Source organism: Actinotalea solisilvae (genome assembly GCF_016464425.1).
Classification (GTDB): domain Bacteria; phylum Actinomycetota; class Actinomycetes; order Actinomycetales; family Cellulomonadaceae; genus Actinotalea; species Actinotalea solisilvae.
Genome location: NZ_JADDKQ010000002.1, coordinates 56,746 through 169,822, shown reverse-complemented (window position 1 = coordinate 169,822; position 113,077 = coordinate 56,746). Strand labels below are relative to the sequence as shown.

At 76.2% G+C, this 113,077-nt stretch carries 111 protein-coding genes (2 of these 111 running past the window's edge); 60 read left to right on the top strand and 51 right to left on the bottom strand.

What is annotated here, in order from left to right:
* Both JIG38_RS03270 and JIG38_RS03265 read right to left on the bottom strand, forming a co-directional pair.
* Positions 1-125, bottom strand: the start of a protein-coding gene (locus JIG38_RS03270; RefSeq protein ID WP_199422177.1) for a sensor histidine kinase. It extends 1,339 nt beyond the left edge of the window; 125 of the gene's 1,464 nt are visible here — the first part of the coding sequence; it begins with the start codon at positions 123-125; its stop codon lies off the left edge, out of view.
* Between the two features lie 7 nt (positions 126-132).
* Positions 133-786 carry a response regulator transcription factor gene (locus JIG38_RS03265; RefSeq protein WP_199422175.1) on the bottom strand — a complete coding sequence of 218 codons (654 nt, stop codon included), beginning with the start codon at positions 784-786 and terminating at the stop codon, positions 133-135.
* Between the two features lie 94 nt (positions 787-880).
* On the opposite strand from JIG38_RS03265, the gene JIG38_RS03260 reads away from it, so the two are divergent.
* The 3 genes from JIG38_RS03260 (at position 881) to JIG38_RS03250 (ending at position 4,093) form a co-directional block, all read left to right on the top strand.
* Positions 881-2,149, top strand: coding sequence for a LolA family protein (locus JIG38_RS03260; protein WP_199422173.1), 1,269 nt, complete (start codon positions 881-883; stop codon positions 2,147-2,149).
* Positions 2,150-2,244: 95 nt separating this feature from the next.
* A complete protein-coding gene (locus JIG38_RS03255; RefSeq protein ID WP_199422245.1) occupies positions 2,245-3,207 on the top strand; it encodes an ABC transporter ATP-binding protein in 963 nt (320 codons plus the stop codon).
* Positions 3,194-4,093, top strand: coding sequence for an ABC transporter permease (locus tag JIG38_RS03250; RefSeq protein WP_199422171.1), 900 nt, complete (start codon positions 3,194-3,196; stop codon positions 4,091-4,093). The genes JIG38_RS03255 and JIG38_RS03250 overlap by 14 nt, the downstream gene beginning before the upstream one ends.
* Here the strand turns inward: JIG38_RS03250 and JIG38_RS03245 are convergent.
* The gene (locus tag JIG38_RS03245) at positions 4,083-4,775 is read right to left on the bottom strand and encodes a carboxymuconolactone decarboxylase family protein (protein WP_199422169.1); all 693 of its coding nucleotides are present in this window, start codon (positions 4,773-4,775) and stop codon (positions 4,083-4,085) included. The two genes, JIG38_RS03250 and JIG38_RS03245, sit on opposite strands and share 11 nt — an antisense overlap.
* A 95-nt stretch (positions 4,776-4,870) precedes the next feature.
* Complete coding sequence (locus JIG38_RS03240) at positions 4,871-5,836, bottom strand: helix-turn-helix transcriptional regulator (protein WP_199422167.1); 966 nt, start codon at positions 5,834-5,836, stop codon at positions 4,871-4,873.
* Positions 5,837-5,927: 91 nt separating this feature from the next.
* Between JIG38_RS03240 and JIG38_RS03235 the strand changes: the two genes are divergently transcribed.
* Both JIG38_RS03235 and JIG38_RS03230 read left to right on the top strand, forming a co-directional pair.
* Positions 5,928-6,356 (top strand): VOC family protein, encoded by a 429-nt coding sequence (locus JIG38_RS03235; protein ID WP_199422166.1) that lies wholly within the window; start codon positions 5,928-5,930, stop codon positions 6,354-6,356.
* Between the two features lie 20 nt (positions 6,357-6,376).
* On the top strand, positions 6,377-6,895 hold the full coding sequence (locus JIG38_RS03230; protein ID WP_307844525.1) for an ASCH domain-containing protein: 519 nt from the start codon (positions 6,377-6,379) through the stop codon (positions 6,893-6,895).
* Positions 6,896-6,945: 50 nt separating this feature from the next.
* Here JIG38_RS03230 and JIG38_RS03225 read toward each other — a convergent pair whose 3' ends face one another.
* Both JIG38_RS03225 and JIG38_RS03220 read right to left on the bottom strand, forming a co-directional pair.
* On the bottom strand, positions 6,946-7,743 hold the full coding sequence (locus tag JIG38_RS03225) for a putative protein N(5)-glutamine methyltransferase (protein WP_307844524.1): 798 nt from the start codon (positions 7,741-7,743) through the stop codon (positions 6,946-6,948).
* Between the two features lie 170 nt (positions 7,744-7,913).
* Positions 7,914-8,726, bottom strand: coding sequence for an SRPBCC family protein (locus tag JIG38_RS03220; protein WP_199422164.1), 813 nt, complete (start codon positions 8,724-8,726; stop codon positions 7,914-7,916).
* A 221-nt stretch (positions 8,727-8,947) separates the two neighbouring features.
* On the opposite strand from JIG38_RS03220, the gene JIG38_RS03215 reads away from it, so the two are divergent.
* The 3 genes from JIG38_RS03215 (at position 8,948) to JIG38_RS03205 (ending at position 11,952) form a co-directional block, all read left to right on the top strand.
* Positions 8,948-10,198 (top strand): MFS transporter, encoded by a 1,251-nt coding sequence (locus JIG38_RS03215; protein ID WP_199422162.1) that lies wholly within the window; start codon positions 8,948-8,950, stop codon positions 10,196-10,198.
* Positions 10,195-11,145: an LLM class flavin-dependent oxidoreductase gene (locus JIG38_RS03210; protein ID WP_199422159.1), complete on the top strand. Its 951-nt coding sequence runs from the start codon at positions 10,195-10,197 to the stop codon at positions 11,143-11,145. Before JIG38_RS03215 ends, JIG38_RS03210 begins: the two co-directional genes overlap by 4 nt.
* Positions 11,146-11,250: 105 nt before the next feature.
* A complete protein-coding gene (locus JIG38_RS03205; RefSeq protein WP_199422157.1) occupies positions 11,251-11,952 on the top strand; it encodes a head GIN domain-containing protein in 702 nt (233 codons plus the stop codon).
* A 29-nt stretch (positions 11,953-11,981) separates the two neighbouring features.
* Here JIG38_RS03205 and JIG38_RS20875 read toward each other — a convergent pair whose 3' ends face one another.
* From JIG38_RS20875 to JIG38_RS03190, 3 genes are read right to left on the bottom strand one after another with little or no spacing between them, the layout of a single operon-like run.
* Positions 11,982-13,514, bottom strand: a complete 1,533-nt coding sequence (locus tag JIG38_RS20875) for a SpoIIE family protein phosphatase (protein ID WP_199422155.1) — start codon at positions 13,512-13,514, stop codon at positions 11,982-11,984.
* A complete protein-coding gene (locus tag JIG38_RS03195; RefSeq protein ID WP_307844522.1) occupies positions 13,511-14,347 on the bottom strand; it encodes an alpha/beta fold hydrolase in 837 nt (278 codons plus the stop codon). Before JIG38_RS03195 ends, JIG38_RS20875 begins: the two co-directional genes overlap by 4 nt.
* Before the next feature lie 10 nt (positions 14,348-14,357).
* The gene (locus JIG38_RS03190) at positions 14,358-14,996 is read right to left on the bottom strand and encodes a TetR/AcrR family transcriptional regulator (RefSeq protein ID WP_199422151.1); all 639 of its coding nucleotides are present in this window, start codon (positions 14,994-14,996) and stop codon (positions 14,358-14,360) included.
* A 91-nt stretch (positions 14,997-15,087) separates the two neighbouring features.
* Between JIG38_RS03190 and JIG38_RS03185 the strand changes: the two genes are divergently transcribed.
* Positions 15,088-16,704: an MDR family MFS transporter gene (locus JIG38_RS03185; RefSeq protein WP_372419733.1), complete on the top strand. Its 1,617-nt coding sequence runs from the start codon at positions 15,088-15,090 to the stop codon at positions 16,702-16,704.
* A 43-nt stretch (positions 16,705-16,747) separates the two neighbouring features.
* Positions 16,748-18,349, top strand: coding sequence for an NYN domain-containing protein (locus tag JIG38_RS03180; protein ID WP_307844520.1), 1,602 nt, complete (start codon positions 16,748-16,750; stop codon positions 18,347-18,349).
* A 60-nt stretch (positions 18,350-18,409) separates the two neighbouring features.
* Here JIG38_RS03180 and JIG38_RS03175 read toward each other — a convergent pair whose 3' ends face one another.
* Positions 18,410-19,417, bottom strand: coding sequence for an NAD(P)/FAD-dependent oxidoreductase (locus JIG38_RS03175; protein ID WP_233404342.1), 1,008 nt, complete (start codon positions 19,415-19,417; stop codon positions 18,410-18,412).
* A gap of 64 nt (positions 19,418-19,481) precedes the next feature.
* Between JIG38_RS03175 and JIG38_RS03170 the strand changes: the two genes are divergently transcribed.
* Genes JIG38_RS03170 through JIG38_RS03160 form a run of 3 tightly spaced genes read left to right on the top strand, consistent with a single transcriptional unit; the run spans position 19,482 to position 21,738 of the window.
* On the top strand, positions 19,482-20,147 hold the full coding sequence (locus JIG38_RS03170; protein WP_199422149.1) for a helix-turn-helix domain-containing protein: 666 nt from the start codon (positions 19,482-19,484) through the stop codon (positions 20,145-20,147).
* 59 nt (positions 20,148-20,206) lie between these two features.
* Entirely contained in the window at positions 20,207-21,049 is an 843-nt protein-coding gene (locus tag JIG38_RS03165) for an SMP-30/gluconolactonase/LRE family protein (protein ID WP_199422147.1), read from the top strand.
* Entirely contained in the window at positions 21,046-21,738 is a 693-nt protein-coding gene (locus JIG38_RS03160; protein ID WP_199422145.1) for a DUF998 domain-containing protein, read from the top strand. The genes JIG38_RS03165 and JIG38_RS03160 overlap by 4 nt, the downstream gene beginning before the upstream one ends.
* Here JIG38_RS03160 and JIG38_RS03155 read toward each other — a convergent pair.
* From JIG38_RS03155 to JIG38_RS03095, 13 genes are all read right to left on the bottom strand, one after another.
* Positions 21,710-23,041, bottom strand: a complete 1,332-nt coding sequence (locus JIG38_RS03155; protein ID WP_199422143.1) for a wax ester/triacylglycerol synthase domain-containing protein — start codon at positions 23,039-23,041, stop codon at positions 21,710-21,712. The two genes, JIG38_RS03160 and JIG38_RS03155, sit on opposite strands and share 29 nt — an antisense overlap.
* A gap of 51 nt (positions 23,042-23,092) precedes the next feature.
* A complete protein-coding gene (locus tag JIG38_RS03150) occupies positions 23,093-23,779 on the bottom strand; it encodes a trimeric intracellular cation channel family protein (RefSeq protein WP_199422141.1) in 687 nt (228 codons plus the stop codon).
* A gap of 53 nt (positions 23,780-23,832) precedes the next feature.
* Complete coding sequence (locus tag JIG38_RS03145; protein WP_199422139.1) at positions 23,833-25,050, bottom strand: M20 metallopeptidase family protein; 1,218 nt, start codon at positions 25,048-25,050, stop codon at positions 23,833-23,835.
* 26 nt (positions 25,051-25,076) lie between these two features.
* Entirely contained in the window at positions 25,077-26,312 is a 1,236-nt protein-coding gene (locus JIG38_RS03140; protein WP_199422137.1) for an NAD(P)/FAD-dependent oxidoreductase, read from the bottom strand.
* 46 nt (positions 26,313-26,358) lie between these two features.
* The gene (locus JIG38_RS03135; RefSeq protein ID WP_199422135.1) at positions 26,359-27,654 is read right to left on the bottom strand and encodes an MFS transporter; all 1,296 of its coding nucleotides are present in this window, start codon (positions 27,652-27,654) and stop codon (positions 26,359-26,361) included.
* Between the two features lie 9 nt (positions 27,655-27,663).
* Positions 27,664-28,050, bottom strand: coding sequence for a bleomycin resistance protein (locus JIG38_RS03130; protein WP_199422133.1), 387 nt, complete (start codon positions 28,048-28,050; stop codon positions 27,664-27,666).
* 57 nt (positions 28,051-28,107) lie between these two features.
* The gene (locus JIG38_RS03125; protein ID WP_307844517.1) at positions 28,108-28,884 is read right to left on the bottom strand and encodes a class I SAM-dependent methyltransferase; all 777 of its coding nucleotides are present in this window, start codon (positions 28,882-28,884) and stop codon (positions 28,108-28,110) included.
* 92 nt (positions 28,885-28,976) lie between these two features.
* The gene (locus tag JIG38_RS03120; protein WP_199422131.1) at positions 28,977-29,462 is read right to left on the bottom strand and encodes a GNAT family N-acetyltransferase; all 486 of its coding nucleotides are present in this window, start codon (positions 29,460-29,462) and stop codon (positions 28,977-28,979) included.
* A gap of 73 nt (positions 29,463-29,535) precedes the next feature.
* Positions 29,536-30,300 carry a DUF6796 family protein gene (locus tag JIG38_RS03115; protein WP_199422130.1) on the bottom strand — a complete coding sequence of 255 codons (765 nt, stop codon included), beginning with the start codon at positions 30,298-30,300 and terminating at the stop codon, positions 29,536-29,538.
* 47 nt (positions 30,301-30,347) lie between these two features.
* Positions 30,348-30,680, bottom strand: coding sequence for a DUF1905 domain-containing protein (locus JIG38_RS03110; RefSeq protein WP_307844516.1), 333 nt, complete (start codon positions 30,678-30,680; stop codon positions 30,348-30,350).
* Positions 30,677-31,828, bottom strand: a complete 1,152-nt coding sequence (gene rlmC / locus JIG38_RS03105) for a 23S rRNA (uracil(747)-C(5))-methyltransferase RlmC (protein ID WP_199422128.1) — start codon at positions 31,826-31,828, stop codon at positions 30,677-30,679. The genes JIG38_RS03110 and rlmC overlap by 4 nt, the downstream gene beginning before the upstream one ends.
* 8 nt (positions 31,829-31,836) lie before the next feature.
* On the bottom strand, positions 31,837-32,916 hold the full coding sequence (locus tag JIG38_RS03100) for a glycosyltransferase family 4 protein (protein ID WP_199422126.1): 1,080 nt from the start codon (positions 32,914-32,916) through the stop codon (positions 31,837-31,839).
* A 124-nt stretch (positions 32,917-33,040) separates the two neighbouring features.
* A complete protein-coding gene (locus JIG38_RS03095) occupies positions 33,041-34,006 on the bottom strand; it encodes a S1C family serine protease (RefSeq protein WP_199422124.1) in 966 nt (321 codons plus the stop codon).
* 131 nt (positions 34,007-34,137) lie between these two features.
* On the opposite strand from JIG38_RS03095, the gene JIG38_RS03090 reads away from it, so the two are divergent.
* The gene (locus tag JIG38_RS03090) at positions 34,138-34,908 is read left to right on the top strand and encodes a PIG-L deacetylase family protein (protein ID WP_199422122.1); all 771 of its coding nucleotides are present in this window, start codon (positions 34,138-34,140) and stop codon (positions 34,906-34,908) included.
* A gap of 6 nt (positions 34,909-34,914) precedes the next feature.
* Here JIG38_RS03090 and JIG38_RS03085 read toward each other — a convergent pair whose 3' ends face one another.
* From JIG38_RS03085 to JIG38_RS03075, 3 genes are read right to left on the bottom strand one after another with little or no spacing between them, the layout of a single operon-like run.
* The gene (locus tag JIG38_RS03085) at positions 34,915-35,565 is read right to left on the bottom strand and encodes an MBL fold metallo-hydrolase (RefSeq protein WP_199422120.1); all 651 of its coding nucleotides are present in this window, start codon (positions 35,563-35,565) and stop codon (positions 34,915-34,917) included.
* A 10-nt stretch (positions 35,566-35,575) separates the two neighbouring features.
* Positions 35,576-36,193: a GNAT family N-acetyltransferase gene (locus JIG38_RS03080; protein WP_199422119.1), complete on the bottom strand. Its 618-nt coding sequence runs from the start codon at positions 36,191-36,193 to the stop codon at positions 35,576-35,578.
* Between the two features lie 4 nt (positions 36,194-36,197).
* Positions 36,198-36,692 carry an SRPBCC domain-containing protein gene (locus tag JIG38_RS03075; RefSeq protein ID WP_307844515.1) on the bottom strand — a complete coding sequence of 165 codons (495 nt, stop codon included), beginning with the start codon at positions 36,690-36,692 and terminating at the stop codon, positions 36,198-36,200.
* A gap of 115 nt (positions 36,693-36,807) precedes the next feature.
* Here JIG38_RS03075 and JIG38_RS03070 point away from each other — a divergent pair, with 115 nt between their 5' ends.
* A complete protein-coding gene (locus JIG38_RS03070; protein ID WP_307844514.1) occupies positions 36,808-37,950 on the top strand; it encodes a winged helix DNA-binding domain-containing protein in 1,143 nt (380 codons plus the stop codon).
* A 45-nt stretch (positions 37,951-37,995) separates the two neighbouring features.
* Complete coding sequence (locus JIG38_RS03065; RefSeq protein WP_199422116.1) at positions 37,996-38,679, top strand: 4a-hydroxytetrahydrobiopterin dehydratase; 684 nt, start codon at positions 37,996-37,998, stop codon at positions 38,677-38,679.
* Positions 38,680-38,695: 16 nt separating this feature from the next.
* Here JIG38_RS03065 and JIG38_RS03060 read toward each other — a convergent pair whose 3' ends face one another.
* Positions 38,696-39,298, bottom strand: a complete 603-nt coding sequence (locus JIG38_RS03060) for a DUF1684 domain-containing protein (RefSeq protein ID WP_199422114.1) — start codon at positions 39,296-39,298, stop codon at positions 38,696-38,698.
* 60 nt (positions 39,299-39,358) lie between these two features.
* On the opposite strand from JIG38_RS03060, the gene dinB reads away from it, so the two are divergent.
* The 4 genes from dinB (at position 39,359) to JIG38_RS03040 (ending at position 43,775) form a co-directional block, all read left to right on the top strand.
* Positions 39,359-40,576, top strand: coding sequence for a DNA polymerase IV (gene dinB / locus JIG38_RS03055; protein ID WP_307844513.1), 1,218 nt, complete (start codon positions 39,359-39,361; stop codon positions 40,574-40,576).
* Between the two features lie 77 nt (positions 40,577-40,653).
* Positions 40,654-42,714 carry a putative bifunctional diguanylate cyclase/phosphodiesterase gene (locus JIG38_RS03050; protein WP_199422110.1) on the top strand — a complete coding sequence of 687 codons (2,061 nt, stop codon included), beginning with the start codon at positions 40,654-40,656 and terminating at the stop codon, positions 42,712-42,714.
* 89 nt (positions 42,715-42,803) lie between these two features.
* Positions 42,804-43,151, top strand: coding sequence for an ArsR/SmtB family transcription factor (locus tag JIG38_RS03045; RefSeq protein WP_199422108.1), 348 nt, complete (start codon positions 42,804-42,806; stop codon positions 43,149-43,151).
* A 3-nt stretch (positions 43,152-43,154) separates the two neighbouring features.
* On the top strand, positions 43,155-43,775 hold the full coding sequence (locus tag JIG38_RS03040; protein WP_199422106.1) for an SRPBCC domain-containing protein: 621 nt from the start codon (positions 43,155-43,157) through the stop codon (positions 43,773-43,775).
* A gap of 106 nt (positions 43,776-43,881) precedes the next feature.
* On the opposite strand, the gene JIG38_RS03035 is transcribed toward JIG38_RS03040, so the two are convergent.
* Positions 43,882-44,214 (bottom strand): TfoX/Sxy family protein, encoded by a 333-nt coding sequence (locus tag JIG38_RS03035; protein WP_199422104.1) that lies wholly within the window; start codon positions 44,212-44,214, stop codon positions 43,882-43,884.
* A 53-nt stretch (positions 44,215-44,267) separates the two neighbouring features.
* Positions 44,268-44,780 (bottom strand): FBP domain-containing protein, encoded by a 513-nt coding sequence (locus JIG38_RS03030; RefSeq protein ID WP_199422230.1) that lies wholly within the window; start codon positions 44,778-44,780, stop codon positions 44,268-44,270.
* Between the two features lie 237 nt (positions 44,781-45,017).
* Here JIG38_RS03030 and JIG38_RS03025 point away from each other — a divergent pair, with 237 nt between their 5' ends.
* From JIG38_RS03025 to JIG38_RS03015, 4 genes are all read left to right on the top strand, one after another.
* Positions 45,018-46,973, top strand: a complete 1,956-nt coding sequence (locus JIG38_RS03025) for a ComEC/Rec2 family competence protein (RefSeq protein WP_307844511.1) — start codon at positions 45,018-45,020, stop codon at positions 46,971-46,973.
* 89 nt (positions 46,974-47,062) lie between these two features.
* Positions 47,063-48,070 carry a DNA polymerase III subunit delta gene (gene holA, locus JIG38_RS03020; RefSeq protein WP_199422102.1) on the top strand — a complete coding sequence of 336 codons (1,008 nt, stop codon included), beginning with the start codon at positions 47,063-47,065 and terminating at the stop codon, positions 48,068-48,070.
* A gap of 333 nt (positions 48,071-48,403) precedes the next feature.
* Positions 48,404-48,535, top strand: a complete 132-nt coding sequence (locus tag JIG38_RS20600) for a hypothetical protein (RefSeq protein ID WP_267907590.1) — start codon at positions 48,404-48,406, stop codon at positions 48,533-48,535.
* Between the two features lie 139 nt (positions 48,536-48,674).
* Positions 48,675-50,024, top strand: a complete 1,350-nt coding sequence (locus tag JIG38_RS03015) for a helix-turn-helix transcriptional regulator (RefSeq protein WP_199422100.1) — start codon at positions 48,675-48,677, stop codon at positions 50,022-50,024.
* Between the two features lie 150 nt (positions 50,025-50,174).
* Here JIG38_RS03015 and rpsT read toward each other — a convergent pair whose 3' ends face one another.
* From rpsT to JIG38_RS03000, 3 genes are all read right to left on the bottom strand, one after another.
* Positions 50,175-50,435, bottom strand: a complete 261-nt coding sequence (gene rpsT, locus JIG38_RS03010) for a 30S ribosomal protein S20 (protein WP_199422098.1) — start codon at positions 50,433-50,435, stop codon at positions 50,175-50,177.
* Positions 50,436-50,617: 182 nt separating this feature from the next.
* Positions 50,618-51,136 (bottom strand): type II toxin-antitoxin system PemK/MazF family toxin, encoded by a 519-nt coding sequence (locus JIG38_RS03005; RefSeq protein WP_199422096.1) that lies wholly within the window; start codon positions 51,134-51,136, stop codon positions 50,618-50,620.
* A gap of 161 nt (positions 51,137-51,297) precedes the next feature.
* Positions 51,298-51,507 (bottom strand): dodecin family protein, encoded by a 210-nt coding sequence (locus JIG38_RS03000; protein WP_199422094.1) that lies wholly within the window; start codon positions 51,505-51,507, stop codon positions 51,298-51,300.
* Between the two features lie 194 nt (positions 51,508-51,701).
* Here JIG38_RS03000 and lepA point away from each other — a divergent pair, with 194 nt between their 5' ends.
* Complete coding sequence (gene lepA / locus JIG38_RS02995; RefSeq protein ID WP_199422092.1) at positions 51,702-53,600, top strand: translation elongation factor 4; 1,899 nt, start codon at positions 51,702-51,704, stop codon at positions 53,598-53,600.
* Positions 53,601-53,625: 25 nt separating this feature from the next.
* Positions 53,626-54,897 (top strand): radical SAM family heme chaperone HemW, encoded by a 1,272-nt coding sequence (gene hemW, locus JIG38_RS02990; protein WP_199422090.1) that lies wholly within the window; start codon positions 53,626-53,628, stop codon positions 54,895-54,897.
* 92 nt (positions 54,898-54,989) lie between these two features.
* Here hemW and JIG38_RS20595 read toward each other — a convergent pair whose 3' ends face one another.
* Together JIG38_RS20595 and JIG38_RS02980 are read right to left on the bottom strand one after the other, a co-directional pair.
* Positions 54,990-55,511, bottom strand: coding sequence for a DUF4870 domain-containing protein (locus JIG38_RS20595; RefSeq protein ID WP_267907589.1), 522 nt, complete (start codon positions 55,509-55,511; stop codon positions 54,990-54,992).
* Positions 55,512-55,662: 151 nt separating this feature from the next.
* Entirely contained in the window at positions 55,663-56,523 is an 861-nt protein-coding gene (locus tag JIG38_RS02980; protein ID WP_307844508.1) for a DUF3097 domain-containing protein, read from the bottom strand.
* A gap of 166 nt (positions 56,524-56,689) precedes the next feature.
* On the opposite strand from JIG38_RS02980, the gene hrcA reads away from it, so the two are divergent.
* From hrcA to JIG38_RS02965, 3 genes are all read left to right on the top strand, one after another.
* Positions 56,690-57,709 carry a heat-inducible transcriptional repressor HrcA gene (hrcA, locus tag JIG38_RS02975; RefSeq protein WP_199422086.1) on the top strand — a complete coding sequence of 340 codons (1,020 nt, stop codon included), beginning with the start codon at positions 56,690-56,692 and terminating at the stop codon, positions 57,707-57,709.
* An 84-nt stretch (positions 57,710-57,793) separates the two neighbouring features.
* Positions 57,794-58,930, top strand: a complete 1,137-nt coding sequence (dnaJ, locus tag JIG38_RS02970) for a molecular chaperone DnaJ (RefSeq protein WP_199422084.1) — start codon at positions 57,794-57,796, stop codon at positions 58,928-58,930.
* A gap of 40 nt (positions 58,931-58,970) precedes the next feature.
* Positions 58,971-59,741, top strand: coding sequence for a 16S rRNA (uracil(1498)-N(3))-methyltransferase (locus JIG38_RS02965; RefSeq protein WP_199422082.1), 771 nt, complete (start codon positions 58,971-58,973; stop codon positions 59,739-59,741).
* A 4-nt stretch (positions 59,742-59,745) separates the two neighbouring features.
* On the opposite strand, the gene JIG38_RS02960 is transcribed toward JIG38_RS02965, so the two are convergent.
* On the bottom strand, positions 59,746-60,261 hold the full coding sequence (locus tag JIG38_RS02960; RefSeq protein ID WP_199422080.1) for a Gmad2 immunoglobulin-like domain-containing protein: 516 nt from the start codon (positions 60,259-60,261) through the stop codon (positions 59,746-59,748).
* A 68-nt stretch (positions 60,262-60,329) separates the two neighbouring features.
* On the opposite strand from JIG38_RS02960, the gene JIG38_RS02955 reads away from it, so the two are divergent.
* The 8 genes from JIG38_RS02955 (at position 60,330) to leuA (ending at position 69,926) form a co-directional block, all read left to right on the top strand.
* Positions 60,330-60,680, top strand: coding sequence for an HIT domain-containing protein (locus JIG38_RS02955; protein WP_199422078.1), 351 nt, complete (start codon positions 60,330-60,332; stop codon positions 60,678-60,680).
* A 129-nt stretch (positions 60,681-60,809) separates the two neighbouring features.
* Entirely contained in the window at positions 60,810-61,874 is a 1,065-nt protein-coding gene (locus tag JIG38_RS02950; protein WP_199422077.1) for a PhoH family protein, read from the top strand.
* Positions 61,871-62,323, top strand: a complete 453-nt coding sequence (ybeY, locus tag JIG38_RS02945; RefSeq protein ID WP_199422075.1) for an rRNA maturation RNase YbeY — start codon at positions 61,871-61,873, stop codon at positions 62,321-62,323. The genes JIG38_RS02950 and ybeY overlap by 4 nt, the downstream gene beginning before the upstream one ends.
* Complete coding sequence (locus JIG38_RS02940; RefSeq protein ID WP_199422073.1) at positions 62,320-63,645, top strand: hemolysin family protein; 1,326 nt, start codon at positions 62,320-62,322, stop codon at positions 63,643-63,645. Before ybeY ends, JIG38_RS02940 begins: the two co-directional genes overlap by 4 nt.
* Entirely contained in the window at positions 63,642-64,604 is a 963-nt protein-coding gene (era, locus tag JIG38_RS02935) for a GTPase Era (protein ID WP_199422071.1), read from the top strand. The genes JIG38_RS02940 and era overlap by 4 nt, the downstream gene beginning before the upstream one ends.
* A gap of 41 nt (positions 64,605-64,645) precedes the next feature.
* Positions 64,646-66,142, top strand: coding sequence for an alpha/beta hydrolase family protein (locus tag JIG38_RS02930; protein WP_199422069.1), 1,497 nt, complete (start codon positions 64,646-64,648; stop codon positions 66,140-66,142).
* A 123-nt stretch (positions 66,143-66,265) separates the two neighbouring features.
* The gene (locus JIG38_RS02925; RefSeq protein WP_199422067.1) at positions 66,266-67,885 is read left to right on the top strand and encodes a variant leucine-rich repeat-containing protein; all 1,620 of its coding nucleotides are present in this window, start codon (positions 66,266-66,268) and stop codon (positions 67,883-67,885) included.
* A gap of 334 nt (positions 67,886-68,219) precedes the next feature.
* Positions 68,220-69,926, top strand: a complete 1,707-nt coding sequence (leuA, locus tag JIG38_RS02920) for a 2-isopropylmalate synthase (RefSeq protein WP_233404370.1) — start codon at positions 68,220-68,222, stop codon at positions 69,924-69,926.
* Positions 69,927-69,983: 57 nt separating this feature from the next.
* Here the strand turns inward: leuA and rsgA are convergent, their stop codons facing one another.
* The gene (gene rsgA / locus JIG38_RS02915) at positions 69,984-71,171 is read right to left on the bottom strand and encodes a ribosome small subunit-dependent GTPase A (protein WP_199422063.1); all 1,188 of its coding nucleotides are present in this window, start codon (positions 71,169-71,171) and stop codon (positions 69,984-69,986) included.
* A 261-nt stretch (positions 71,172-71,432) separates the two neighbouring features.
* Between rsgA and recO the strand changes: the two genes are divergently transcribed.
* The 3 genes from recO (at position 71,433) to JIG38_RS02900 (ending at position 73,428) form a co-directional block, all read left to right on the top strand.
* Positions 71,433-72,164, top strand: a complete 732-nt coding sequence (gene recO, locus JIG38_RS02910; protein ID WP_199422061.1) for a DNA repair protein RecO — start codon at positions 71,433-71,435, stop codon at positions 72,162-72,164.
* Positions 72,164-72,979: an isoprenyl transferase gene (locus tag JIG38_RS02905; protein WP_199422059.1), complete on the top strand. Its 816-nt coding sequence runs from the start codon at positions 72,164-72,166 to the stop codon at positions 72,977-72,979. Before recO ends, JIG38_RS02905 begins: the two co-directional genes overlap by 1 nt.
* Positions 72,980-73,062: 83 nt before the next feature.
* Entirely contained in the window at positions 73,063-73,428 is a 366-nt protein-coding gene (locus tag JIG38_RS02900) for a VOC family protein (RefSeq protein ID WP_199422057.1), read from the top strand.
* A gap of 63 nt (positions 73,429-73,491) precedes the next feature.
* Here the strand turns inward: JIG38_RS02900 and JIG38_RS02895 are convergent, their stop codons facing one another.
* Genes JIG38_RS02895 through JIG38_RS02875 form a run of 5 tightly spaced genes read right to left on the bottom strand, consistent with a single transcriptional unit; the run spans position 73,492 to position 77,155 of the window.
* Positions 73,492-74,088 carry a DedA family protein gene (locus JIG38_RS02895; RefSeq protein WP_199422055.1) on the bottom strand — a complete coding sequence of 199 codons (597 nt, stop codon included), beginning with the start codon at positions 74,086-74,088 and terminating at the stop codon, positions 73,492-73,494.
* On the bottom strand, positions 74,081-74,527 hold the full coding sequence (locus JIG38_RS02890) for a Fur family transcriptional regulator (RefSeq protein ID WP_199422053.1): 447 nt from the start codon (positions 74,525-74,527) through the stop codon (positions 74,081-74,083). Before JIG38_RS02890 ends, JIG38_RS02895 begins: the two co-directional genes overlap by 8 nt.
* Positions 74,527-75,420: a metal ABC transporter permease gene (locus JIG38_RS02885; protein WP_199422224.1), complete on the bottom strand. Its 894-nt coding sequence runs from the start codon at positions 75,418-75,420 to the stop codon at positions 74,527-74,529. Before JIG38_RS02885 ends, JIG38_RS02890 begins: the two co-directional genes overlap by 1 nt.
* A gap of 23 nt (positions 75,421-75,443) precedes the next feature.
* A complete protein-coding gene (locus JIG38_RS02880) occupies positions 75,444-76,235 on the bottom strand; it encodes a metal ABC transporter ATP-binding protein (RefSeq protein ID WP_307844506.1) in 792 nt (263 codons plus the stop codon).
* Positions 76,232-77,155, bottom strand: coding sequence for a metal ABC transporter substrate-binding protein (locus JIG38_RS02875; RefSeq protein WP_199422049.1), 924 nt, complete (start codon positions 77,153-77,155; stop codon positions 76,232-76,234). The genes JIG38_RS02880 and JIG38_RS02875 overlap by 4 nt, the downstream gene beginning before the upstream one ends.
* A 160-nt stretch (positions 77,156-77,315) precedes the next feature.
* Here JIG38_RS02875 and JIG38_RS02870 point away from each other — a divergent pair, with 160 nt between their 5' ends.
* On the top strand, positions 77,316-78,701 hold the full coding sequence (locus JIG38_RS02870; RefSeq protein ID WP_307844504.1) for a glycine--tRNA ligase: 1,386 nt from the start codon (positions 77,316-77,318) through the stop codon (positions 78,699-78,701).
* A gap of 89 nt (positions 78,702-78,790) precedes the next feature.
* Here JIG38_RS02870 and JIG38_RS02865 read toward each other — a convergent pair whose 3' ends face one another.
* The 3 genes from JIG38_RS02865 to JIG38_RS02855 are packed head-to-tail and all read right to left on the bottom strand — an operon-like array spanning position 78,791 to position 81,359.
* Positions 78,791-80,287 (bottom strand): hypothetical protein, encoded by a 1,497-nt coding sequence (locus JIG38_RS02865; RefSeq protein WP_199422047.1) that lies wholly within the window; start codon positions 80,285-80,287, stop codon positions 78,791-78,793.
* A complete protein-coding gene (locus tag JIG38_RS02860) occupies positions 80,284-80,925 on the bottom strand; it encodes a SigE family RNA polymerase sigma factor (RefSeq protein WP_307844503.1) in 642 nt (213 codons plus the stop codon). Before JIG38_RS02860 ends, JIG38_RS02865 begins: the two co-directional genes overlap by 4 nt.
* A gap of 47 nt (positions 80,926-80,972) precedes the next feature.
* Positions 80,973-81,359, bottom strand: a complete 387-nt coding sequence (locus JIG38_RS02855) for a DUF5655 domain-containing protein (protein ID WP_199422045.1) — start codon at positions 81,357-81,359, stop codon at positions 80,973-80,975.
* 56 nt (positions 81,360-81,415) lie between these two features.
* Between JIG38_RS02855 and dusB the strand changes: the two genes are divergently transcribed.
* Genes dusB through JIG38_RS02840 form a run of 3 tightly spaced genes read left to right on the top strand, consistent with a single transcriptional unit; the run spans position 81,416 to position 85,707 of the window.
* Positions 81,416-82,609 carry a tRNA dihydrouridine synthase DusB gene (dusB, locus tag JIG38_RS02850; RefSeq protein ID WP_199422043.1) on the top strand — a complete coding sequence of 398 codons (1,194 nt, stop codon included), beginning with the start codon at positions 81,416-81,418 and terminating at the stop codon, positions 82,607-82,609.
* 43 nt (positions 82,610-82,652) lie between these two features.
* Entirely contained in the window at positions 82,653-84,137 is a 1,485-nt protein-coding gene (locus tag JIG38_RS02845; RefSeq protein ID WP_199422041.1) for a PQQ-binding-like beta-propeller repeat protein, read from the top strand.
* A gap of 37 nt (positions 84,138-84,174) precedes the next feature.
* Positions 84,175-85,707 carry an outer membrane protein assembly factor BamB family protein gene (locus JIG38_RS02840; protein WP_199422039.1) on the top strand — a complete coding sequence of 511 codons (1,533 nt, stop codon included), beginning with the start codon at positions 84,175-84,177 and terminating at the stop codon, positions 85,705-85,707.
* Positions 85,708-85,761: 54 nt separating this feature from the next.
* Here the strand turns inward: JIG38_RS02840 and JIG38_RS02835 are convergent, their stop codons facing one another.
* A complete protein-coding gene (locus JIG38_RS02835; RefSeq protein WP_199422037.1) occupies positions 85,762-87,495 on the bottom strand; it encodes a glycoside hydrolase family 13 protein in 1,734 nt (577 codons plus the stop codon).
* A gap of 79 nt (positions 87,496-87,574) precedes the next feature.
* Positions 87,575-88,636 (bottom strand): LacI family DNA-binding transcriptional regulator, encoded by a 1,062-nt coding sequence (locus JIG38_RS02830; RefSeq protein ID WP_307844501.1) that lies wholly within the window; start codon positions 88,634-88,636, stop codon positions 87,575-87,577.
* A gap of 192 nt (positions 88,637-88,828) precedes the next feature.
* On the opposite strand from JIG38_RS02830, the gene JIG38_RS02825 reads away from it, so the two are divergent.
* The 16 genes from JIG38_RS02825 to JIG38_RS02750 all read left to right on the top strand — a co-directional run bounded on the left by JIG38_RS02825 (position 88,829) and on the right by JIG38_RS02750 (position 108,572).
* The gene (locus JIG38_RS02825) at positions 88,829-90,070 is read left to right on the top strand and encodes a sugar ABC transporter substrate-binding protein (RefSeq protein WP_199422034.1); all 1,242 of its coding nucleotides are present in this window, start codon (positions 88,829-88,831) and stop codon (positions 90,068-90,070) included.
* 272 nt (positions 90,071-90,342) lie between these two features.
* The gene (locus JIG38_RS02820) at positions 90,343-91,977 is read left to right on the top strand and encodes an ABC transporter permease subunit (RefSeq protein ID WP_199422032.1); all 1,635 of its coding nucleotides are present in this window, start codon (positions 90,343-90,345) and stop codon (positions 91,975-91,977) included.
* A 1-nt stretch (position 91,978) separates the two neighbouring features.
* Positions 91,979-92,905 (top strand): sugar ABC transporter permease, encoded by a 927-nt coding sequence (locus JIG38_RS02815; protein ID WP_199422030.1) that lies wholly within the window; start codon positions 91,979-91,981, stop codon positions 92,903-92,905.
* Positions 92,902-94,731, top strand: a complete 1,830-nt coding sequence (locus JIG38_RS02810; protein ID WP_199422028.1) for a glycoside hydrolase family 13 protein — start codon at positions 92,902-92,904, stop codon at positions 94,729-94,731. The genes JIG38_RS02815 and JIG38_RS02810 overlap by 4 nt, the downstream gene beginning before the upstream one ends.
* Before the next feature lie 64 nt (positions 94,732-94,795).
* On the top strand, positions 94,796-96,079 hold the full coding sequence (locus JIG38_RS02805; RefSeq protein ID WP_199422026.1) for a deoxyguanosinetriphosphate triphosphohydrolase: 1,284 nt from the start codon (positions 94,796-94,798) through the stop codon (positions 96,077-96,079).
* Positions 96,080-96,109: 30 nt separating this feature from the next.
* Positions 96,110-96,712, top strand: a complete 603-nt coding sequence (gene pnuC / locus JIG38_RS02800; RefSeq protein ID WP_199422024.1) for a nicotinamide riboside transporter PnuC — start codon at positions 96,110-96,112, stop codon at positions 96,710-96,712.
* Positions 96,709-97,773, top strand: coding sequence for an AAA family ATPase (locus JIG38_RS02795; RefSeq protein WP_199422022.1), 1,065 nt, complete (start codon positions 96,709-96,711; stop codon positions 97,771-97,773). The genes pnuC and JIG38_RS02795 overlap by 4 nt, the downstream gene beginning before the upstream one ends.
* 19 nt (positions 97,774-97,792) lie before the next feature.
* Positions 97,793-99,445 (top strand): MoxR family ATPase, encoded by a 1,653-nt coding sequence (locus JIG38_RS02790; RefSeq protein WP_307844499.1) that lies wholly within the window; start codon positions 97,793-97,795, stop codon positions 99,443-99,445.
* Complete coding sequence (locus tag JIG38_RS02785; RefSeq protein WP_199422020.1) at positions 99,442-100,518, top strand: hypothetical protein; 1,077 nt, start codon at positions 99,442-99,444, stop codon at positions 100,516-100,518. The genes JIG38_RS02790 and JIG38_RS02785 overlap by 4 nt, the downstream gene beginning before the upstream one ends.
* Positions 100,515-102,353 (top strand): hypothetical protein, encoded by a 1,839-nt coding sequence (locus JIG38_RS02780; protein WP_199422018.1) that lies wholly within the window; start codon positions 100,515-100,517, stop codon positions 102,351-102,353. The genes JIG38_RS02785 and JIG38_RS02780 overlap by 4 nt, the downstream gene beginning before the upstream one ends.
* On the top strand, positions 102,343-102,990 hold the full coding sequence (locus JIG38_RS02775; protein WP_199422016.1) for a hypothetical protein: 648 nt from the start codon (positions 102,343-102,345) through the stop codon (positions 102,988-102,990). Before JIG38_RS02780 ends, JIG38_RS02775 begins: the two co-directional genes overlap by 11 nt.
* Complete coding sequence (locus tag JIG38_RS02770) at positions 102,977-104,470, top strand: AMP-binding protein (protein ID WP_199422014.1); 1,494 nt, start codon at positions 102,977-102,979, stop codon at positions 104,468-104,470. Before JIG38_RS02775 ends, JIG38_RS02770 begins: the two co-directional genes overlap by 14 nt.
* Positions 104,471-104,479: 9 nt before the next feature.
* Positions 104,480-106,444 carry a DNA primase gene (gene dnaG, locus JIG38_RS02765; protein ID WP_199422012.1) on the top strand — a complete coding sequence of 655 codons (1,965 nt, stop codon included), beginning with the start codon at positions 104,480-104,482 and terminating at the stop codon, positions 106,442-106,444.
* Between the two features lie 81 nt (positions 106,445-106,525).
* A complete protein-coding gene (locus JIG38_RS02760; RefSeq protein ID WP_199422010.1) occupies positions 106,526-107,365 on the top strand; it encodes a S1 family peptidase in 840 nt (279 codons plus the stop codon).
* 130 nt (positions 107,366-107,495) lie between these two features.
* Entirely contained in the window at positions 107,496-107,870 is a 375-nt protein-coding gene (locus JIG38_RS02755; RefSeq protein WP_199422008.1) for a VOC family protein, read from the top strand.
* Positions 107,871-107,963: 93 nt separating this feature from the next.
* On the top strand, positions 107,964-108,572 hold the full coding sequence (locus tag JIG38_RS02750) for a dihydrofolate reductase family protein (protein WP_199422007.1): 609 nt from the start codon (positions 107,964-107,966) through the stop codon (positions 108,570-108,572).
* Between the two features lie 3 nt (positions 108,573-108,575).
* Here the strand turns inward: JIG38_RS02750 and JIG38_RS02745 are convergent, their stop codons facing one another.
* The 5 genes from JIG38_RS02745 to JIG38_RS02725 form a co-directional block, all read right to left on the bottom strand.
* The gene (locus tag JIG38_RS02745) at positions 108,576-108,761 is read right to left on the bottom strand and encodes a hypothetical protein (protein ID WP_199422005.1); all 186 of its coding nucleotides are present in this window, start codon (positions 108,759-108,761) and stop codon (positions 108,576-108,578) included.
* 121 nt (positions 108,762-108,882) lie between these two features.
* Positions 108,883-109,326: a hypothetical protein gene (locus JIG38_RS02740; protein ID WP_199422003.1), complete on the bottom strand. Its 444-nt coding sequence runs from the start codon at positions 109,324-109,326 to the stop codon at positions 108,883-108,885.
* Positions 109,327-109,432: 106 nt separating this feature from the next.
* Positions 109,433-111,157 carry a ubiquinone-dependent pyruvate dehydrogenase gene (gene poxB, locus JIG38_RS02735; RefSeq protein ID WP_199422001.1) on the bottom strand — a complete coding sequence of 575 codons (1,725 nt, stop codon included), beginning with the start codon at positions 111,155-111,157 and terminating at the stop codon, positions 109,433-109,435.
* A 37-nt stretch (positions 111,158-111,194) separates the two neighbouring features.
* The gene (locus tag JIG38_RS02730) at positions 111,195-112,274 is read right to left on the bottom strand and encodes a LacI family DNA-binding transcriptional regulator (protein ID WP_199421999.1); all 1,080 of its coding nucleotides are present in this window, start codon (positions 112,272-112,274) and stop codon (positions 111,195-111,197) included.
* A protein-coding gene (locus JIG38_RS02725; RefSeq protein ID WP_233404361.1) for a LacI family DNA-binding transcriptional regulator crosses the window boundary here: on the bottom strand, positions 112,268-113,077 show its 3' portion. The gene runs 222 nt beyond the window's last position; the window shows 810 of its 1,032 coding nt (coding positions 223-1,032); its start codon lies beyond the right edge, outside the window — the gene reads right to left on this strand; it ends in the stop codon at positions 112,268-112,270. Before JIG38_RS02725 ends, JIG38_RS02730 begins: the two co-directional genes overlap by 7 nt.

Below are 113,077 nucleotides of genomic sequence, written 5' to 3'. Positions count from 1 at the left end.
GCGCCGACCGCGAGCGTGACGCACAGCAGCCCCGACGTCAGCAGCGTCAGCCGGGCGCGGACCGAGAGCCGTCGGCGGCGCCGGGGCGCCGCCGGCCCGCCGGCGCGCGCGTCCGCGGTGCTCACGCGGCGCTCATCCGGCGATGCGGTAGCCCGCGCCGCGGACGGTCGTCACCGCGTCGCGGCCGAGCTTGCGCCGCAGGTAGCCCACGTAGACCTCGACCACGTTGAGGTCCTCGCCCGTGCCGTCCCAGACGTGGTCGCGCAGCTCGACCTTGCCGACGACCCGGCCCGCGTGGCGCATGAGGTACTCGAGCAGCGCGAGCTCACGCGTCGTGAGGTCCACGGGCGCACCCCCGCGCGTCACCGTGCGGGCGGACGGGTCGAGCTCGAGGTCGCCCGCGACGAGTACCGCGGGGCGCGCGCCGGCCGGGCGCCGGACGAGCGCGCGCAGGCGCGCGACGAGCACCACGAACGAGAAGGGCTTCGTGAGGTAGTCGTCGGCGCCGACGTCGAGCCCGTCCGCCACGTCGTGCTCGCCGTCCTTCGCGCTGAGCATGAGCACGGGCGTCCACACGTCGCGCGCGCGCAGCGCGGTGACGACGTCGTAGCCGTTGCCGCGGGGGAGCATGACGTCGAGGACGATCGCGTCGTAGTCGGTGTCGGTCGCGAGCTCGAGCCCCGTCGCGCCGTCGTGGGCGACGTCGACGGCGAAGCCCTCCGCCTCCAGGCCGCGCCGCAGCGCGCGGGTCAGGCCCCGCTCGTCGTCGACCACCAGCACGCGCACGCGAGCAGCATGCCACCGCCGCGCGTGGCGGGCGGGGCGCCGGGCGCCGGCAGCTCTCAGCGTGCTCTCAGGCGCCCCGGCGCACAGTGGTCCCATGAGCGAGCAGACCGCCACCCCGTCAGCCCCCACCCCGGGGCCCACCCGCAGCGCACGCCGCCGGTGGGCCGTCCCCGTCGCCGTCGGCGCGGCCGTTGCCGCGGCGTTCGCCGGCCCGACGCTCGTCGCGTCCGCGGGCGGCGAGGGCCTGCCGGACCTCACCGCCGAGCAGCTGCTGGCCGCCGTCGCGCAGGCCGAGCCGCAGGCGCTCACGGGCACGGTCGTGTACACGGCGCGCCTGGGCCTGCCCGAGATCCCGTTCGCCGAGGCGGGCGGCGCCGACCCGATCGCGCTGCTCGGCGGCAGCTCCACCCTCCGCGTGTGGAGCGACGGCGAGGACCGCTCGCGCGTCGCGCTGCTCGGCGCCACCTCCGAGTACTCGGTCGTGCGCGACGGCGCCGAGGCGTGGACGTACTCGAGCGAGGACGACGAGGTCGTCCACTACGCGCTGAGCGACGCGGACGCCGCGCGGTACGCCGCGCTCGAGGAGCAGCTCGAGCAGGGCACGCCGCCCGAGGTCGCGGGCGACCTGCCCACGCCCGAGGAGGCCGCCGCCCAGGTGCTCGACCGCGCCGAGGAGTTCTCCACGGTCTCGGTCGACGCCGAGACCACCGTCGCCGGGCGTGGCGCCTACCAGCTCGTGGTGACCCCGCGCAGCACGGGCACGCTCGTCGCCCGCGTCGTCGTGGCCGTCGACGCCGAGACGTCCTCGCCCCTGCGCGTCCAGGTGTGGAGCACGCAGGACGACGCGGCGCCCGCGCTCGAGGTCGGCTTCGCCGACGTCGCCTTCGCGGCCCCCGACGACGCCGTCCTCGAGTTCTCGCCGCCCGCCGGCGCGAGCCAGCGCGACGTCGTCGTGCCGCTGCCGGAGACGCCCGACGCCGCGGCCCTCGACGCCGCCGACCCCGAGGCCGCGCTCACGCACCCCGACGTCACCGTGACCGGGACCGGCTGGGACCGCGTCGTCGAGCTCGCGGGCGTCGACGTGGCGGCCCTCGTGGCGGGCGACCCCGCGGCCCTGGCGACCGTGCCCGACGGCGAGCGCACCATCGGCTCGCCCGAGGCGCAGGAGCTCCTGGGCGAGTTCCAGGGCACGGACGGCGAGGGTGGCATGGACCTCGACCCGACGGCCCTGTACGACCAGCTCACGACCGACGTGCCCGAGGGCCGGCTGCTCTCCTCGACGCTGCTCAGCGTGCTCGTGACCACCGACGGCCGCGTGCTCGTGGGCGCGGTGCCCGCCGACACGCTGCGCGACCTGGCCTGATGGCCACGGTCCTGCAGGGGCCCCAGGGCCCTCAGGGCCCGGACGCCGACGTCGTCGGCGCCCGGGCCTCGGCCGCGTCGCGGCCCGCGTCGGGCATGCTGACCGACGTGGACCTCGCCGTGCGCACGTCGGGCCTGACCAAGCGGTTCCGCTCGGGCCAGGTCGCCGTCGACGGGATCGCCCTCGAGGTGCCGCGGGGCTCGGTCTACGGCTTCCTCGGGCCCAACGGCTCGGGCAAGACGACGACCATCCGCATGCTGCTCGGCCTCGTCCGGCCCACCGACGGCGCCGCCTGGCTGCTCGGCGAGCCGATGCCCGGGGGCGGCGGCCGGGTCCTCCCGCGCGTCGGCGTCCTCGTCGAGGGGCCTGCGTTCCAGCCGTACCTCAGCGGCGCCGCGAACCTCGCCCGCCTCGACGCCGTCGACGCCACCGCCGACCCACGCACGACGCGGCGCCGCACGGGCGAGGCGCTCGAGCGCGTCGGCCTCGCCGCGGCGGCGCGCAAGCCGTACCGCCAGTACTCGCTCGGCATGAAGCAGCGGCTCGGGCTCGCCGCCGCGCTCCTGCGGCCGCGCGACCTGCTCGTGCTCGACGAGCCGACCAACGGCCTCGACCCGCAGGGCACGCGGGAGGTGCGCCACCTCGTGCGCGAGCTCGCCGACGCGGGCACGACGGTCCTCGTCTCGTCCCACCTCCTCACCGAGATCGAGCAGGTGTGCTCGCACATCGGGATCATGAGCCGCGGCCGCCTGCTGGCGCAGGGCGAGCGCAGCGCGCTCACGGACGCGCGGCCCGCCCGCGTCGTCGTCACGACGACGGCCGGCGACGCCGAGCGCGCGGTGGCGGTGCTCGCGGGCCTCGGCATGACCGACGTCACGCGCGACGGCGCGGTGGCCGGGGGTGCGGTGCTCGAGGCCGCGCTCGGGGCGCCACCCGAGGCCGTGGCGGCCGCGCTCGTGGGGGCGGGCGTCGCGCTCGCCGGCCTCGAGGTGCGCCGGCCGAGCCTCGAGCAGCTGTTCGTCACGCTCACGGGGGAGGGCTTCGATGTCGCTCGCTGACGCCCCGGCGCTCGGCGCCGCCGCACGGCCCGCGGTCGCCGCGGCTCCCGGGCCCGTGCGGGTGCGCGGCGCCTGGGGCCGGCTGCTGCGCAGCGAGCTGCGCCTCGTCTTCGGCCGGCGCCGCAACCTCGCGCTGCTGGTCGGGCTCTCGCTCGTGCCGCTGCTGCTCGGCACGGTCCTCTTCGTCACGCAGGACTCGGCCCTCGGCGGCCAGGGCCCGGGCTTCGTCAGCCGGGTCACGGGCAACGGCCTCTTCCTCGTCGTCGCCGCCCTGTTCATGTGCCTGCCGTTCCTGCTGCCGCTGACCACGGGGATCGCCTCGGGGGACGCGATCGCGGGCGAGGCGCAGGCCGGGACGCTGCGCTACCTGCTCGCGGTGCCCGTCTCGCGCGGCCGCCTGCTCGCCGCCAAGGCGCTGGCCACGCTCCTCTTCGTGGGGTCGGCGGTCATGGCGATCGCGGTGGTCGCGCTGGTGGTCGGGGCGGCGTTCTTCGGGCTGACCGAGGTCACGCTGCTGTCGGGGACCACGGTGCCGCTGTCGGACGGCATCCTGCGGATCGCGGGCGTCGCGGTGTACGTCGCGCTCTCGCTCACGGGCCTCGTCGCCGTCGGCCTGTTCCTGTCGACGCTCACCGAGGTGCCCGTCGGCGCCATGGCGGCGACCGTCGTCGTCGCGATCGTCTCGGCCGTGCTCGACACGCTGCCGCAGCTCGCGGCGATCCACCCGGGCCTGCTCACCCACCACTGGCTCGACTTCGCGGAGTTCCTGCGCGTCGAGGTCGACTGGGGGGTGCTCGGTACGGGCCTCGCGGTGCAGGCCGCGTGGGTCGCCGTCTTCGGCTCGCTCGCGTGGAGCCGCTTCACGACGGCGGACGTCAGCTCCTGACGAGCGCCGGACCGGCAGCTCGACCAGCACCGTGCCGGGCGGACAGGGCCCGGCACGGTGCGGGGGCGGCCTTCGCGGCGCCCGCGCCCTTGGGCCCGGGGGGGGGGGGGGGCCCCCGGGGGGGGGGGGGGGCGCGCCGCCCCGGCTCGAGCCGCGCGTACGCGGCGTCGGGCTCGACGCCGACGGCGTCGAGCACCGTGCTGAAGAAGCAGCGCGCCGCGGCGGCGAGGACGACGTCGAGGATCTCGGCGTCGTCCAGCCCGAGCTCGCGGAGCTCGGTCAGGTCGTCCGGGCTCATGTCCGCGGCCCCCGCCGCGACCCGGTCCGCGAGGCGCACCACCGCGCGGTCGACGTCGGACAGTCCGTCCGGCACGCCGCGGGCGACGTCGCGCACGACGCCGGCGTCGAGGACCTGGTCGGCGAGCACCTGGCCGTGCGCGAGCGCGCAGTAGCTCGAGCGCAGGCGCAGGGCGGCGCCGAGGGTCGCGAGCTCGTAGCGGCGCACCCCCATGCCGTTCTTGATCGCGCCCGCCAGGGCGGTCCAGGCCGCGTAGACCTCGGGACGGTGCGAGAAGACGCGGTTGTAGTTCGGCACGTAGCCGCGGTGGGCCACGTCGGCCGCCCGGGCCGCGGCCGCGGCCTCGGTCAGCTCGTCGTCGCTCGGCTCGCGGATCCAGCTCATCGACCACCTCCGGGACAGGGCGCCGACGGCGGGTGCGGGGCACGCGGCGCTCGCGCCAGCGTGGCACGCCGCGCGTCGGCGGTGAAGGGCGCGGATCAGCTCCCCGCGGCGTCGGCGGCGGCCGCGCACCGTGCGGCCATCGAACGCAGCGCGTCGCGCAGCGCATCGGGCTCGAGCACCTCGAACGGCACCTCGAGGCTCGCGAGGTAGCCGGCGAGCTCCGGCAGCGACGGGCCGCCCGTCTCGAGCACGCACGTCGCGGCGTCGACCGGCGTCAGCACGCCCCCGACGCGCGAGATCCGCTCGGCGACGGCGTCCGCCGACGCGGCGATGCGCACGCGCGCCGGGTGCGGCCAGGCGCGCGAGCCGACGCCCCGCAGCACGTGCCGCAGCGCGTCGCCGTCGGGCGGGTCGCGCGGCGCGAACCTCGGCCCGGTCGGCACGCGCGGCGCGAGCCGGTCCGCGCGGAACGTGCGCCAGTCCGCGGCGGTGACGTCCCACGCGAGCAGGTACCACCGTCTGCCGGTGTGCACGAGGCGGTGGGGCTCGACGTCGCGCGTGCTCGCGCCGCCGTCGTGCGCGCGGTAGTCGAAGCGCACCCGCTCGTAGCGCGCGCACGCCTGGGCCAGCGTGGTGAGCACCTCGGGGTCGACGGTGGGACCGCCGGCGGGCGCGCTCAGGGTCGCGCTGCGCAGGGCGTCGACGCGGTGCCGCAGGCGCGAGGGCATCGTCTGCTCGAGCTTGGCCAGCGCGCGCAGGGACGTCTCCTCGATGCCGGTGACCGTGCCCGAGGCGGCGGTCGCGAGGCCGGCCGCGACGGCGACGGCCTCGTCGTCGTCGAGCAGGAGGGGCGGCAGCGCGGCGCCCGCCGCGAGGCGGTACCCCCCGCCCGCGCCGGGCCGGGCCACGACCTCGTAGCCGAGCTCGCGCAGCCGGTCGACGTCGTGCCGGACGGTCCGGGTGGTCACCCCCGTCCGGTCCGCGAGCTCGCTGCCCGACCAGGAGGGGCGCGTCGGCAGGAGCGCGAGGAGGCGCAGGAGCCGCACGGGCGTGTCAGCCATGGGACCCAGTCTGCCGAGGATTGCGGAACCGGACGTTCCGCGATGGCTCCTAGCGTGGAGGGGACAGCACAGCCGGACGAGGGAGAGCACGATGAGCACGTTCCGTGGGGTGGCGACCGTGAACCTGTGGGCCGACGACGTCCCGGCGGCCGCCGCCTGGTACACCGAGGTCCTCGGGGTGGAGCCGTACTTCGTCCGGCCGGAGCCGCCCGAGCGGCCCGCCTACGTCGAGTTCCGGGTCGGCGACGACCTCACCGAGCTCGGCATCGCGGACCGCGCCTGGGCCGGCGCGGCGGCCGACCGGACCACGCCCGCCGCGGCGGGCGGAGTCGTCGCGCACTGGTGCGTCGACGACCTCGAGGGCACGTACCAGCGCCTCCTCGACCTCGGCGCGTCGCCGCACGACCCGCCGACCGTGCGCGGCGAGGGCTTCGTCACCGCGTCGGTCGTCGACCCGTTCGGCAACGTGCTGGGCGTCATGCGCAACGCCCACTTCGAGGCGATGCACGCGCGCACCTGAGGGGCGGGCAGGATGGCGGGGTGAGCACGCGCGCCCCGCACGACGACGCCGCCGCCCGGACCCTGTGGGAGGCCTACCTCGCGGCCCACCCGCACGTCGCCGCCGACCCGGGGCAGGAGCTCGTCGTCGACCACTTCGGCGACTCGGCCGAGCTCTGCGACGAGCTCCTCGGCCTCGTCCTCGCGGGCGGGAAGCGCGCGACGGCGACGCTCGCGCTCGAGTTCGCGGGCGACGGCGAGCCGCTGCCGCGCCTCGGCGGGCACTGGGTCGCGTGCGACGGCGCCGGGCACCCGAGGGCCGTGCTGCGCACGGTCGAGCTGCGGCTGGGCACGTTCGGCTCGGTCGACGCGGCGTTCGCGGCCGACGAGGGCGAGGACGACGGGACGCTCGCGTCGTGGCGGGAGAACCACGAGCGCTACTGGCGGCGCGAGTGCGCGCGCCGCGGCGTCGCGTGGAGCGAGGACCACGAGATCGTGCTCGAGAGGTTCGCGGTCGTGTGGCCGCCCGAGGTCGCGGACCCCGCGGCACCCCCGGCGTAGCGCCGGGACGGCGCACCGCGGACCCGAGGGCGCGGGCCGCGCTGGGGGCGTCAGGACGGGCGGCGGCCGACGGCGACCGTCGCGTCGAGGTCGTCGTCCGTGACGAGCCCGGCGTCGAGCCCGCCCGAGGCGAGGAGCGCGAGCGTGCGGCCCGCCTGCGCGCGGCTCGTCTCGACGAGCAGGTGGCCGCCCGGTCGCAGCCACGCCGCGGCGCCGGCGGCCACGCGCGCCTGGACCGCGGTGCCGTCCGGTCCGCCGTCGAGCGCCGTCGTCGGCTCGTGGTCCCGCGCCTCGGGCGGCATGAGCGCGATCCGCGCCGTGGGGACGTAGGGCGCGTTCGCCAGCACGACGTCGACGCGCCCGCGCAGGGCGTCGGGCAGCGCCTCCCAGAGGTCGCCCTGGTGGACGTGGTGCCCGGGGAGGTTGCGCCGTGCGCAGCGCACGGCGGCGTCCTCGAGGTCGGCGGCGTGGACCTCGACCGCGCGGCGCGCCGCGACGGCCGCGCCGAGCGCACCCGTGCCGCAGCAGAGGTCGACGACCAGCGGGGGGCCCGACCCGGGCCGCGCGGCCGTCGGCAGCAATCGGAGCGCCTCACGGACGAGGAGGGCGCTCCGGCGCCGCGGCACGAAGACCCCCGGCTCGACGGCGACGCGCAACCCGTCGAGCTCCGCCCAGCCCAGCACCTGCTCGAGCGGCTCGCCCGCGGCGCGGCGCGCGGTGAGGGCGGGCAGGTCGCCGCCCGCCGCGTCGGCCTCGAGCAGGAGGCGCGCCTCGTCCTCGGCGAAGACGCACCCGGCGGCGCGCAGGATGCGGACCACGTCGGCGGGAGCTGCATGCCGTGGTGCCACCGGGCCTCCAGGGGTGGGACCGGCGGGCGCCGGCGGCCCATCGTCGCGGGCGCGTGCGCGCGGGGTCCAGCCGGATCCCTGCTGTGGGCACGCCCGAGGGGGCGGCGCCTGCGCGCCGCCCCCTCGGGTCCTGCGTCCTGGCGCCGCGAGCGGCGGGCCAGGGTGTGTGCTCAGAGGCGGCCGGAGTCGCCCTGCACCGTGTCGTCGTCGGTCCGGCCGGCGACCGGGTCGGTGGCCAGCGGGTCGACCGGGTCGGTGACCAGCGGGTCCGTGTAGCCGAGCGGCTCCGTGTGGGCGGTCGTCGTCGGCGTGTTCGTGGGCGTCGTCGTGTACGTCACGGGCTCGACCGGGACGACGACGTCGACCGTCTCGTCCGGCGTGTCCGAGCCGCTGCGCGCCTTCGCGGCCGCGACAGCGGCACCCGCGGCGACGGCGGCACCGGCGGCCATGGCCTTGCCGGAGACGCCGGCCTTGCCGGAGTCGCCGTGCGACGTCGCGGACTCCACGCCGGGGGTCCCGACGGCAGCGCCCTCGTTGACCGAGCCGCGCCACGCGCCCGTCGCGTAGCCCTCGGACTCGATGAACGCCTTGAACCGCTCGAGGTCCTTCTCGGCCTGGTTCTCCACGATGTTCAGCTTGTCGCCGACCTTCTCCACCAGGCCCTCGGGCTCGTACTCGAGCGACAGGTGGACCGAGGTCTGGCCGCCGCCGACGTCGGAGAACGTCACCGCGCCGGCGTTCGTGGCGCCCTCGGTGGCCGCCCACGCGACCTTCTGGTCAGGCACCTGCTCCAGGATGCGCGCGTCCCACTGGCGCTTGACCCCGGCGATCTCGGCGACCCAGTGCAGCCGGTCGTCGGTGATCTGCTTGACCTCCTGGACGCCGCCCATGAACTGCGGGAACTCCTCGAACTGGGTCCACTGGTTGTACGCCACGCTGAGCGGCACGTTCACCAGGATGGACTTCTCGACCTTCGTCGTCATGGTCAGCTCCCGTCATCTGCTTGTCGGGGCGTGGGTCGCACGCCTCGTCGGGTGGTTCCCTCCCAGCATGCGTGACCGTTCCGTGACCCGCGCGTCGAGAGGCCCCGGTCACCCGATCGGGGTCGCCCGCCGCACAGCGCGGGAGTCGATCCGGCGGCGCGGGTGCGGCGGGTGGCGGGGCGCTAGCGTGCGAGGCGGTCGGACGGGGGGAGGGGGTGGCGATGACGACGTCGCGCCGCGCGTCGCCGCCCGGCGGGGACGGGCCGGTCGACGCGCCCGAGCGCGTCCCCACGCGCGCCTGGGTCGCCCTGGGGGGCCTCGCGACGTCGACCTTCCTCTACGTCACGACCGAGAACCTGCCGATCGGGCTGCTCCCGCTCGTCGCGGAGGACCTCGGCGTCAGCCGCGCGAGCGTGGGCCTGCTCGTGACCGCCTACGCGCTCGTCGTCGTCCTCGCGTCGGTGCCGCTCACGGGTCTGGTCCGACGCGCGCCGCGGCGCCTCGTCCTCACCGTGCTGCTCGGCGTCCTCGTCGCGTCCAGCGTCGTCTCGGCGCTCGTCGACGGCTACGCCGCGCTCCTCGCCGCGCGCGTCGTCACGGCGCTGAGCCAGGCGCTGTTCTGGTCGGTCGTGACGCCCGTCGCGGCGGGCCTCGTGCCGGCGCACGTGCGCGGCCGCGCGCTCTCGGTGCTGTACAGCGGCGCCTCGACGGGCGTCGTCCTCGGCGTGCCCGTGGGAACGTGGCTGGGTCAGCTGGCCGGGTGGCGCTCGGCGTTCGCCGCGACCGCCGTCGTCGGGCTCGTGGCGCTCGTCGTCGTCGCGGCGGCCCTGCCCGAGCGCCGGCCGGGCGAGGGGGCGGCCGACCGCGGCTCGGCGCCCGACCGCGGTCGCTACGGGGCGCTCGTCGTCGCGACCGCGGTGGGCGTGACGGGCGCGTTCGTCGCGCTCACGTACATCACGCCGTTCCTCCTCGACGTCACCGGGCTGCCGCCGCACGCGCTCGGGCCCGTCCTGCTCGTCCGGGGTCTCGCGGCCCTCGGCGGCGTGGTCGTCGTCGGGGTGCTCGTCGACCGCAACCCGTGGCTCGCGTTCGCGACCGCCGTCGCCGTGCAGGCCGCGGCCCTCGCGGTCCAGCACGTCGGCGGCGCGAGCCCGGTGGTGACGACGGTCTCGCTCGTGCTCTCGGGTGCGGCCCTCAGCGCGCTGGCGACGACGCTGGGGACGCGCGCGCTCGAGGTCGCGCCGGGGAGGTCGGACATGGCGGCGGCCGGGACGTCGACCGCCTTCAACGTCGGGATCATGGCCGGGGCGCTCGTCGGCAGCCGGTTCGTCGAGGACGCGGTCCGCGCGACGGCGCTCGTCGGCGCCCTCCTCAGCGTCGCGGCGCTCGCGGTCGTCCTGGCCGAGCCGCTCGTCTCGTCCCGGCGTCGCGCCCCGGCGCGGGCCACCCCTCCTGAGAGGACGACCCCATGACCGACTACGGCCAGGAGCTGCGCCTCGGTGCGTTCCTCACGCCGAGCGCGGCCGACCCGCGCCGCGTCGTCGCGCTCGCGCAGGCGTCGGAGCGCGCGGGGCTCGACCTCGTGGCGCTCCAGGACCACCCGTACCAGCCGGCGTTCCTCGACACGTGGACGCTGCTCAGCCACCTCGGCGCCCTGACATCGCGGGTCCGCCTCGCGCCCGACGTCGCCAACCTCCCGCTGCGCCCGCCCGCGGTGCTCGCGCGCAGCGTCGCCAGCCTCGACCTGCTCACGGGCGGGCGGGTCGAGCTCGGGCTCGGCGCCGGCGCGTTCTGGGACGCCGTCGTCGCGATGGGCGGCCGCCGGCTCACGCCGGGCGAGGCGGTGCGCGCGACGGAGGAGGCGATCGCCGTCGTGCGGGGGGTGTGGGACGTCGCGGACCGGCGGCCCCTGCGCGTCGAGGGGGAGGTGCACCGCGTCGTCGGCGCCAAGCGCGGTCCGGCGCCCGCGCACGACGTCGAGATCTGGCTCGGCGCCTACGGGCCGCGCATGCTCGCGCTGACGGGACGGCTCGGCGACGGCTGGGTCCCGTCGCTCGGCCGGACGCCCCTCGCGGACCTCGTGGCGGGGCACGCGGTGGTCGACGACGCGGCGCACGCGGCGGGGCGCGACCCCGCGGCGGTGCGGCGCCTGCTCAACGTGGGCGGCCGGTTCGAGGCGCGGTCGGGGGGCCTGCTCGTGGGCCCGCCCGCGCAGTGGGTCGAGCAGCTCGCCGCGCTGGCCCTCGAGCACGGGTTCAGCACCTTCGTGCTCATGGGCGACGACGAGCGCGCGATCGAGCTGCTCGGTCAGGAGGTCGCGCCCGCCCTGCGCGCGCTGGTCGCCGCCGAGCGCGGTCCCGCTGCCGGGACCCGCCCCGGCCCCCGCCCCGTGCGTGACCCCGGGACCGCCTCAGGGTGACGTCAGGGACGAGTGGGGGGAGAGCCCCATGTCGGCGCCCGCGGGCCGGTGGAACGCTGGTCGCAGGCCCGGAGAGCCCGGGCCGCACCCGCTGGCGAGGACGACATGGCACTCCGCACGATCATGGCTTTCGGCACCCTGGCCCTGCTCCTCGCGGGCTGCGGCGCGCTCGCGGACACCGGCCCGCGCACGACGCAGGAGCGCGACGTCGCGGACTTCACCGCCATCGCGCTCGAGACCTCGGGCGACGTCGTGGTCGAGCTCGGGGACACGCCCTCCCTGACGATCACCGCGGGCGAGCGCGTGCTCGACCGGCTGACGTCCGACGTGCGCGACGGCGTCCTGGTGCTCGGCGTGGACCGGCCGGGCTGGGGCAACCACGGCCGGGTCGACTACCACGTGGTCGTGACCGACCTCGAGGCCGTGCACGTGCGCGGCTCGGGCGACGTCGACGCGGAGGCGGCGACCTCCGACGGGCTCGAGGTCGTGGTCGAGGGCTCGGGCGACGTCGAGATCGGCGACGTGGACGTCGACGCGCTCCAGGTGCGCATCGAGGGCTCGGGCGACGTCGAGCTCGCCGGCCGGGCGGCCCGGCAGGCGGTCTCCGTCGCGGGCTCGGGCAACTACCGCGGCGGCGGTGTGACGAGCGACGACGCGACCGTCTCGATCGAGGGGTCCGGCGACGTCGTGGTCGACGTGACGGGGGCGCTCGACGCGACCGTCGCCGGGAGCGGCGTCGTGACCCACACGGGCGGCGCCGAGGTCGAGATGGACGTCCAGGGCTCGGGCGGCGTGCAGGAGGGCTGACCCTCACCGCACGGTCGCCCACGGGCGGCTCAGCGCGGCCGGGCCTCGAGCGCGTGGCCCGGCCGGCCGCCCCCGAACCAGGTGAGGGCGAGGAGGCAGACGTCGTCGAGCTCGCGTCCCGGCTGGGCGAGCGTGTCCGCGACGAGCCGGTTGACCGGTGCGGCGCCGAGGGCGCCGGCGGCGGTCGCGAGGTCGGCGAGGCTCTCGTCGAGCGGGCGGTCGCGGCGCTCGACGAGGCCGTCGGTGTAGAGCAGGAGGCGGTCGCCCGCGCCGAGCCGCGCGTGCCCCTCCGGCCGCCGCCCGCCGCGCTCGGGGACGCCCAGCGGCGTCGAGCGCCCGTGCCACAGGAAGGCCGCCGCGTCCGAGAGATGCAGCGGCGGGAGGTGGCCCGCGCACGCGTACGCGACGTCCCCCGAGGCGAGGTCGACCTCGGCGAACGCGAGCGTGGCCATGAACCCGACCCCCGTGCGCGCGACGAACCGGTCGAGCTGCACGAGCAGGTCCCCGGGCCCGGCGTCGTCGGCCACGGCTCGCACGGCGCTGCGGAGCTGGCCCATCGCGGCGGCGGCCTGGAGCCCGCGCCCGACGACGTCGCCCACGGTCACCGCGAGCACGTCGTCGCGCACGAGGAACACGTCGTACCAGTCCCCGCCGACCTCGAGCGCCTGGACGCCGGGCCGGTAGACGGTCGTCACGGCGTAGCGGTCGTCGTCGGGCACGTCGGTGCTCAGGAGCACGTGCTGGAGCTCGTGCGCGACGGACGCGCTCCGGTCCTGCATCGCGGCGCGCTCGAGCGCGACGGCGGCCTGCCGCCCGATCGCCAGGAGCAGGTCCGGGTCGGGCGGCCAGCCCGACTCGGGCTCGGCCGCGGGCGGGGAGAGCACGAGGGCGCCCGCCGAGCGGTTGGGCGCCGTGAGCGGCACGACGACGCTCCCGTCCGCGCGCACCACGACCTCGTCCCGCGGCGTCCGCCGGGACGGCCGTGCCGGGACCGTGCCCGCCGTGCGGTGCAGCACCGGCGCACCAGGGGTGTCCGCGAGCCACAGCGCGGCGCCGCCCGCGCCCAGGCCCTGGACGGTCGGCCCGAGCAGCGCCCGCGCCGCCGCCTCGACGCCCGCGGCGCGCGAGAGCGCCGCGGTCACCTCCTGGAGCAGCCCGAGCCTGCCCGCGGAGAGCTCGGCGGCGGAGCGGGCGGCGAGCAGCTCGCGCTCGTACCGCGACCGCTCGGCCGCCCCGCTCAGGGCGACCTCGACGACGTCGGCGTGCACGCGCGCCGACAGGAGCACGGGCATGCGGCCGGCCGGCCCGCGGAGCTCGACGGCGACCTCGTCGACACCGCCCTGCATCCGCAGGAGCGGGCCGAGGTGCGTCTCCCAGTAGATGCGTCCGCCCACCGTGAGGTGCCGGCTCAGCCGGTGCCCGACGACGTCCTGCTCCGGCTGGTCGAGCCAGCGCAGGAGCGTGCGGTTGACCTCGAGGACGACCCCGTCGAGGTCCAGGCGCAGCAGCGCGACCGGTGCGCGGTGCCACGCGTCCGTGAGGGCGAGGGGCGGGTCCGTCACCGCGCGGCCGGCGCCCGGGCGCCGACGCGCGGCTCGTCGACGCCGAGGTAGGCGGCCATCGCCGCGACCACCTGGTCGGGTGCGCTGAGGTTGGGGCAGTGCCCGACGGCGTCGAGCACCACGAGCTCGCTGCCGGCCAGGTGCTCGTGGACGTAGCGGCCGACCTCGGGGGGCGCGATGACGTCCTCCCGGGACTGCAGGACCAGGGCGGGCGTGCGGACGCGCGCGAGGTCCGCGCGGTTGTCCGAGAGGAAGGTCGTCCGCGCGAAGCGCCGGGCGATCGTGGGGTCGGTGCGGCAGAAGGAGTTCGTCAGCTCGTCGGCGAGCTCGGGACGCTCGCCGTTCCCCATGATCACCGGGGCGATGAACCGGGACCAGCCGAGGTAGTTGTCGTCCATGGTCTCGAGCAGCTCGGCGATCTCGTCCGCGGAGAAGCCACCGCGGTAACCGTCGTCGTCGACGTAGCGCGGGCTCGGGCCGACGAGCACGAGCCGGTCGACGAGCTCGGGGCGCTCCGCCGCGGCGAGCAGCCCGATCATCGCGCTCACCGAGTGGCCGACGAGGACGACCGGCCCGAGGTCGAGCGCCTCGAGGACCCGCACGACGTCGTCGGCGTAGCCCTCGAGGCGCGAGTACCGGGCAGGGTCGTAGGCCGCGAGGTCGGACGCGCCGGCGCCGACGTGGTCGAAGAGGACCACCTGGTGCGTCGCCTCGAACGCGGGGGCGACGTGGCGCCACATCGACTTGTCGCAGCCGAAGCCGTGCGCGAAGACGAGGGCGGGCGCACCGGGCGTGCCCGTCACGACGACGGCGTTCCGGGTCAGGACGTCCACGGCGACCACCCTATGCGTCGGTCGCCGTCCGTCCAGACCCTGCCCGCGTCGGCTCGGCCAGTCCCGCAGCCAGGTGGTCGAACGCCTCGTCGAGCGTCGTCGCGAGGGGACGCGCGAACCTCGTCGCGCCCGCGTGCCACAGCGCGGTGCGGACCGCGCTCGTCGCCGCGGCGACGACGACGGCGGGGTAGAGGTCGGCCGGTGCGGCGCCGATCCGCTCGGCGAGGGCGACGGTGAGCGCGCGGTCGAGCTCGGCCGAGGCGCCCGCGAGCGCCGCGCGCAGGTGCGGGTTCGCCTCGAGCACCTGCAGGCGCAGCGGCCAGACGGTCGGGTCGATCGTCGCGGCGGCGGCGTACTCCACGAGCACGGCGCGCAGGGCGGCGAGCGGGGGCTCGGCGGCCGGACGGGCCGCGAGGGCGGCGACGAGGGTCCCGGCGAGCTCGGGGTCGTTGCCCACGAGCGCGTCCTCCTTGCCCGCGAAGTAGTTGAAGAAGGTGCGGGGGGAGACGTCGGCCGCGGCGGCGATCTCGTCGGTCGTCACGCCGTCGAGACCCCGCTCGGCCACGAGGCGGAGCGCGGCGAGGCGCAGCGCGCGGCGGGTGGACCGCTTCTTGCGCTCGCGCAGGGTGTCGGTGGCCTCGGGCTCCATGGCCTCAGCGTACCTCGCGGAGGTGCGCAGTGTGCAAAAGTGCACCGTCTGCGAACTTGCACAGACTGCAAACGCGGCTTAGCCTCGTGCGGTGACACCGACCTCCCTCGCCGCCTCGTCGGCACCCGCTGCACCCCCCGCTGGGCCCTTGGGCGCGCCCGTCGCGACAGGCCTCGACCGCGACGCACGCCGCGTCTTCATCGGCCTCATGCTCGGCATGTTCGTGGCGTCCGTGAGTCAGACGATCGTCTCGCCGGCGATGCCGATCATCGTCGCCGAGCTCGGGGGCATGGAGCACTACAGCTGGCTCGCGACCGCGGCGATGCTCGTCTCCGCCGTCGTCGTGCCCGTCGTGGGCAAGCTGTCCGACCTCTACGGGCGCCGGTCGTTCTACCTGGCCGGCCTCGTGGTCTTCCTCAGCGGGTCGATGCTCGCAGGCCTGGCGCAGGACTTCTGGTGGCTGGTCGGGGCGCGCGCGCTCCAGGGCCTGGGGATGGGCGCGCTCATGACCCTGTCCCAGACGATCATCGGCGACATCATCCCGCCGCGGCAGCGCGGCAAGTACCAGGGCCTCATGGGCGCCGTCTTCGGCGTGACGTCCATCGCCGGGCCGCTGCTCGGCGGCTGGATCACCGACGCGTGGGGCTGGCGCTGGCTGTTCTTCGCCGCGCTGCCCGTGGGCGTCGTCGCGCTCGTCGTCATCGTGCGCTTCCTGCACCTGCCGCACGCCCAGCGCCGCGCGACGATCGACGTCGCCGGCATCCTCACGCTGTCGGGCGCGCTCGTCGCCATCCTGCTCGCGACGTCGTGGGGCGGCACCACCTACCCGTGGGGCTCGGTCCAGGTCGTCGGGCTCTTCGTGGCCGGGGCGGCCCTGCTCGCCGCGTTCGTGCCGATCGAGCTGCGCGCCGAGGAGCCCGTGCTGCCGCTGCGCCTGTTCCGCAGCTCGGTGTTCACGTTCGCCAACATCGCGTCCTTCTTCGTCGCGACGGGCATGTTCGGCGCCATCTTCTACATCCCGGTCTACGCGCAGGGCGTGCTCGGCGTGGACGCGACGAGCTCGGGGCTCATCATCATCCCGATGAGCGCCGCGATGATCGGCGTCGGCATCGTCGTCGGCCTGCTCATCACGCGCTGGGGACGGTACAAGCCCTTCGTCGTCGGTGGCACCGCCCTCATGGTCGTGGGCTTCGTGCTCCTCACGCGCGTGCACTACGGGTCGTCGTCGCTCCAGCTCACGCTCGCCATGGTCGTCGTGGGAGCCGGGCTCGGCGCCGCGATGCAGACGTACACGCTCGTGGTGCAGAACGCCGTCGAGCGCCGCGACCTCGGCGTCGCGACCGCAGCGAACCAGTTCTTCCGCAGCGCGGGCGGCACGGTCGGCATCGCGGTGCTCGGCACGATCATGAGCAGCCGCATCGCGACGGCCATCCCGGCGCACCTGCCGGCCGGGGCGGCGGAGGCCATGCCCGCGGACGGCATCGACGCGGGCGCGGTCCTCGACCCGTCGGCGCTGGCGCAGCTGCCCGACGCGATCGCCGTGGCGGTGCGCCAGGGTCTCGCCGACGCGCTGCACGACGTGTTCGTCGCCGCGCTGCCGCTGGCGGTCGTCGCCGTCGTCGCGTCGGCGCTCATCAAGGCGGTCCCGCTGCGCCAGACGCTGCACCGGGACGCACCGGCGGCCCCCGCGGACGCGGCCCGGGCCTGAGAGCATCCCGGCAGGCGGGCGCCGTCCGCGAGAGGATGCCGGGGTGACCACGGACATCGGGTACCCCGAGACCGCTCGACGCCTGCGCTGCGCGCTGTTCGTCGACTTCGACAACGTCTACCTCGGCCTGCGCCGGCTCGACCCGGCCGCGGCCGAGGAGTTCGCGGGCTCGCCGGGCCGGTGGCTGTCCGCGCTCGAGTCCGGCAGCGACGCCGACGGCGACTTCAGCCGCCGGTTCCTCATCCGGTCGTGCTACCTCAACCCGTCGGCGTTCTCGCAGTTCCGGCCCAACTTCACGCGCGCCGGGTTCAGCGTCGTCGACTGCCCGTCGCTGACCCAGCAGGGCAAGAGCAGCGCCGACATCAACCTCGTGCTCGACGCGGTCGACGCGCTCGCGGCGTCGACGCACTACGACGAGTTCGTCATCCTCTCGGCCGACGCCGACTTCACCCCGCTCGCGCTCCGCTGCCGCGCGGCCGACCGGCGCGTCACGATCATCACCGCCGGACCGGCCGCGAGCGCCTACCGTGCGGTCGCGGACACCGTCGTCACGGCCGACGAGCTGGCCGAGCTGGTCCGCGACCCGGACGCCGACGCCGCCGGGGACGAGATCGCCACCACCGCGCCCTCGAACGGCGGGCGCTCGCGTCGTGCGGCCACCACGGGCGGGGCGACGGCCGACCCGGCCGCGGCCCCGGCCGAGAAGGCGCCGTCGCGGCGTCGGCGCGGTGGTGCGACCGCAGCGGCGAAGAAGGCCGCAGCCGCGCCCGCAGCGGACGTGCTGCCGGACCCGCTGGCGGACGCCGCGTCGGACCCGACGTCGGAGGTGGCGTCGGACGCGGCGCCGGACGGCGCCGCCGGGGACGCCGGGTCGGGTGCAGGCATCGCGGACGACGCCACGCCCGCGGCACCCACGAAGGCGCCGCGCCGTCGAGCGTCGCGCGCGACCGGGGCAGGGTCCCGGGGCGCGGCCGAGGCCGTCGCGGAGCCGATCGCGGAGCGGGTCGCCGAGTCGCCCGCGCGCCGGGCGGTCCTGCGGCAGGTGCGGTCGGCGGACCGCCCCCTGCGGGGCGGCCTCGTCGCCCGCGCGGCGCAGAACGCCGAGCCCGGCATCGCCGCCGGCGGCTGGGAGGGCGCCGGGGCGTTCTTCCCGTGGATCGCGCGCGAGGTGCCCGAGGTGGCGGCGTCGCCCGAGCCCGCGCCCGGCTTCGTGTGGGACCCGGAGCGCTTCAGCGAGGCGGACCTGCCCGGCGCGTCCGTCGCGCTGCCGCCGCTCCAGCGGCAGGTCGTGGACGTGACCGACATCCCCAACCTGCCCACCGACCGCTACCGCGTGCTGCTCACGGCGCTCGCGGACGACCTCGCGGACCAGCCCTTCGACCGTCCGGAGACCGCGCGCCGGGTGCGGGACGCGTGCCAGGCGGCGGGCCAGCCGATCGGCCGCAGCTCGGTCAACACGGTCATCGCGGGCGTGCTCTACGCGGGCCTGGACCTCAGCGCGACGCCGACGGCCGCACAGATCGCCGAGACGTGGGCGGACAACGTCATCGGCCTGTGCCGCGGCGCCCGCATGGTGCTCAGCCCGGCCGACGTCGCCGCGATCCGCGCCTGGGTCGGCGGAGGACTGGTCGCACCGCGCACGTGACCGGCCGCCCGGGCGCGGGCCAGGCCGGCGTGCGCCCGGGCGGACCGGCGCCGCCGACGCTCAGCCCTGGGCGACCGCCGCTGCCGCGGACGCCCGCCGCGCGGCGACCGCGTGCCGGGTCTCCTCCGCGAGCAGGTCGAACGTGATCGCGGCGCCCGCGGTGAGGCCTGCTGCGGCGGACGTGATGACCTGGGCGCGCGGGTCGGCCACGTTGCCCGCGACCCAGACCCCGTCGACCTCGGTCGCGCCGTCCGCCCCGGCGGTGACGAACCGACCGACCGCCTCGCCCTCGACCACGAGGTCCTGCGTCGGCACGCCGAGCTGGTCCAGCAGCGCCGACCGGGCCATGGCGCGCGCCGCGACCACGACCGCCTCGCACGCCACCACCGACCCGTCGCGCAGGCGGAGGCCGACGAGGCGACCGTCGTCCTCCACCACCGCCACCGCCTCGCCGGGGACCAGCGTCACGCCGCGCGCCTCGAGCTCCTCGACGCGGTCCTGCGCGACGGGCCCGATGACGGTGAGGTCCGACGTCCAGTGCGACCACAGGAGCGCCTGGTGCGCCGTGAGGGGCCCGGAGGAGACGACGGCCACCGGCCGGTCGCGCACCTCCCAGCCGTGGCAGAACGGGCAGTGGAGCACGGAGCTGCCCCAGTGGTCCGCGAGCCCCTCGACGTCGGGCAGCTCGTCGGCGAGCCCGGTCGTCACGAGCAGGCGCCGCGCCGCGACGCGGGACCCGTCCGAGAGCGTGAGCGCGAAGCGGGCCGCGCGGTCGCCCCCCGGCGCCACGGCCTCGACCGCCGTCGCGGTCGCGTCGCGGAACGCCGCTCCGTACCCCGCGGCCTCGGCGCGCCCGATCGCGACCAGCTCGGCGGGCGGCGTGCCGTCGCGGGTGAGGAAGTTGTGCACGTGCCCGGCCCGCGCGTTGCGCGGGGTCGCGTCGTCCACCACCAGGACCGACCGCCGTGCGCGTGCCAGGCACAGCGCCCCGCTCAGGCCCGCCGCCCCGCCACCGACCACCACCACGTCGTACGTCTCGTCCATCGTCGTCTCCTCGTCGTCGCTCATGACGGGACGACACCACCGCCCTGCCGAGTTGACAAGCGTCCTTGCCAGAGCGGCAAATGAGTCCATGGCCTCGCACCCCGACCACGCCGCCGCCGGCCGCCGCGCCGGCACCGACCCGGACGCCTCGACCGGCACGCTCGAGGACGTCCTCCGCGGCGTCGGGCCCCGCCTCAAGGACCTGCGGCAGCGCCGCGACGTGACGCTCGCCGAGCTCTCGTCCGCGACCGGGATCTCGGTGAGCACCCTGTCCCGACTCGAGTCCGGCCTGCGGCGGCCGACGCTCGAGCTCCTGCTGCCGCTCGCGCGCGAGCACGGCGTCCAGCTCGACGAGCTGGTCGACGCCCCGGTGACGGGCGACCCGCGCGTGCACGCGCGGCCGTTCGTCCGGGCGGGCCGCACGTTCGTCCCGCTCACACGCCGCCCCGGCGGCCAGCGGGCCTACAAGATGATCGTCCCGCCCTCGACCGACGAACCGAGGCTCCGCACGCACGAGGGCCACGAGTGGCTCTACGTCCTCTCCGGCCGCATCCGGCTCCTGCTCGGCGACCACGACCTCGTCCTCCGCGACGGCGAGGTGGCCGAGTTCGACACGCGGCTGCCGCACTGGATCGGCAACCCCGGCCCCCGTGACGCCGAGGTGCTGACGCTCTTCGGTCCGCAGGGCGAGCGCATGCACGTGCGGGCGCGCAGCGGCTCGTCCGACCAGGGCGACGAGCCGGCCACGACCTGACGGGCAGCAACCGCCTCGACGTCGTGCAGCACGTCGCCCGACCGGGCACGATCAAGGCCATGAGCCGACTCGAGCAGGTCACCGACGCCGTCGCCTACCACGGGGAGGGACCGGTCTGGTCGCCGTCCTGGGGCGGGCTGCGGTTCGTCGACATGCTCGCGGGCGACGTCTGCACCGTGCACGACGACGGCTCGGTCACGCGCCTGCACGTGGGCGACGTCGCCGCGTTCGTCCGGCCACGGCGCGACGGCGGCTGGGTCGTCGGCCTCGAGCGCGGGCTCGGGCTCGCGGACGGCCCGGACGACGTGCCGCGCGTCCTGCCGCCGATGTGGACCGACCCCGGCCTGCGCATGAACGAGGCCGGCTGCGACCCGGCGGGCAACCTCTACGTCGGCTCCATGCGGTACGACCGCGCGGAGGGCGGCGCGAGCCTGCAGCGCGTCGCCCCGGACGGCAGCACGAGCGTGGTGCTCCCGCACGTCACCATCTCCAACGGCATCGACTTCTCGCCCGACGGCACGCGCGCGTACTACGACGACACGCAGACCGGCACGACCGACGTCTTCGACGTCGTCGACGGCGAGCTGACGAACCGCCGCGTCTTCGCGAGCGGCGACGACGGCCGCCCCGACGGCCTCACGGTCGACTCGGCCGGCAACGTCTGGGTCGCGCTCAACGCGGTCGGCCGCGTGCGCTGCTACTCGCCGGACGCGGAGATCCTCGACGAGGTCGACCTGCCCGTCCGGCTCGTCACCGCGTGCGCCCTCGGCGGCCCGGACCTGCGCGACCTCTACGTGACGACGTCGCGCGAGGACCTCGACGACCCCGAGCCCGAGGCGGGCGCCGTGTTCCGCCTGCGCGTGCCGGTGCCGGGCCGCCCCGTGCTGCCCTACGGGGGATGACCGCGCCCAGGGGGACGACCGCGCGCGACGACGTCGCCTCGTGGGTGCTCGCGCCCGCGCTCGCCGCCCCGGTCGCGATGATCGGCGGCTGGACGCTCGCCGAGGCGCTCCAGGACGGCTTCGACCCGGTCCTCGAGACGATCAGCGCGCTCGCCGCCACGGACGCGGCGCAGCCGTGGGTGATGACCGTCGGCCTCGCGGCGACGGGAATCGCCCACGTGCTCACGGCGGCCGGGCTGCGGGCCGTGCCGCTGCCCGCGCGCGTGCTGCACGCGGTCGGCGGGCTCGCGACGCTCGCGGTCGCGGCGCTCCCGGTCGACGTCGCGTCGCACGCGCACGGCGTGGCCGCCGGGATCGGGTTCGGCGCGCTCGCCCTGTGGCCCGCGCTCGCGTGGCGCCGGGCAGCGAGGGCTCGGCCGCCGGTGCTGCGCCCGGCCGTGGGCGTCGGTGCGGCCACCGTGCTCACGGCGCTCCTGGTGCTCTTCGTCCTCGAGCTGCAGGGGCTCACGCCCGACGGCGGCGCCGCGACCGGCCTCACGGAGCGGCTCGTGGCGGGAGCGCAGGCGCTGTGGCCGCTCGTCGTCGTGGTCGCGCTGCGTCGCGCGCGCGGCCGGGCAGCGGCCGGACCGCCCGCGGGCGCGACGTCGGACGTGGCGGGGGCTACCGCACCGCGCTCGCCGCGCCCGTGAGAGCACCGAGCTCGGCGTCGAGGTGGTCGGCCAGGCGCGCCAGCTCGGGCACGACGTCGGGGTCGGTGACGACCGTGACCCCGAGGCGGCCCGCGTAGGAGAGCGCCGCGAACGCGACGCCGACGTTTCCCGCGGTGACGGTCAGGGGCGTCACCCCTGTCACGGTCCGGCCGGCGAGCCGCAGCGGCACCGCCGGGCCGGCGACGTTGGTGAGGAACGTGCTGACCAGGCGCTGCCGCTCGACGAACGGGCGGAACAGCCCCACGGCCGCGAGAGCGCGGAAGAGCGGGGCGACGAGCGCCGTCGACGCCCCGCGCGCGGCGCCCCGGCGGGCGCGCGTGTCGCGCGCGACGGCAGCGAGGCGCGCGACCGGGGTACCGGCCAGGTCCACGCGGACCGGCATGACGCCGACGAGGTTGCCCATCGCCCCCGACGCGTCGTCCCGGCGCGCCGCCACGGGGACGGACACGACGAGCGCCGGCACGGCCTCGCCGCGGTCCGCGAGGAGGCGACCGAGGGCCCCGGTGGTCGCCACCAGGAGCGCGTCGTTGACCGTGGCCCCCGCGGCGCGTGCCGCCCGCCGGACCGCCGCGAGGTCGACGTCCACCGTCGCGGCGCGGCGACGCGGCCCCGTGCGCGCGTTGAGCGAGCACGCGGGCGCGCGCCCGGTGCCGCCGAGCAGCTCGGCCCGCGCCGACCGCAGACGCGCGGGCGCGCGGGCGAGCGACCGGAGCCGCGCGCGGTGCGCGGCGAGGACGTCGAGGAGCAGGTCGCGGCGTGTCGGCGGCGGGTCGCCGCGCCGCCCGGGAGGAGGTGTGGCCGCGCGCGCGTCGGGCGGGCCCGCGGGGTCCGCGAGCGCAGCGAGCAGGCCGAGGCCCGCGACGCCGTCGGCGAGCACGTGGTGCAGCGCCACGACGACGCCCGCGGGGCGCCCGTCGACCTCGAGCACGAGCGCGCGCCACGGCGGCCGGTCCCACGGCAGCGGGGTCGTCACCGCGTCGACCGCGGCGTCGAGCAGGCCGTCGACGCCCGCCAGGCGCCGGACCCCCACGGGCGGCGCGCCGGCGGGTGCATCCACCCAGTAGGGCCGGCCGAGGCCCGGCGGCGGGGTCGCGACGACCTGGCCCAGCCGCGGGACGGAGGCGGCGCGCGCGGAGAGCGCCACGACGACGTCGGCGGTCGTGGACGCCCCCGGCCCGAGGCGCAGCAGGGCGCCGACGTTCATCGGGACGGGCCCGACGTCGGTGACGAGCTGCACGACGTCGCCCGGCCCGAGGCGCTCCACGGGGCGCGGCTGCCTCATCCCTCGAGCGTCGCACCGGCCGGCGGCGCGGCGCGTGAGACCTGGGTCCCGTCAGGCGGCCGGCGGCGGCGGACCGTGCCGCGGCCGCCGCGCGCGCAGGCGCACCGCGTCGGCGTCGGGCAGGGTCCACGACCGCCACCGCGCGAGGATGCTCACGCCGGAGCCGACGACGATCGCCGCGAGCATCCCGAGCGTCTCGAGGCCCGCGCGGTGCAGCGCGATCGTCACGAGGCACGCGAACACCGCGGACGTCGCGTAGAGGGTGTTGCCGCCGAAGACCGCGGGCACGCGGCCCACGACGACGTCGCGGATCATCCCGCCGCCGACGGCGGTCGTCACGCCGAGGAGCACCGCCGGCAGGGCGCCGAGGCCGGCCGCGAGCGCCTTGGTCGCGCCCGTCGCCGCCCAGCACCCCAGCACGACGGCGTCCCCCACGAGGTAGGTCCGGTTCCACCACCGGCCCTCGAGGTGCACGACGAACGCGACGACCGCGCCCGCGAGCGCCGTCGTGAGGTAGAGCGGGTCCGTGAGCGCGACGGGCGGGCCGGCCTGGAGCAGGGTGTCGCGCAGCATGCCGCCGCCGAGCGCCGAGACGATCGCGAGGATCGCGAACCCCACGAGGTCGAACCGGCGCTGGCGCGCGATCGTCCCGCCGAGCACGCCGTTGAGGAACACGCCCACGAGGTCGATGGCGCGCACGAAGCCGGGGACCAGGTCACCGAGCTCCGCGACGTCCACGGCGACAGGCTACGGGCGGCCGGGCGGGCGACGACGCACGCCCGGCCGGACGCTCAGCCCTCCGCGAGGCGGTCCAGCGCGAGCGCGGCGAGCAGGGCGGCCGAGACGGGCAGGGCGTCGTCGTCGAAGCGGGCCTGGGCGGCGTGGTTGTAGGGCGCGGTGGCGGGGTCGACGCCCGCCGGCGTCGCGCCGACGAACACGTACGCCCCCGGCACCTGCTCGAGCACGTAGGAGAAGTCCTCCGCGCCCGAGACGGGACGCGGCGCGGGCAGCCACGCGTCGGGGCCGATCACGGTGCGCGTGAGCCGCGCGGCGCGCTCGAGCTCGTCGGCGTCGTTGACCGTGACGGGGTAGCCGCGCACGTAGTCGACCTCGGCGGTCAGCCCGTGCGCGGCGGCGACGTGCTCGACGACGCGCGTGAGGCGCTCGGGGACGACCGCGTGGTGCTCGGGGGAGAACGTGCGGATGGTCGCGTCGAGCTCGGCGGTCTCAGGGATGACGTTGTCGATGGTGCCCGCGGCGAGGCGGCCCACCGAGACGACCACGGGGTCGTGCGCGTCGAACTGCCGCGTCACGGCGGTCTGGAGCGCGAGGACGATCTCCGCGGCCGCCGTGACGGGGTCGGCCGCGAGGTGCGGCGTCGAGCCGTGGCCGCCGCGCCCGTGGACGCGCACGTACATCTGGTCGGCGGCCGCCATCGCCGTCCCGGGGCGCCCGGTGACCGCACCCGTGGGCACCAGCGAGGAGATGACGTGCACCCCGTACGCGGCGACGACCCGCTCGCCCGCGGCGTCGAGCACACCCTCGTCGATCATGACCCGTGCGCCGTGCTGGCCCTCCTCGCCCGGCTGGAACATGAGGACGACCGCCCCCGCGATGTCCTCGCGGCGGGAGGCGAGCAGCCGCGCGGCGCCCACGAGGCCCGCGACGTGCAGGTCGTGGCCGCACGCGTGCATGAGGCCCTCGTGCTCGCTCGTGAACGCCTCGCCCGAGTCCTCGGTGACGGGCAGCGCGTCCATGTCGCCGCGGAGCAGGACGGCGGGTCCGGGCCGCGCCCCGCGCAGCACCGCCGTGACCGAGCTGAGCCCGGTGCCCGTCGTCACCTCGAGGCCGAGCCCCTCGAGCGCCTCGAGCAGGCGGGCCTGCGTGAGCGGCAGGTCGAGGCCGAGCTCGGGGATGCGGTGCAGGTCGTGACGCAGCGCGGCGAGCTCGGGTGCGAGCGCGCGCGCCTCGGCGAGGAGGGACGAGGTGAGGTCGGTCGGCTCGGTCACGTGCCGACGCTAGCGCGCCGCGCGGGTCACGCGGGGCCGAGCCGGCGGTGCACCGCCCGCGCGGCCCGCCGCCCCGAGACGAGCGCGCCCTGCTGCGACGCCGTGTCGACGTGGTCGCCGCAGACGAACAGCCCACCGCCGAGCGCGACGGCGTGCCGGACGTGCAGGGGCGGGGGCTGCGCGGGGAGCGCGTCGGGCACGGCCGTGCGCGCGACCTCGCGCCAGCCGGACGTGCCCACGCCGAAGATCTCGCCCGCGTGCCGGCGGACGTCCCCAGACGCGGGCTCGGGGTGGCGCGGTCCCAGCAGGCACGTCGCCTGGACGAGGTGCTGCCCCGGCGGCGCGTACGACGGCGCCGCCGCGGTCATCACGGCCGCGTTGACGACGGGGCCCGCGCGGCGTCCGTCGACCGCGGTCGCGCCGAGGTCCGACGGCGCCTCGTCGGTCGCGAACCAGTGCGTCACCAGGCCCTTCATCCGCGGCGCGGGCAGCCCGGCGAGCTCCGCCGCCGTGCGCGGGTCCGTCGCCACGACGACGGCGCGCGCCGTGCGGTCGCCGGCCGTCGTGCGCACCCGGTGCCCGCCCGACGTCGGCTCCACGCGCTCCACCCGGACGTCCGTCGCGACGTCGAGCCCCTGGGCGAGCTGCCGCGGCACGGCGCCCATGCCCGCGGCCGGGACCCCCGGGGTGCCCAGGGCGAAGGACCGCAGGACCAGCCGGGTGAACGTCGTCGACGTGCTGCCGTCGTCCTCGGCGATGACGCCCGCGAGGAACGGCTCGAGGACCTCGTGCCGCAGCGCGCCGTCGGCCCCGTACCCGCGCAGGGTCGCGCCGCGCGCGGCGTCGGCCCGGCCGAGCAGCGCCCGCACGGGGCCGAGCGCCGGCGCGGCCCACGCGGCGAGCGCGAGCAGCTCGCGCACGTCGGTGTAGCCGCTGCGCAGCGTCGCGAGCAGGTGCGCGGGCTCGCGACGCGGGTCCGCGAGCACCGCGAGCCGGTCCGCGCGGCGCACGAGCACGCCCGCGAACATCGCCCGGAGGTCGAGCGCGTCGACGTCGACGAGTCGCCGCACCGCGGGGTACGCGGGGTTGAGCACCTGGAAGCCGCGGTCGACCGTGAAGCCGTCGACGCGCTCGCTGCGCACGCGGCCCCCGACGTCGTCCGCGGCCTCGAGGACCTGCACCGCGTAGCCACGGTCCCGCAGCGCCCGGGCGCACGCGAGCCCGGCGAGACCCGCTCCGAGGACGAGCACGTCGGTGTCCATCGCTCGACGGTAGGGCGCGTCGGCCCGCTCGGCGCGCGCAGCCCAGCTAGTCGGGCAGCACCGCGCCGGGCGCGGTCTCGGCGGCCGGGCCGGGCGTCGTCTCCTCGGGGAGGTCCGCGGGGTCGGGGAGCGTGGTGAGGAACCGGAACCACCCGAGCGCGGCGACCGCCGCCGCGCCCCCGCCGACGAGCATGGGCGTCGTGAGGTCGACGCGACCGAGCAGCCCGCCGAGGACGGCGCCGAGCGGCATCGTGCCCCACAGGAGCGTGCGCCACGTGCCGTGGACGCGCCCGAGCATCGCGCTCGGGATGAGGGCCTGCCGCAGCGACATGACGAGGACGTTCCACACGGTGATCGCGCCCGCGCTGACCGCGAGCCCGGCGGCCGCTACGACGACGACCGGCACGGCGCCGACCGCGACGAGCGCGAGGCACGCGACGAGGTTGGCGACGGCCATGACGGTGCCCGCGCCGAGCGCGTCCCTGGCCCGCCCGACGACGACGGTGCCGAGGAGCCCACCGACGGCGCCCGCGAGCATGAACGTCCCGAACCACGCCTCGGGCACGGCGAGCCGGTCGAGCACGAAGAGGACCCACGTGGCCTGGCCCGCCGAGTAGCACAGGCCCGTGAACGTGCTGAGGAACCACAGGGTCCGCAGCTGCCGGTGGCCGAGGATGAAGTGCAGGCCGTCGGCGAGCTGACGGTGCCAGGGCACCTGCGGCGCGTCGGCCGCGGCCTCGCGGTGGGTGCCCGCGGCCGCCGTCGGGAGGAGGAACGCGAGCACGGCGCCGACGGCGAACAGGGCCGTGTTGAGGCCGAGCGGGACCAGCACCGCGGCCGCGAGCAGCCAGGACGTCAGCGGTCCCGCGACGAAGTTCTGGAGCACCTGCTCGCCGGCCTCGATCCGCGAGTTGGCGCGGTGCAGGTCGGGCCGCGCGACGACGCTCGGGACGACGGCGCGGATGGCGCCGTCGTAGACCGTCTCGAACGCGCCGTAGACGAAGACGACGGCGTAGAGCCACCAGATGGTCAGTGTGTCGGTCGCGACGAGGACGACGAGGCCGAGGGCGAGGACCGTGCGGACGGCGCTCGCGAGGGCGAGGGCGTGCCGCCGGTCGATGCGGTCGACGAGGATGCCGGCGGGGATCGCGAAGAGCAGCCACGGGAGCAGCGCGGCCGCCGCGATGCCGGCGACCAGCAGCGGGTCGTCGGTGAGCCGGGCGGCGAGCAGCGGAGCCGCGACGCGCGCGATGCCGTCGGCGAGGCTCGACGCGAGGTTCGCGGTGAAGAGGTTGGTGAACGCGGGGCCCAGGCGGCCCCGGCGGTCGACGGCGTCGGGCACCGGCACAGCCTAGGTGGGAGCCCCGGGGCGCAGCGGCGAGCCCACCCGCACGAGGTTGCCGCTCGGGTCGACCACCGCGAGCTCGCGCATGCCGTAGTCGGTGTCGACGGGCGGGACGAGCCGGCTGCCGGTGGCCGGGTCCGGGGTCACGCGGCTTTCCCACGCGGCGTGCACGGCGTCGGCGTCGTCGACGTAGACGAAGCACATGGCCGCGGTGGTGAGCGGGTCGACGTCGGGCATCGCCGTGAAGTGGAGCATCACGTCGCCGCGGCCGACGATGAGGTAGTCCCACTCCTCGGGCGGCGCGCCGCGGTTCTCGAAGCCGAGCCGCTCGTAGAACGCGAGCGTCTCGCGCAGGTCGCGGCTCGGCAGGATCGGGACGGCGTGCTCGGCCATCCGGCCACGGTAGGGCCCCGCGCCCCGGGGTGTCAGCGGGCTGTCCGGGCCCGGGCGTCAGGCGGGCGGGGCGTCGAGGCGGGCGACGAGGTAGCGGGTGCGTCCGGTGGCGAACGCCTCGAAGCCGCGGGAGCCCTCCATCGCCGCGAACCGCCGCATGAGCGGGTGCGCGACGCGGGGGAGCCAGGTCGCGAGGAGGCGCGCCTTGCGGGCGTCGTCGGCCCGGAGCGCCGCGACGACCTGTGGCGTGACGTCGTCGTGCGCCGTGAGGGACAGCCCGCTCGCGCGCAGCGCGTCGAGGGTGGGGCCGACGGCGTCGGCGGGGCGGAAGTCGGCCCAGCAGAACGTCCCGCCGGGCCGCAGGACGCGGCGGACCTCGGCCATGAAGGCGGGCACGGACCCGTAGCAGTGCGAGGACTCGACGTTGAGCACGACGTCGAACGACGCGTCCGGGAACGGCATGGCCTCCGCGTCCCCGCGCACGAAGTCCAGGCCGGGCGCACGCCGGTGCCGTGCGCTCAGCGCGACGGCCGCGGCGGAGAAGTCGAGGCCGACCGTGCGGCGCGGCCGGTGGCGGCGCGCGACCCACTGCGCCCCGCCGCCACGGCCTGAGCCGACCTCGAGCACGTCCCGGCCCGTGAGGTCGGCGCCGGCGAGCGTGCGCTCGTACAGGCCGATGGAGAGCCGGTCCGGCTCGTCGGCGGGATCGAGGGCCAGCGGCGGCTCGCCGTCGGCCGGGGCGTAGCCGTAGTTCATGAACGCCCACTCGGGCCGGCGCACCTGGGTCGCGAGCACCTCGTACGCCGCCCGCCAGCCCAGCCGTCGTCGGTCCACCCGCGTCACGCTAGCCCGCGAGGCGCCCGTCGGCCGACGCCGACCCGCGAGGGCGCGGCTCGGTGGCCGCGGACCCGCACGCCCTGGGTCGTTCACCCCAGGTGGCGTCGACGCCAGACCACGGCGCTGCCCGGCGGCTCGCCCGGCGGGGCGGGCTGCGTCCGGACCACCGCGAAGCCCTCGCGTTCGTAGAACGTCGCGGCCCGGGTGTTCCCGGCGAAGTGCTCGACGTCGACGCTGCGCGCACCGGGCGGGAGCGCGGCGACGGCCTGGCGGAGCAGCTCCACCCCGTGCGACCGGCCCCGGTGCTCCGGGGCGAGGTACAGCTTCCAGATCACCTGGGCGCCGTCGAGCTCACCGGTCTCGCACACGCCCACGACGTCGCGACGCGTCGCGGCGACGTGCACCCGGCCGGCCGCGACGGCGGGCGCCATGCGCTCGCGCGACCACCAGGCCAGCTGCGCCCGTGCCGCGTGCTCCCCGAGGATCGGCGTGTAGTGCAGCGGGACCACGGCCTCGGCGAACGCGAGGATCGCATCCAGGTCGTCGAGCTCGGCCCTCCGGACGTCCACCACCACGACCCACACGGTAAGGGCGACGACCGCCCGTCGGCACGTGCGCGTGCGTCGAGCCGGGTTCGCCAGATCGACCTCAGGGGACCGTCGGTCCCGCCGCGCGTCGATCGCGCCGACGCCGACCCGACGCGGCGGTGACGGCGAAGTACGTCACCAGGCCGATGTTGATGGACGCAGGACGGGCGAACCCGCCGACCGGAGCCGGGAGAGCGCCGAAGCCCAGCAACGTCGCCATCACCGGCGGCAGGGGCGTCACGACCGACTGCCACGCGACGGCGGAGTCGCGGCGGCGCAGCGCGGCCACCGTCAGACTGGCGCTGTAGGCGGCGAGCGCGCCCAACGTCGCAGCGGTGCTGATCGCCAGCAGCGGGGTGACGGAGCGTGGCGCACGGCGGACGTCGTCGGCGGACCCGAGGGCCTCGTCCATCGCCTTCTTGTACGCCAGGATCACCGTGGCGCAGCACTGGTGGGTGAGGACGCCCGCGACCGCGAACACGGTCGCCGACACCTCGGCGATCCGACGCTCACGTCCGGCGGGGAGCGTTCGGCTGAGGCCCCGCAGAGCTCGCCACTGCAGCAGGCCTATGCCGACGTAGCCGGCGAGCGTCCCGGTATGGATGCGACGCACAGGGAGGGCGGCCCCGTTCCACAAGGACCGCCACGTGCCGTCGGCGTCGATGTGCGGAGGGACGCGACCGGCGGCGCGGTCGAAGTCCCGGCCGGAGCTGGGCCGGCCGAGGATGAGGACGTCCCCGACCGCGGACAGGAGGGCGCCGGCCACGCCGACCAGGGCGAGGCCACGGCGGCCGGCGGGTCGCTGGGCGGCAGTCGGTCTGACCACGACGGCATGCTAGCCGCGACGGCACCGCGGTCGAGGCGGCGGTCCTCTCAGAGGTCGACCAGCGTCAGCGTCACGTGCGCGGTGTCTCCCGCCTCGACGCCCTCGGCCTTGCGGACGGCCTTCTTCACGGGGAGCACGTAGGTCCCGGACGAGCTGCTGGGGAAGATCGACGTCCGCCACGTCGTCGTCCCGACGAGCACCTCGACGCGCACCGAGCCGAAGCCGCGCTCGACGGGGCCGGCGACGTCGGCGATCTCGTCGGCCACGTCCGTCGGCAGGCTCACGAAGGTCCAGCTGTCGGCCTGGCGCGCCGACCAGAGCCACAGCGGCGCGTCGAACTCGAAGGTCACGGTGGGGCCGCCCGGGGCCTGGTCGCTCACGCCGCCACGGTAGAGCCCGCCGCCGACACGCGGCGCAGCAGGACCACGACCTCGTAGTGCGTCGTCTGGGGGAACATGTCGAGCACGCGCCCGCGCACGGGCACGAGCGACGGCATGGCGCGCAGGTCGCGCGCGAGGGACTCGGCGTTGCAGCTCGAGTAGAGGACGTGCTGCACGGTCGACGCCTCGAGCCAGCCCGCCAGGTCCGCACCGATGCCGCGCCGCGGCGGGTTGACGACGACGAGGCCGGGGCCGTCGGGGTGCGCGAGCGCGAACGCCGTGGCGTCCGCGGCCTCGAACCGGACGCCCGCGAGCCCGGCCTCCGCGCGGCTCTGCTCGGCGCTCGCGACCGCCTCGACGCTCGTCTCGATGCCGACGACGTCGCGCCCGGGAGCCGCGCAGTGCAGCGCGAAGCCCCCGACGCCGCAGTACAGGTCCCACAGCGTCCGGGGCGCGAGCTCGTCGACCCACTCCCGCGCCTGCCGGTACACGGCGCGCGCGACGGTCGTGTTGGTCTGGAAGAAGCTCTGCGGCCGCAGGTGCAGGACGACGTCGTCCAGCCGCATGGGCAGGGACTCCTGCGCCGTCAGCGGGATCTCGCGGTCGCCCTCGAGCACCGCCTTGTGCTCGGGCTGGACGTTGAGCGACGCCACGCGGAGCGCGGGCACCTCGGCCAGCAGGGCCGGCAGGTGCTTGCGCAGCCGGGCGAGCGGCTCGGTGGACCGGCAGACGAACCGCACCATGAGCTCGCCGTCGGGCGACTCGGTGACGAGCAGGTACTTGAGCTCGCCGCGGCGCGACGCGACGTCGTAGGGCGCGAGGCGCGCCGTGGTCACGAACGCGGCCAGCCGGGGGAGCGCGGCGCGGATCGCGGGCGTGTGCAGCCCGCAGCGACGCAGGTCGACGACGTGTCCGGTCGCGTCGAGGATGCCGACCGCCGGCGCGTCCGCGGTCCCGCCGACGACCATCTTGGCCTTGTTCCGGAACCCCGACTCGGGGCTGCGCACGGGCGGCAGCCACGCGAGCGCCGGGTGCTCGGCGAGCAGGTGCCGGCAGTGCGCCTCCTTGCCCGCGAGCTGCTCCTCGTACGGCTGCCCCATGAGGGCGCACGAGCGGCAGACGGTCGCGTCGAAGTAGTCGCACCGCATGGGCGGGCTCAGCCCCGGACGGCCTCGCGCAGCAGCACGCGGACCGGCCGGCGCGACGTGTGCGCGGTCCAGTGGTCGTAGAGGTCGACCATGCGCTCGGCGATCGCCTCGCCCGCGTACCGGCCGACGGCGGCCTCCGCGCGGCGTGCCGCCGACCGCCGGAGCGCCGGGTCGTCCCGCAGGGCGGCGAGGTGGGCGACGAAGCCGTCGACGTCGGGCGCGCCGAGGAAGGCCTGGTCGGACCCGAAGACGCCCGTGAACACGGGCAGGTCGCGCATCACGAGCGGCAGCCCGGCGAACGCGGCCTCGACCGGCGCCATGCCGAAGGTCTCGTGCCGGGACGGGAAGAAGAACGCGTCGGACGCCCAGCAGTGCCGCGCGACCTCCTCGCGCGTCTTCTGGCCGGCGAAGAGGACGTTGGGCGGGGCCTCGGCGACGACGCGGCGCATGCGCGCGCGGCCGTCCGAGAGCGCGCCGAAGAGGCAGTCGCCGAGCCAGATGAAGCGCACGTCGGGCATGCGCCGAGCGCACTCGACGAACTCCTCGACGCCCTTGCGCGGCTGGAGCTGGCCCACGCTCAGCACGGCGAAGTCGTCCGCGGCCAGGCCGAGGTCGGCGCGCGCCGACGCCCTGCCCTCGGCGGTCGGGCGGAACGTCTGGGTGACCACGGCGTTCGGCACGACGACGACGGGCGTGCTCACGCCCATGTCGCGGACCTCGGCCGCCGCGGCGTCGCTCACGGCGATGACGACGTCGGCGACGTCGTAGAGCTTGCGCAGGTACGCGGTGAAGACGCCGCCGTAGAGCCGCACCCCGTTGAGGCTGCCGCGCAGCGAGCCGGGCGTCACGTGCGCGGAGACGACGCGCAGCCCGCGGTGGCGCAGCATCCGCCCGAGGCTCGAGGGCCCGACGGTGTGGACGTGCAGCACCCCGTCGCGCCAGTCCTCGTTGACGCCCACGTGGTGGCCGAGCCGTCGCTGCGCTGCGACGAGGTCCGTGAACGCGGTGTGCACCCCGTGGCCCTGCACGGAGTGGACGCTCTCGGAGTAGTGGTTGATGCGGGCCGACTCGGTCGGTCGTGTGGTCACGGGAGGTGAGCCTAGGAGATCGGGACCGGGATCCGGGTCCTACGTGCGGGTGACGCGTCGGGCGCGCCGGTCCACCCCGCGCACGACGTGCCCGCACGGACCGCGTGCGGGCACGTCGCGCCGGTCAGGCGTCCGTGAGCTCGCGCGGCTCGGCGACGACGTCGACGAGCGCGCCGTTGCGCCACACCGTGACCTCGAGCCGCCGCCCGATCGCGCCCTCGACCATGAGCCGCTGGACCGCGGTGCTCGTCGCGACGGAGCCGCCGTCGACCGCGACGACGACGTCGCCGCGGCGCAGCCCCGCCAGCGCGGCCGGGCTCCCGGGCACGACGGCGGAGACGCGCAGGCCGTGCCGGCGCCCCAGGCGCGCGGCGAGGTCGGGCGGGAGCGGCGCCTGCGCGCCGACGATGCCCAGCCAGGCGCGCCGCACGCGCCCGTGCGTCATGAGCGTGTCGACGATCTCCTGCGTCGTCGCGTTCACGGGCACCGCGAGGCCCACCCCGATGCCCGCGACGGCGGTGTTGACCCCGACCATCCGGCCGGTGCTGTCCGCGAGCACGCCGCCGCTGTTGCCGGGGTTGAGGGCCGCGTCGGTCTGGATCACCTCGTCGACGACGCGTCCGGCGCGCGTGGGGAGCGACCGCCCCAGTGCGGAGACGATGCCGGCCGTGACGCTGCCCGCGAGGCCGAGCGGGTTGCCGAGCGCGACGACGAGCTGCCCGACGCGCAGGCGTGCCGCGTCGCCGAGCTCGACCGGCGGGGGGACGTCGTCGCGCGCGAGCAGGACGGCGAGGTCGCTCAGCGCGTCCCGGCCGACGACGTCGGCCCGCGTCTCGGTGCCGTCGCCGAACGTCGCGGTGGCGTGGTCCGCGCCCTCGACGACGTGCGCGCTCGTGAGCAGGTAGCCGTCGGTCGTCACGACGCTCGCGCTGCCGCTGCCGGCGCCCAGCGGGGTCCGGACGAGCAGGCTCGCGACCGCCGGGAGGACGCGCTCGGCGACGCGGACGACGGCCGAGGAGTAGGCGTCGAGCGCGTCGCGGTCGCGACCGGCCGGCTCGTCGCGCTCGGCGTGGTCGGGGGAGAGGCTCATCGCCCCATGAGAACCCCGCCGCGGGCGTCCCGACCCCGGCGTTCACCCAGGGCGCACCGCGGCGGCCTCGCTACGCTCGCGTCACGGGCACCGGCGCCCGCGCGGCACCCCCGCCCGCTCTGGAGGACCTCATGGCGCAACGACCCGGCGAGACCCTGCCCCGGCTGCCCGACGACGCCTTCCGCCGCGTCCTGTGCGTCGTCGCCCACCCCGACGACGTCGAGTACGGCGCCTCGGCCGCGGTCGCCGTGTGGACGTCGCGCGGCGTCGACGTCTCCTACCTCCTGCTCACGCGCGGCGAGGCCGGGATGGACGGGACGGAGCCCGAGGACGCGGCCCGGCTGCGCCACGGCGAGCAGCTGGCCGCGGGCCGCGAGGTCGGCGTCACCGACATCGAGATCCTCGCGCACCCGGACGGGATGCTCGTCTACTCGCTCGACCTGCGGCGGGACATCGCGCGCGCGATCCGGCGCACGCGCCCCGACGCCGTCGTGGTCACCGCGTGGGACGTCGAGTTCGTCGCGGGGCTCAACCAGGCCGACCACCGCGTCGCGGGCCTCGCGGCGCTCGACGCGGTGCGCGACGCGGGCAACCGCTGGGTGTTCCGCGAGCTGCTCGACGAGGGGCTCGAGCCGTGGTCGCCCCGGTGGGTCCTCTCGTCCGGCGACACCCGGCCGACGCACGGCGTCGACGTCACGGGCGAGCCGGTGCAGGCGGCGGTGCGGTCGCTCGAGGCGCACGGCGCCTACCTCGCGTCGATCGAGGGCCACCCGCCGGCGCGCGTGCTCGTCGAGGGCGTCACGGGCATGCAGGGACGCCTGCTCGGCACGGCCAACGGCGTCGTCTTCCGCGTGTGGGACCTCCAGGCGCGCCCGCCCCTCGGGGAGGGCGACGAGGGCTGACGCGCGTCAGGGGAGCGGCACCACGGTCCCCGGCGGCACGCGCACGAACGGCACGCCTGTCCCCGGGCCCTTGTCACCGAGGAAGTTCGTCACCATCGCCTGGCCGACGCCGTCGCTCACGCCTGCGTCGTGGATCGCGATCGCCCGGTCGGGGTGGACGGCGCGGATCCAGTCGACGAGGTCGGCCATGCGCGTCCACGGGCCGAAGACGGGGACGAGCAGGACGTCGACGGGCACGTCGGGGACCGTGAGCGCGTCGCCCGGGTGGAACACCGACGTGCCGCCGGCGGTGACGAGGAACCCGACGTTGGCGGGCGCGGTGACCTCGGGGTGGATGGGGGCGTGGTGCTCGCCGAGCACCCGCACGTCGAAGCCCGCGGTCGTGAAGGAGTCGCCCGGCCCGACGACGTGCACCTGGTCGGGCACGCCGAGCGCGTCGGCGACCTGCGCGGTGGTGCGGAGCTCGAGCACCGGGTCGTCCGCGAGCGCGGCGCGCACCGCGTCGACGTCGAGGTGGTCGACGTGGCCGTGGGTCACGAGCAGGCCGTGCGCGCCGGTGAGCACGTCCTGGGAGCCGAAGCTCCCGGGGTCGACGACGAGGCGGCGGCCGTCGTGCTCGAGGGCGACGCAGGAGTGGACGTGCTTGACCAGGCGCATGGGGGCATCCTCACGCGACCGGCGAGGTCCCGCCAGGGATCGAGGTCCCGCGTGCCGCGGCCCACTCCTCGCGGGTCAGCGCGTACTCGACGTCGCCCTGGTCGTCGCCGGGGATCGGGTACGGCCAGTCCGCGTGGAACGTGCGCACGCGCCGCAGGCCGGCCTTCTCCAGGACGCGGCGCGACGCGACGTGGACCACCATCGTCTCCGCGACGACGCGCCGGGCGCCCATCCGCTCGAAGGCGGCGTCGACCAGCGCGCGCGAGCCCTCGGTCGCGAGGCCGCGACCCCAGGCGCTGCGCCGGAGCCGGTAGCCGAGCTCGGGCTCGTCGGCCGGGTGCCCCTCGCCGGGCCGCAGGTGGAACCAGCCGACGAACTCGCCCGTGGCGCGCTCGACGGCCTTCCAGAACCCGTAGCCGGCCGCGAACCGCTCGGGGTAGGCGAGGAACGCGGGCAGCACCTCGTGCACCACCTCCGCGCGGCTCGTCGGGAGGCCGCCGGTGATGAAGTGCGTGACCGCCGGGTCCGCGTCGAGCTCGACGAGCAGGTCGACGTCGTCGGCCGTGAAGTCGACGAGGTCGAGCCGCTCCGTGTGCAGGTCGCGCGGGCCCGGGGCGTCGGGCGTCATCGCGTCAGCCCGCCGTGCCGCGCCGGCGCTCGCGCTCGGCGACGGTCCGCAGGCCGTCGAGCATCGACGACCAGTTCGCCGCCGAGTGCTCGGCCTCCTCCGCGCTCGCGTTGTTGTCCTGCTCGAGCCGGACGACGCACGCGTCCGCGCCGTCGTCCTCGAGCGTCCAGGTGAGGGTGTGGTAGCTCTCGGGCACGTCCGGCTGCCCGCTCATCGGGCTGTAGTGCGTGACGACGAGGCGCCGCCCCGGCTCGACCTCGAGCACCTCGCCGTGGTCCTCGAAGGGCGTGCCCTCCCACTCTCCGCGCCACGCGATCGGGCTCCCGACCTGCCAGTCGGTGACCGTCTCGGCGCCGAACATGATCTCGGGCCGGGACCCCGGCGCCGTCAGCACGCGCCACACGTCGTCGCGCGTCGCCGCGACCCTGGTCTCGACCGTCGCCACGTGCCCGACCACGACGTCCTCCGCTCCCGGCCGCGTGCGCAGCGGCCCGGTCACCTCGAGCGTGCCACCGCGTCCCGACGGCGTCGAGGTGCGGCTGCGCGCGGCGGGCGGCGCCGGGCCTGGTCGGCATCGGGTCCGTCGGGCACAGTGGCGCCGTGGGCGGGTGCGCGTGAGGCTGGACGACGACGAGCTCAACCGCGCGACGCTCGCGCGCCAGCTGCTGCTCGACCGCGCGCGCCTCCCCGTGCCCGACGCGGTGCGTCGCGTGCTCGCCCTCCAGGCGCAGCACCCCGCGTCGCCGTACCTCGCGCTGTGGAACCGCGTCGCGGACCTCGACCCGGCCGCGGTGGACGCGGCCTTCGCCGACGGCACGCTCGTCAAGGCGACCCTCCTGCGGGTCACGCTCCACGCCGTCCACCGCGACGACCACGCGATGCTGCACGCCGCGCTGCTGCCGACCCTGCGGGACGCGCGCCTCGCGCACGCGCGCTCCCTGCGGAGCGGGCTCACCGCCGAGCAGGCGGACGCCCTCGTGCCCGGCCTGCTCGCGCACGCCGCCCGGCCCCGCCCGATGGCTGACCTCGTCGCGTGGGTCGAGGCGGCGGTCGGCCCGCCCGAGGACGTGTGGTGGGCGCTGCGGCGCTACGCGCCGCTGCGGCACGCGCCCAGCGGCGGGCCCTGGTCGTTCGGCGCCCGGCCCGCGTTCGTCGCGTCCGGGCTGCCGGCGGCACCCGCGGACGCCGGCGCCGTCGCGGCCGCCCTGGCGACCCTCGTGGTCCGCTGCCTCGAGGCCTTCGGCCCGGCGTCGGTCGCCGACGTCGCACGCTTCACGCTCGTGCCGCGGCCCCGGGTCCGGGACGCGGTGACCGCGCTCGGGGACGCCCTCGTCCGGCTCGAGGGACCGGACGGCGCGGTGCTCCACGACGTCCCCGACGGGCTCCGCCCGCCGGCCGGGACGCCCGCGCCGCCACGCCTCATGGCGATGTGGGACAGCACGCTGCTCGCGTTCGACCGACCGCGCGTCGTCCCGCCCGCGTACCGGGCGGCGGTGGTGCGGACCAACGGCGACGTGCTGCCGACCCTGCTCGTCGACGGCCGGGTCGCCGGGGTGTGGCGGTCCGTCGACGGCGGCGTCGAGGCGACGTCCTTCCACCCGCTGCCCGACGACGCGTGGGAGGGCCTCGCCGCGGAGGCGCGCGGGCTCGTCGCGCTCCTCGCGGGGCGCGAGGCGCGGCCCTACGGACGGTACGACCACTGGTGGGCCAAGCCCGGGTGGCCCGACGAGGGCGAGGTGCGGCTGCTGCCGGGCTGAGCCGGGTGCCTTCCCGGCGTCGTCGGCCGGGTCTACCGTCGGGCCATGACGGACACGATCAGCCCGCGGGCCTTCCACGCGTCCGACGGCGTCGAGGACTGGCGCGTGCTCGGCGAGGGCGCGTGCGCGTTCTTCCGCACCGGCTCCTTCGCGGCCGGCGCCGGCCTCGTGCAGGCCATCAGCGAGATCACCGGCCTCGACGACGACCACCCGGACGTCGACGTCCGGTCCGACGGCGTCGTCGTCCGGCTGGTGCACGCGTCGTCCGACCACTTCGGCCTCGTGCCCCGGCACGTCGAGCTGGCCCGGCAGATCTCCGCCGTCGCGCGCGAGCTCGACGCACCGGCCGAGCCCGGCCGGCTGCACACCGTCCAGCTCTCGGTCGACGCGATGGTCATCCCCAAGGTCCTGCCGTTCTGGCGCGCCGTGCTCGGGTACGTCGCGCGCGCGGACAGCCCGGAGGAGGACGCCGTCGACCCGCTGGGCCGGGGCGCGCCGCTGTGGTTCCAGCAGATGGGCGACCCGCGCCCGCAGCGCAACCGGCTCCACGTCGACGTCTGGGTGCCGCACGACGAGGCCGACGCGCGCGTGGCGGCCGCGCTCGCCGCGGGCGGCCACCTCGTGACCGACGCGCACGCGCCGTCGTGGTGGACGCTCGCGGACTCCGAGGACAACGAGGTCGACGTCTGCACCTGGCAGCCCTCGCTCCAGGGACGCGCGGACGCCTGACGCGTGCCTGCGCCCGCTACGGCAGCGGGACCTCGACGTACTGCTCGCCCGCGACGACGGGCACCTCCAGCCGGTTCCCGGGCCCCGCGAGCGGGCACGCCCACGCCGGGTCGTAGGCGCACGACGGCTGGTAGGCGAAGTTGAGGTCGACGACGAGCGCGTCCCGGTCGCCGCCGAGGTCGGCACCCTTGACCGTGTCCAGCAGGTAGCGGCCGCCGCCGTAGGACCCGGGCGCCGGGTCCCGCACGGGCAGGAAGAGGCCGCCGCCGTACGAACCGAGCCACCAGACGTCGAGCGAGCCGACCCCGAGGTGCACGCGCCCGACGAGCTCGAACGGCACGACGCCGTCGGTGCCCGTGGTGACGTCCCACCGCCGCGGCTCGACGTCGCGGTCGACCGGGACGACGAAGCGCAGGGCAGGGTCGTAGGGCGCGACCACAGGACCGGGCCACGCGTCGCGGAACACCGGGGCGACGGGCGACGCGGGGTGCGTCCGCAGCAGCGCGGCGCGGCCCTCCACCCAGGCGCCGTGCGCGTCCGCGGGCGACGCGGTCGCCCGCACCTCGCGGTAGAGCGCCGTCACGCGCCGGCGCCAGTCGACCACGTCGAAGGAGTCCATCCGCCGACGCTATCCCGCCCCCCCGCGGGCGTGTCGGTGGTCGGGCGGAGCATGGCCGCCGTGACCGACCCGCCGGGACCCGCGCGCCGCGCGACGATCCTGCACGCCGACCTCGACGCGTTCTACGCGGCCGTCGAGCAGCGCGACGACCCGCGGCTGCGCCACCGGCCGGTCGCCGTCGGCGGAGGCGTCGTGCTCGCGGCGTCGTACGAGGCGAAGTGGCGCGGAGTCCGGACCGCCATGAGCGGCCGTGAGGCGCGCGCGCTCTGCCCGGGGCTCGTCGTCGTGCCGCCGCGGTTCGGGGCGTACCTCGAGGCCAGCCGCGCGGTGTTCGACCTCTTCCACCGGACGACGCCGCAGGTCCAGGGCGTGTCGATCGACGAGGCGTTCCTCGACGTCGGGGGCCTGCACCGGATCGACGTGCCGCCGGCCGCGATCGCCGCCCGCCTGCGCGCCCAGGTCCGGGACGAGGTCGGGCTGCCCATCACCGTCGGCGTCGCCCGCACGCCGTTCCTCGCCAAGGTGGCGAGCCGCGTGGCGAAGCCGGACGGGCTCATGGTGGTCCCGCCCGACGACGAGGAGGCGTTCCTCCACCCGCTGCCCGTCGAGCTGCTGTGGGGCGTGGGGGAGGTGACCGCGCGCAGGCTGCACGGCTACGGCCTGGTGACCGCGGGCGACGTCGCCGCGCTGCCGCAGCAGGTGCTCGTCGGGCTGCTCGGGCCGGCGGCCGGGCACCACCTCTTCGCGGTGGTCCACGGGCGCACGCCCGAGCGCGTCGTCACGGGGCGTGCGCGCGGCTCGATCGGCGCGCAGCGCGCGATCGGCCGGGGTCCCCACGACGACGCCTTCGTCCGCGCGGCGCTGCTGGGCCTCGTCGACCGCGTCGGGCGCCGGCTGCGCGCGGCGCACCGCACGGCCCGGACCGTCGTCCTGCGCCTGCGGTTCGCGGACTACACCCGCGCGACGCGGTCACGGTCGTTCGCGCACGGCACGGCGTCGTCCGAGGAGCTCGCGGCGACGGCCGCGCACCTGCTGGACGAGGCGTCGGCGCTCGTCCGCGACCGCGGGCTGACCCTCGTCGGCGTCGCGCTCACCAACCTCGCGAGCGACGCCGTCGTGCAACCCACGCTCGACCTCGCGGCCGCGGGCCGTGGCGGGCTGGACGCCGCCGTGGACGCCGTCGCGGACCGGTTCGGCACCCGCGCGGTGACGCGTGCGAGCCTCCTGCGGCCCGGTGAGGGCATCGCCGCACCCCTCCTGCCGGACGACCTGGCGTGATCGCGGGATGGCGGCAGGACCGGGCCGCCGTCATCCTCGTGGTGTCCGGTGACCCGTGACCGACGCGAGGGAGGCACGTGCACGAGGAGGCAGCACGTCGGGCGGGCCCCGCCCTGTTCGAGCACTGCGTCGACGCGGTGCTCATCACGTCGCCGGACGGCCGCACGCACGCGGCGAACCCCGCCGCCTGCCGCCTCCTCGGCTGGACGGAGGAGGAGATCTGCGCGCTCGGGCGCGGCGGGCTCGCCGACCTGTCCGACCCCCGGTGGCGCGAGGCGATCGAGGCACGCTCGCGCGACGGCTCCTGGCGCGGCCTGCTCCGCATGCACCGCGCGGACGGCTCGACCTTCGAGGCGGACCTCTCCACCGCCGTCTTCACCGATGCCGACGGTGCGGAGCGGGCCTACGCGCTGTTCCGCGACGTCTCGGCGCAGGCGGGCCTCATCGAGCAGGCGGCGACGGTGGTCGAGGTCGTCGAGTCGATCTCCGAGGCGTTCCTCGCGGTCGACGCGGAGTGGCGTCTGCGGTACATGAACACCCCGGCCCAGGAGGCGCTGCGCACCCGGTGGTCGGACGCGCGCGGCAAGGACATCTGGGAGCTCTACGCGCCGTCGCGGGGGACCGAGATCGAGCGGCGCCTCCGCCGCGTCATGCGCACCCGTGAGGCCGACGTGTTCGAGGGGTTCGACCCGCACTTCCGTCTGCACGTCGAGGTGCGCGCGAGCCCGCTCCGCGGCGGCGGGCTGAGCATCTCGTTCCACGACATCTCGACGCGCCACGAGGCCGCGCAGGAGCGGGAGCGCCTCCTGACGTCGGAACGGGAGGCGCGGTCCGCGGCGGAGGCGGCCCAGGACGAGCTCCGCCACCGCGCGAGCCACGACGAGCTGACCTCCCTGCTCAACCGCACGGGGCTGCTCGAGCGCTTCCGCGAGGCCGTCCAGCGCACGGGCGCCGCGACGACGTCGGTCGTCTTCGCCGACCTCGACCGGTTCAAGCTGGTCAACGACAGCCTCGGGCACGCGACGGGGGACCTCGTGCTCGCCGAGGTCGCCGGCCGCCTCGCGGCGCTCACGCCACCCGGCGCGCTGCTCGCCCGCTTCGGCGGGGACGAGTTCGTCAGCGTGCTGTTCGACGCCACGACCGCCGAGGTCGACGCCTTCGCCGCGTCGGTGCTGCGCGCCGCCAGCGATCCCGTGCAGCTCGGCCACCGCTCGCTGCACGTCGGGGCGAGCGCGGGCATCAGCCGGGTCAGCGGCCCGCCGGACCTCGGCGCGCTGCTGCGCGAGTCCGACGCCGCGCTCTACCGGGCGAAGGACGCCGGCCGTGAGCGCGCCGCGTGGTTCGACGAGAGCGTGCACACCGGCCTCCTCCACCGGGTCGAGACCGAGCGGGGCCTGCGGGCCGCGATCGCGGACGCCCAGCTCGCCCTGCACTTCCAGCCCGCCTTCGACGTCACCTCGGGCGAGGCGGAGCACGTCGAGGCGCTCGTACGGTGGCGGCACCCGTCGCGCGGGACGGTCCTGCCCGGCGAGTTCATCGGCGTCGCCGAGGAGTCGGGCCTCATCGAGCCCCTCGGGCGCTGGGTGGTCGAGGAGGCGACGCGCCAGCTCGCACGCTGGCAGGACGTGCCCGACCTGCGGGTATGGGTCAACGTGTCCCCGCGTCAGCTCGCCTCCCCGTCGTTCGCGGACGGTCTCGGCGAGACCCTGGCCGCGGCCGGGGTGCCCGCGCACCGTCTCGGGATGGAGGTCACCGAGTCCGCGTTCGCCGACGACGCCGACCTCGCGGCCCAGGTGCGCGAGGTCCGGGCGCTCGGCGTGCACGTGGCGATCGACGACTTCGGCACCGGCTACAGCTCGCTCGCGCGGCTCACGCAGGCGCCCGTCGACGTCATCAAGGTGGACCGGTCCTTCGTGCACGGCGCGCAGGAGCCCCACGGCTACGCCGTGCTCCAGGGCATCGTGCAGCTCGCCCACTCGCTCGGCGCCGCAGTCATCGCGGAGGGCGTGGAGACGAAGCACCAGCTCGAGCAGGTCGTGCGCGCCGGGTGCGACTGGGCGTCCGGGTACCTCCTGGCGCGGCCCAGCGACCCGGGCGACGTCACGTGGCGCGTCCCGGGCGACGTGCGGGTTCCCTGAGGGCGGCCGGCGCTGATCGGCGACCGCGCTCGCGCGGGACGCGGGCCTAAGCGTGGACTTATATAAGGCGTTGGTGATAGAAAGTGTCCGTGCACGCGTTCGACGTCCTCAGTGACCCGGTCCGCCGCCGCATCCTCGAGCTGCTCCGTGAGGAGCGGTCCGCCGGGGAGGTGGCGGCGGCGATCGGCGCGGAGTTCGGGATCAGCCAGCCGGCCGTGTCGCAGCACCTGCGCGTGCTGCGCGAGAACGGGTTCGCCCGCGTGCGGGCGGAGGGCACCCGTCGCCTCTACGTCGTCGAGGCCGCGTCGCTGCGGGACGTCGACCGCTGGCTCGAGCCGTTCCGCCAGTTCTGGGACCAGCGCCTCGACGCCCTGGGCACGGAGATCGCGCGCGGACGCCGGGAGCGGCGTCGCACGTCCACCACCGAGGAGGAGTGAGAGATGTTCGACATGCTCGAGGAGATCGCCGCCATCCACCGCGCGGTCGCGGTCGACAGCACGGCCGACGTCGTCTCCGTGACGGTCGCGCGCACGTACGACGCCGACGCCGACGACGTCTGGGACGCGCTCACCAGCCCGGAGCGCCTGCCGCGCTGGTTCTACCCCGTGACCGGCGACCTCGTCGTCGGCGGGTCGTTCCAGCTCGAGGGCAACGCGGGCGGCGACGTCCTCGCGTGCGAGCGGCCGACCCTCCTGCGCGTGACCTTCGGGGGTCCGCAGAGCGTGGTCGAGGTCCGCCTCGCCGAGACGCCGGCGGCGACGACGGTCGAGCTGACGCACACGGTTCCCCTCGCGATGGCGGGCAGCGGCGCCGGCGCACTGTTCGTCGGTCCCGGCTGGGACGGCGCGCTCGTCGCCCTCGCCCGGCACCTGCGCGGCGAGCTCACGGGCGACCCGCTCGCGGCCGCGGACGCCCCCGAGATGATCCGGTTCAACCGGGAGTCCGTCGACCGCTGGACCGCCGTGGTCGAGCGCTCGGGGACGGCGGGCGACGCCGAGGTCGCGGGTGCGCGCGAGATGGCGCTGGCCCAGTACACGACGGTCCCGACCGCGGAGGGCTGACCGCCCCCGGGGACGGCGGCGGGCTCCGGGCGGGCTCGGACGGGCTCGGGCGGGCTCGGACGGTCTCGGCCTGCTCGGGCCGGCTCGGGCGACGGGCGGGCCCGGCCTACGACCCGGCGACCGACCGCGCCGTGGCGACGCCCTCCGCGACGCACCGCCGCAGGGCGTCGTCGTCCGCGACCACCTCCGCGGGCACGTGCAGCCAGCCGGCCATGGCGCGGCCGCGCATGACGAAGGGCTCGACCCGCGGGTCGTCGGCGATCGACCCCGGCTCGTCCGGGCGGACCCGCAGGAGCATCCCACCGCGGCCGCTCGCGCTCACCGCGAGGCTGCCGTCCACGAGGAAGGCGAGCCCGCCGAACATGCGCTTCTCGACCACGCCCGGCTCGCCCTCGACGGCGTCACGGATCCGGTCGGCGAGCTCGACGTCGTAGGCCATGCGGGCATCCTGCCGCCGGCGACCCCGGAGGACCAGGGGTCGCCGGCGTGGGGTCACCGCGTGCTCAGCACCTGGCTGACGAACCGGGCCGACCGCTCCCGCAGCTCGCCGATGCGCCTCTGGACGATCGCCTCACGCGCCGCGGCGTCGGCGTGCGTGCCGGCCTCGGCCCGCGTGGGTGTGCGGCGGACGTTCTGCGAGCACGTGAACTCGGTGCACACGAGGGTGCCGATGGTGTCGCCGCGCCGCCCGACGGCGCCCCCGCGGCGCGCCACGTAGAGGCTCACGTCGTCGGTCGCGACCACGTCGGTGCACCACGCGCACACGCCCTTGCGGCGCACGCGGCTGCTGCCGCGGTCGGCGGCGCGCAGCAGGACGCCGGCGGGGCCGTCGTCGAGCGCGACGACGACGTACGCCGACAGGGGCGCCTTGCGGTCCCGCCACCCCAGGTAGTCGAGGCGCTCCCAGGGGAGCGCGGCCAGGTCGGGGAGGGTCGCCTGGCTCGCCTCACGCCGGCTGGCGTTGGCGAAGCACGCGCGGATCTGCTTCTCGGTCAAGGGGTCCATGGGTTCTCGGCTCTCGCAGCGTCACGGTCGCCCGTCCCCGCGCGCCGCGGCCGTCGAGGCGCGGCGAGCACGCTCCGCGGCCTCGGCGCGGCGGGCGCGGGCCGGGGGGGGTGGGGGGGGGGGGGGGCCGCGCCCACCGCCCCCCGGGTGGTGGCCGGGGGCGCGCCCCCCCCCGGCGGCGGCGTCGCCCTCGTGCTGGGCGACGAGCGGTGGTCCCGTCTCGCCGTCGGCACCCGGGTGGCGACGACCGGGCGCGCCGCGGCGACGGACCCGGGCGACGAGGCGGTCGCGCTCGTGGTGGCGTCCGGCGGCCCGGGCGTGACCGGTCCGCCGGGGGCGCTCGACGCGGGTGCCGCCGCGCTCCGGTCGCGCCTCCTCGAGGCGACGGACGACCTCCCCGGCGACGCGCGCGGGCTCGTGCCGGGCGCTGCGGTGGGGGACACGTCGCGCGTGCCGGCCGACCTCGCGACCGCGATGCGGACGTCGGGGCTGACGCACGTCACCGCGGTGTCGGGCGCGCACGTCGCGGTGCTCGGCGTCGCGGTGCTCGCGCTCACCGCCGGCCTGCCGCGGCCGGCGAGGACGGCGGCCTGCGCGCTCGTCCTCGCCGGGTTCGTCCTGCTCGTGCGGCCGGAGCCGAGCGTCGTGCGCGCGGCGGGGATGGGCGCCGTCGCGCTCGCGGGGCTCGCCGTCGGACGCCGCTCGCGCGCGCTGCCCGCGCTCGCGGCGACCGTGACGGTGCTGCTCGTCGTGGACCCCTGGCTGGCGCGCTCGTACGGGTTCGTGCTCTCGGTCGTGGCGACCGGCGCGATCGTCCTCCTCGCCCCGGCGCTCGTGCGGCGCGTGCCCGGGCGTGTCCCGCGATGGGCGGCCGTCGCCCTCGCTGTCCCGGTCGCCGCCCAGGCGGCGTGCGCTCCCGTGCTCGTGCTGCTCGACCCGGGCGTGTCCCTCTACGCCGTGCCCGCCAACCTGGCCGCGGCACCGGCGGTCGCGCCCGCGACGCTCCTCGGGCTCGCCGCCACCCTCGCAGCGCCCGTCGCGCCGACGGCCGCCGCGGCGCTCGCCCGCGTGGCGGCCGTGCCGAGCGGGTGGATCGGCACGGTCGCGCGCACGGCCGCCGGGCTCGACGGCGCACGGCTGGCCTGGCCGGGTGGACCGGGCGGCGCGCTCCTGCTCGCCGGGGTGACGGCCGCCGGGCTCGTGCTCGTGCTGGTACGCCGTGCGCCCAGGCTGCGCGCCCTGGTGGGGGGCGGCCTGGCGCTGGTGCTCCTCCTCGCGGTGCCGGGGGCGACCGCGCCGCTCGCCGCGCTCGCACCCGGGGGCGGGCCGCCGGAGGGCTGGCGCGTCGTCCAGTGCGACGTCGGCCAGGGGGACGCGCTCGTCGTGCGCACGGGCACGGCGTCCGCCGTCGTCGTCGACGTCGGTCCGGACGGGCCGGCCGCGGGCGCGTGCCTCGACGCGCTCGGCGTGGAGCGGGTGGACCTGCTCGTCCTCACGCACCACCACGCCGACCACGTGGGCGGGCTCCCGGGCGTGCTGGCCGGGCGGCGGGTCGAGCGCGCGCTCGTGAGCCCCCTGCCCGAGCCCGCCGGCCAGGCCCGCCGGACCGTCGACGCGCTCGAGGCCGCGGGCGTCCCGGTCGACGTGGGTCTCGCCGACGCGGGGCCGGGCGCGGTGGGCGACCGAGACCCGGACGGCGAGGGTCGCGCGGGCGACGTCGCGTGGACGGTCCTGTGGCCGGTCGCGTCGCGCGTGCCGGTCGCCGCGGCGCTCGACCCGCCGGCGGACGGGGGCGGCGGCGAGGAGGCCAACGACGCGAGCCTCGTGGTGCACCTGCGCGCGCCCGGCCTCGACGTGCTCGCGCTCGGCGACGTCGAGCCCGAGGCGCAGGAGCGCCTCGCCGCCCTGCTGCCGGGTGCGCCGGGCGAGGGCGGTGGGCCCGGCACCGCGGTCGACGTCGTCAAGGTGGCCCACCACGGCTCGGCCCACCAGTCCGCCCGGCTCGCGCAGGCCCTCGCGCCCAGCGTGGCCCTCGTCAGCGCCGGCGCGGGCAACTCCTACGGCCACCCCGCACGCTCGACGGTCGAGCTCTACCGGGCGACGGGCGCGCTCGTCCTGACGACCGACCGGTGCGGGGCCGTCACGGTCGCGGAGGAGGGGGACCGGCTGCGGGTGTGGGCCGGGTGCCTGTGAGCCGGTCGGCCCCGGCGGAGGCACGTCAGGCCCGCGGCCGCGACGCACGGGGCTCCTGGCGTGACAGGGGCTCGTGGGAGGCTGGGAGCATGCCACCTGCCGCACGTCGCAGCCCGTCCGCGTCCGGCCCGGGCGTCCCGTGGGACCAGGCCGAGCTCGCACCCGTCGTGCTCGTCACCGGGGCCGAGGCGCTGCTCGCCGAACGTGCCGTCGACCGCCTCGTCGGCCTGGCGCGCGAGCGCGAGCCGAGCGTCGAGGTCACGCGCCTCGAGGCAGCCGCCTACGAGCCCGGCCGCCTGCGGGTGGCCACCAGCCCCTCCCTGTTCGACGAGCCGCGCATGGTCGTCGTCACGGACCTGCAGTCCGGCACCGAGGACGCGATGGCCGACGTGGTCGCCTATCTCGCCGACCCGTCGCCGGACGTCTGGCTGGTCGTGCAGCACGGCGGGGGAGTGCGCGGGCGCAAGACGCTCGACGCGGTGCGGGCCGCCGGCGCGGCCGTCGTCGTGTGCGACCCGCTCAAGCGCGACGCCGACAAGCAGGCGTTCGCCGTGGCGGAGCTCCGCCGGGTGCGTCGGCGGGCCGAGCCCGCGGCGCTGCGGGCCCTGCTCGAGGCGTGCGGCGCCGACCTGCGCGAGCTCGCGGCGGCGTGCCAGCAGCTCGCGGCGGACTCCAGCGGCACCGTGACCCTCGACCTCGTGACGCGCTACTACGGGGGACGGGTCGAGGCGACGGGCTTCCGCGTCGCCGACGCGGCCGTCGAGGGCCGTGCCGGCGACGCGGTCGCCCTGCTGCGCCACGCGATGGCCACCGGGACCGATCCGGTGCCCCTGGTGGCGGCGCTCGCGGCCAAGCTGCGGACCCTCGCGAAGGTGGGTGCCGCGCGGGGCCGCGGGCTCGACCCCGTGCGCGACCTGTCGCTAGCGCCCTGGCAGGTCGACCGTGCCCGCCGCGAGCTCGTGGGGTGGACGCCGGAGGCGCTCGCCGCGGCGGTGAGCGCCGTCGCCCAGGCCGACGCGGAGGTCAAGGGAGGCGGGCGCGACCCGGTGTTCGCGATCGAGCGGGCCGTCCTGCGGGTCGCCGCCGCCCGCGGCTGACCGGACCGCCGGGCGGCGCACGGCGCTGGTCCGCCGCGCCGCGCTGTCGGCGACCGCGAGGTCGGGCCCGCGCTCCCGGCACGGTGGGCGAGCGGGGGCACGCGCGCACGGGAAGGAGTCAACGGCGATGTGACTTGGTGGCGACGAGGCCGCCGAGAAGGTCGTGGCGCTCGGAATTTCACCCGGAGCGCTTCGACCACCTTTTTGCGCATTTGCACCAAATAATGACCACGATTTCGTCAAACTCGCTGCTGAAAGGGGGTGCATAAGTGGAGGAATCCTGTCATAGTCGTCATGACAAGACACCCCCTCCCACCCCCGAGGAGCACTTCCGTGAACCGCATCGTCAAGACCGTCGCCGCCCTCACCGTCACGCTCGGCCTGGCCTTCGTCGGCCTGCCGCTCAGCACGGGCGGGGCGACCACGATGTCCGGTGTCGGCAGCACCGGCTGCTGCAAGATCTGACCGCCGGCAGGGCGGCGCGTCCCACGGACGCGCCGCCGCCGCCGCGGCGGAGGGCGTCCGTGCCCGGCCCGGACACCGCTGCTTTTCATCCACCGGGAGGGCTGCCCAGCGGCCGATGTCACGTCTAGAGTGACGGACTGTGACAGAACTCTCGGATCGCCTCCGCGTCGAGCGCACGCGCGCCGGCCTCTCTCAGACGGCGCTCGCGGGCGAGGACTTCTCGCCGAGCTACATCTCCCTCATCGAGGCGGGGCACCGTGTGCCGACGGACGCCGCGCTCGCCGTGCTCGCGCGTCGACTCGGCACCACCGCGGAGTACCTGCGCTTCGGCGACAAGGCTCCCAGCGAGGAGCGCGCCCGGCTCGAGCTCGGCTTCGCGCGCCTCGCGCTCGCGAACGGCTCCGCGCAGGAGGCGCGCGACCGGCTCCTCGCGCTCGACCTCACCACGATCGCCCCCCGGCACCACGTCGAGGCGCTCCACACGCTCGCCCGAGCGCACGAGGCCCTGGGTGACCTCGACGAGTGCGTCGCGGTCCTCGAGCCGCTGCTCGCCGACGCCCGGTCCGAGCGTCGCTGGCTCGACGTCGCCGTCATGGGCTGCGACCTCGTGGCCGCCTACCACGAGGCGGGCGACCTCGGGCACAGCATCGCGCTGGGCGAGCAGCTGGTCGAGGAGATCGAGGCGGCGGGCATCGCCGGCACCGACGAGCACCTGCGCCTCGGCGCGACGCTGCTGTGGTCCTACTACGAGCGGGGAGACCTGCTCTTCGCCGCGCACCGGGCGTCCGAGCTCATCGCGCTCGCGGAGGCCAAGGGCACCATGCGCGGGCGGGGCAGCATCTACTGGAACGCGTCGCTCGTCGCCGAGGGCCGCGGCGACCTCGCCGAGGCGCGCCGGCTCACCGAGCGGGCGCTCGCGTACCTCAGCGAGGGTGCCGCGAGCCGCGACGTCCCTCGCCTGCGCCTGCACTACGGGTGGCTCCTGCTGCGCTGCTCGCCGCCCGAGCCGCAGGCCGCGCTCGTGCAGCTCGAGCAGGCGGCCGAGGAGCTGGCCGTCGTCGGGTCGGAGCTCGAGCTGGCACGCTGCGACTTCGAGCAGGGACGCGCGCACCTCATGCTCGGCGACGCCGACCGCGCCGAGCGCCTCGCGACGGTCGGGCTCGCACGCCTCGACGAGCAGGCGGCGCTCGACATGTGCAACGGCCACATCCTGCTCGGCGACGCCTACGCGGCGCGCGGTGAGATCGACCGCGCCCGCGAGACCTACCAGTGGGCCGTCGGACGGCTCGCGATGATGTCGGCCGGCCGCATGGCCGCGACCGTGTGGCGCTCGCTCGGCGACCGCCTGCTCGCCCACGGCGACGCGGTGGGTGCGGCGCACGCGTTCGACGCCGCGCTGCGCGACGCCGGCATCCAGCCGACCGCCGTCCCGACGACGGTCGTGACGTCCGGCACGGCCGCGGGGTTCAGCGGCACCGCCGGCATCTGAGAGCGGGGACCGGGGCGGGCCGCAGGGGGGCCCGTCCCTCGGTCCCGGCCACGCCCGTCGCGGTCGGGCACGCACGTACGGCGAAGGGCGCCATCCCGGAGGATGGCGCCCTTCGTGTGCTGCGGGGCCGGTCGGCCCGAGCGGTACCGCTCAGAGCGAGGCGACCTGCTTGGCGAGCGACGACTTGCGGTTCGCCGCCTGGTTGGCGTGGATGACGCCCTTGCTCACGGCCTTGTCGAGCTTGGTCGACGCGACCTGGAGCGCCGTCGTGGCCGTCTCCTTGTCGCCCGCCGCGACAGCCTCGCGGACGCGACGCACGTGCGTCTTGAGCTCCGACTTCACGGCCTTGTTGCGCAGTCGCGCGATCTCGTTGGTACGGATGCGCTTGATCTGGGACTTGATGTTCGCCACGTGTTCTGACTCTCTTGTGCGTTTCGCCGGAGCGAATCTGACAGGTCGTAGAGGGCGCGTCCGGCACCGGGACTGGGGCGTGGGGACACCCTCGGAGAGGCGCTGGACGAGTGCCCGCCGACCTGGGCGGACACGCGAGGGACCATGCTACCAGCAGCCGGGCCCCCGCCCGGTCATCGGCGTCACCCCGCGACGGACCGGATCCCCGCCACGACCTGGTCGAACCGCCCGCGGTCGAGCATCGCGCCCTCGCGGCGCACCGCTGCCGCGTCGACGCGGACCACGCGGTCGAGCCGGACCTCGCTCGGCCGCCGTCGCGCGTCCCAGTCGCCCGTGCCCAGGTCCAGCCAGTCCTCACCCGGGCGGCCGGGGCGCGCGTCGTGGTCGCGGCTCGTGAGCATGAGGCCCAGCAGCCACGGCCCGTCGCGCCCGACGAGCAGCACGGGTCGGTCCTTCCCGCGCGTGTGGTCCTCCTCGTAGGGGACCCAGGCCCACACGATCTCGCCCGGGTCGGGCGCGCCGTCCGGGTCGGGTGCGTAGACCGGTCGCAGGGTCCCGGTGAAGTCCCCGGGGTACGTCCGCGTGCCTCCGGGCCGCGCGCGCCCGCCCGCGTCCGGACGGTCCGCGCGCGGAGCCGGGCGGGTCGCTGGGACGACGGCGCGTGCGAGCCGCAGGACGCGGCGCAGCAGAGGGGACGGCACCGGCCCAGGCTAACGGGGTGCGGACGGAGGGACCGGGCCTTCGGCGGGCCCCCGACGCTCGGGGCGGGGCCCGCGGACGCCGACGGGCCCGGCCGGTCCTGCCGGCCGGGCGCGTCCGGGTCCTGCGGGTCGTGCGGGCAGCGCGGGGCGCGCCCCCCGCGTCAGTCGTCGAGGACGAAGGTGATCTCGAGGTTGACCTGGTAGGCGACGATGCGGCCGTCCGTGACCTCGACCTTCTGGTCCTTGACCCATGCACCCTGGACGTTGCGCAGCGTCGAGGTCGCGCGCTCGATGCCGCCCTGGACGGCGTCCTCGAAGCTGACCTCGGAGCGGGAGCTGATCTGCGTGACGCGAGCGACCGTCGTGGCCATGTGTCCTCCTGAGTCGGTGTCGGACCGTGCCGCCGGGCGTACGGCCCGGCACCTCAGCCTCCGCCGGGCTCCTGCGGCCCGCAAGACCTGGGCGTGAGCCGCGGTGCGGGGGACCGGCACGCGCCGTGGGACGATGGTGCGGTGGTCCGCCTCCCGCGACCCGCCCGTCCCCGAGCACCCGGAGCGCCCCCGCTGTGTCCCCGATCCCGAGCGCCTCGCTGAGCAGCCGCATCCAGCCGGCTGCGACGCCGCCCGAGCTGCTGCGCAACTTCTGCATCATCGCGCACATCGACCACGGCAAGTCGACCCTCGCGGACCGGATGCTCCAGCTCACGGGCGTCGTCGACGCGCGCGCGATGCGGGCCCAGTACCTCGACCGGATGGACATCGAGCGCGAGCGCGGGATCACGATCAAGTCGCAGGCCGTGCGCATGCCGTGGGCCGTGAGCGACGAGGCGGCCGGCGGCGAGCTGACCCCCTACGCGCTCAACATGATCGACACCCCGGGCCACGTCGACTTCACGTACGAGGTCTCCCGCTCCCTCGCCGCGTGCGAGGGGGCCGTGCTGCTCGTCGACGCCGCGCAGGGCATCGAGGCGCAGACGCTCGCGAACCTCTACCTCGCGATGGAGAACGACCTCGCGATCATCCCCGTGCTCAACAAGATCGACCTGCCCGCGGCCCAGCCGGAGAAGTACGCCGAGGAGCTCGCGGGCCTCGTCGGCGTGGAGCCCGACGACGTGCTGCGCGTCTCCGGCAAGACGGGTGCGGGCGTCGAGGTCCTGCTGGACAAGATCGTCCGCACGGTGCCGGCCCCCCAGGGGTCCGCCGACGCCGCCGCGCGCGCCATGATCTTCGACTCGGTGTACGACACCTACCGCGGCGTCGTGACCTACGTGCGCGTGGTCGACGGGCACCTCAGCCCGCGCGAGAAGATCGTCATGATGTCGACGAAGGCGCACCACGAGCTGCTCGAGATCGGCGTCATCTCGCCCGAGCCGAACCCGACGAAGGGCCTCGGGGTGGGCGAGGTCGGCTACCTCATCACGGGCGTCAAGGACGTGCGCCAGTCCAAGGTCGGCGACACGGTCACGAACCAGAGCAAGCCCGCGTCGGAGTCGCTCGGCGGCTACGCGGACCCCAAGCCGATGGTGTTCTCGGGCCTGTACCCGATCGACGGCTCGGACTACCCGGTGCTCCGCGACGCGCTGGACAAGCTCAAGCTCAACGACGCCGCCCTGGTCTACGAGCCGGAGACGTCGGTCGCGCTCGGCTTCGGCTTCCGGGTGGGCTTCCTCGGCCTGCTGCACCTCGAGATCGTGCGCGAGCGCCTCGAGCGCGAGTTCGACCTCGACCTCATCTCGACGGCCCCCAACGTCGTGTACGACGTCACGATGGAGGACCGCTCGGTGGTCACCGTGACCAACCCGAGCGAGTTCCCGGGCGGCAAGGTCGGCGAGATCCGCGAGCCGGTCGTCAAGGCGACCATCCTCGCGCCGAGCGAGTTCATCGGCGCCGTGATGGAGCTGTGCCAGACCCGTCGCGGCGAGCTGGGCGGCATGGACTACCTCTCGGCGGACCGCGTCGAGATGCGCTACACCCTGCCGCTCGCCGAGATCGTCTTCGACTTCTTCGACCAGCTGAAGTCGAAGACGCGCGGCTACGCGTCGCTCGACTACGAGCCGGCCGGCGACCAGACCGCCGACCTCGTCAAGGTCGACATCCTGCTCCAGGGCGAGCAGGTCGACGCGTTCAGCGCGATCGTGCACAAGGACAAGGCGTACGCCTACGGCGTCATGATGGTGGGCAAGCTCAAGGAGCTCATCCCGCGCCAGCAGTTCGAGGTGCCGATCCAGGCCGCCGTCGGCTCGCGCGTCATCGCGCGCGAGACGGTGCGCGCGATGCGCAAGGACGTCCTCGCCAAGTGCTACGGCGGCGACATCAGCCGCAAGCGCAAGCTCCTCGAGAAGCAGAAGGAGGGCAAGAAGCGCATGAAGACCATCGGCCGGGTCGACGTGCCGCAGGAGGCCTTCATCGCCGCGCTCTCGACGGAGTCCGGCGGCAAGGACGCCAAGGAGAAGGCGCGCCGGTGACCGGTCGGCCGACCCGGGCGGCCATGTGAGCCCGGCGCTGCCCGAGGGCGAGACGCCGCCGTCGGACGGGTCGCTCCCGGCCTGGCTCGACGACGGCACGGGCGGGCGCGACCGCACGTTCTCCGTCTACCTGCACGTGCCGTTCTGCACGGTGCGGTGCGGCTACTGCGACTTCAACACCTACACGGCGTCCGAGCTGCTCGCCGAGGCCGGCGGCCGCGTCGCGGGGCACGAGGCGTACGCGGGCACGGTCCTGCGCGAGGTCGACCTCGCCGCGCGCGCCCTCGACGCCGTCGGGCGCGGCGGGCGGCCCGTCGCCACGGTCTTCGTGGGCGGCGGGACGCCCACGGTGCTGCCGCCCGCGGACCTCGTGCGCATGCTCGACGGGCTGCGCTCCACGTGGGGGCTCGCGCCGGGCGCCGAGGTCACCACCGAGGCCAACCCGGACTCCGTGACCCGCGAGGGCCTCGCCGCGCTCGCGGCCGGCGGCTTCACGCGCGTGTCGTTCGGCATGCAGTCGGCCGTGCCGCACGTGCTCGCGACGCTCGAGCGCACGCACGACCCGGAGCGCGTGCCGCAGGCGGTCGCCTGGGCGCGCGAGGCCGGCCTCGCCGTGTCGCTCGACCTCATCTACGGCACGCCGGGGGAGACCCTCGACGACTGGCGCCGCTCGCTCGACGCGGTCGTGGCCTGCGGCGTCGACCACGTGTCGGCCTACGCGCTCACCGTGGAGGAGGGCACGAAGATGGCCGTCCAGGTGCGCCGCGGCGTCCTCACGCCGCCGGACCCGGACGACCAGGCCGCGAAGTACGAGCTCGCCGACGACCTCCTGGGTGGCGCGGGCCTCGGCTGGTACGAGGTGAGCAACTGGGCGCGCACGCGCGACGACGCCTGCCGGCACAACCTCGCGTACTGGCGGGGCGGCGACTGGTGGGGCCTCGGTCCGGGCGCGCACTCCCACCTCGGTGGCACGGACGCCACCGGGCGGCGGTCGCTGCGGTGGTGGAACGTCAAGCACCCCCGCGCCTACGCCGACCGGCTCGCGGCGGGGGCGACGCCGGCGGCGGGCCGTGAGGTCCTCGGCGCCGCCGAGGTGCAGCTCGAGCGCGTCCTGCTCGGCGTCCGCATCCGCGAGGGCCTGCCGCTCGACGCCGTCGCGCCCGCGGGCCGGCACGCGGTCGCGGGGCTCGTCGCCGACGGACTCCTCGACGGCACCGCGGCCGTGCGCGGCACAGCTCTCCTGACGCGCCGCGGCCGGCTCCTCGCGGACACCGTCGTCCGCGCCCTCACCGACTGACCTGCCGAGGGCGACACCTCCCGCCGCCGGGGCGGGAACGGCGACGGGGCCGGTGCCCGTGGGCACCGGCCCCGTCGCGGGGTGTCAGTCCGTCACTTGATGAAGCGGATGTTCACCGGGTAGCGGTACGCCTCGCCCTTGTTCACGGCGACGGCCGCCATGATCATGAAGACGAGCGCGACGATGAACGCCACGTAGAGGATCGAGCCGATGCCGAGCGTGATCACCGAGATGATGGCGACGGCGATCGACGCGATGATCAGCGTGATCTGGAAGTTGAGGGCCTCCTTGGCCTGCTCCTCGACGAAGCGGCCACGCTCCTTGTACATGAGCCAGATCACGAGCGGCGCGATGAAGCTGAGGATGATGCCGCCGATGTGGGCGAACATCGCCCACTGGCGCTGCTCGGCGTCGGACAGCGGCGGCTGGAGGGGCGCGCCGTAGCCGGGGGCGGGCGGCGGGTACCCGCCGGCGGGCTGGTCGTACCCGCCGGGCGCGCCGTAGGCGGGCGGAGGCGTCGCGCCCGGGGGCGGCGTGCTGGGCGCTCCGTACGCCGGGGCCGACGGCGGGGGAGTGCCCGGGACCTGCGGCTCGTCGTTGGGGTTGGTCGTCATGTCGCTTCACCAGCTTGTCTTGTCGGCCTGACCGCAGCTGACGGCCTCGGTCCTGGCCCGGGGACTGCGGCCAGGGGCGAGCGGCGGTGCACCACGTCGGTGCAGGGGAACAGTAGCGAAATCGGACACCCGCGTGGGGGAGGCGCCGAGGTCACGCGGGCGGCGCCGTGACGAAGTCGATGAGCTCCTCCATCCGGCCCAGCAGGCTCGGCTCGAGGTCGCGGTAGTCGCGCACGCTGCGCAGGATCCGCTGCCACCCCCGGGCGACGTCGGCCTGGTCCGCGTGGGGCCAGCCGAGCGCGCGCAGGATGCCGTGCTTCCACTCGGTCCCCCGGTCGATCGTCGGCCAGGCGTCGAGGCCGACGCGCTGCGGCCGCACGGCCTGCCACACGTCGACGTAGGGGTGGCCGAGCACGAGGACGGTCCCGGGCGGCGCGGCACGCACCGCCTCGGCGGCGATGCGCGACTCCTTGCTGCCCGGCACGAGGTGGTCGACGAGCACGCCGAGGCGTCGGCCGGGCTCGGGCCGGAAGGCGGCGACGCTCGCCGGCAGGTTGTCGACGCCCTCGAGCAGCTCGACGACGACGCCCTCGAGGCGCAGGTCGTCCCCCCAGACCTTCTCGACGAGCTCGGCGTCGTGCCGCCCCTCGACCCAGATCCGGCCGCCGCGCGCGACGCGGGCGCGGGCGCCCGGGACCGCGACGGAGCCGGACGCCGTGCGCGTCGGGGCCGCCGGCGCCGCGGGGCCGGCGGGCGGCGTGAGCTCGACCGGCTCGCCGTCGACCCAGAACCCCGGCCCGAGCGGGAAGGTGCGCGTGCGCCCCCGGCGGTCCTCGAGCACGACGACGTGCATCCCGCCCGACTTCTCGACGCGCACGACGGCGCCGACCCAGCCCGTCGTGACCTCCTCGACGACGAGGCCGGCCTCGGCCACCTGGGGCCGCGTCACCGGCCCGCGCGGCGCGCGCGCCCCCGGCCCGCCTGCGAGGACGTCCCTGCCGTACCGGTCCACCGCGTCTCCTTCGTCCACCCGTCGCGCCGCCCGCAGTGCCCGGCCCCGCGTCGCGCAGGTACGATTGGCACTCGGACCCTGAGAGTGCCACATGGTGGCGACGGAGCCCGGACCGACGCGGCCCCCCGCGCGGGAGCGCCGGGGCCGCCTGGACGGGAGGAGCGCGATGAGCGAGGACCGCAGGCTCGACGTGCTGCGCGCGATCGTCGAGGACTACGTCCACACGCACGAGCCGGTGGGCTCCCGCGTGCTCGTCGAGCGCCACAACCTCGGCGTGTCGCCCGCGACGATCCGCAACGACATGGCGGCGCTCGAGGACGCGGGCTACATCGCGCAGCCGCACACGTCGGCGGGGCGCGTCCCGACGGACAAGGGCTACCGGCTCTTCGTCGACCGCCTCTCCACGGTCAAGCCGCTGTCGTCGCCCGAGCGCCGCGCGATCCAGGCCTTCCTCGAGGACGCCGTCGACCTGGACGACGTCGTCGACCGGTCGGTCCGCCTGCTCGCGCAGCTGACGCACCAGGTGGCGGTCGTCCAGTACCCGTCCCTGCGCCGGTCGGCGCTGCGTCACCTGGAGCTCGTCCCGGTCGGCGAGAACCGCCTGCTCGTGGTCATCATCACGGACAACGGCCGCGTCGAGCAGCGCGTCCTGGAGCTCGACGAGCCGCTCGCGGAGCACGTCGTCCCCGAGCTGCGCGCACGCCTCAACGCGACGGCGGCCGGCAGGCGCCTCGTCGACCTGCCCGAGCCGCTGGACCGCATGACGCAGGCCTTCGCGGTCGCCGAGCAGCCCCTCGTCCAGCGGGTCATCCGCGCGGTCGAGGACACGCTCGCCGAGGCGACCGAGGAGCGCATCGTCATGGCGGGCACCGCCAACCTCGCCCGGAGCGGCACCGACTTCAGCGGGACCATCCGGCCGGTGCTCGAGGCGCTCGAGGAGCAGGTCGTGCTCCTGCGGCTCCTCACGGAGATGGCCGAGGACTCGGCGGGCGTGGCGGTCCGGATCGGCCGGGAGAACCAGCACGCCGGCCTCGCGGAGACCTCCATCGTCGCCGCGGGGTACGGTGCCGACGACGAGCCGGTCGCGCGCATCGGCTCGCTCGGCCCGACGCGCATGGACTACGCGGGCACGATCGCGTCCGTGCGGGCCGTGGCCCGCTACCTGTCCCGGATCCTCGCGCAGTGACCGGGTCGCCCGTGACCGCCCCGCAGGTGACCACACCGATTTCGCCCGCCCCGCCGTGGGACCGCGACGCCCAGAGAGTGTGACGTGAGCACGAACTACTACGAGATCCTCGGCGTCAGCCAGGACGCGACGCAGGACCAGATCAAGAAGGCCTACCGCCGCCTGGCGCGCGAGCTGCACCCCGACGTCGCCACGGGCGACGGCGCGGAGGAGCGCTTCAAGGACGTGTCGCGCGCGTACGAGGTCCTCTCCAACCCCGAGAAGCGCCAGCTGTACGACCGCGGGGTGGACCCGACGGCGCCCGGCGGCGGCAACGCCGGGTTCGGCGCCGGCTTCGGCTTCCAGGACATCTTCGAGACGTTCTTCGGCGCGGCCCAGGGCGCGTCCGCGCAGCGCGGTCCCGTGCCGCGCGCCCGCCGCGGCCAGGACGCGCTCGTGCGCCTCGACATCGACCTCGCCGAGGCGGCGTTCGGCGTCCACCGCGAGGTGCCCGTGGACACGGCCGTGCTGTGCGGCACGTGCCAGGGGAGCTGCTGCCGTCCCGGCACCTCGCCCCGCACGTGCGAGGTCTGCGGCGGGCGCGGCGTCGTGCAGCGGGTCGCGCGCTCCTTCCTCGGCCAGGTGATGACGTCGAGCCCGTGCGCCGCGTGCCACGGCTTCGGCACCGTCATCCCCGAGCCGTGCCCCGAGTGCTCGGGCGAGGGCCGCGTGCGCAGCCGCCGCACGCTCTCGGTCGACGTCCCCGCGGGCGTGGACACGGGGACGCGGATCAAGCTCACGGGCCAGGGCGAGGTCGGCCCCGCGGGCGGCCCGCCGGGCGACGTGTACCTCGAGGTGCGCGAGCGCCAGCACGAGACGTTCGTCCGGCGCGGCGACGACCTGCACTGCACGCTCGAGATCCCGATGACGGCCGCTGCGCTCGGCACCGTCGTGCAGCTCGAGACGCTCGACGGCCCGCGCGACATCGACGTCCGTCCGGGCACGCAGCCCGGTGACGTCATCGTCGAGCGGGGGCTCGGCATCGGGCACCTGCACGTGGGCGGCCGCGGCGACCTCAACGTCCACGTGGACGTCCAGGTGCCGACGACGCTCGACGAGGAGCAGGAGGCGCTGCTGCGCCGGCTGGCCGAGCTGCGCGGCGAGGAGCGGCCCGCGTCGCGCGTCGCACCCGCGCACCCGGGCGTGTTCGCCAAGCTCCGCGACAAGCTCGCGGGCCGGTGACCCGCACCTCCCCGCGCACGACGCCGCCCGCGGGCGACGCGTGAGCGCGCCCGTCTTCCTCGCCGACCCCGGCATGCTCGACGCGGTCGCGGCCGGCGGGACCTACGTGCTCGAGGGCGCGGAGGCGCGTCACGCGGGCGTGGTCCAGCGGCGGCGTGCGGGGGAGCGCGTCGACGTCGCCGACGGCGCGGGCGTCCGCCTGCGCTGCACCATCGCCGCGGTCGAGCCCGGGCGCCTCGTGCTCGACGTCGTCGGGCGCGAGGACGAGCCCGGCCCCCGAGTCCGGCTCGTCCTGGCGCAGGCGCTCGCGAAGGGCGACCGCGACGAGCTCGCGATCGAGGCGGCGACCGAGGTCGGTGTCGACGAGGTCGTGCCGTGGCAGGCCGCCCGCTCGGTGGTCGTGTGGCGCGGCGAGCGCGCCGCGAGGAGCCGCGCGAAGTGGCTCGCGACCGTGCGCGAGGCGACGAAGCAGGCGCGGCGCGCGCACGTGCCCGCCGTCGCCGAGCCGCTCGACACCCGCGGCCTCGCGGCGCGGGCCGCCGGCGTCGTCGCGGCGGGCGGCCGCGTGCTCGTGCTGCACGAGGCGGCCGCCGAGCCGCTGCGCGACGTCGACCTGCCGTCCGGCGCCGAGCCGGCACCCGAGGTCCTCGTCGTCGTCGGGCCCGAGGGCGGGATCGCGGACGACGAGCTCGCGGCGTTCGAGGCGGCGGGCGCGCGCACCGTGCGGCTCGGCCCGCACGTGCTCCGGACGTCCACGGCGGGGCCCGTCGCGCTCGCGCTCCTCGCGGACCGGCTGGGTCGCTGGGGCTGACCGGTCAGACGACCGAGAACGACACCTCGACGAGGTTCCGCTCCGGGCCCGAGCCGCTCTCGCCGTCGGACATGTCGGGCTCCCACACGCGCAGCGTGTAGTCACCGGGCGCGAGGTCGAGCACGATCTCCCACGGCCCCACCTCGCCGTTCGCGCCGGCCATGGTGAAGCCCTCGGCGACGACGTCGGACGTCGCCGCGTCCACCACGGCGTACAGCAGCGTCGCCTCGAAGGCCGTGCCCTCGCCGCGCGCCGTGACCGGGCTGGTGACCTCGGCGCCGGGCGCCGGGGACGTGATCGTGTTGGGCCCGTTGACGACGGGGCCGTCGGCCGTGGGCGTGGGCGTCGCCGACGCGGTGGGCTCGGCCGTGGGCTCGGGGCTCGCGGTGGGCGTCGACGAGGCGGACGGGGACGACGTCGGCGAGCCGGGCTCGTCGTCCGTCGCGCAGCCCGCGGGCAGCGCGACGAGGGCGAGCGCGAGCACGACGCCGGTGGCGCGGGCGGGGCGTGCGGCGGTCACGACGGGTCCTCTCCTCGGGTCCTCCCATCGTCGCAGCCCGACCCGCCGCGCGGCGTTAGCCTGGCCGCATGTCGACGGACCGCACGGACTGCCTGTTCTGCCGCATCGTCGCGGGGGACGTGCCCGCGACCGTCGTCGCGACGACGGACCGCGCGGTCGCGTTCCGTGACATCGACCCGCGCGCGCCGCTGCACGTGCTCGTCGTCCCGCGCGAGCACCACCCCGACGTGGTCGCGCTCGCGGCGGCGGACCCTGCCCTGCTCGCCGACGTCGTCGCGCTGGGCCGGCAGGTCGCCGAGGCGGAGGCGGGCGGGCAGTTCCGGCTGGTGTTCAACACGGGCCCCGAGGCCGGTCAGTCCGTCGAGCACGTGCACGGGCACGTGCTGGGCGGGACGCGGCTCGGCTGGTCGCCGGGCTGAGCTGCCTGCCCTGCCGCCCCGCGCGCCCGCCGGTACGATGAGCACGGCGGACGTCACGCCCGCCGCCGGCCCGTGAGGGTCGCGGCACCACCGAGCGCACCCGAGGAGATCCGGCCGACGGCCGAACCCATGGCTGACACATCCCCACGACGCCTGCACGGCGCAGGCGGGGGCGACGTCGAGCACCGCATCGTCGTCCCGTCCCACCTCCCGGTGGTCGCCCTGCTCGGCACGGGCGACGAGGTCCTCAAGGCGGTCGAGGCGGGCTTCCCGTCGGTCCGCATCCACGCGCGCGGCGACCAGATCACGCTCCAGGGCCCGCCCGGGGACGTCGAGCTCGTCGCGCGCCTGCTCGACGAGCTGCTCGAGGTCGCGGCGAGCGGCACCGAGCTGAGCGGCGACGTCGTCTCCCGGTCCGTCCGCATGCTCACCGCTGCGACGGTGAGCCGCCCGGCCGAGGTGCTCACCCAGAACATCCTGTCGAGCCGCGGCCGCACGATCCGGCCCAAGACGGTCGGGCAGAAGGCGTACGTCGACGCGATCGACCGCCACACCATCACGTTCGGCATCGGCCCGGCGGGCACCGGCAAGACGTACCTGGCGATGGCCAAGGCGGTGCAGGCGCTCCAGGCCAAGCAGGTCAACCGCATCGTCCTCACCCGCCCCGCCGTCGAGGCGGGCGAGCGGCTCGGGTTCCTGCCCGGCTCGCTCAGCGACAAGATCGACCCGTACCTGCGCCCGCTGTACGACGCGCTGCACGACATGGTGGACCCGGACTCGATCCCGCGGCTCATGGAGGCGGGCACGGTGGAGGTCGCGCCGCTCGCCTACATGCGCGGGCGCACGCTCAACGACGCGTTCATCATCCTCGACGAGGCGCAGAACACCTCGACCGAGCAGATGAAGATGTTCCTCACGCGCCTCGGGTTCGGCGCCAAGATGGTCGTCACCGGCGACGTCACGCAGGTGGACCTGCCGGGCGCGACGACGTCGGGCCTGCGGGTGGTCGAGGAGATCCTCGCGGGCGTGGACGACGTCGCGTTCTGCCGACTGACCTCGGAGGACGTGGTGCGCCACCGGCTCGTCGGCTCGATCATCGACGCGTACGCGGCGTGGGACCAGACGCGCGCGCCCGCGCGCAGGGACGGCCACGGCGGGCGCGACGGCCGGGGCGGGCAGGGCGGGCACGGGTGAGCATCGAGGTCAACAACGAGTCGGGCGCGGTCGTCGACGAGGCCGAGTTCGCGGCCCTCGCCCGGCACGTGCTCGACGCCATGCACGTCCACCCGCAGACCGACCTGTCGATCCTGCTCGTCGGCGTCGACGTCATGACCGAGCTGCACGTGCAGTGGATGGACGAGCCCGGCCCGACGGACGTCCTGTCGTTCCCCATGGACGAGCTGCGCCCGGGCACGGACGGCGAGCCGTCGCCCCCGGGCCTCCTGGGCGACGTCGTCCTGTGCCCCGACGTCGCGGCGAAGCAGGCGCGGGACGCGGGGCACTCGACGACCGAGGAGCTGCTGCTCCTCACGACGCACGGCATCCTGCACCTGCTCGGCTACGACCACGCCGAGCCCGAGGAGGAGAAGGAGATGTTCGCGCTCCAGCGGACGCTGCTGCTCACCTTCCTCGCCGCACGATGACGGGCGTGCCCGTCGGCACGCTGCTCGCCGTCGCGGCGGTCCTGGTCGTGCCCGCCGCGCTCCTGTCGGCGGGGGAGACCGCGCTGCTCCGCGTCAGCCGGTCCGCGCTCGCGGACCTCGCCGCGTCCGACGCGCCCGCGGGACGGCGCCTGCAGCGCACCGCCTCCGACCACCACCGGACCGCGAGCGCGGCGGCGCTCGTGCGCGTCCTGCTCGAGGCGTTCGCGGCGGTGGCCCTGACGCTCGCGCTCTCCGCGACGGGCCTGCTCTGGTGGCAGGTCCTCGTGCTGGCGGCCGTCCTGGTCACGGCCGTCGCCGTCGTGCTCGTCCGGCACGTCCCGCGCACGCTCGGCCGCCGGCACCCCGTCGGCACGCTCCTGCTGACCTCGGGCCTGCTCTCGGCCGCACGCGTGGTGACGGCGCCGCTGCGCTCCACCGGCGCGGGCATCTCGGACCAGCACGACCTCACCGACGACGAGCTCCGGGAGATCGTCGACCGCGTGAGCGAGTCCGAGCACATGGAGGACGAGGAGCGCGAGATGTTCCGCTCCGTCCTCGAGCTCGGCGAGACCATCACGCGCGCCGTGATGGTGCCGCGCACCGACATGATCACGCTCGCGAGCGGCACGCCGCTGCGCAAGGCGATGTCCCTCTTCCTGCGGTCGGGGTACTCGCGCGTGCCCGTCGTGGGACGGTCCGTCGACGACGTCCTCGGCGTCCTCTACCTCAAGGACGTCGTGCGCCACGGGTACCTGCACGGCGGGTCGGACGACGACCCGGTGGACGCCCTGTGCCGCACGCCCGTGTTCGTGCCCGAGTCGAAGCCCGTCGACGACCTGCTGCGCGAGATGCAGCAGGGTGCGTTCCACATGGCGATGGTCGTGGACGAGTTCGGCGGCATCGCGGGCCTCGTGACGATCGAGGACGCGCTCGAGGAGATCGTCGGGGAGCTGACCGACGAGCACGACCGCTCGACCCCCGACGTCGAGGAGGTCGCCGACGGGGTCTACCGCGTGCCGTCGCGGATGCCGGTCGACGAGCTCGGCGAGCTCTTCGACCTCACGCTCGACGACGACGACGTCGACAGCGCGGGCGGCCTGCTCGCGAAGGCCCTGGGCAAGGTGCCGCTGCAGGGCTCGAGCGCGGTCGTCGCGGGCCTCGAGCTCACGGCCGACCGGGTCGAGGGGCGCCGCCGCCAGGTGGCTACGCTGCTCGTGCGCCGCGCGGAGGTCACGACCTCGACCGGCGACCCCGAGCCCGACAGGTCCGAGGCGGCCGGGGCCCCCGACACCGCACCCCCGACGCAAGGAGCAGCACGATGAGCGACCGGTCCGGCCCCGCGGGGGGCGAGCCGGCGCCCGGCGCGTTCCGGTCCGGCTTCGTGTGCGTCGTCGGCCGCCCGAACGCGGGCAAGTCGACGCTCACCAACGCGCTCGTGGGGCAGAAGGTCGCGATCACGTCCGGCCGTCCCCAGACGACGCGGCACGTCATCCGCGGCATCGTGCACCGGCCCGACGCGCAGGTGGTGCTCGTCGACACCCCCGGCCTGCACCGGCCCCGCACCCTGCTCGGCGAGCGGCTCAACGACCTCGTGCGGGACACGCTCAGCGAGGTCGACGTCGTCGTCTTCTGCCTCCCGGCCGACCAGCGGGTCGGGCCGGGCGACCGGTGGATCGCGCAGCAGCTCGCGGACCTCGCGCGCGGCCGCGCGGGCACGCCCGTCGTCGCCGTGGCGACGAAGGCCGACACCGTGCCGAAGGGCCGGCTCGCGGAGCACCTCATGGCGGTCGCCGCCCTGGGGGAGTGGGCCGACGTCGTGCCCGTGAGCGCGGTGGAGGGGTACCAGGTCGACACGCTGGTCGACGTGCTCGTGAGCCACCTCGAGCCGGGCCCCGCGCTCTACCCGGACGGCGAGCTCACCGACGAGCCCGAGGCCGTCATGGTCGCCGAGCTCGTGCGCGAGGCGGCGCTCGAGGGCGTGCGGGACGAGCTCCCGCACTCGCTCGCGGTGGTCGTCGACGAGATCACGCCCCGTCCGGGCCGCGACGGCAGCGACGGACAGCCGCCGTTCCTCGACGTGCGCGTCCAGCTCTTCGTCGAGCGGGACAGCCAGAAGGCGATCGTCATCGGCAAGGGCGGCTCGCGCCTGCGTGAGGTCGGATCGACCGCGCGGCGCGGGATCGAGGCCCTCCTCGGCGCCCGGGTGTACCTCGACCTGCACGTCAAGGTGGCCAAGGACTGGCAGCGCGACCCCAAGCAGCTGCGCCGGCTCGGCTTCTAGCCTGGCCGGGCGGGGACGGCGCCGTCGGTAGACTCCCGGCCGTGCGGTACCGGATCGCGCTGACCAGCGCCGTGGCAGTCGTCGCGCTCGGCGTCCTCGGCACCGTCTCCGGCCCGTCCTGGGACCCGGTCCCGCTCACCGAGACCATCGACGTCGAGACGTCCGACACCTCCATCGGCGGGGTCGGTCCCGGGGACGCGGACCCGGTGGGCACGTACGAGGTCGCCACCTCCGTCGTCACCGTCACGCTCGCGGGCACCGAGGTGGAGGCGCGGATCAGCGAGCCGGTCGGTGCCGAGGGCCCTCGCCCGGGCGTCGTCTTCGTCCACGGCGCGGGCACAGGGAAGTTCGAGGACGCCTTCGTCCAGCAGGCCGAGGCGCTCGCCAGCGCCGGCGTCGTCGCGATGGTGCCCAACAAGCGGCTCGACACGTACTCGACGCGCACGCGGGACTACACCGCCATGGCCAACGACTACCTGCGCAGCGTCCAGCTGCTGCGCGGGCTGCCGGGCGTGGACCCGGACCGCGTGGGGGTGTACGGCGAGAGCGAGGGCGGCTGGGTCGTGCCGATCATGGCGGCGGACAACCCGGCGGTCGCCTTCGTCGTGCTCGTCGCCGCCCCCGTCGTGCCGCCGCGGCAGCAGGCGGCGTTCGCGGTGGACTCCTACCTGCGCAACACCGGCGTCCCGGTGGAGGTGCTCCGGGCGATCCCGCGGTTCGTCGGCATGGAGTTCCCGGGCGGCGGCTTCGAGTACACGCGGTTCCAGGTGCGGCCGTTCCAGCAGCGCATGCGCCAGCCGGTGCTGGTCGTCTACGGCACGGGCGACGCCGCGATGCCGACCGTGCAGGGGGCGCTGCAGCTCGTCGACGACCTCGGTGTCGCCGGCAACCCCGACTGGACCGTCCGCTACTACGCGGGCGCGAACCACGGGATCAAGGTCGAGGGCACGCTGGTGCCCGAGTTCGCGCGCGACCTCGGCGACTGGGTCCAGGGACTCCCCGGCACGGCGCACGCGACGCCGCGCGTGGCCGGCGACGAGCCGTACCAGCGCTTCGTCGCCTCGCCCGTCGAGCACCCGCGCTGGTTCGCGGAGGGCGACCTGGTCGTCGCCGCGCTCGGCGCCGCGCTCGTCGCGGTGCTCGTCGGCCCCGTCCTGTGGGGCGTGCGCCGTCTGCGGGGGCGGCGCGTCCGGGCGCTCGCGCCCGGCCTGCTCACCCCGCTCGTCACCATGGCCGCGGGCGCGGTGCTGACGCTCCTCCTGCTCGTCGCCTACCTGCTCGTCGTGGCGAACCTCGCCCAGAACTACCGGACGAACCCGCTGGTGGTGCAGGGCGGTTGGCTGACCGTGCGGCTGCTCGGGGTCGCGTCGGTGGTCGCCGGCGTCGTGCTGGTGTACCGCATCCTCGACGGGAGGCGGCTGCGGGCCGAGCCGGCGGCCCGGACGACCGCCGGCGAGTGGACGCTCGCGACGGCGGTGGGCGGCTCCGTCCTGCTCCTGCTCAACCTCGCCTACTGGGGCGTGTTCCCGCCGGTCTGAGGTCGCGCGCGACGCGCCGTCATGACGCGCCGGTGGGTGCAGCGGCGGGAGGCCCGTCGGCGCTACGGTTCTCCGCGGGGCGCCGCCGAGGCGTCCGAGACCACCCCGGAAGGCTGACGGACGATGACGGACGCGCAAGGCTTCACCGCGGCACAGGCCGCGGACCCGAGCACCCCGGGGCAGGTGCTCGCCGACATCGCCGCCCAGCGGCCCGACCTGCGGGCTGCCGTCGCCTCGAACCCCGCCGCGTACCCGGGCCTGCTGCAGTGGCTCGGCGGCCTGGGCGACGCGTCCGTCGACGCCGCCCTCGCCGCGCGCTCGGCCTCGCCCGAGGCGCCGACGCGCCTGGTCACCGGCGTCCCGGGCGGCACCTCGTCCGCCGCGGCCGCCGACGGCGCGTCGGGCGCCACGTCCGGCACCGGGGAGGGCGACCGCACCGGCCCGTCCGACGCGGAGACGCAGGTCCTGCCCGGCGCCGGTGCGCCGGCCGAGGGCACCGCCCCGACCGCGGCCGCGACGACCGAGCAGCCCAGCGAGCAGCCCAGCGAGCAGCCCACCGAGCAGCAGACCGAGGTCCTCCCGCAGGCGGGCGGCACGCAGGTCCTGCCGACGACGCCGTCCGCGCCGTCGACCCCGGCATCCTCGGCCGCGCCCCCGTACTCGTCCCCGGCGCCCTACGGCCAGCCCGCCGCGGCCAGCGGGGCGGCCGCGCCCTACGGCCAGCAGCAGCCGGCGGGCCAGCAGCAGCCGTACGGTCAGCAGCAGCAGCAGCCGCAGCAGCCCTACGGCCAGCAGCCGCCGTACGGGCAGCAGCCGCCCTACGGCCAGCAGCGGCCCTACGGCCAGCCGACGGCGCCGGGCCAGCCCGCGCCGGGTCCTCAGCCCTACGGCCAGCAGCAGCCCTACGGCGCCGGTCAGCAGCCGTACGGCCAGCAGGGCCCCGCGACGGCGTACGCGCCGGCCGGCGCGCAGCCCCAGGGCTACGGCTACCAGCCCGGGCAGCCCCCGGCGAAGTCGGGTGGCAACAAGACGCTGTGGATCGTGCTCGGCATCGTGGGCGGCCTCCTCGTCCTCGGCCTCGCGGCGTTCTTCGTCATCCGCGGCGTGCTCGGCTCGCTCGGGCCGGACGGCACGTACGGCTCGGACCCCGAGCTCGACTCCCTCTACGACGCGTGTGCCGACGAGGACTGGCAGGCGTGCGACGACCTGTACCAGCAGTCGCCGACGGGCTCGGAGTACGAGGAGTTCGGCGACACGTGCGGCGGCCGCACGGACGGCGGAACCTTCTGCACCACCGAGTTCGGCACCGACGAGGGCACGGACGAGGGCACGGACGAGGGGACCGACGGCGGCACGGGCACCGAGGAGCCGAACGCCTACGGCGACGACCCGACGCTCGACGCGCTGCACGACCAGTGCGCGGCCGGTGACGGCGAGGCCTGCGACGAGCTCTACTTCGCCGCACCCTCGGGCTCGGAGTACCAGACCTTCGGCGACACGTGCGGCGGCACGACCGAGGGCGGCACGTCGTGCGCCTCGGCCGCCCCGAGCGGCGACGCCAACACCTACGGCGACGACCCGACGCTCGACGCCCTCTGGGACGCGTGCGCCGCGGGCGACAACGTCGCGTGCGACGACCTGTTCCTCGAGTCCGGCCTCGGCACGGGCTACGAGGAGTTCGGCGACACGTGCGGCGGCCGCGGCCGTCCGGCGGGTCAGGTCTGGTGCGACCCGAACCGCTGAGCCCGAACCGCTGAGCCCGACAACGGCTGAGCCACCTCACGTGCGCCCCCGTGGGCGCACCTGCGTCCGCCTCCGGCGCCGGGGTACAGTGCTCGGGTGCGCGTGACACAGCCTCGGCTGCTCCTTCGTCGCCGCGGTGGGGTCTGACGGACCGGTCCCTCATCGCGGTGGTCGGTGTGCCGGTCAGACCGTCCGACAAGCCGAGACACCAGGACACCGAGGACCCGTCATGACTTCTGGAACCAGCACCACCCGCACCCCCGCCGAGGGCGGCCGCGTCCCCGCCACCACCGACGCGCCGTACTCCGAGCGCACGGCCCAGCGCCCGTCGCCGATGCCCGTGCACAAGTACCGCCCGTTCCACGAGCAGCTCACCGTCGAGCTGCCGGACCGCACGTGGCCCGACCGCCGCATGGAGCGCGCACCACGGTGGTGCGCGGTCGACCTGCGCGACGGGAACCAGGCCCTCATCGAGCCCATGAACCCCGAGCGCAAGCTGCGGATGTTCGAGCTCCTCGTCGACATGGGCTTCAAGGAGATCGAGGTCGGCTTCCCGTCGGCCTCGCAGACGGACTTCGACTTCGTGCGGATGCTCATCGACGAGGGACGCATCCCGGACGACGTCGTCATCCAGGTGCTGACGCAGTCGCGCGAGCACCTCATCGAGCGCACGTACGAGGCGATCGCGGGCGCCAAGCAGGCGATCGTGCACCTGTACAACTCGACGTCGGTGCTGCAGCGCGAGGTCGTCTTCCGCGCCGACGAGGACGGGATCCTCGACATCGCGACGTCCGGCGCGCACCTGTGCAAGAAGTACGAGGAGACGATCCCCGGCACGGACGTCTACTACGAGTACAGCCCCGAGTCCTACACGGGCACGGAGCTCGAGTACGCGCTGCGCGTCTGCAACGCGGTGATCGACGTGTTCGGGCCGACGCCCGAGAAGAAGGTGATCATCAACCTGCCGGCGACGGTCGAGATGGCGACGCCGAACATCTACGCGGACTCGATCGAGTGGATGAGCCGCCGGCTGCACCAGCGCGAGAACGTCGTGCTGTCGCTGCACCCGCACAACGACCGCGGCACCGCCGTCGCGGCGGCGGAGCTGGGCTACCTCGCGGGCGCCGACCGCATCGAGGGCTGCCTCTTCGGCAACGGCGAGCGCACGGGCAACGTCTGCCTGGTCACGCTCGGCATGAACCTGCTCAGCCAGGGCATCGACCCGGAGCTCGACTTCAGCGACATCGACCGCATCCGGCGCACCGTCGAGTGGTGCAACCAGCTCCCCGTGCACGAGCGGCACCCGTACGGCGGCGACCTCGTCTTCACCGCGTTCTCCGGCTCGCACCAGGACGCGATCAAGAAGGGGTTCGACCACATGGCCGCGACGGCCGCCGCGCGCGGGGTCGAGGTCGACGACCTCGTGTGGGCCGTCCCGTACCTGCCGATCGACCCGCGCGACGTCGGCCGCTCGTACGAGGCGGTCATCCGGGTGAACTCGCAGTCCGGCAAGGGCGGCATGGCGTACCTGCTCAAGACCGAGCGGCACCTGGACCTGCCGCGGCGCCTGCAGATCGAGTTCTCGCGCGTGGTGCAGGCGTACACCGACCAGTCGGGCCACGAGGTCACCGCCGACGACCTGTGGCGGATCTTCACCGACGAGTACCTGCCGGTCGAGCCCGGCAGCGACCTCGCGCCGTGGGGGCGGTTCTCGCTGCGCGGCAGCCGCACCGTGAGCTCCGAGGACGGACCCGACAAGCTCTCCGTGGACCTCGTCGACGCGGGCGTGCGCCGCACGGTCGAGGGCGAGGGCAACGGCCCGGTCGACGCGTTCGTGGCCGCGCTCGCGAGCGTGGGCCAGCAGGTCGAGGTGCTCGACTACGCCGAGCACGCGCTCTCCACGGGCGGCGACGCCAACGCGGCCGCCTACGTCGAGTGCGCGGTCGGGGACCAGGTGCTCTGGGGCGTCGGCATCGACCCGTCGATCACGACGGCGTCGTTCAAGGCGATCGTCTCCGCGGTCAACCGCGCCGCACGCTGACCGCCGACCTCCGCGCGAGGTCGCTGGTTCCAGCGACCTCGCGCGGATCGGTGGCCGTCAGGGACGGACGTGCTGGCGGCGGTACGCCTTGGTCCGCGCCTTGATCCGGCCGGCCGCCTCCGCGCGGAGCCGGGCGTCGACGCGCGCGGCCTGGTGCTCGGCCTCGCGCAGCAGCTTCCGGTAGCTGAGCAGGCGGCGCTCCGGCAGGTCGCCGTCCTCGACCGCGGCGAGCACGGCGCACCCGGGCTCGTGCTCGTGCGCGCAGTCGGCGAAGCGGCAGCCCGCGGCGAGCTCGTCGATCTCCGTGAACACGTCGTCGAGCGCCTCGTGCCCCGCGAGGCCCACGGTCCTCAGGCCGGGGGTGTCGAGCACCGCACCGCCGCCGGGCGCCAGGTGCAGCTCGCGCGTCACGGTCGTGTGCCGTCCCTTGCCGTCCGTCCGCAGGGCGTTGGTCCGCATGACGTCCGTCCCGACGAGCGCGTTGAGGAGCGTCGACTTGCCCGCGCCGGACGCCCCCAGCAGGGCCACCGTCGCGCCCGACGCGAGCAGCGCGCGCAGTGGCTCGAGCCCGACGTCGCCCGCGGCCGAGACCGCGTGCACGTCGGCGCCCGGTGCCACGTCGGCCACCTCGCGGCGCAGCGCGTCGGGCAGCGCGACGAGGTCGCTCTTGGTGAGCACGACGACGGGCCGCGCGCCCGAGGACCACGCGAGCGCGAGCAGGCGCTCGACGCGCGCGAGGTCGACGTCGGGCGCCATCGGCTCGACGACGGCGGCGACGTCGGCGTTGGCGGCGAGGACCTGCTCGTGGGAGGAGCCGGCGGCGACCTGGGCGCGGACGACCGCGGTGCGGCGGGGCAGGACGAGCGCGACGCCCGGGCGAGCGCCGTCGCCCGGGTCGTGCCCGCCCTGGTCGACGGTCCCGTCGAGCAGCACCCAGTCGCCCGCGGCCGGGACCGCGGTCGGGTCGGCCGCGACGGCGCGTCGGAGGGGAGGCGACCAGTCCGCCGTCAGCGTGCGCGGCCCGGACGCGCCGGCGACGAGGACGTCGCACGTGCCGCGGCCCGCGCGGCAGACGCGCGCGACGCGCTCGTGGGGCGGCGGGTCGAGGTCGGTGGCCGCGACGAGCGCGGACGACCAGGTGTCGTCCCAGCCGAGCGTGAGCAGGCCGGTGGGGTCCGTGAGGCCGGTGAGGTCGCCGGCGTCGGAGGAGGGGAGGAGGTCAGGACGGTCGTGCGGAGCGTGCAACGGAGGAGCCCTTCGAGGGGCGCGCCGCCGGGCGGCGCGGGCGTGCAGGGGAGGGGGACGGCGTGACGGCCTCGTCGACGGTCATCGTCAGCACCTCCTCGGGCACAGTTCCGGCCGGTGCGCTCCTGCGCCCACGGCTCCTGCGGGTCGGCACGCGTCGGCGCGCCCGGGCCCGACGCTAGCGCGGGCGCCGCGGGCGCGTCCCGCCCTTTTCCGCGCGCCGCCGGCACGGGTGTCACCGCCCGGGGGGACAATGGTGCGGTGAGCCTCTACCGCGACGAGGCGCTCGTGCTCCGCGCCCAGAAGCTGGGCGAGGCCGACCGCATCGTGACCCTCCTGACCCGCCACCACGGCAAGGTGCGCGCGGTCGCCAAGGGGGTCCGGCGCACGTCGTCGCGCTTCGGGTCCCGGCTCGAGCCGTTCATGCTCGTCGACGCCCAGCTCTACACGGGGCGCAGCCTGGACATCGTCACCCAGGTCGAGACGCTCGGCCCGTACGCGCGCGCCGTGTGCGGCGACTACGCGCTGTACACCGCGGGCACCGCGATGCTCGAGACGGCGGAGCGCCTGGTCGAGGCGGAGCGCGAGCCGGCCACGCAGCAGTTCCTGCTCCTCGCGGCGGCCACGCGGTCGCTCGCCGAGCGCGCGCACGCGCCCGGCCTCGTGCTGGACTCCTACCTGCTCCGTGCGCTCTCCGTCGCGGGCTGGGCCCCGACCTTCACCGACTGCGCGCGCTGCGGGGCGCCCGGGCCGCACCGGGCGTTCGCGGTGGGCTCCGGCGGTGCCGTGTGCGGCGCGTGCCGCCCGCCGGGCGCGGCCTCGCCGGCCCCCGAGACGTTCGAGCTCCTCGCGTCGCTCCTCACGGGCGAGTGGGCGACCGCGGACGCGAGCGACGAGCGGCACCGCCGCGAGGCGAGCGGGCTCGTCGCGGCGTTCCTGCAGTTCCACCTCGAGCGCGGTCTGCGCTCGCTGCGCATGGTCGAGCGCGTCTGATGGCGCGCGCCCGCCGCGGCGACGCCGCGCGCCCGCAGCACGTCGTCGTCCCGCCGCCGCCGCACGCGTCGGGCGCCCGGCCCCCCGAGGTCCCGCGCGAGCTCGTGCCGAAGCACGTGGCGATCGTCATGGACGGCAACGGGCGCTGGGCCAACGCCCGCGGCCTGCCCCGGACCGCCGGTCATGCGGCGGGCGAGGCGGCGCTGCTCGACGTCGTCGCGGGTGCCATCGAGGTGGGCGTCACCCACGTCTCGGCCTACGCGTTCTCGACCGAGAACTGGAAGCGCTCGCCCGAGGAGGTCCGCTTCCTCATGGGCTTCAACCGCGACGTGCTCCGCCGCCGCCGCGACACCATGCACTCGTGGGGCGTGCGCGTGCGCTGGGCGGGGCGGCGGCCGCGCCTGTGGCGCTCCGTCATCACCGAGCTCGAGACCGCCGAGGAGCTCACGCGCGGCAACGACGTGTGCACGCTGACCATGTGCGTCAACTACGGCGGCCGCGCCGAGGTCGCCGACGCGGCCAAGGCGATCGCGCGCGAGGTCGCGGCGGGCCGCCTCGACCCGGAGCGCGTCGACGAGCGCACGGTCGCGCGCTTCCTGGACGAGCCCGACCTGCCCGACGTCGACCTCTTCCTGCGGACGTCGGGGGAGCAGCGGACCTCCAACTTCATGATCTGGCAGGCCGCGTACGCGGAGATGGTCTTCCTCGACGAGTACTGGCCGGACGTCGACCGCCGGCACCTGTGGCGCGCGGTCGAGACCTACGCGCGCCGCGACCGCCGCTACGGGGGCGCGGTCGACCGCTCGGCGACCTGAGGGGGATGCCCCGGCCGGCGACCGGTCCGCGCGGCGTGCCCCGAGCGTCTGCGGCCGGTGCGCGGGGCCGGTACGGTCGCGCCATGACGACGAGCACGGGCCTGCGGGTCGGCATGGTGACCTTCGACTGCCGCGACGCGCGGTCCCTCGCCGGGTGGTGGGCGCGCCAGATCGGCGGGGAGGTCGTCGCGGACCACGACGGCTGGTTCCTCATGGTGTCACCGGGCGAGCACGGCGGGCCGGTGCTCGGGTTCCAGCAGGTCAGCGACCCGACGCCGGGCAAGAACCGCGTCCACCTGGACCTCGAGGCGGCCGACCGCGAGCTCTCCGTCGAGCGGCTGCTCGGCGAGGGGGCCCTCGAGATCGCGCGGCACGAGACGCCGTCGTTCACGTGGGTCGTGCTCGCGGACCCCGAGGGCAACCAGTTCTGCGTGTCGCAGCGCCACTGACCTCGGCCCGAGAGTGACCTCGGCCCGCCCCTCCGCCCGGCTGGGACCGGGGCGTCCGGGACGTCAGCCGCGCCGCGGCACCGGCAGCCCCGGACCGGCGGAGGCGCCGTCGTCCGACGGGCCCGCGGAGGGCGCGTGCCCGGCGGCACTCTCCGCGGTCCCGACCGCTGCGTCCGCGGCGTCCGCGCTCGGGAGGGTGCGGCGCGCGCGGCGTGCGCGGACCACGAGCGCGACCGCGACCGCGACGACGACGACGGCTCCGGCGAGCGCCCACGGTGACTGCGCCGCGAGCGCGACGGCGCCCGCGACGGTGGCCATGCCGCCGCCCGCCCACACGAGCGCCCACAGCAGGTACCCGGGGATCGCCCAGAGCGTGTAGCGCAGCCAGGGGAGCCGCAGGAGCCCCGCCGCGGCGTGGACGGCACTCTGGAACCCGACGGTGAGGAAGGACAGCGGGACGACCGGCATGCCCCAGCGCTCGATCGCCGCGGTCGCGCGCCGCACGCGGGGGTGGTCGAGCCGCTGCGACCAGCGCGAGCGCAGGACGCCGAGGGCGATGCCGCGCCCGGCCCAGTACGTCGCCTGCGACCTGATCGCGGCGCCGGCGACGAAGAAGAGGTAGACGGGCAGGAAGGGCCAGCCGTCGAGCCAGTCAGGCACCCCGGCCCCGTCCGTCGCCGTCGGCCGCCGCAGCCCCCTCCGTGGGCGCCCGGCCGTCCGCGGCGCACGCGGCGCACGTGCCGAACAGCTCCATGGTGTGCTCGATGTCGCTGAACCCGTGGGACGCGCCGACCTGGGCGGCCCACGCCTCGACGGTGGGCCCGTCGATCTCGACGGTCGTCCGGCACGAGCGGCACACGAGGTGGTGGTGGTGCTCGCGGCGCACGCAGCGCCGGTAGAGCGCCTCGCCGTCGCCCGAGCGCAGCACGTCGACCTCGCCGCCGTCCGCGAGGGACTGGAGCGTCCGGTACACCGTCGCCAGGCCGATGCCCTCGCCGCGGCCGCGCAGCTGCTCGTGCAGCTGCTGCGCGCTGCGGAAGTCGTCGACGTCCTGCAGGAGCTCGGCGACCGCCGAGCGCTGGCGCGTCATGCGCTGCATCACCGCTCACCTCCCACGAGCTGCACGTCGTCGTCGACGGCGGGGTGCGGGTCGGACGCCTCCGCCCGCCGGCGTCGCACCGCGGGCCCGACGAGCGCGACCACGCCGTAGACGGCGATCGCCAGCACGACGATCGTCGCCCCCGGCGAGACGTCGTGCCAGTACGTGATCGCGAGCCCGGTCACGCACACGACCGCGCCGACGACCATCGCGAGCGACATCGTCCGGCGGAAGGACGCCGTGACGAGCTGCGCGGCCGCGACCGGCACGATCATCAGCGCGCTGACGAGCAGGAGCCCGACCACCCGCATCGCGACGGTCACCGTGAGCGCCGCGACCACGGCGATCGCCAGGTTGAGGGCGCGGACGGGGAGCCCCGCCGCGCGCGCGAACTCCTCGTCCTGGCTCACGGCGAACAGGGCCGCGCGCAGCCCGACGCCGACCACGAGCACGATCGCGGTCAGCGCGACCGTGAGTCCCAGGTCGGCCCACGTGACCGTCGAGATCGAGCCGAACAGGTAGCCCATGAGGTTGGCGCTCGTGCCGCCCGCCTGCGAGATGAGCAGCACGCCGCCCGCGATGCCGCCGTAGAAGAGCAGGGCGAGCGCGACGTCGCCGGACGTGCGCCCGCGCTCGCGGACGAGCTCGATGACGACCGCGCCGACGACGGCCGCGACGACCGCCCCGGGGATCGCGAGCGCGTCGACGGGCACCAGCCCGGACAGCGAGCCCACGAGCCAGCCGAGGGCGACCCCCGTGAGCGCGACGTGGCCGATGCCGTCCCCGAGCAGCGACAGGCGCCGCTGCACGAGGTAGGTGCCGATGACGGGCGCGGTGACGCCGACGAGGAGCGCCGCGACGAGAGCGCGCTGCATGAGCGGGTCGCCGAGCATGCCCGCGAGCTCGGTCCACGCGGTCACCGGTCCCACCCGACCCGGGGGGTGAGCGCCGCGTCGGCGTCGTCCGCGCCGCCGTCGTACGGGGCGTGCGGGTGGACGTGGTCGTGCTCGGGGCCGGCGTGCTCGTGCGCGGCGGGCGGCGGGGCGCCGTCGTGCACGACGCTGCCGTGGCGCAGCACGACGGCGCGGCGGACGAGCGGGGCGAGGGCGCCGAGCTCGTGCAGCACGACGAGGACGGTCGTGCCGGCGGCGGCGAGGGACGCGAGCGCGTCCGCGAACGCGCGCTGGCTCGGGACGTCGACGCCGGCGACGGGCTCGTCGAGGAGGAGGAGGTCGGGCCGGCGCACGAGCGCGCGCGCGATGAGCACGCGCTGCTGCTGGCCGCCCGAGAGCTGGCGGACGGGGTGGTGCGCCTGCGCGCCCAGCCCGACCTGCTCGAGCGCCTCGTGGACGCGGCGGTGCGCGTCGCGCGGCGGCCGCAGGCGGCGCGCGTGCAGCGTGCCGGACTCGACGACCTCCGCGGCCGTCGCCGGCACGCCCGACGCCGCCGAGACGCGCTGCGGGACGTACCCGACGCGGTCCCACGGCACGCCGCGACCGAGCGGCGCGCCGAGCAGCTCGACGCTCCCGCGGTCCGCCGGCACCACGCCCACCAGGGCGCGCACGAGGGTCGACTTGCCGGAGCCGTTCGCCCCGAGCAGCGCGACGACCTCGCCGTCGCGGACGGTGAGGTCGACGTGCTGGATGATCGGTGCGCCGCCGAGCGTGACGTGGACGCCGGAGGCGCGCACCGCGACGCCGTCGCTCACGTGCACGAGAGCGCGGCGCGGAGCGCCTCGAGGTTCGTGGCCATGACGTCACGGTAGTCGTGCGCGGCGTCCGTCTGGCTCTCGAGCGGGTCGAGCACGGCGGTGCCGATGCCCAGGTCCGCGGCGAGCGTCTCGGCGACCTTGGGGCTGACCAGCGTCTCGGTGAAGACCGTCGTGACGCCGTGCGCCTCGACCGTGTCCCGGATCTCGCGCAGGCGCGCGGGCGACGGCTCGGCCTCGGGGTCGAGGCCCGAGATCCCGACCTGCTCGAGGTCGTAGCGCTCGGCGAGGTAGCCGAACGCCTCGTGCGCGGTCACGACCACCCGCCGCTCGCACTGGGCGAGGCCTGCGGCGAGCTCGCCGTCGAGCGTCCCGAGGTCGGCGCCGAGCGCCTCGGCGTTGGCGGCGTAGTCCTCGGCGTGCTCGGGGTCGGCCTCGCCGAGCGTCACCGCGACGTCGGTCGCGACGGCGGCGAGCAGCGTCGGGTCGAGCCAGAAGTGCGGGTCCCCGCCCTCGTGGTCGTGGCCGTCGTCCGTGCCCGCTCCCTCGGCCTCCTCGTCCGGGTGCTCGGCGAGGTGCTCGGCGACCGCGGGGGTGGCCGCGGCGTCGACGACGTGCTCGGGCGCACGCGCCTCCAGGGCGGCGTCGACGGCGGCCTGGAACCCGGTCAGCACGACGACGACGTCGGCCTCGCCCACCGAGCGCACCTGGCGGGGCGACAGCTCGACGTCGTGCGGCTCGGCACCGGGCGGCGTGAGCGGCTCGACCGTGACGTGCTCGCCGCCGACCTGCTCGGCGACGAACTGCAGCGGGTAGATGGAGGCGAGGACCTCGAGCCTGCCGTCACCGGCCGGGGCGGCGGCGCACGCCGAGAGCCCGAGGGCGGACGCGAGGACGAGGGCGGCGGGGCGCGGGGACATGAGGATGATTCTCAAGAGTAATGAGAACCGTTGTCAAACCGCCCGGCGGACGCACCGGTGCACCGCCGGTAGCCTGGTGCGGTTGCCCGGACGCGGTCCGGGCCGCGTCCCCTCCCGCCCGCGCGAGCCACGTGCGGGCCCGCCGACCACTGGAGCAGCTGTGGCACCGACCTCCCGCCTCGACGCCGTCACGAACCTCGCCAAGCGGCGCGGCTTCGTCTTCCCGTCGGGGGAGATCTACGGCGGTACGAGGTCGGCGTGGGACTACGGACCCCTGGGCGTCGAGCTCAAGGAGAACATCAAGAAGCAGTGGTGGCGGGCCATGGTGACGAGCCGCGACGACATCGTCGGTCTCGACTCGTCGGTGATCCTGCCGCGCCAGGTCTGGGTGGCGTCCGGCCACGTCGGCGTGTTCACCGACCCGCTGACCGAGTGCCTGTCCTGCCACAAGCGCTTCCGCGAGGACCAGCTGCTCGAGGAGTTCGCCGAGCGCAAGGGCCGCGAGGCCGAGGGCGGCCTCGCCGGCGTGCCCTGCCCGAGCTGCGGCACCAAGGGTCAGTGGACCGAGCCGCGCGACTTCAACATGATGCTCAAGACGTACCTCGGCCCGGTCGAGGACGAGTCCGGCCTGCACTACCTGCGGCCCGAGACGGCGCAGGGCATCTTTGTGAACTTCGCCAACGTCATGACGACGTCGCGCCGGAAGCCGCCGTTCGGCATCGGCCAGATCGGCAAGTCGTTCCGCAACGAGATCACGCCGGGCAACTTCATCTTCCGCACGCGCGAGTTCGAGCAGATGGAGATGGAGTTCTTCGTCGAGCCCGGCACGGACGCCGAGTGGCACCAGTACTGGATCGACACGCGCACCGACTGGTACACCGACCTCGGCATCGCGCGCGACAACCTGCGGCTCTACGAGCACCCGCAGGAGAAGCTGTCGCACTACTCGACCCGGACGGTCGACATCGAGTACCGCTTCGGCTTCCAGGGCAGCGAGTGGGGCGAGCTCGAGGGCATCGCGAACCGCACCGACTTCGACCTGCGCACGCACTCGGAGCACTCGGGTCAGGACCTGTCGTACTTCGACCAGGGCAAGAACGAGCGGTGGGTGCCCTACGTCATCGAGCCCGCGGCGGGCCTGACGCGCTCGCTCATGGCGTTCCTCGTCGAGGCCTACGCCGAGGACGAGGCGCCCAACGCCAAGGGCGGCGTCGACACGCGGACGGTGCTGCGCCTCGACCCGCGCCTCGCGCCCGTCAAGGCCGCGGTGCTGCCGCTGTCGCGCCACGAGGACCTCTCCCCGGTCGCGCGGGACCTGGCGGCCGAGCTGCGCCGGGCGTGGAACGTCGACTTCGACGACGCGGGGGCGATCGGCCGGCGCTACCGCCGCCAGGACGAGATCGGCACGCCGTTCTGCATCACGGTCGACTTCGACTCGCTGCAGGACCAGGCCGTGACCATCCGCTCGCGCGACACCATGGCGCAGGAGCGCGTCGCGCTCGCCCAGGTGCAGGGGTACCTCGCGCAGCGGCTCGTCGGCGCCTGACGGCAGCGGGTGGCCCCGGCGTGGGGCCGCCCGGGACCGTGACGACGGCGCCCGTCCCGGCACGTGCCGGGACGGGCGCCGTCGCCGTCCTACGACCAGCCGGCGCGGACGGTCGCGACGCGCCCGTCCGGCGCGGTCATGACCACGCGGAGGTCGGGCCGTCCCCTCCCTGCGCCCTCGCCCGCGGTCGCGAGGACGAACCACGCGGGCGTCTCGACGCCCGGGACGTCGAACGCGACCAGGGGGAGCGTCGGCGCGTCGGCGCCCCAGCCGAGCGTCGCGTCGACGGTGCCGCCCGCGAAGCCCGGCGGCAGCAGACCGCCGACCGCCAGGGCGTCGTCCTGGGAGAACGCGACCCACTCGGGGTCGCCCGCGGAGTCGGCGGTGGTCGTCGCGCCGCCCGAGGCGAGCACCGCGCCGGTGGGCGCGCGCCGCTCGACGGCGACCGTGCGCGTCGGCGGGCTGCCCGCGACGCGGAGGACCCAACGCCCAGGGTCCCGGTCCGAGGTGCCCTCGACCCCGACGTCGACCGCCCCCGCGTCGGCGGCCGGGGCGACGTCCGCGGCGCCCACGAGGGCGAGCCCGTCCGCGGTGACCGTGGGGTCGCCGTCGCCCGGGGTGGCGCCGAGCGCCGCGAGCCCCGCGGTCACGCGCTCGGCGACGTCCGCGGGGCACGTCGCGAGCGCCTGCCCGGTGCAGCGGGACGACCGCACCACCACGGTCCCGTCGTCGCCGAGGAGGACCACGGCGCTCGCGAGCGTCCGTGGCGCCTCGGGGGCCGTCCCCTCCCGGTCGGTGCGCACCGTGCGCCCGTCGGGCACCCACGCCGCGTAGAGGAGGTGGTCGCCGGCGGGCGACGCGAACGTCGGCAGCTCCACGAGGCCGCCGTCGCCGGGGACCGCGGTGCCGTCGGCCGCGAGGACCGCCACGTCGACGAGCACGCGCGGCGTGTCGAGCCGGGCCGGCACCGCGCCGGCGACGTACGTCCCGGGCTGCGCGTCGAGGCCGTCCGCGCCGACCTCGACGGAGGCGGGCGACGGCCCGCCGACGCCCGGCCCCGCCACCTCGTCGTCCCAGCGCACGTCCCACGCCGACGAGACGCCCGCGCCCGACGCCGTGAGGGTGAACGTCACGCCGTCGGTCGGCGACGCGTCGTCGCCCTCGACCTGGAGCGGGCCGACGCCGAGCGTGGGCGGCTCGGGCGCGCCGTCCCCCTCGACCGGCAGGGCGAGCACGCCGAGGCCGAGCACGTCGCCGGCGCTCGTGCCGGCGGTGACCACCGGGCGGTTCGCCGCGCGGACGCCGCGGTCGAGCGCGACGACAAGGTCCGGCCCGAGGGGACGGGCCTCCTGACGCGCCGCCGGTGGCGCCGTCCGGTCGTCGCCGAGCACGGCCGGCAGCTGCGCCACCCCGACGACGACGGCGGCCGCGGCGGCGACGCCGGCGGCGGCCCGGACGGCACCGGCGCGGCGCCGGTGGCGGCGGCCCGCCACGAGGACGGCCGCGGGGTCGAGCGTCATGGGCGGCGCGTCCGCCGCACGGCGGCGCAGCTCGGTGACGACGGCGTCGTCGGCCAGAGGGCTCATCGGGTGCTCCGGGGGGACGTCGCGGGGGCCGCGTCGTGCAGGGCGAGCCGCGTGCGGAGGTCGGCGAGCGCGCGCGACGAGGTGGACTTCACGGTCCCGACGCTCACGCCGAGGTCGGCCGCCACCTCGGCCTCGGGCAGCCCGACGAGGTGCCGGAGCACGACGACGCGCCGCTGGCGCGGCGTGAGCGTCGCGAGCGCGCGGACGAGCTGGTCCCGGTCGGCCGTCGCGTCGGCCGTGTCGGCCCGGCCGGGTCCGGCGCCCTCCGGCATCTCCTCGGGCGCGACCAGCACCTCGCGCCGGCGCCGGCGCCACGTGTCGACGCGCAGGTTGACGAGCACGCGGCGCGCGTAGGCGAGCGGGTCGCCGGACCCGGCCCGCTCCCACGCGGTGTAGGTCCGCACGAGGGCCTGCTGCGTCAGCTCCTCGGCGCGGTGGCCGTCACCCACGAGCAGCCAGGCGGTGCGCAGGAGGTCGGCCTGGTGGCGCGTGACGAAGGCGGTGAACTCCGCGTCGCGGTCGCGCCGCCCGACCGGGACGACGACGTCGTCCCCGGCGCCCGGCCGACGTCGTGGAGCTGCCCGCCGGGGGGACCCGCTGCGCTGGCCATGGTGGTCACACCGTAGAGAACGCAGCACCCCCGCCCGCGGTTGTGTCCCCGGACGCACCGGTCCGCGCGAGGTGGTCAGGCGCCGAGGTGGTCGCCCTCGCCGACGCGGTAGGCCTCGTGGACCCAGGCCTCGAAGGTCGCGTCGACGTCGTCGGGCGAGCGCAGGAGGTACTGGTGCACGAAGAGCCGCGCCGTGTACGGGGTGACGTTCGTGATGCGGGGGTCGTCGTCCACCGGACGCATGAGGTCGAGGTAGCCGCGCACCCCCCGGCGGGTCGGGCGGGCGCCCGCGAAGCCGCGCCGCCGGCCCTTGAAGGTGATCGTCGTCTTCGAGACCGACACCACGACCGGCCCCTGGGCGTGCACGAGGGCCTCGACCTGCCGGTAGAGCGCGACGTGCTCGGGCGGGGCGCCGGCCAGGTGGTCCTCGACGGTCCACACGTGGTCCACGGGTCGCTCCATGCTCCCGACGGTAGCGCGCGGGGCCCCGCGGGGGGGGGGTGGGGGACAATGGGCGGGTGACCACGACCTCAGCCGGCGCGCCCCCGGCGCCGACCGCCGCGCCGGTGGCCGCCGCACCGCTGACCATCGGCCCGATCACGGTGTCCCCGCCCGTCGTCCTCGCGCCCATGGCGGGCGTCACCAACCGGGCGTTCCGGCGCCTGTGCCGCGAGCACGGCGCGGGCCTCTACGTCGCCGAGATGGTCACGTCGCGTGCCCTCGTCGAGCGCACGCCCGAGTCGCTGCGCATCATCCGCCACGACCCCGACGAGACCCCGCGCTCCGTGCAGGTCTACGGCGTCGACCCGACGACGGTCGGGCTCGCGGTGCGGATGCTGGCCGAGGAGGACCGGGCCGACCACGTCGACCTCAACTTCGGCTGCCCCGTGCCCAAGGTGACGCGCCGGGGCGGCGGCGCCGTCCTGCCGTGGAAGCGGGACCTGTTCGCGTCGATCGTCCGGGCCGCGGTCGACGCGGCCGCGCCGCACGGGGTACCCGTGACGATCAAGATGCGCAAGGGCATCGACGACGACCACCTCACCTACCTCGAGGCGGGCCGCGTCGCCCAGGACGCGGGCGTCGCCGCCGTCGCGCTCCACGCGCGGACCGCGGCGGACTACTACTCGGGCACGGCGGACTGGCCCGCGATCGCGCGCCTCAAGGAGGCGGTCACCGACATCCCGGTGCTCGGCAACGGCGACATCTGGTCGGCCGAGGACGCCCTGGAGATGATGGCGAGCACCGGGTGCGACGGCGTCGTCGTCGGCCGCGGGTGCCAGGGACGGCCGTGGCTCTTCGCCGACCTGGCGGCGGCGATGCGCGGCTCGGACGCGCGCGTCCGGCCGGGGCTGGGGGAGGTGGCCGGCGTGGTCCGGCGGCACGCCGAGCTCATGGTCGAGGAGTTCGGGGACGAGCTCAAGGCGCTCCGCGAGCTCCGCAAGCACATGGCCTGGTACCTCAAGGGCTACGCGGTGGGCGGCGTGCTGCGCGCCGAGCTCGCGCTGGTGGAGACGCTCGAGCACCTCGACGAGCTGCTCGCGCGCCTCGACCTCGACCAGCCCTACCCGGGCGTCGGCGCCGAGGGCCAGCGTGGCCGCGCCGGCTCGCCGAAGCGGCCGCACCTGCCCGAGGGCTGGCTCGACTCGCGCGAGCTGAGCGAGTCCTTCCGTCGCTCGCTCCAGGAGGCGGAGCTGAGCGTCTCCGGCGGCTGACGCCGGCGGTCCGACGCGCGGACCCGCTGGTTAGGGTGGCCGCATGCGCGCGCGCCGCGGCCCGGAGCCGACCGGGGTCGTCGAGGTGGTGCTCGACGACGCGCCTGCGGACCCGGCGTACGGCCCGCGCGACGGGCCGCCCCCGGCGGGGGACGACGCGGACGGGGCGCCGCTCGCCGACGAGGCCCCCGGTCACCGGCGCGGTCGCCGCCGGCTCCGCGCGCTCGGCGGGGTCGCCGCCGCGGCGGCGCTCGCGCTCGTCGTCGGCGCCAACGTCGCGGAGGTGCGGGCGGACCGCGCGCGCGACGCGCGGCTCGCCGGGCAGCCCGGGGTCGTCGCGTCGCTCGCAGAGCCCGTGCAGGAACGGTGGCGCGTCGAGGGCTGGCTCGCGGCCGACCTCGGCCACCACGTCCTCCTCGACACGCCCGACGGCCTCCGCGCGGTGGACCCCGTCACGGGCGCGGTCGCGTGGGGCCTCGACCGGGACGCGCGCGCCGGCTCGGAGTACTGCCGTCCCTCCACGGACGGCGCGGGCTGGGCGGACGGCCCCGGCCTCGAGGCGGACCTGCTGGTCTGCGTGCCCTACTCCGAGACCGCCGGCGCGCGCGACGGCGAGCACGAGCTCCTCGTCCTCGACGCGCGCACCGGCGAGCGTCGCCACGTGCTCGCGGCGTCGGGCGGCCTGCTCGGCGTCGAGTGGACGCCGACCTCGGTCGCGGTGCTCCTCACGACGCCCGAGGGGACCCTGCACGTCGTCGCCTGGGACCCGCGGACCGGCGAGCAGCTGGTCGACACGACGACGCGCGCGCAGGCGTTCTCGGCGACGACGCCCGGCTCCGGTGCGCTCGGCTGGGAGCGCCGCGGCGACGTCGTGCTGATCACGGGTGACGTGGGTGCGGCGGCGGTGGACCTCGTCACGGGCGCCGAGGTGGACCCGCTCGACGCCACCGCGGCCACCTCGGACGCGTGGGAGTCCGCGCTGCCGGACGGGTCCACCGCCGTGTGGACGTGGGACGCCGAGGGTGGCCGCGGGCACGTGGTCGGCGCGGACGGGACCAGGCGGTTCGCGCTCCCCGCGCCGCCGCTCGCGCCCTGGGTCGACGACGGGGCCGTGCCGGAGGTGCTCGTGGTCGCCGATGAGGACGGCCTCGCAGCCCTCGACGTACGCACGGGCGACGTGCGGTGGACCGCCGAGCTCGGCTTCGCCTCGGCGCTCGTGGCGGTCGACGGCGTGCTCGTCCTGGCGCACGGGACCCGGACGCTCGGCGTGGACCTCCGGTCCGGCGCGACGCTCTGGGAAGTGGCCTCGGCGGGCTCCGGCTACCCGGCCGGGGTCACGGACGGCGAGCTCGTGCTGCTGACGGAGACCGGCGAGGACGGGCGCGGGTCGACGCTCGTCGCGCGCACCGTGGCCCACGGGGAGGAGGCCTGGCGCGTCGCCGTGGACGGCCCGGCCTGGGGCCTGACGAGCGTCGGCGGCGGGCGGCTGCTCCTCGCGACCGACACCGCGGTGGTCGGCCTGGGCTGACCCTCGGCACGGCCGGCGCCGGGCGTTACATTCGAGCATGGGTACGCCCCGGTCGGGTCGTGCGGGTGGGGCCGTCGACGTCGAGCTCGTCGACGGCCCGGACGAGGTCGCGCCCGGACGCTTCGGCGGCTGGCTCGTTCCGCCCCCGCCCCGCCCCGCGGCCGGTCGCCGGGGCCGCCGGCGGCACCGGCTCGCGCTCGCGGCGGTCGTCGTCGTGGTCGCGGTCGTCGTGACGGTCGCGACCGTGCGGCAGGCGAGGACGGACGCGCTCCTGGCGGGGCTCGGCGAGGGCGGCGTCGAGCTGCTCCCGCTCGACCACCCGCTGCGCGAGCGCTGGCGCGCGGACGTCGGCGCCGTGGGCGGGGACATGGGCCCGCTCGTCCTCGTGGCGGACGCCGACGGCACGCGCGCGCTCGACGCGCGCTCGGGCGCGGAGCGGTGGGAGCGCGCGCGCCCGGCGGGCACGGACGAGGAGTGCAGCCCGCTCGCCGACCTCACGTGGCGGACGCTGCCCGCCGTGGGGTCGCAGGGACCGGGCACGCCCTCCCGGGCGGTGACCCCCGTGCTGTGCCTCGGCTCCCGCGCCGTCGGGGGCGACGCGGACACCCCCACGGACGACGCCGCCCGCACGACGACGGTCACGAGGCTCGACGGCGGCTCGGGGGAGCCCGGCCCGATGCTCACGGTCGCGGGCGTCGTCGTCGCCTCCCACGTGCACGGCGGCGACCTCGTGCTCGTGACGGCCGCCGACGACGCGTCGCTCCGGCTCACGCGCTGGCACCCCGGCACGGGGGCGGTCCAGTGGCGCCGGGAGGTCCGGCCGGCCGAGGCCGCGGGCCTGCGCTACGTCGGCTGGCAGCAGGGCGTCCTCACGCTGGCCACGCGCGCGGGCACGCTCGCGTTCAACCTCGACAGCGGCCGGGAGATGACCGTCACCGAGCCGCTGCCCGCCCGCGTGGTGGCGGTCGAGCGCCACCTGCTGCCCCGCGGCGGGGTCGAGGTCGTCTGGGGCTTCCACGAGGAGGGCGGGTTCCCGGGCGGGGCCGGCGTCCTCGTCCACCGCGACGACCGCGAGGTGCCGCTCGCCGGACCGCCGCTGCCCGTGGCCGTCGACGACGGCTCGGTCCCGGGCCTGGTGCTCGTCGCCACGTCCCCGACCACCGTCGGGGCGGTCGACGTCGCGACGGGTGCGGTCCGCTGGGAGGCCGACGGCAGCCCGGACGCGCAGGTCACGGCGCGGGTCGGCGGTGTCGCCGTCCTCGTCGACGCGACCGGCGCGACCGCGCTCGACGTGCGCACCGGCGACGTGCTGTGGCACGCCGGGGACGTCGCGGACGAGCCCGGTTCCCTCGGCCTCACGGACGGCGCTCGCGTGCTGCTGCGGCACGCCGGCACCGCCGACGCCGCGGACGCCGGGGACGACGACGCCGACGACCTCGCCGCGCACGACCTGCGCACGGGCGAGGTCGCGTGGACCGCCCGGCTCCCCGCGGGGACCCTCGACGTCAGGGGCACCGCGGGGGGCCGGGTCGTGGCCGTGGGCGACGGCTGGGTCGCCGGCCTGGGCTGACCGGGCGACGGCACCGCACCCGGCGGCCGCGCCCGACGGCGGCTCCCGACCGGGTCAGGCCAGGCGCGCCCAGACGGTGGCCTCGGCGGGGACCTCGAGGCGCCCCGTGCCCGCGGTCGCGGGAGCGACGGACGACGCGACGACCTCCGCGCCCTGCGGGAGCGCGACGGGGTCCGGGCCGAGGTTGGCCACCACGAGCACGTCGCGGTTGGTGAACGCGACCACGTCCGGGCCCGTGAGCGACTCGTCCCACGCGAGGGAGCCCGAGCCGAGCGCGAGCTCGCGTCGGACGGCGAGCGCGGCGCGGTAGGTCTCCACCGTCGACCCCTCGACCCCCTCCTGGACGTCGGCGGCGTAGCGCGCGAACGACGCGGGCTGGGTCAGCCAGGTCGCGCCGGTGGGGGAGAAGCCGTAGCCGGGCGCGCCCGCGGCCCAGGGCAGCGGGACGCGGCAGCCGTCGCGGCCGCGCTCGGTGTGGCCCGAGCGCCACCACGTGGGGTCCTCGCGCTCGGCGTCGTCGAGGGTGGTGTGCTCGGGCAGGCCGAGCTCCTCGCCCTGGTAGAGGTACGCCGAGCCGGGCAGGCCGAGCATGAGCAGCGTCGCCGCACGGGCGCGGCGCAGGCCCAGCTCCTCGTCCGGCTGCGGGTCGCCGACGCCGATGCCGTTGGGCTTGGTGCCGGGGACCTCGAGGCCGAGCCGCGAGGCGTGGCGCACGACGTCGTGGTTGGACAGCACCCACGTCGTCGGCGCCCCCACGGCGTCGCTCGCGCCGAGCGACGCGGTGACGACCTCGCGCAGCGCGGGCGCGTCCCAGAGCGTCGTGAGGAAGGAGAAGTTGAACGCCTGGTGCATCTCGTCCGGGCGCACGTACCGCGCGAGGCGGCTCAGCGGCTCGACCCACGCCTCGGCGACGAGGCACCGGTCGCCGTCGTACTCGGCCAGCACGCGGTGCCAGGCGCGGTAGATGTCGTGCACGCCCTCCTGGTCCCACATCGGCCCGCGGTTGCCGGCACCCGTCGAGCCGTCCTCGGAGCCCGTCTCGCCCTCGTGGGCGCCGTCGATCATCGCGGACGTGCCCGCCCAGTCCGGCAGCCCCGGCGCCTTGACCATGCCGTGGGCGACGTCGACCCGGAAGCCGTCGACGCCCCGGTCGAGCCAGAACCGCAGCACGGACTCGAACTCCGCGTGCACCTCGGGGTTCGTCCAGTCGAGGTCCGGCTGCGTCGTGTCGAACAGGTGCAGGTACCACTGGCCGGGCGTGCCGTCCGGCTCGACGACGCGGGTCCACGCCGGGCCGCCGAAGACGGAGGTCCAGTTGTTCGGCGGCTCGTCGCCACCCGGGCCCCGGCCGTCGCGGAAGAGGTAGCGCCCGCGCTCGGCGCTGCCCGGCGCCGCGGCGAGCGCCGCGCGGAACCACGCGTGCTCGGACGACGTGTGGTTGGGGACGAGGTCGACGATGACGCGGATGCCCCGGGCGTGCGCGTCGGCGAGCATCGCGTCGAAGTCGGCGAGCGTCCCGAACAGCGGGTCGACGTCGCGGTAGTCGGCGACGTCGTAGCCCGCGTCGTGCTGGGGGGAGCGGTAGAAGGGCGACAGCCAGACCGCGTCGACGCCGAGGCGCTCGAGGTGCGGCAGGCGGCTCGTGATGCCCGGCAGGTCGCCGATGCCGTCGCCGGACGCGTCGGCGAACGAGCGCGGGTAGACCTGGTAGATCACGGCGGTGCGCCACCACTCGGCGGCCTGCTCGGACGCCGGGTGGACGAGCGTCGTGGACGTGGACGAGGGCATGACAGTGGTCACAGGTTTCCAGCCTCGGATCGGGTGCTGTTCGGGTGCTGTGGTGCAGGGGAGCTCGGCGCCGGACCGCTCAGCGGACGGTGGCGCTCGCACCCGCGGCGGGCAGGTGGGTGACGGAGGCGGCCACAGGGGCCGGGCCTGTCGAGCCGCGGACGATGAGCTCGGGGTGGAACAGGAGCTCGGTGCGCGGCACGCGCGCCCCCGAGATCTCCGAGAGCAGCGCGCTCACCGCGGCGCTGCCCATCCGGTCGACCGGCTGACGCACGGTGGTCAGCGGGGGATCGGTGAAGGCTATCAAGGGCGAGTCGTCGAAGCCGACGACCGAGACGTCCTCGGGCACGCGCAGGCCGCGCGACCGGGCCGCGCGGATCGCGCCGAGCGCCATGAGGTCCGAGCCGCACACGACGGCCGTGTGGCCGCTGTCGATGAGCTCGCCGCCGGCCGCCTGGCCGCCCTCGACGGTGAACAGCGTGCTGACGACGTGGGACGACGCGTCGTCGGCAGGGTCCCGGCGGCGCAGCGCCCCCACGAACGCGGCCACCTTGCGCTGCGCGGGGGTGTACCGGTCCGGGCCGATGGCCAGACCGATGCGTGTGTGGCCCAGCGACGTGAGGTGGCGCAGCGACAGCTCGACCGCGACCGTGTCGTCCGTGGACACCGTCGGGGCGTCGACGCCCTCGGCGTAGCCGTTGACGAGGACGATGGGCAGGCCGCGGCTGCGCAGGCGGTGGTAGCGCTCGCGGCTCGCTGCCGTGTCGGCGTGCCGGCCCGAGACGAAGACGATGCCGTCGACGCCGTGCTCGAGCAGCATCTCGACGTACTCGTCCTCCGTGGTGCCGCCGGGGGACTGCGTGCACAGGAGCGGGGTGTAGCCGCGGTCCGACAGCGTGGTCTCGATGGACTGCGCGAGCGCGGGGAACACGGGGTTGTCGAGCTCGGGGACGATGAGCCCCACGAGCCCCTCGGAACGCGTGCGCAGCTTCTCGGGGCGGTCGTAGCCGAGCACGTCGAGGGCCGCGAGCACGGCCTTGCGCGTCTCGGACGCGACGCCCGCCTTCCCGTTGAGCACCCGCGAGACCGTCGCGGTGCTGACGCCCGCCTGGTCGGCGAGGTCCTTCAGACGGGTGCGCACGTGCGGAAGCGTAGAGGACACCGGTCACCTCCTCGTGGCGTGTCGTCACGCCTTGCACCGAGTTGCGCGAAAGCGTTGCCTGAAAGTTACCGCAACGAGTTGCAAGAGCGCGAGTCCCGGGGTTAACGTCCCGGCATCAGGGCTGCGAAGGACCCCCGAGCGGCCGGTGACACGACCTGTCTGGAGACCACGATGCGACGGAGCATCCCCCTTGTCGCGGCTGCCCTCGGCGCCGCGCTCACCCTCACCGCCTGCGGCGGCGGCGCCGAGCCCGAGGCCGAGAGCAGCGAGCCGGCCGCCCAGGAGACCGAGGCCGCAGGCGAGGGCGGCCTGACGATCTGGGTCGACGAGACCCGCCAGGCCGCCGTCGAGGCCGCCGCCGCCGACTTCGAGGAGGAGACCGGCACGTCCGTCGAGCTCGTCCTCAAGAACTACGAGGACATCCGCACCGACTTCCTCACCCAGGTGCCGAGCGGCGAGGGCCCCGACATCACCGTCGGCGCGCACGACTGGCTGGGCGAGCTCACGACGAACGGCGTCGTGGCGCCGATCGAGCTCGGCGACAAGGCCTCCGAGTTCGAGGAGGTCGCGGTCCAGGCGTTCACGTACGACGGCCAGGTCTACGGCCTGCCCTACGCGATCGAGAACATCGCCATCATCCGCAACACCGCGCTCGCCGACTCCACGCCGGCGACGTGGGACGAGATGATCGCGAAGGGCCGGACGGCGGGCACGACGTACCCGTTCCTCGTCCAGGTCGGCGAGACCGGCGACGGCTACACGCTCTACCCGTTCCAGACGTCGTTCGGCGCCCCCGTCTTCACGCAGGCGGAGGACGGCTCGTACACCTCCGAGCTCGCGCTCGGCGGCACGAACGGGCAGGCCTTCGCGTCGTGGCTCAAGGCCCAGGCGGACGCGGGCGTCCTCTCCACCTCGATGACGTACGACATCGCGGTCGAGGCGTTCAAGAACGGCGAGTCGCCCTACATCCTCGGCGGCCCGTGGATGCTCGGCACCTTCGAGGGCATGGACCTCGCGATCGACCCCGTCCCGTCGGCGGGCGGCCAGCCCGCGCAGCCGTTCACGGGCGTCCAGGGCTTCTTCATCAACGCCCAGAGCGAGAACCAGCTCCTCGCGAACGACTTCCTCACGACCTACATGGCCACCGAGGAGGCGCAGATCGCGCTCTACGAGGCGGGCGACCGCACCCCGGCCCTGACGGCCGCGGCCGACACCGTGTCCTCCGACCCGATCGCCGCGGGCTTCCGTGCCGCGGCGGAGAACGCCGTCCCGATGCCGTCCATCCCCGAGATGGGCTCGGTGTGGTCCTTCTGGGGCACGACCGAGGCCGGCATCATCTCCGGCGCCATCGAGCCGGTCTCCGGGTGGGACAAGATGGTGGCGGACATCCAGGCCGCCATCGACGCCGCCTGACGCTCGTCGACGACCGGCGTCCGGCCCGGGGGCACACCCTCGGGCCGGACGCCGGCCCCCCCCCGGCCGGACCCGCGCCCCCCGGGTCCCCCGCCCCCGGCCCGCCGCCCGGCCCCCCCCCGGCCCCGCCCCGGGCGCCCCCCCCCCCGCCCCCCCCCCGGCCACGCCCGGTCCTGACCGGAGCCGCCCGGGTCCCCCGACCCGGGCCCCCCGGCCGACGGCCGGCGCACCCCCGGCCGCGACGACGCGGCCCACCCCGCTCGGAGGACTCGATGAGCTCGCCCCAGGTCCCGCAGGTCGTCACCCCGGCGGGCGCTCCGCCCGGCCCGGGCGACGACGGCATCGCCCCCGCCCGCCGGCCCGCCTCGATCGCGCGGACCTTCACGCGCGGCTTCCTCGCCAAGCTGCTGCTGCTCGCCGTCGTCGACGCGCTCGGCGTCTACGTCGTCATGGCGGCGTGGGCCCAGGAGTCCTGGGGCATCCTCTGGTCGATGGTCGCCCTGCTCGTGGTGGCCAACTGGGTCTACTTCACGCGGCGCGCGGTGCCGCTCAAGTACATCCTCCCGGGCGTCGCCTTCCTGCTCGTCTACCAGGTCTTCGTCGTCGGCTACACGGGGTACGTCGCGTTCACCAACTACGGCGACGGGCACAACTCGACCAAGGCCGACGCCATCGAGGCGCTCCTCGCCCAGAACGAGCGCCGCGTCGAGGGCACCGACGCCTACCCGCTCGTCGTCGTCGAGGACGCCGCCGGGCTCGGGTTCGCGCTGGTCAACGACGGCGAGGTGCGCGTCGGCTCGGCCGAGCAGCCCCTGCAGGACGCGCCCGACGCCGTCGTCGACGGCGACGTCATCACCGAGGTGCCGGGCTGGACCGTCCTCCCGCGCGACCAGGTGCTCCAGCGCCAGGAGGAGGTCGTCGACCTCCGCGTGCCCGTGTCCGACGACGCCGAGGACGGCTCGATCCGCACGCAGGACGCGCGCAACGGCTACGTCTACCGCTCCTCGTTCACCTATGACGAGGAGGCCGACCGCCTCGTCGACGCCTCCAACGGGATCGAGTACGCGCCCAACGCCGAGGGGCAGTTCGAGGCGCCGGACGGGCGCACGCTGCCCGTGGGCTGGCGCGTGACGGTCGGGTTCGACAACTTCGTCACCGCGTTCGGCGACGCGCGCTACTCGACGCCGTTCTTCAAGGTCCTCGCGTGGACGGTCGTCTTCGCGATCCTCTCGGTCGCGCTGACGTTCTTCGTGGGGCTGTTCTTCGCCGTCGTGCTCAACGACGACCGGATCCGGTTCCGCCGCGTGCTGCGCGCGCTGCTCATCCTCCCGTACGCCTTCCCGGCGTTCATGTCGTACCTCCTGTGGCGCGGCATGCTCAACAAGGACTTCGGCGTCATCAACACGGTGCTGCTCGGCGGCGCGGACATCGCGTGGCTGAGCGACCCCTGGCTGGCCAAGGTCGCGGTGCTCGTCGTCCAGGTCTGGGTCGGCTTCCCCTACATGTTCCTCATCTGCACCGGGGCGCTGCAGTCGATCCCCGGCGACCTCGTCGAGGCCGCCAAGATCGACGGCGCCGGCCGGCTGCGCATGTGGCGCTCGATCACGCTGCCCCTCGTGCTGGTCGCGACCGCGCCGCTGCTCATCTCGTCGTTCGCCTTCAACTTCAACAACTTCAACATCATCGAGATGATCACCGAGGGCAACCCGCGCTTCGGCGACGCGTCCGTCCCCGTCGGCGCGACCGACATCCTCATCACGATGGTCTACTCGGTCTCCGGCCTGGACGGCGGCGCGGCCAAGAACTACGGCCTCGCGAGCGCCCTGTCGATCGTCATCTTCCTCATCGTCGCGACGATCTCGGTGATCTCCTTCCGCAGGACCCGCACGCTCGAGGAGCTGAGCTGAGATGGCCGTCGACACCGCGCACCCCACCCGGCCCGCCGGCCCGTCCCGCCGTGGCCGACGCGCCGACGCGCTGCCCCGGATGAGCCGGGGCCGCTGGTGGAGCGAGCTCGGCTGGCGCTACGTCGTCGCGGCGTTCGCCGTCGTGTACGCGGGTGCCCCGATCCTCTACGTGATCTCGACCTCGGTCTCCGCGGGCGGGACGCTCACCGGCTCCAACCGCCTCTTCGGGACCGTCTCGGGCGAGAACTTCGCCGCGCTCAACGAGACGCGGTTCTGGTCCTGGGTCGCCAACACGATGATCATCGCGTCGGTCACGGCGATCGGCACCGTGCTCATGGGAGCGGCCGCCGCCTACGCGTTCTCCCGGTTCCGGTTCACCGGGCGCCGGGTGGGGCTCACGTCGCTGCTGGTCATCCAGATGTTCCCGCAGCTGCTCGCCTTCGTCGCCGTCTTCCTGCTCCTCCTCAGCCTCGGCGAGGTCGTGCCCGCGCTCGGCCTCAACTCGCGGCTCGCGCTGATCATGGTCTACCTCGGCGGCGCGCTCGGCGTGAACACGTTCCTCATGTACGGCTTCTTCAACACCGTGCCCAAGGAGCTCGACGAGGCGGCGAAGATCGACGGCGCCACGCACGCCCAGATCTACTGGACGATCATCCTGCGCCTCGTCGCGCCGATCCTCGCGGTCGTGGCGCTGCTGTCGTTCATCAGCTCGTTCTCCGACTTCCTGCTGGCCAAGCTGATCCTGCAGTCCGAGGAGAACTGGACGCTCGCCGTCGGCCTCTACCAGTGGGTGTCGGACCGGCTCTCGGCCAACTGGGGGCTGTTCGCCGCCGGCTCGGTCATCAGCGCCATCCCGGTCGTGCTCCTGTTCATCTTCCTGCAGCGGTACATCGTGGGCGGGCTGACGGCGGGGTCCGTCAAGGGATGACGGACGCGCTCCCGCTCGAGCCCCACCACGACGGCAGCGCGCTCTTCGTCCCGCCCGGCACGCCCGCGCTCGGGGACGTCGTCCCCGTGCGCGTGCGCGTGCCGGCGGGCTCGTCGGCACGCGCCGTGCACCTCCGGTCCGTGCGCGACGGCGAGCCGCACGTCGTCCCGGCGCGTCTCGACCGCACCACCGACGACGGGGAGCGTTGGTACGTCGCCGAGCTCGACGTGCACAACCCGGTGACGTCCTACCGGTTCCTGCTGGACGAGCCGGGCGGCTACCGCTGGCTCACCCAGCGCGGGCTGCACGCGCGCGACGTCCCGGACGCGACCGACTTCCGGGTGACCGTGCACGCCCCCGCGCCGGACTGGGCGCGCGACGCCGTCGTCTACCAGGTCTTCCCGGACCGGTTCGCGCGGTCGCGCGACCGCGACGGCCGCTCCGACCTCCGGACGCCGGAGTGGGCGACCCCCGCGAGCTGGGGCGACGAGCCCGCCGCGACGGGCGTCGCGACGTCGCGCCAGCTCTACGGTGGCGACCTGCGGGGGATCGAGGAGCGGCTCGACCACCTCGAGCGGCTGGGCGTCGACGTCCTCTACCTCACGCCGGTCTTCCCGGCCCGGTCGGTGCACCGGTACGACGCCTCGACGTTCGACCACGTGGACCCCCTGCTGGGCGGCGACGAGGCGCTCACGTCCCTGTCCCGCGCGGTCCACGCGCGCGGGATGCGGATCATGGGCGACCTCACGACGAACCACACCGGGGCCGGGCACGAGTGGTTCGTCCGCGCGCGCGCCGACCGCGCGGCGCCCGAGGCGTCCTTCTACCACTGGACCGACGACGGCTACGTCGGCTGGCTCGGCCACCCCAGCCTGCCCAAGCTCGACCACCGCTCGCCCGAGCTCGCCGACCGGCTCGTGCGCGGGCCGGGGTCGGTGGTCGCGCGCTGGCTGCGCGAGCCCTTCGCGCTCGACGGGTGGCGCATCGACGTCGCGAACATGACCGGCCGGTACCGCGACCTCGACCTCACCCACGAGGTCGCGCGCACCGTCCGCGCGACCATGCTCGCCGAGCGCCCCGACGCGCTGCTGGTCGGCGAGCACTTCCACGACGCCTCGGGGGACCTCGACGCCGGCACCTGGCACGCGAACATGAACTACACCGGCTTCACGCGGCCGCTCTGGGGCTGGCTGACCCCGCCCGGCTCGACGGCGCCGGTGCTCGGCCTGCCGGTCGCGCGGCCCCGCCGCGACGGCCACGCCATGGTCGCGTCGATGCGGGACTTCGACGCCCTCGTGCCGTGGCAGGTCACGGCGCACCAGTGGAACCTCCTCGGCTCGCACGACACGCCCCGCATCCGCACGCTGCTCGGCGACCCCGCGATGGTCGAGGTCGCCCTCGGCCTGCTGCTGACGTACCCGGGCACGCCGCTGCTGTTCGCGGGCGACGAGGTGGGCGCGACGGGTGACACCGGCGAGCACGGGCGCGTCACCATGCCCTGGGACGACGCCGGCCGGTGGGACTCCGCGACGTTCGAGACGTACCGCCGCCTGCTGGCGGTCCGCCGGGGCACGGCGGCGCTCCGGCGCGGCGGGCTGCGCTGGCTCGCGGTCGAGGACGACGCGGTCGTCCTCCTGCGCGAGACGCCGGACGAGCGCGTGCTCGTCGCCGTCGCGCGCGGACCGTGGGCCGGCGTCGTGCTGCCGCGGTCGCTCGCTCCCGCCGGGGACGTCGCGACGCTGCACGGACCCGACCTCACGGTCGCGCGCGACCGGCTCGCGGTGCCGGGCGACGGCCCCGCCGTCGGCGTGTGGCGGCTCGCCTGACGCGGTCGTCCCCACGTGACGACGCGGCCGGGTGACGGAACGCCCCGCTGACTAGGGTGGGCGCGTGACCGATCTCGCCGACCCCGCCCCCGTGGGCCGGTACGGGGACGAGGACCGCCGGCGCTGGCTCGACGAGGCCCCGAAGTCGCTGCAGCGCACGCCGTTCGAGCGCGACCGCGCGCGCATCCTGCACTCGTCGGCGCTCCGGCGGCTGGGCGCCAAGACCCAGGTGCTCGGCCCGGCGACGGACGACTTCGTGCGCACCCGGCTCACGCACACGCTCGAGGTCGCCCAGGTCGGCCGGGAGCTCGGCAAGGCCCTCGGCTGCGACCCGGACGTCGTCGACGCCGCGTGCCTCGCTCACGACCTCGGCCACCCGCCGTTCGGGCACAACGGGGAGCGCGCGCTCGCGGACCTCGCCGCGCCGATCGGCGGCTTCGAGGGCAACGCGCAGACCCTGCGCCTGCTCACGCGGCTCGAGCCCAAGGTGACCGACCCGGCCTCGGGCCGCGCGGTCGGCCTCAACCTCACGCGCGCGAGCCTCGACGCCGCGACCAAGTACCCGTGGTCCGCCGCCGACGCCCCCCTGCGGCCCGACGGCACGCCGTCCGCCAAGTTCGGCGTCTACGCGGACGACGCCGAGGTCTTCGTGTGGGTGCGCCAGGGTGCGCCGGACCGCGTCCGCTGCCTCGAGGCGCAGGTCATGGACCTCGCCGACGACATCTCCTACTCGGTGCACGACGTCGAGGACGCCGTCGTCGGCGGGCGGCTCGAGCTCGAGGTGCTCGAGGTCGCCGAGGTGCGGGTGCGCGTCGCCGCCCAGGTGCGCGCCTGGTACGGCGACGCCGTGCCCGACGCCGCGCTCGACGAGGCCATGGACCGGCTCCCCGCCCTGACGACGTGGGTCCGCGGCTACGACGGCTCGCGGCGCGCCCTCGCGGCGCTCAAGGACATGACGAGCCAGCTCATCGGCCGGTTCTGCGGCGCCGCGATCGACGCGACGCGCGAGGTCTACGGCCCGGGCCCGCTGACGCGCTACGACGCCGAGCTCGTCGTGCCCACGCCCACCCTCGCCGAGATCCTGCTGCTCAAGGGCCTCGCGGTGACGTTCGTCATGGCCCCGCGCGAGCAGGAGCCGCTGTACCGGCGCCAGCGCGAGATCCTCGCCGACCTCGTCGAGGTGCTCGGCGACCGCGCGCCCGTCGCGCTCGAGCCGCCGTTCGCGGCCGACTGGGCGCACGCCCACGACGACGCCGCCCGCCTGCGCGTGGTCGTCGACCAGGTCGCCTCGCTCACGGACGTCAGCGCGGCCGACTGGCACGCGCGCCTGGTGAGCCCGCGCCGCTGACGCGCGCGTGCCGCCCTAGGGTGTCCCGACGTGGACGTCCTCGAGGTGGTCGGCTTCGTCACGGGAGCGCTGTGCGTGTGGCTCGCGGCGCGCGAGAACATCGCGACCTTCCCGATCGGCATCGCGAACAACGTCGTGTTCGCCGTGCTGTTCGTCGGCAGCGGGCTGTACGCGGGCGCCGCGCTCCAGGCGGTCTACCTGGTGCTCGGCGTCCTCGGGTGGTGGTGGTGGGCGCGCGGCGGCGCCGACCGCGGCCGGCTCGAGGTCCGGACCGCGCCGCGCTGGGCGTGGCCCGCGGCCGTCGCGGCGACCGCGGCGGGGACGGCCGTCCTCACCCTCGTGCTCGGCAGCTGGACCGACTCGACGGTGCCGTTCTGGGACGGCCTGACGACGGCGCTCAGCCTCGTCGCCCAGCTCATGCTCAACCGCAAGTGGCTGGGCAGCTGGTACGTCTGGATCGTCACCGACGTCGTCCTCGTGGGGCTCTACGTGAGCCTCGGCCTGCACCTCACCGCCGTGCTCTACGCGCTCTTCGTCGGCCTGTGCGTGCACGGGCTGCGCACGTGGCGCCGCGCCGCCGCCCGGGCCGCCGCGCCCTCGCCCGCCGCGGTGGCCGTGGGGGAGCCGGCGTGACGGGGCGCCACCGCCACGGCCTCGTCATCGGGAAGTTCTACCCCGTCCACGCGGGTCACCTCGCGCTCGTGCGGACCGCGCTCGCGCGCTGCGAGCGGGTCACCGTCCAGGTGCTCGGCTCGACGGCCGAGTCGCTGCCGGTCGCGACGCGCGCGGCCTGGCTGCGCGCCGAGCTCCCGGGCGCACGCGTCGTCACCGCGGTCGACGACACGCCCGTCGACTACGCCGACCCCGTCGCGTGGGACGCGCACGTGGCGCTCATGCGCGGCCTGCTGGACGCACCCGTCGACGCGGTCCTCACCTCCGACGGCTACGGCGCCGAGCTCGCGCGCCGCCTCGACGCCGCGTGGGTCCAGGTCGACCCGGGCCGCGTCGCCGTGCCCGTCTCGGGCAGCGCGGTCCGCGCCGACCCGGGCCGGTACTGGTGGGCGCTCCCGGCGGAGGTCCGCGCGTGGTTCGCCCGGCGCGTCGTCGTGCTGGGCGCCGAGTCGACGGGCACGACGACGCTCGCGGCGGCCCTCGCGCGGCACCACGGGCTCGAGCCCGTCCTCGAGTTCGGCCGAGAGTGGAGCGCCGAGCGCCCGGGCGGTCTCACCGCGCCGTGGCACACGGCCGAGTTCGACCTCATCGCGCGCGAGCAGGCCCGCCGCGAGGACGACGCCGCCCGCACCACGCCCGTGCCGCTCGTGGTGTGCGACACCGACGTGCTCGCCACGACGCTGTGGCACGAGCGGTACACGGGCTCGCGCTCGCCGTCGGTCGAGCGGCTCGCGGCGGGGCGGGTGCCGGACCTGTACCTCCTCACGGGCGACGAGATCCCCTTCGTGCAGGACGGGATGCGCGACGGCGAGCACGTCCGGCACGCCATGCAGGACCGGTTCCGGGAGGTGCTCGCCGCCCAGGCCGCCGCGGGCGGGGCGCCGTGGCACGAGCTGCGGGGCGCCCCCGACGAGCGGCTGCGCGGGGCCGTGGACCTCGTGGCGCCGCTGCTCGCGACGCCCCGACCCCTCGCCGAGCCGATGCCGCAACGCGGCCGGGAGGTGTACGGGGACGTGCGGTGACGCGTGCCAGACTCGGCGCGTGACGCAGCCGCCCGTGCCCGCCGCCCCCACCCAGGCCCCGGACCCGACGCCCGCGGCGACCCGGGACATCGACCGCGTGTCCTCCGCCCCGACGCGGCCCGCGGGCCCTCCGCGACCCGCGGCCCAGCTCGACGTCGACCGTCTCTTCGGGGCCGACGCCGGCCTCGTGGGCGTCGGGCCGGACGCGGGCCGCGCCGCACCGCTCGACGAGAAGCTCCGCCAGGCGTACTTCTGGATGGTCAACCACGCGATCATCAGCCCGCACTACGACGTCGAGTTCTCCGACCCCGCGAGGCCGCGCACGTCCTACCGCATCGGCGACAGCCGCGCGGTCGTCGAGCTGCCCACCGACCAGTCGTACTCGAGCTTCGTCCTCCTGCCCCTCCTGACCTTCGCGGTGCGCGGCCGCTGCCTGCTCGTCGGCGGCCCGGGGCGCGGCAAGACGGCCAGCGCGGTCCTCATGGGGGTGCTCGCCGGCTACCCGGTGCGCGACGTCCGGCGCGCGATGCAGCACGGACACCCGCAGCTCACGGTGAGCGACCTCTTCGGCACGCCGCTCCCGCGCGACCTCGTCGCGGCCGAGCGGCTCGCGGACATCGACGTCGCCTGGCGCACGTGGCTGGGCATGCGGGTCAAGATCGTCGACGAGTACAACCGCATCCCCACCAAGACGCAGTCGGCGCTGCTCACGGTCCTCGCCGACGGCTACGTCGAGGTGTTCGACCAGATCTACGAGACCGGCGCGTCGGCCTGGTACCTCACCGCCAACGACGACGCGGGCGGGGGCACCTTCCAGGTGGTCGACGCCCTGCGCGACCGGATCGACGTCGTCGTCAAGGCGCTGCCGTTCAACAACCGGTTCCTCGGGGACCTCGTCACGCGCGCCGAGCGCGGCGTGCGGCCCGAGGAGAACGTGCCGCCCGAGATCGTGTTCTCCGCCGACGAGCACGACCGGGTGCACCGCGAGGTGCTCGCGGTCCGGCTGCCCGCACCCGTGCGGCGCCGGCTCGAGCACTTCGCCGCCCAGCTGGAGGTGCTCGAGCGCGCGGCGTGGCAGCTCGAGTACCGCACGAAGGACACGGCGCGGCTCGCGGGGATCGACCCGCACGTGCTCGCTGCGGCCGACACGGGGCGCGACCGGCTCGCCGACGTGGGCGCGCAGACGCTCAACGGGCTCTCGGTGCGCGCGCTCCAGTCGCTCATCCTCTACACCAAGGCCATGGCGTACTTCCGCGGCACCGCCGAGGCCACGCTCGCCGACCTGCGCGCCGTCCTGCCCTTCGTGCTGCACGACAAGCTCCAGCCGGACCTCGAGTCGCCGAGCTTCGACGACCCGGCGCGCGAGGCCCTCCGCTCGGACCGCGTGTCCTGGATCCGCGACCTCTTCGACACGACCTGCCGCCAGTACGACGCCGAGGGCCTCGACGACGACGACCCGGTGGGCGAGATCCTCGCGGAGCTCGACCGCGGCACGGACGGCCTCACGGAGCAGGAGGTGCTCCGCCGGACCGCGCGGATCGAGGAGCTGCTCGCGCTGTGGCAGGACGCGATCAAGCTGTACGGCAACGTGTACGACGACGCCCTCGCGCTCAAGTACGCCCATCAGCGCTACTCCGGCTACCTCGCGTGGCTGCGCTGGAGCGGGGGGTGAGCAGCGGGCGGGCGCTCGACCGGGCGTCGGCGACCGGCGCCGCCGTCGCCGACCGCCGGGAGGCGCTCAACGCGGTCCTGCGCCGGGCGGCCGCCCAGGGCGCGCCCGACGCCCTCCTGCTCGCGGCGGCCGCGGAGGCCGTCGACCACGCGCGAGCGCTCGAGGGCGCCGTCGCGGGGGAGCGCGCGGCCGGGCGGCTGGGCGACGTCGTCGAGGCGCTGGTCGCGGCGGCCGCCGCGGCGTGCGCGCGCGGCCGGTGGCGCGAGGGGTCGTCCGAGCGCTGGGCGCTGTCGGTCGTCCCCGTGCTCGAGCCGTGGGTGCTCGCCGCACCGGACGCGGTCACCGCCGCGGTCGTCGCGGCGGCGCCGGCCGTGCGGCGCGGGGCCGACGCGGGTGCCTGGGTGCGGCTGCTCGCCGCGGCGGCCTCGGCGACGCCGCCCGACGCGCCCGTCCGCGACCTCGTGCGGCCGGCGCTGCTCGTCGCCGCGTGGCGCAGCGGGCTCAGCCGCTACCGGGACGCCGCGCTGGACGCCGTCCCGGCCCTGCCGTCCGCGGTCGCCGCCGCGGTGCTCGGCCTCGAGCCCGGGGCGGCCGCCGACCTCGGGCGCGACGTGCTCGAGCCGCACCGCGCCGACCCCTGGTGGTGGCCGGACCGCCCGGCCACGGCCGGCGTCGTCGCCCGCTACGGCGGCTTTCGGGGGCTCGGCGGGCCGTGGCTCACGCTGCCGGCCGTCGTCGGGCGCGCGCGTGCCGACGACGGCGGCCCGGGCTGGCTCGTCCACGCCGACGGGCAGCGGTGGGTCGTCGTCGACGACGCGCACGGCGTGTCCGTCGTCCGGGCGGGCACCCTCGACGCGGCCGACGGCCGGTCCGCGCCGCGGCAGGACGCGCCGCCGCCCGACCCGCGGCTGCTCGCCGCCGTCGTGCCCTGGGACGACGAGGTCACCGGCGCCGCGGCGTGCCCCACGCCGTCGGGCACGGTCGTCCTCGTGAGCCGCGCGCACTCGTACGGGCTCGACCTCGTGCGGCTGCCCGCCACGGGCGGCGTCGCGGTGCCCGGGGCCGCGGCATGAGGCGCGCGGCCGACGCGCCGGACCCGCTGGCCGCGCGGTGGCTCGAGGCGTGGCCCCGGGCCCTCGCGGCGTGGGGGCGCCCGACGCGCATGCACCCGCCGACGCTGCACGAGGAGGCCGTGACCGGTGCCGGCTCGTTCGCGTGGTTCTCGTGCACGGACGTCGAGGTCCACATCGACCTGGCGGACGTGCGGCGGCGCGGCCTCGAGGACCACGCCGTCGCGGCCCTCGCGCACGAGGTCGGGCATCACGTGCTGGCACCCGGCGACCTGCTCACGGCCGCGCGGATCGCGGCGCGCGTGCGCCTGGGCCTCGTCGACGCCGACCGGCTCGTGGGCGTCGTCGCCAACCTCTGGGCGGACCTGCTCATCAACGACCGGCTCCAGCGCCGGGCCGGGGTCGAGGTGCTGGCGCTCTACCGCGGGCTCGGGCTGCCCCGCCCGGACGACCGGCTCTTCCAGCTCGTGGGCCGGACGTACGAGCTCCTCTGGGAGCTGCCGCGCGGCGAGCTGACGCGCCCGGACGGCGACGTGCCGCACGACGCGGCGCACCTGTGCGCGCGGCTCGTGCGCGCCTACGCACGCGACCCCGTGGGCGGCGCCGCCGGGTTCGCGGCGCTCGTGCGCACGACGCTCGCCGAGCAGCTCGCCGACCTCCGGCCTGACCCCCGGCTCGTCCCGTGCCACCAGGACGAGCGCGGCGCGCCCGTGCCGGCCGGGCTCGCCGCGGACCCGTCGCTGGGCGAGCCCGTCGTCCACCCCGCCCTCGACCCCGCGGTGGTCGGCGCCGGCCCGTCGGACGCCGCGGCCGACGAGGCGCACGAGCCGCACGAGGGCACGGCGACGGCGGGGGAGCCGTCCGCCGCCGCGGGCGACCCCACGGGGACGGCCCGGGGTGGCGGCGCAGGTCAGTCGCTCGAGCCCGCGGACCTGCACGCGGTGCTCCGCGCGATCGGCGTCGGCCTCGACGCGCAGCAGGTCGCGGCCGCCTGGTACCGGGAGCACGCCGCCCGCCACCTCGTGCCCTTCCCGCGCCGGCCCGCGCCGCTCGCGCGCGAGACCCTGCTCGGCGGGCTGACGCCGTGGGACGTGGGCGACGACCTGGCTGACGTCGACTGGACCGGCACGCTCTCCGCGTCGCCCGTCGTCGTGCCCGGCATGACCACCGTGCGCCGCGACGAGCACCACGAGGACCCGGAGCGCGACGAGCGCCGGCCCGTCGACCTCGACCTCTACCTCGACTCGTCCGGGTCGATGCCCAACCCGGCCGTGCGGCGGGCGCCGATCGCGCTCGCGGGTGCGGTCCTCGCGCTGTCGGCGCTGCGTGCGGGCGCCCGCGTCCAGGCGACCACCTGGAGCGGGCCGCACCAGGTCGCGGGCACCGAGGGCTTCACGCGCGACGCCGACGCCGTGCTCGCCGCCGTCGTCGCCTGGTTCGGCGGGGCGACGTCGTTCCCCCTGCCGCTGCTCGCGCGCACGCACCTGGACCGACCGGACCGCCGCGCCCCGGCGGCGCGGCGGGGCGCGCACGAGCGCACGACGCACATCGCGGTGATCTCCGACGACGGCGTGTCCTCGATGTTCACGGACGTGCTGCCGGGCCGCGACGGGCGGGGAGCCGACGTCACGACGGGCGTCGCGGCGCGCGCCGTCGCGGCCGCCGGGGGAGGCGGCACCCTCGTGCTGCAGACCGACCCCGCGCGTGCGGCCCGGGTCCAGGCGTACGCGCCCGGGTACGACGTGCACGTGGTGCGCACGCAGGACGAGCTCGTCGCCTTCGCCCGCGCGTTCGCGCGGCGCCTGTGGGCGCGGGACGGCGGCGTCGGTGCGCGCTGAACCGCCGCGTCGCGGTGCCGGGCCGGCGGCTGCCACCACGCCCGAGCCGGGACCGTCGCTGGCGACCCTCACCCAGCGCCTCGCGCTCACGGGGCCGGACCTCCTCGCACCCGAGGCGGAGGTGCCGGCGCTCGTCGCCGACGTCGCGCTCGTGCTCGACGGGACGGTGCTCGGGCCCGCGACGCTGCAGGGCCTCGACGTCGCGCTCGGGCGCGGCGCCCTCGGGGCCGCACGCGCCGCGGCGGGGGTGGTCTGCTGGCTCCTCAGCGACCCCGCGGTGCGCTCCCACCCCGGGGTCCAGGTCGCGGCCCGCGCGCGCGGAGGCCTCACGCCGTGGTTCCTGCACGTGCTGCACGAGCTCTCGACCGGGCTGAGCGCCGAGCGCGATCCGCGCACCTGGGTGCACGAGGGCACCGGGCGCGAGGAGGCCGCGCGCGCCGTGTGCGCGGCCGGCGGGCTGCTCCCCGACGGCGAGACCGCGGCGCAGGCGGCCGACCGGTGGCAGGCCGTGAGCACCGCCTACCGGCGGCAGGCGTCGCGCGCCATGGCCGAGGAGGTCCGGCGGGCCGAGGAGCTCGCGCGGGCGCTCGCCGAGAAGCGGGCGAAGGAGGCGGCGGCGCAGTATGCGAACTACTGACCCGGCCGACGGCACCGGGCTGCCCGACCCCGGCCTGACCGAGTACGCGCCCCTGAGCGCGGTCGCGCTCGACGACGCCGCGCGGTGGCCGACGCTCGACGCGGCCGGGACCGCGCGCCTCGCCGCCGTCGCGGACGACGCGGCGGCTCCCGTCTGGGTGCACCGCACGGGCGACCGGCTGCAGCCGGGCGACCTGGCGGCGCTCGAGCGCACCGCCCGCCGGCTCGCCGAGGCGTCGGCGGCCGGGACGGGGGCGCAGCCGCCGGCGTGGGTCCCCGAGCTCGTGGCGCGCGCGCACGACCAGGTCCCCGCCTACCGGCGGCGCGCGCGCTCGGGCGTGTCCTCGGGCGCCACCGCGCTCGCCGACCTGCCCACGGTCGACCGTGACGACCTGCGCCGGCGCGTCGCGGACCACGTGCCCCTCGACGTGCCGCTCGACCGCGTGCTCGAGGGCACGAGCTCGGGCTCGACGGGCGCGGCCCTGCGGATCCCGCTGCACCCGGTGACGGTCGCCGCCGACGTCGTCCTCCTGCACCACCTCCTCGCCGTCGCGGGCGTCGCCTGGCGCCCCGACCCGGTCCGCCTCGGGCTGGCCAACGTCGTCGACCAGCGGGCCGCGTTCACGTACACCTCGGCCATGACCGGCTTCCCGCGCGCGGACGGCGAGCCGGTGCCCGTGATGGCCCGGCTCAACCTCGACGACGGCGCGTGGCACCGCCCCGGCGACCGCGAGGACTTCCTCGCCCGTCGTGACCCTCAGGTCCTGAGCAGCTCGCCGCTGCCGCTGCTGCGGCTCGTCGAGCTCACGCGCGCGGGCCTCGCCCTGCACCCGCTCGCGGTGGTCAGCGGCGCGGCGCACCTCACGCCCGCGGCGCGCGCGGTCGTCACGGACGTCTGGCGCGCCCCCGTGCTCGACCTCTACGGCCTGCGCGAGACCGGACCGGTCGCCGCCCGCTGGGACGACGGGCCGCACGTCGTCGTGCCGCGGCGCGTGTGGGTCGAGGTGGTCGGTCCCGACGGGGCCCCGCTGCCCGACGGGGTGCGCGGCGAGATCACCGTGACGACCGACGAGAACCCCTACCTGCCGCTGCTGCGCTACCGCACCGGCGACCACGGCGCGCTCGCCCGGCGCGCCGACGGCCGGGTCGAGATCCACGGCCTCAGCGGCCGCGCCCCGGTGCGCCTGAGGCACCGCGACGGCTCGTGGCGTCCGTCGGTCGACGCGACGCAGGTGCTCCAGACGTACGGCGTGGCGGCGTGGGAGCTGCGGCAGGCGTCGGACGGCGCGGTGCGACTCGTGGCGCTCCCTGCGGCGCCGGGCACTGCGGCGGGCCGGGCCGCGGCGCACGACGCCGCGCGGGCGGTGCAGCGCCTCCTCGACCGCCCCGTCGACCTCGTGGTGCTCGAGGACGCCGGGTCGTTCGGCGGGGCCAAGCCGCGGCTGTTCACGAGCGACCTCGACCCGCCGGCCAGCACCTAGACTCACGCCGTGGCAGGACGCATCCGGCAGGAGGACGTGGCTGCCGTCCGCGAGCGCGCCCGGATCGAGGAGATCGTCGGCGAGCACGTGACGCTCAAGCCCGCCGGCGTCGGCTCCATGAAGGGGCTGTGCCCCTTCCACGACGAGCGCTCGCCCTCCTTCCACGTGCGCCCGCAGGTCGGCCTCTGGCACTGCTTCGGCTGCGGCGAGGGCGGCGACGTCATCTCGTTCCTCCAGAAGATCGACGGCCTCGGCTTCACCGACGCGGTCGAGCACCTCGCGGGGCGCGTGGGCGTCCAGCTGCGCTACGAGGACGGCGCCGGGCCGCCGCGCGCGGGGGAGGAGCCCGGCCGCCGCCAGCGCCTGCTCGAGGCGCACCGCGTGGCCGCCGCCTACTACGCCGAGCAGCTCGTGACGCCCGCGGCGGCCGTGGGCCGGACCTTCCTCGCCGAGCGCGGCTTCGACCGGTCGGCCGCCGAGCACTTCGGCGTCGGCTTCGCGCCCCAGGGGTGGGACCACCTGCTGCGCCACCTGCGCGGCAAGGGGTTCACGGAGGCCGAGCTCACGGCCACGGGCCTCATGAGCCAGGGCAACCGCGGCCTGTACGACCGGTTCCGCGGGCGCCTCGTGTGGCCCATCCGGGACGTCACCGGCGACGTCGTCGGCTTCGGTGCCCGCCGCCTCCTCGAGGAGGACCAGGGCCCGAAGTACCTCAACAGCCCGGACACCGCGCTCTACAAGAAAGCTCAGGTGCTCTACGGGATCGACCTCGCCAAGCGCGAGATCGCCAAGGCCAAGCAGGTCGTCGTCGTCGAGGGGTACACCGACGTCATGGCCGCGCACCTCTCGGGCGTCCCCACCGCGGTCGCGACGTGCGGGACGGCCTTCGGGCCGGACCACGCGCGGGTCGTCCGGCGCCTCGTCGGCGACACGGCGGCGGGCGCGGGGCTGCAGCTCGCGTCCGGGACGTCGGTGGGCGGCGAGATCATCTTCACGTTCGACGGCGACGCGGCCGGCCAGAAGGCGGCGCTGCGCGCGTTCGGCGAGGACCAGCGGTTCTACGCCCAGACGTTCGTGGCGGTCGAGCCGGGCGGCATGGACCCGTGCGACCTGCGGCTCGCTCGCGGGCCCGAGGCGGTGCGCGCGCTGGTCTCGAGCCGTCAGCCTCTGTTCGAGTTCGTCATCCGCTCGACCATCAGGGCGCACGACCTCGACACCGTGGAGGGCCGGGTCGCCGCGCTGCGCGCGTCCGCGCCCGTCGTCGCGGGCATCCGCGACGCGGCCCTGCGGCCCGAGTACGCGCGCATGCTCGCGGGCTGGCTCGGCATGGAGCAGGACGCGGTGCGCGAGGCGGTCGCGGCGGCGGCGCGCGCGGCCCGGTCCGAGCCTGCGCGCGGCGACCAGCGGCCCGGCCGCCCCGACCCCGTCATGCCCGGTCCGGGGGAGCGGCCGGCGCGCCGCGACGGGGCCGAGCGCCCGCGGCCCATCGCGCCCGACCGCACCGACCCGGTCGCGCGCGTCGAGCGCAACGCGCTCGAGGCCGTCCTCCAGCGCCCGACGGCGGTGGACGCGGCCGCCTTCGACGCGCTGCCCACCGAGACGTTCAGCGTGCCCGCGTTCCGCGCGGTCCACGAGGCCGTGCGCGCGGCGGGCGGGATCGCCGCCGCGCTGCGCACGGGCGACCCGTCGAGCTGGGTCGAGGCGGTGCGCGAGGAGGCCGCCGGCCCCGTCGGCTCGCTCGTCACCGAGCTCGCCGTGACACCCCTGCCCGAGGACCGCGCCGACCGCGTCGACGGGTACGTGCGGGGCGTCGTCGACGCCCTCCTCGACCTGGGTCTCACGCGTCAGGTCGCCGACGCGCGGGGCCGCCTGCAGCGCATGGACCCGGCTACCGACGGCGACGCGTACCAGCAGGCGTTCGCCGAGCTCATGGAGGTCGAGGGGCGCCGCCGCGCCCTGCGCCGGCGTGACTGACGCGCGCGGCGCACGCTGCGCGTAACCCTTTCGGCCCAGCGCGCGATGACCAGGGCACACCCAGCAGCAAAGGAGCTGTCCATGGTCCGGAAGAAGACCCTTCTCGGCGGTGCGCTCGCCGGCCTCTGCGCCGTCGCCCTCACGCTCGCCGCCGCGACGCCCGCCGCCGCCATCCGCTACGGCGAGCCCGACGCCGGGGAGCACCCGTACGTCGGCCTCATGATCGCGGACGTCGACGGCGAGCCCGCGTGGCGCTGCACGGGCACGCTCGTGTCGCCGACGATCTTCCTCACGGCCGGTCACTGCACGTTCGGGGCCGACGGCGCACGCGTGTGGTTCGAGGAGGACCTGCGCGACGCGGCCGCGGTCGGGTACCCGACGGGCGGGGCGACGTCGGTCGAGGGCACCCCCTACGCGCACCCGGAGTACGACGACGCGGCGTTCTACCTGCACGACCTGGGCGTCGTCGTCCTCGACGAGCCGGTCCTGCTCGAGGAGTACGGCGCGATCCCCGAGGAGGGGTACTTCGACGACTTCTTCGTGGCGCGTGGCCAGAACCCGCAGCTGTTCACGGCCGTCGGCTACGGCCTCCAGCGCAACATGCCGGAGCCCTCGGCACAGACGGTCGCCGAGCGCGTCCGGCTCCAGGCGACGCTGAAGATCATCAACCAGGACGCGGCGTTCGGGGAGAAGAAGGCCGGCAACTCGGTCCTCTTCACGAACAACGCCGCCACGGGCGGCACCTGCAACGGCGACTCGGGCGGACCGATCTTCGTCGAGGGCACGAACGTGGTGGCGGCCGTGACGTCGTTCGGCATGAACGCCCGCTGCGCCGGCACGGGCGGTGGCTACCGGGTCGACACCGCGGACGACCTCGCGTGGCTGGCGACCTTCGGGATCGTCCCCGGCGAGAACTGGTGACGTCCTAGGACCGGGCCCTTCCCCGGCGGCGCTCGGCCTGCGCCACCGGGGGAGGGCCCTTGCCGTGCCGCGGCCCGGGCCGCGACGATGCGCGTGGCGCCCCGGGGTGCCACGACGAGAGGAGCCGGCGATGGAGCTCGTCCAGGTCGCCCAGCGCGCGGAGGACCTCGACCGCGCCGCGGCGTTCTACCGCTCGCTGCTCGGGGCCGAGCCGGCGGCCCGCTTCGACCCGCCCGGCCTGCTGTTCTTCCGCCTCGGCCGCACCCGGCTGCTGCTCGACCGCGGCGCGCCGTCGGCCCTGCTCTACCTGCAGGTCGCGAGCGTGCGCGAGCGCGTCGGGGCGCTCCGTGCCGAGGGCGTCGCGATCGAGAGCGAGCCGCACGTGATCTTCCACCACGACGACGACACCCTCGGCCCGGCGGGGACGGACGAGTGGCAGGCGTTCGTGCGCGACTCCGAGGGCAACCTCGTCGCGCTGGTGAGCCACGAGCCGCCCGGGGAGTGACGTCCCGGCGCCGCGGGACCGCGACGGCGGGCCGGCTGCCCCGATGAGGTGCGGGCCGGAGCGGGGTCTGCCCTCCTGACGGAAGGAGCACTCATGGGCACGGTCGTCTCGTCCGCCTCGACGTCGCTCGACGGGTTCGTCGCCGGGCCGCACGACGAGGTCGAGCACCTCTTCGGGTGGTACGACGACGGCGACGTCGTCGTGGGCACCGCGGACCCCGCGCTGACGTTCCACCTCACGCCGCAGAGCGCGGAGTACTGGCGCGCGTGGACCTCCGGGCTCGGCGCGCTCGTCGTCGGACGGGTGCTCTTCGACCTCACGGACGGGTGGTCGGGCCGGCACCCGCTCGACGTCCCCGTGGTCGTCGTGACGCACCGCGTGCCGGACGACTGGGTCCGCGCCCACCCGGACGCCCCGTTCACGTTCGTCACCGACGGTGTGGCTGCGGCCGTCGACCGGGCGCAGACGCTCGCACGGGACGCGACCGTCGGCGTGGCGGCGGGCACGATCGCCCGCCAGTGCCTCGAGCTCGGGCTGCTCGACGAGGTCGCGATCGACCTCGTCCCCGTCGTCCTGGGCGAGGGCAAGCCGTACTTCGGGACGCTCGGGGTGGACGCCGTCGTGCTGGGCGACCCGACCATGTGCGTCCAGGGCCGCCGCGTCACCCACCTGCGCTTCCCGGTGGTCCGCCGGGGCGCGTGAGCGTCAGCCCGCGAGGATCACATGGCTGAGCAGGCGGCGTCCGTCGAGGTCGCCGGGCTCGATGCGGTAGTCGTGGAGGGCGACGTCGTCCACGAGCATGCCGACGTCCACCACCTCGAGCCGCACCAGGTCGCCCGCGGCGTGGCCGCTCGCGAACCGCACGGCCGCTCCCGCGAGCGGTCCGTTCACGCACAGGTACTCGCACATCGTCCGCGCGCCTCCTCGTCGTCGTCCCGAGGCTAGGGGCGCGGCGTGACGTCCCGATGTCCTGGGCGTGTCGTCCCCGTGGCGGCTCCCCGGCCGCCCCCGCTCAGGCGCGGCGTCGGGCCGACGTCACCAGCCGCCCGAGCGCGGCCACCACGCCGATCGCCCCGCCGACGAGGCCCACCCAGAGCACGACGCGGGCGGCCGTGACCCACTCGGCGACGACCGGGAGGACCCGGAGCAGCGCGACCGTCGCGACGAGGCCGATCGACGTCACGACGAGGTCGCCGAGGGCCACGAGCCAGGGCGGGTCGACGACCACCAGCACGAGCTGGACGACGAGCGCAGCCGTGATCGAGGCGGTGACGAGCCCGACGACGTCGGCGGCCTCGGACGTGAGGAAGGGCAGGTCCTCCCACCCCGGCTGCACCAGCACGACCCAGAGCAGCACCCCGTCGACCGCGGCCCCGACGAGATGGCCGAGCACGCGGGCGGCCTTCGGCTGACGCGGGCGCGGACGGGCGGTCCGCGGGGTGGCGACGGCGGTCACGAGGGCCTCCTCCGGTGCAGGGTCCCGCACCCAGGGTGCGACGCCGGCGCCCGGCCCGGGGAGGGCCGAAGGTCACCCCGTGGTCCCGCGCGTGCGGCGTCCGGCCTCAGAAGAGCTGGCGCCAGTTCGCCTGGGCGAGGTCGAGCAGCTCGTCGCCGCGGCCGGACATCACGGTGCGGATCGCGTAGAGCGTGAAGCCCTTGACCTGCTCCGCGGTGACCTTCGGCGGGATGCTCAGCTCGTCCCGCTCGGTGACGACGTCGACGAGCACGGGTCCGGGGTGCGCGAACGCCTCGGCGAGCCGGGCCCGCAGGTCCTTGGAGCGCTCGACGCGGATGCCCGTGAGGCCCATCGCCCGCGCGACCGCGGCGAAGTCCGGGTTGCGCAGCTCGGTCCCGTAGTTCACGAAGCCCGCGGCCTTCATCTCGAGCTCGATGAAGTTGAGCGACGCGTTGTTGAAGACGACGACCTTGACCGGCAGGTCGTGCTGCCTGAGGGTCAGGAGCTCGCCGAGGAGCATCGCCAGCCCGCCGTCCCCGCTGAGCGCGACCACCTGCCGCTCCGGGAAGGCCTTCTGCGCCCCGATGGCGTGGGAGAGCGCGTTCGCCATCGTGCCGTGGGTGAACGAGCCGATGAGGCGGCGCCCGCCGCCCGCGTGGAGGTAGCGCGCGGCGTAGATGACGGGGGAGCCGACGTCGGGGATGAGCACCGCGTCGTCGGCGGCCAGCTCGTCGACGAGGCGCGCCACGTACTGGGGGTGGATGGGCCGGCGACCGCGGGACTCGGTCGCGAGGTCGTCGAGCTTGGCGCGCGTCCTGCGGTAGTGCTCGACGGCGTCGTCGAGGTGGCCGCGGTCGCGGTCGCCGTCGAGCAGGGGGAGCAGGGCCCGCGCCGTCTCGCCCACGTCGCCGACGACGCCCAGGTCGAGCGGCGTGCGGCGGCCGAGCTGCTCGCCGCGCAGGTCGACCTGGATCACCCTCGCGTGCTCGGGGTAGAACTGCTGGTACGGGAAGTCGGTGCCCAGCATGAGCAGCGTGTCGGCGCTGTCCATGGCCCGGTACCCGGACGCGAACCCCAGCAGGCCCGTCATGCCGACGTCGTACGGGTTGTCGTGCTCGATGCGGTCCTTGCCGCGCAGCGTGTGGACGATCGGTGCGGCCAGGCGCTCCGCGAGCGCGACGACGTCGTCGTGCGCCTCACCCACGCCCGCGCCCGCCAGGATGGTCGTCCGCCGGCCCGCGTCGAGGATGTCGGCGGCCCGGCGCAGCTCGTCGTCGGCGGGCACCACGCGCGGGCGGGTGGGGGTGAGGACGACCGCGCGCTCGTCGGCGGCCGTGTCGAGGGCGACGTCGCCGGGCAGCACGAGGACGGCGACCCCGCGCTGCTCGATCGCGGACCGCATCGCGATCTCGAGGACGCGCGGCATCTGCGCCGGGCCCGAGACCAGCTCGGCGTACACGCTGCACTCGCGGAAGAGCTCCTGCGGGTGGGTCTCCTGGAAGTAGCCGCTGCCGATCTCGCTGCTCGGGATGTGCGCCGCGATGGCGAGGACCGGGACGCGGCTGCGCTGGGCGTCGTACAGGCCGTTGACGAGGTGGAGGTTGCCGGGACCGCCGCTGCCCACGCACACCGCGAGCTCGCCGGTCACCTCGGCGTCGGCGGCGGCGGCGAGCGCCGCGGCCTCCTCGTGCCGGGTCGCGACCCACTCGATCGACCCGTCGCGCCGCACGGCGTCCGTGAGCCCGTTGAGGGAGTCGCCCGCGATGCCGTACATGCGCCGGACGCCGTTGGCCCGCAGGACCGCGACGATGGTCTGGGCGATGGTGGTCACGCGCGCTCCTCGGTCGCTCGGACGGCTGACCTTCTTCCTAGCGCAGCGACTGCCCGACGGCGAGGTGGGACGTCGCGCCCCCGGCGTCCCCGCCGTCCTGCTCTCGGGCGCCGCGCGTCGAGTCGCGCACCACGAGGCGCGCCTCGCTGACCTCGTTCCGCGAGCCGCTGCCCCGGCTGCCGTCGCGCAGCTGTGCGAGCAGCAGGCGGATGATCGCGCGCGCCATGGCGTCGTTGCCCGGCTCGACCGTGGTCAGCCGGGGGATCATGAACTCGGCCTCCGCGTCGTTGTCGAACCCGACGACCTGCACGTCGTCGGGCACGGAGCGCCCGAGGTCCGCGAGCGCGCGCAGCGCGCCCATCGCGGCGTCGTCCGTGAGCACGAACGCGGCGTCGAAGTCGATCCCGTCCTCGTGCAGCTGCATCACGGCCTCGTAGCCGCCGCGCATGCTGAAGGACCGCGCCCCGACGATGAGGTCCTCGTCGACGGGGACGCCGGCGTCGGTGTGCGCCCGGCGGTAGCCCACGCTGCGCAGGGACGCCATGTCGGTGAACGCGACCTCGCGGCGCCCGCCGATCAGCGCGATGCGGCGCGCGCCCGCGTCGAGCAGGTGGCGGACGGCGAGCATGGCGCCCCCGATGTTGTCCATCATCACGTGCGGGAACTCGCCCGGGAGCGGTCGCTCGCCGAGCAGCACGCACGGGCGCGCGAGGCGCGCCGCACGCAGGTCGTCGACGTCGAGCGCGACGGGGCTGAGGACCACGCCGTCGTAGGCGGCCAGGCGGTCGGGCGCGAGCGCCGCCAGCTCGCCCTCGCGGGTCGCGCCCGTGCGCTCGGTCACGACGTGGTACCCGTGCTCCTCGGCGAGGTGGCTCAGCCGCCCGGCGAGGTGGGCGTAGTACGCGGAGTCGAGACCCGGGACGAGCAGGCCCAGCGCCCCGGACCTCCCGCCGCGGAGCCGCCGGGCCGCGGCGTTCGGCCGGTAGCCGAGGCGCTCGACGGCCTGCAGGACCCGCTGGCGCGTCTCGTCCCGGACGCCCGGGCGACCGTTGACGACGTTGGACACCGTCATCGTGGAGACCCCCGCCTCGCGGGCGACGTCGCTCAGCCTCACCACGTCGACGTGCTCCGCGGCGCACCCGTGGACTCGCGGGCCACGACGTGGAAGGCCGCCTCGTGCAGGCGGGGCGGGGGCGCGTCGCGCGCGCCCCACGTGATGCGCTCGACGAGCATGGCGACGGCGCGCTCGGCGATCTCGTCCCGGCCGGGGTCCACGGTGGACAGCGACGGCAGGGTGAACCGGCCCGTGCTGATGTTGTCGAAGCCGATGACGGCCACGTCGTCGGGCACGAGCCGACCGGACTCGCCGAGGGCGCGGAGCGCGCCGATCCCGAGCGCGTCGTTGAGCGCGAAGACGGCGTCGACCTCGAGCCCCTCGGCGAGCAGGGTGCGGGTGGCCTCGGCGCCGTTCTCGGGGTGCCAGGGTGCGACCGGGCGCTCGAGCCGCGGGTCGTGCGCGACCCCGGCGGCCGCGAGCGCCTCGCGGTAGCCGCGGATGCGCAGGTCCGAGGGCCGGAGCTCGCCCGACCGGCCGTCCGGGTGCGCGCCCAGCACCGCGATGCGCCGGCGCCCGCGGTCGAGCAGGTGGTCCACCGCCGCACGGGCGCCGTCGACGTTGTGCATCGTGACGTGGTCCGTCGGTCCGCCGAAGATGCGCTCGCCCAGCAGGACGAGGGGGTAGCGGACGTGGTCGAGCAGGCCGCGGTCCTCGGTGCCCAGCCGCTCGGGGCTGAAGAGCAGCCCGTCCGTCTGCCGCAGCCCGTTCTCGAGGACCGCGACCTCGTGCGCCCGGTCGTTGCTCGACTGGCCCACGATGACGCCCAGGCCGCGGCGCTCGGCGACGGCGATCACCGCGTCCGC

Bases quoted from the DNA above. Each gene is read 5' to 3' on its own strand.
- JIG38_RS03260 (WP_199422173.1), top strand. From the start codon at position 881: ATGAGCGAGCAGACCGCCACCCCGTCAGCCCCCACCCCGGGGCCCACC.
- JIG38_RS03255 (WP_199422245.1), top strand. From the start codon at position 2,245: ATGCTGACCGACGTGGACCTCGCCGTGCGCACGTCGGGCCTGACCAAG.
- JIG38_RS03250 (WP_199422171.1), top strand. From the start codon at position 3,194: ATGTCGCTCGCTGACGCCCCGGCGCTCGGCGCCGCCGCACGGCCCGCG.
- JIG38_RS03245 (WP_199422169.1), bottom strand. From the start codon at position 4,775: ATGAGCTGGATCCGCGAGCCGAGCGACGACGAGCTGACCGAGGCCGCG.
- JIG38_RS03240 (WP_199422167.1), bottom strand. From the start codon at position 5,836: ATGGCTGACACGCCCGTGCGGCTCCTGCGCCTCCTCGCGCTCCTGCCG.
- JIG38_RS03235 (WP_199422166.1), top strand. From the start codon at position 5,928: ATGAGCACGTTCCGTGGGGTGGCGACCGTGAACCTGTGGGCCGACGAC.
- JIG38_RS03220 (WP_199422164.1), bottom strand. From the start codon at position 8,726: ATGACGACGAAGGTCGAGAAGTCCATCCTGGTGAACGTGCCGCTCAGC.
- JIG38_RS03215 (WP_199422162.1), top strand. From the start codon at position 8,948: ATGACGACGTCGCGCCGCGCGTCGCCGCCCGGCGGGGACGGGCCGGTC.
- JIG38_RS03210 (WP_199422159.1), top strand. From the start codon at position 10,195: ATGACCGACTACGGCCAGGAGCTGCGCCTCGGTGCGTTCCTCACGCCG.
- JIG38_RS03205 (WP_199422157.1), top strand. From the start codon at position 11,251: ATGGCACTCCGCACGATCATGGCTTTCGGCACCCTGGCCCTGCTCCTC.
- JIG38_RS03190 (WP_199422151.1), bottom strand. From the start codon at position 14,996: ATGGAGCCCGAGGCCACCGACACCCTGCGCGAGCGCAAGAAGCGGTCC.
- JIG38_RS03175 (WP_233404342.1), bottom strand. From the start codon at position 19,417: ATGAGCGACGACGAGGAGACGACGATGGACGAGACGTACGACGTGGTG.
- JIG38_RS03170 (WP_199422149.1), top strand. From the start codon at position 19,482: ATGGCCTCGCACCCCGACCACGCCGCCGCCGGCCGCCGCGCCGGCACC.
- JIG38_RS03165 (WP_199422147.1), top strand. From the start codon at position 20,207: ATGAGCCGACTCGAGCAGGTCACCGACGCCGTCGCCTACCACGGGGAG.
- JIG38_RS03160 (WP_199422145.1), top strand. From the start codon at position 21,046: ATGACCGCGCCCAGGGGGACGACCGCGCGCGACGACGTCGCCTCGTGG.
- JIG38_RS03155 (WP_199422143.1), bottom strand. From the start codon at position 23,041: ATGAGGCAGCCGCGCCCCGTGGAGCGCCTCGGGCCGGGCGACGTCGTG.
- JIG38_RS03140 (WP_199422137.1), bottom strand. From the start codon at position 26,312: ATGGACACCGACGTGCTCGTCCTCGGAGCGGGTCTCGCCGGGCTCGCG.
- JIG38_RS03130 (WP_199422133.1), bottom strand. From the start codon at position 28,050: ATGGCCGAGCACGCCGTCCCGATCCTGCCGAGCCGCGACCTGCGCGAG.
- rlmC (WP_199422128.1), bottom strand. From the start codon at position 31,828: ATGCGGTGCGACTACTTCGACGCGACCGTCTGCCGCTCGTGCGCCCTC.
- JIG38_RS03095 (WP_199422124.1), bottom strand. From the start codon at position 34,006: ATGAGCCTCTCCCCCGACCACGCCGAGCGCGACGAGCCGGCCGGTCGC.
- JIG38_RS03090 (WP_199422122.1), top strand. From the start codon at position 34,138: ATGGCGCAACGACCCGGCGAGACCCTGCCCCGGCTGCCCGACGACGCC.
- JIG38_RS03085 (WP_199422120.1), bottom strand. From the start codon at position 35,565: ATGCGCCTGGTCAAGCACGTCCACTCCTGCGTCGCCCTCGAGCACGAC.
- JIG38_RS03080 (WP_199422119.1), bottom strand. From the start codon at position 36,193: ATGACGCCCGACGCCCCGGGCCCGCGCGACCTGCACACGGAGCGGCTC.
- JIG38_RS03065 (WP_199422116.1), top strand. From the start codon at position 37,996: ATGACGGACACGATCAGCCCGCGGGCCTTCCACGCGTCCGACGGCGTC.
- JIG38_RS03060 (WP_199422114.1), bottom strand. From the start codon at position 39,298: ATGGACTCCTTCGACGTGGTCGACTGGCGCCGGCGCGTGACGGCGCTC.
- JIG38_RS03040 (WP_199422106.1), top strand. From the start codon at position 43,155: ATGTTCGACATGCTCGAGGAGATCGCCGCCATCCACCGCGCGGTCGCG.
- JIG38_RS03035 (WP_199422104.1), bottom strand. From the start codon at position 44,214: ATGGCCTACGACGTCGAGCTCGCCGACCGGATCCGTGACGCCGTCGAG.
- JIG38_RS03030 (WP_199422230.1), bottom strand. From the start codon at position 44,780: ATGGACCCCTTGACCGAGAAGCAGATCCGCGCGTGCTTCGCCAACGCC.
- holA (WP_199422102.1), top strand. From the start codon at position 47,063: ATGCCACCTGCCGCACGTCGCAGCCCGTCCGCGTCCGGCCCGGGCGTC.
- JIG38_RS03000 (WP_199422094.1), bottom strand. From the start codon at position 51,507: ATGGCCACGACGGTCGCTCGCGTCACGCAGATCAGCTCCCGCTCCGAG.
- JIG38_RS20595 (WP_267907589.1), bottom strand. From the start codon at position 55,511: ATGACGACCAACCCCAACGACGAGCCGCAGGTCCCGGGCACTCCCCCG.
- hrcA (WP_199422086.1), top strand. From the start codon at position 56,690: ATGAGCGAGGACCGCAGGCTCGACGTGCTGCGCGCGATCGTCGAGGAC.
- JIG38_RS02955 (WP_199422078.1), top strand. From the start codon at position 60,330: ATGTCGACGGACCGCACGGACTGCCTGTTCTGCCGCATCGTCGCGGGG.
- JIG38_RS02950 (WP_199422077.1), top strand. From the start codon at position 60,810: ATGGCTGACACATCCCCACGACGCCTGCACGGCGCAGGCGGGGGCGAC.
- JIG38_RS02940 (WP_199422073.1), top strand. From the start codon at position 62,320: ATGACGGGCGTGCCCGTCGGCACGCTGCTCGCCGTCGCGGCGGTCCTG.
- era (WP_199422071.1), top strand. From the start codon at position 63,642: ATGAGCGACCGGTCCGGCCCCGCGGGGGGCGAGCCGGCGCCCGGCGCG.
- JIG38_RS02925 (WP_199422067.1), top strand. From the start codon at position 66,266: ATGACGGACGCGCAAGGCTTCACCGCGGCACAGGCCGCGGACCCGAGC.
- leuA (WP_233404370.1), top strand. From the start codon at position 68,220: ATGCCCGTGCACAAGTACCGCCCGTTCCACGAGCAGCTCACCGTCGAG.
- JIG38_RS02905 (WP_199422059.1), top strand. From the start codon at position 72,164: ATGGCGCGCGCCCGCCGCGGCGACGCCGCGCGCCCGCAGCACGTCGTC.
- JIG38_RS02900 (WP_199422057.1), top strand. From the start codon at position 73,063: ATGACGACGAGCACGGGCCTGCGGGTCGGCATGGTGACCTTCGACTGC.
- JIG38_RS02890 (WP_199422053.1), bottom strand. From the start codon at position 74,527: ATGCAGCGCATGACGCGCCAGCGCTCGGCGGTCGCCGAGCTCCTGCAG.
- JIG38_RS02885 (WP_199422224.1), bottom strand. From the start codon at position 75,420: ATGCTCGGCGACCCGCTCATGCAGCGCGCTCTCGTCGCGGCGCTCCTC.
- JIG38_RS02875 (WP_199422049.1), bottom strand. From the start codon at position 77,155: ATGTCCCCGCGCCCCGCCGCCCTCGTCCTCGCGTCCGCCCTCGGGCTC.
- JIG38_RS02865 (WP_199422047.1), bottom strand. From the start codon at position 80,287: ATGAGCCCTCTGGCCGACGACGCCGTCGTCACCGAGCTGCGCCGCCGT.
- JIG38_RS02855 (WP_199422045.1), bottom strand. From the start codon at position 81,359: ATGGAGCGACCCGTGGACCACGTGTGGACCGTCGAGGACCACCTGGCC.
- JIG38_RS02845 (WP_199422041.1), top strand. From the start codon at position 82,653: ATGCGCGCGCGCCGCGGCCCGGAGCCGACCGGGGTCGTCGAGGTGGTG.
- JIG38_RS02840 (WP_199422039.1), top strand. From the start codon at position 84,175: ATGGGTACGCCCCGGTCGGGTCGTGCGGGTGGGGCCGTCGACGTCGAG.
- JIG38_RS02835 (WP_199422037.1), bottom strand. From the start codon at position 87,495: ATGCCCTCGTCCACGTCCACGACGCTCGTCCACCCGGCGTCCGAGCAG.
- JIG38_RS02825 (WP_199422034.1), top strand. From the start codon at position 88,829: ATGCGACGGAGCATCCCCCTTGTCGCGGCTGCCCTCGGCGCCGCGCTC.
- JIG38_RS02820 (WP_199422032.1), top strand. From the start codon at position 90,343: ATGAGCTCGCCCCAGGTCCCGCAGGTCGTCACCCCGGCGGGCGCTCCG.
- JIG38_RS02815 (WP_199422030.1), top strand. From the start codon at position 91,979: ATGGCCGTCGACACCGCGCACCCCACCCGGCCCGCCGGCCCGTCCCGC.
- JIG38_RS02810 (WP_199422028.1), top strand. From the start codon at position 92,902: ATGACGGACGCGCTCCCGCTCGAGCCCCACCACGACGGCAGCGCGCTC.
- JIG38_RS02780 (WP_199422018.1), top strand. From the start codon at position 100,515: ATGAGGCGCGCGGCCGACGCGCCGGACCCGCTGGCCGCGCGGTGGCTC.
- JIG38_RS02770 (WP_199422014.1), top strand. From the start codon at position 102,977: ATGCGAACTACTGACCCGGCCGACGGCACCGGGCTGCCCGACCCCGGC.
- JIG38_RS02760 (WP_199422010.1), top strand. From the start codon at position 106,526: ATGGTCCGGAAGAAGACCCTTCTCGGCGGTGCGCTCGCCGGCCTCTGC.
- JIG38_RS02755 (WP_199422008.1), top strand. From the start codon at position 107,496: ATGGAGCTCGTCCAGGTCGCCCAGCGCGCGGAGGACCTCGACCGCGCC.
- JIG38_RS02750 (WP_199422007.1), top strand. From the start codon at position 107,964: ATGGGCACGGTCGTCTCGTCCGCCTCGACGTCGCTCGACGGGTTCGTC.